General features: G+C 39.4%; 106 protein-coding genes, 1 other RNA gene and 1 riboswitch (2 of these 108 running past the window's edge). Of the genes, 46 read left to right on the forward strand and 61 right to left on the reverse strand.

Annotated elements, in window-relative coordinates; all coding sequences use genetic code 11:
* Nucleotides 1-268 carry the 5' portion of a hypothetical protein gene (locus RYH73_RS22060; protein ID WP_335315655.1) on the reverse strand. 239 nt of this gene lie to the left of the window's left edge, so 268 of the gene's 507 nt are visible here — the first part of the coding sequence; its start codon is at nucleotides 266-268; its stop codon lies off the left edge, out of view.
* A gap of 133 nt (nucleotides 269-401) precedes the next feature.
* Between RYH73_RS22060 and RYH73_RS22065 the strand changes: the two genes are divergently transcribed.
* The gene (locus tag RYH73_RS22065) at nucleotides 402-1,265 is read left to right on the forward strand and encodes an alpha/beta hydrolase (protein ID WP_335315656.1); all 864 of its coding nucleotides are present in this window, start codon (nucleotides 402-404) and stop codon (nucleotides 1,263-1,265) included.
* On the opposite strand, the gene RYH73_RS22070 is transcribed toward RYH73_RS22065, so the two are convergent.
* Nucleotides 1,260-2,747, reverse strand: coding sequence for an aminotransferase-like domain-containing protein (locus RYH73_RS22070; RefSeq protein WP_335315657.1), 1,488 nt, complete (start codon nucleotides 2,745-2,747; stop codon nucleotides 1,260-1,262). The genes RYH73_RS22065 and RYH73_RS22070 overlap by 6 nt on opposite strands.
* A 123-nt stretch (nucleotides 2,748-2,870) precedes the next feature.
* Here RYH73_RS22070 and bioB point away from each other — a divergent pair, with 123 nt between their 5' ends.
* Nucleotides 2,871-3,848: a biotin synthase BioB gene (gene bioB, locus RYH73_RS22075; protein WP_335315658.1), complete on the forward strand. Its 978-nt coding sequence runs from the start codon at nucleotides 2,871-2,873 to the stop codon at nucleotides 3,846-3,848.
* Between the two features lie 187 nt (nucleotides 3,849-4,035).
* Nucleotides 4,036-4,599: a helix-turn-helix domain-containing protein gene (locus RYH73_RS22080; protein ID WP_335315659.1), complete on the forward strand. Its 564-nt coding sequence runs from the start codon at nucleotides 4,036-4,038 to the stop codon at nucleotides 4,597-4,599.
* Between the two features lie 125 nt (nucleotides 4,600-4,724).
* Here the strand turns inward: RYH73_RS22080 and RYH73_RS22085 are convergent, their stop codons facing one another.
* Nucleotides 4,725-4,988 carry a hypothetical protein gene (locus tag RYH73_RS22085; RefSeq protein WP_335315660.1) on the reverse strand — a complete coding sequence of 88 codons (264 nt, stop codon included), beginning with the start codon at nucleotides 4,986-4,988 and terminating at the stop codon, nucleotides 4,725-4,727.
* 136 nt (nucleotides 4,989-5,124) lie between these two features.
* On the opposite strand from RYH73_RS22085, the gene RYH73_RS22090 reads away from it, so the two are divergent.
* Entirely contained in the window at nucleotides 5,125-5,880 is a 756-nt protein-coding gene (locus RYH73_RS22090; RefSeq protein ID WP_335315661.1) for an EcsC family protein, read from the forward strand.
* Between the two features lie 259 nt (nucleotides 5,881-6,139).
* On the opposite strand, the gene surE is transcribed toward RYH73_RS22090, so the two are convergent.
* The gene (gene surE, locus RYH73_RS22095; protein WP_335315662.1) at nucleotides 6,140-6,892 is read right to left on the reverse strand and encodes a 5'/3'-nucleotidase SurE; all 753 of its coding nucleotides are present in this window, start codon (nucleotides 6,890-6,892) and stop codon (nucleotides 6,140-6,142) included.
* 81 nt (nucleotides 6,893-6,973) lie between these two features.
* Between surE and RYH73_RS22100 the strand changes: the two genes are divergently transcribed.
* Nucleotides 6,974-7,870, forward strand: coding sequence for a diacylglycerol/lipid kinase family protein (locus RYH73_RS22100; protein ID WP_335315663.1), 897 nt, complete (start codon nucleotides 6,974-6,976; stop codon nucleotides 7,868-7,870).
* 6 nt (nucleotides 7,871-7,876) lie between these two features.
* Here the strand turns inward: RYH73_RS22100 and RYH73_RS22105 are convergent, their stop codons facing one another.
* Nucleotides 7,877-8,155: a hypothetical protein gene (locus tag RYH73_RS22105; RefSeq protein ID WP_335315664.1), complete on the reverse strand. Its 279-nt coding sequence runs from the start codon at nucleotides 8,153-8,155 to the stop codon at nucleotides 7,877-7,879.
* Nucleotides 8,156-8,471: 316 nt separating this feature from the next.
* Between RYH73_RS22105 and RYH73_RS22110 the strand changes: the two genes are divergently transcribed.
* On the forward strand, nucleotides 8,472-9,386 hold the full coding sequence (locus tag RYH73_RS22110) for a helix-turn-helix transcriptional regulator (RefSeq protein ID WP_335315665.1): 915 nt from the start codon (nucleotides 8,472-8,474) through the stop codon (nucleotides 9,384-9,386).
* An 8-nt stretch (nucleotides 9,387-9,394) separates the two neighbouring features.
* On the opposite strand, the gene RYH73_RS22115 is transcribed toward RYH73_RS22110, so the two are convergent.
* From RYH73_RS22115 to RYH73_RS22130, 4 genes are all read right to left on the reverse strand, one after another.
* Nucleotides 9,395-10,522 (reverse strand): lipid II:glycine glycyltransferase FemX, encoded by a 1,128-nt coding sequence (locus RYH73_RS22115; protein ID WP_335315666.1) that lies wholly within the window; start codon nucleotides 10,520-10,522, stop codon nucleotides 9,395-9,397.
* Nucleotides 10,522-11,361, reverse strand: a complete 840-nt coding sequence (locus RYH73_RS22120; RefSeq protein ID WP_335315667.1) for a CvfB family protein — start codon at nucleotides 11,359-11,361, stop codon at nucleotides 10,522-10,524. Before RYH73_RS22120 ends, RYH73_RS22115 begins: the two co-directional genes overlap by 1 nt.
* Nucleotides 11,362-11,493: 132 nt before the next feature.
* A complete protein-coding gene (locus RYH73_RS22125) occupies nucleotides 11,494-12,321 on the reverse strand; it encodes an SMP-30/gluconolactonase/LRE family protein (RefSeq protein ID WP_335315668.1) in 828 nt (275 codons plus the stop codon).
* A 62-nt stretch (nucleotides 12,322-12,383) separates the two neighbouring features.
* A complete protein-coding gene (locus RYH73_RS22130; protein ID WP_335315669.1) occupies nucleotides 12,384-12,659 on the reverse strand; it encodes a SelT/SelW/SelH family protein in 276 nt (91 codons plus the stop codon).
* Between the two features lie 350 nt (nucleotides 12,660-13,009).
* Between RYH73_RS22130 and RYH73_RS22135 the strand changes: the two genes are divergently transcribed.
* Genes RYH73_RS22135 through RYH73_RS22145 form a run of 3 tightly spaced genes read left to right on the forward strand, consistent with a single transcriptional unit; the run spans nucleotide 13,010 to nucleotide 16,644 of the window.
* Nucleotides 13,010-13,501: a glucosaminidase domain-containing protein gene (locus tag RYH73_RS22135; protein WP_335315670.1), complete on the forward strand. Its 492-nt coding sequence runs from the start codon at nucleotides 13,010-13,012 to the stop codon at nucleotides 13,499-13,501.
* Between the two features lie 16 nt (nucleotides 13,502-13,517).
* Nucleotides 13,518-14,984, forward strand: coding sequence for a hypothetical protein (locus RYH73_RS22140; protein WP_335315671.1), 1,467 nt, complete (start codon nucleotides 13,518-13,520; stop codon nucleotides 14,982-14,984).
* Nucleotides 14,971-16,644, forward strand: coding sequence for an MBOAT family O-acyltransferase (locus tag RYH73_RS22145; protein ID WP_335315672.1), 1,674 nt, complete (start codon nucleotides 14,971-14,973; stop codon nucleotides 16,642-16,644). The genes RYH73_RS22140 and RYH73_RS22145 overlap by 14 nt, the downstream gene beginning before the upstream one ends.
* Here RYH73_RS22145 and RYH73_RS22150 read toward each other — a convergent pair.
* Nucleotides 16,625-17,938 carry a GDSL-type esterase/lipase family protein gene (locus RYH73_RS22150; protein WP_335315673.1) on the reverse strand — a complete coding sequence of 438 codons (1,314 nt, stop codon included), beginning with the start codon at nucleotides 17,936-17,938 and terminating at the stop codon, nucleotides 16,625-16,627. The two genes, RYH73_RS22145 and RYH73_RS22150, sit on opposite strands and share 20 nt — an antisense overlap.
* Before the next feature lie 244 nt (nucleotides 17,939-18,182).
* Here RYH73_RS22150 and RYH73_RS22155 point away from each other — a divergent pair, with 244 nt between their 5' ends.
* Both RYH73_RS22155 and RYH73_RS22160 read left to right on the forward strand, forming a co-directional pair.
* Nucleotides 18,183-19,010 (forward strand): energy transducer TonB, encoded by an 828-nt coding sequence (locus RYH73_RS22155; protein ID WP_335315674.1) that lies wholly within the window; start codon nucleotides 18,183-18,185, stop codon nucleotides 19,008-19,010.
* Nucleotides 19,011-19,185: 175 nt separating this feature from the next.
* On the forward strand, nucleotides 19,186-19,815 hold the full coding sequence (locus RYH73_RS22160) for a DUF1684 domain-containing protein (RefSeq protein WP_335315675.1): 630 nt from the start codon (nucleotides 19,186-19,188) through the stop codon (nucleotides 19,813-19,815).
* 20 nt (nucleotides 19,816-19,835) lie between these two features.
* On the opposite strand, the gene RYH73_RS22165 is transcribed toward RYH73_RS22160, so the two are convergent.
* From RYH73_RS22165 to pdxH, 7 genes are all read right to left on the reverse strand, one after another.
* Nucleotides 19,836-20,456, reverse strand: coding sequence for an L-threonylcarbamoyladenylate synthase (locus tag RYH73_RS22165; RefSeq protein WP_335315676.1), 621 nt, complete (start codon nucleotides 20,454-20,456; stop codon nucleotides 19,836-19,838).
* A 140-nt stretch (nucleotides 20,457-20,596) separates the two neighbouring features.
* Complete coding sequence (gene asnS, locus RYH73_RS22170) at nucleotides 20,597-22,042, reverse strand: asparagine--tRNA ligase (protein ID WP_335315677.1); 1,446 nt, start codon at nucleotides 22,040-22,042, stop codon at nucleotides 20,597-20,599.
* 103 nt (nucleotides 22,043-22,145) lie between these two features.
* On the reverse strand, nucleotides 22,146-23,336 hold the full coding sequence (gene sucC, locus RYH73_RS22175; RefSeq protein ID WP_335315678.1) for an ADP-forming succinate--CoA ligase subunit beta: 1,191 nt from the start codon (nucleotides 23,334-23,336) through the stop codon (nucleotides 22,146-22,148).
* 237 nt (nucleotides 23,337-23,573) lie between these two features.
* Nucleotides 23,574-24,464, reverse strand: coding sequence for an HD domain-containing protein (locus RYH73_RS22180; protein WP_335315679.1), 891 nt, complete (start codon nucleotides 24,462-24,464; stop codon nucleotides 23,574-23,576).
* Nucleotides 24,465-24,573: 109 nt separating this feature from the next.
* The gene (locus RYH73_RS22185; protein ID WP_335315680.1) at nucleotides 24,574-25,722 is read right to left on the reverse strand and encodes an NADH-quinone oxidoreductase subunit D; all 1,149 of its coding nucleotides are present in this window, start codon (nucleotides 25,720-25,722) and stop codon (nucleotides 24,574-24,576) included.
* 85 nt (nucleotides 25,723-25,807) lie between these two features.
* On the reverse strand, nucleotides 25,808-26,302 hold the full coding sequence (locus tag RYH73_RS22190; protein ID WP_335315681.1) for an NADH-quinone oxidoreductase subunit C: 495 nt from the start codon (nucleotides 26,300-26,302) through the stop codon (nucleotides 25,808-25,810).
* Between the two features lie 6 nt (nucleotides 26,303-26,308).
* Complete coding sequence (pdxH, locus tag RYH73_RS22195; RefSeq protein ID WP_335315682.1) at nucleotides 26,309-26,962, reverse strand: pyridoxamine 5'-phosphate oxidase; 654 nt, start codon at nucleotides 26,960-26,962, stop codon at nucleotides 26,309-26,311.
* A 243-nt stretch (nucleotides 26,963-27,205) separates the two neighbouring features.
* On the opposite strand from pdxH, the gene RYH73_RS22200 reads away from it, so the two are divergent.
* Nucleotides 27,206-27,772 (forward strand): YqgE/AlgH family protein, encoded by a 567-nt coding sequence (locus tag RYH73_RS22200; protein ID WP_335315683.1) that lies wholly within the window; start codon nucleotides 27,206-27,208, stop codon nucleotides 27,770-27,772.
* Nucleotides 27,773-27,834: 62 nt separating this feature from the next.
* On the opposite strand, the gene RYH73_RS22205 is transcribed toward RYH73_RS22200, so the two are convergent.
* The 7 genes from RYH73_RS22205 to RYH73_RS22235 form a co-directional block, all read right to left on the reverse strand.
* Nucleotides 27,835-29,271, reverse strand: coding sequence for a sigma-54-dependent transcriptional regulator (locus RYH73_RS22205; protein WP_335315684.1), 1,437 nt, complete (start codon nucleotides 29,269-29,271; stop codon nucleotides 27,835-27,837).
* A 47-nt stretch (nucleotides 29,272-29,318) separates the two neighbouring features.
* Nucleotides 29,319-29,697: RNase P RNA component class A (gene rnpB, locus RYH73_RS22210), an RNA gene on the reverse strand.
* Nucleotides 29,698-29,809: 112 nt separating this feature from the next.
* Nucleotides 29,810-30,244: a c-type cytochrome gene (locus RYH73_RS22215; RefSeq protein WP_335315685.1), complete on the reverse strand. Its 435-nt coding sequence runs from the start codon at nucleotides 30,242-30,244 to the stop codon at nucleotides 29,810-29,812.
* A complete protein-coding gene (locus RYH73_RS22220) occupies nucleotides 30,234-30,878 on the reverse strand; it encodes an SCO family protein (protein WP_335315686.1) in 645 nt (214 codons plus the stop codon). Before RYH73_RS22220 ends, RYH73_RS22215 begins: the two co-directional genes overlap by 11 nt.
* Nucleotides 30,879-30,897: 19 nt before the next feature.
* Nucleotides 30,898-31,335 carry a hypothetical protein gene (locus tag RYH73_RS22225; RefSeq protein WP_335315687.1) on the reverse strand — a complete coding sequence of 146 codons (438 nt, stop codon included), beginning with the start codon at nucleotides 31,333-31,335 and terminating at the stop codon, nucleotides 30,898-30,900.
* 94 nt (nucleotides 31,336-31,429) lie between these two features.
* Nucleotides 31,430-32,059 (reverse strand): AlbA family DNA-binding domain-containing protein, encoded by a 630-nt coding sequence (locus tag RYH73_RS22230; protein WP_335315688.1) that lies wholly within the window; start codon nucleotides 32,057-32,059, stop codon nucleotides 31,430-31,432.
* 87 nt (nucleotides 32,060-32,146) lie between these two features.
* A complete protein-coding gene (locus RYH73_RS22235) occupies nucleotides 32,147-32,635 on the reverse strand; it encodes a DUF4442 domain-containing protein (protein WP_335315689.1) in 489 nt (162 codons plus the stop codon).
* A gap of 298 nt (nucleotides 32,636-32,933) precedes the next feature.
* Here RYH73_RS22235 and RYH73_RS22240 point away from each other — a divergent pair, with 298 nt between their 5' ends.
* Nucleotides 32,934-34,166, forward strand: a complete 1,233-nt coding sequence (locus RYH73_RS22240; RefSeq protein WP_335315690.1) for an MFS transporter — start codon at nucleotides 32,934-32,936, stop codon at nucleotides 34,164-34,166.
* 134 nt (nucleotides 34,167-34,300) lie between these two features.
* Here RYH73_RS22240 and RYH73_RS22245 read toward each other — a convergent pair whose 3' ends face one another.
* From RYH73_RS22245 to RYH73_RS22270, 6 genes are all read right to left on the reverse strand, one after another.
* Nucleotides 34,301-37,459 carry an efflux RND transporter permease subunit gene (locus RYH73_RS22245; protein WP_335315691.1) on the reverse strand — a complete coding sequence of 1,053 codons (3,159 nt, stop codon included), beginning with the start codon at nucleotides 37,457-37,459 and terminating at the stop codon, nucleotides 34,301-34,303.
* Nucleotides 37,460-37,546: 87 nt separating this feature from the next.
* A complete protein-coding gene (locus tag RYH73_RS22250) occupies nucleotides 37,547-37,852 on the reverse strand; it encodes a DUF190 domain-containing protein (protein ID WP_335315692.1) in 306 nt (101 codons plus the stop codon).
* A 53-nt stretch (nucleotides 37,853-37,905) separates the two neighbouring features.
* Nucleotides 37,906-38,913, reverse strand: a complete 1,008-nt coding sequence (locus tag RYH73_RS22255) for an efflux RND transporter periplasmic adaptor subunit (protein WP_335315693.1) — start codon at nucleotides 38,911-38,913, stop codon at nucleotides 37,906-37,908.
* 57 nt (nucleotides 38,914-38,970) lie between these two features.
* Nucleotides 38,971-40,221, reverse strand: a complete 1,251-nt coding sequence (locus RYH73_RS22260; protein ID WP_335315694.1) for a TolC family protein — start codon at nucleotides 40,219-40,221, stop codon at nucleotides 38,971-38,973.
* Nucleotides 40,222-40,508: 287 nt separating this feature from the next.
* Nucleotides 40,509-41,876 (reverse strand): HAMP domain-containing sensor histidine kinase, encoded by a 1,368-nt coding sequence (locus RYH73_RS22265; RefSeq protein ID WP_335315695.1) that lies wholly within the window; start codon nucleotides 41,874-41,876, stop codon nucleotides 40,509-40,511.
* An 8-nt stretch (nucleotides 41,877-41,884) separates the two neighbouring features.
* Nucleotides 41,885-42,568 (reverse strand): response regulator transcription factor, encoded by a 684-nt coding sequence (locus RYH73_RS22270; protein WP_335315696.1) that lies wholly within the window; start codon nucleotides 42,566-42,568, stop codon nucleotides 41,885-41,887.
* Nucleotides 42,569-43,162: 594 nt separating this feature from the next.
* Here RYH73_RS22270 and RYH73_RS22275 point away from each other — a divergent pair.
* The 5 genes from RYH73_RS22275 (at nucleotide 43,163) to RYH73_RS22295 (ending at nucleotide 49,976) form a co-directional block, all read left to right on the forward strand.
* On the forward strand, nucleotides 43,163-43,804 hold the full coding sequence (locus RYH73_RS22275; RefSeq protein WP_335315697.1) for a DUF6266 family protein: 642 nt from the start codon (nucleotides 43,163-43,165) through the stop codon (nucleotides 43,802-43,804).
* A 17-nt stretch (nucleotides 43,805-43,821) separates the two neighbouring features.
* On the forward strand, nucleotides 43,822-44,730 hold the full coding sequence (gene hemF, locus RYH73_RS22280; RefSeq protein ID WP_335315698.1) for an oxygen-dependent coproporphyrinogen oxidase: 909 nt from the start codon (nucleotides 43,822-43,824) through the stop codon (nucleotides 44,728-44,730).
* A 140-nt stretch (nucleotides 44,731-44,870) separates the two neighbouring features.
* Nucleotides 44,871-47,459, forward strand: coding sequence for a DNA gyrase subunit A (gene gyrA, locus RYH73_RS22285; protein WP_335315699.1), 2,589 nt, complete (start codon nucleotides 44,871-44,873; stop codon nucleotides 47,457-47,459).
* A gap of 109 nt (nucleotides 47,460-47,568) precedes the next feature.
* Entirely contained in the window at nucleotides 47,569-48,690 is a 1,122-nt protein-coding gene (locus RYH73_RS22290; protein ID WP_335315700.1) for a tetratricopeptide repeat protein, read from the forward strand.
* 98 nt (nucleotides 48,691-48,788) lie between these two features.
* Nucleotides 48,789-49,976, forward strand: a complete 1,188-nt coding sequence (locus tag RYH73_RS22295) for a tetratricopeptide repeat protein (protein ID WP_335315701.1) — start codon at nucleotides 48,789-48,791, stop codon at nucleotides 49,974-49,976.
* 84 nt (nucleotides 49,977-50,060) lie between these two features.
* Here RYH73_RS22295 and RYH73_RS22300 read toward each other — a convergent pair whose 3' ends face one another.
* Nucleotides 50,061-51,026 carry a KpsF/GutQ family sugar-phosphate isomerase gene (locus tag RYH73_RS22300; protein WP_335315702.1) on the reverse strand — a complete coding sequence of 322 codons (966 nt, stop codon included), beginning with the start codon at nucleotides 51,024-51,026 and terminating at the stop codon, nucleotides 50,061-50,063.
* A 96-nt stretch (nucleotides 51,027-51,122) separates the two neighbouring features.
* On the opposite strand from RYH73_RS22300, the gene recQ reads away from it, so the two are divergent.
* Together recQ and kdsA are read left to right on the forward strand one after the other, a co-directional pair.
* A complete protein-coding gene (recQ, locus tag RYH73_RS22305; protein WP_335315703.1) occupies nucleotides 51,123-53,312 on the forward strand; it encodes a DNA helicase RecQ in 2,190 nt (729 codons plus the stop codon).
* 78 nt (nucleotides 53,313-53,390) lie between these two features.
* Nucleotides 53,391-54,206 (forward strand): 3-deoxy-8-phosphooctulonate synthase, encoded by an 816-nt coding sequence (gene kdsA, locus RYH73_RS22310; protein WP_335315704.1) that lies wholly within the window; start codon nucleotides 53,391-53,393, stop codon nucleotides 54,204-54,206.
* Here kdsA and RYH73_RS22315 read toward each other — a convergent pair whose 3' ends face one another.
* The 3 genes from RYH73_RS22315 to RYH73_RS22325 are packed head-to-tail and all read right to left on the reverse strand — an operon-like array spanning nucleotide 54,207 to nucleotide 57,567.
* Nucleotides 54,207-55,154 (reverse strand): transglutaminase family protein, encoded by a 948-nt coding sequence (locus tag RYH73_RS22315; RefSeq protein WP_335315705.1) that lies wholly within the window; start codon nucleotides 55,152-55,154, stop codon nucleotides 54,207-54,209. It lies immediately after the preceding gene.
* Between the two features lie 11 nt (nucleotides 55,155-55,165).
* On the reverse strand, nucleotides 55,166-56,101 hold the full coding sequence (locus RYH73_RS22320) for an alpha-E domain-containing protein (RefSeq protein ID WP_335315706.1): 936 nt from the start codon (nucleotides 56,099-56,101) through the stop codon (nucleotides 55,166-55,168).
* Between the two features lie 20 nt (nucleotides 56,102-56,121).
* Nucleotides 56,122-57,567 carry a circularly permuted type 2 ATP-grasp protein gene (locus tag RYH73_RS22325; protein ID WP_335315707.1) on the reverse strand — a complete coding sequence of 482 codons (1,446 nt, stop codon included), beginning with the start codon at nucleotides 57,565-57,567 and terminating at the stop codon, nucleotides 56,122-56,124.
* A gap of 471 nt (nucleotides 57,568-58,038) precedes the next feature.
* On the opposite strand from RYH73_RS22325, the gene RYH73_RS22330 reads away from it, so the two are divergent.
* On the forward strand, nucleotides 58,039-58,287 hold the full coding sequence (locus RYH73_RS22330) for a hypothetical protein (RefSeq protein WP_335315708.1): 249 nt from the start codon (nucleotides 58,039-58,041) through the stop codon (nucleotides 58,285-58,287).
* Between the two features lie 342 nt (nucleotides 58,288-58,629).
* Here RYH73_RS22330 and RYH73_RS22335 read toward each other — a convergent pair whose 3' ends face one another.
* The 4 genes from RYH73_RS22335 to RYH73_RS22350 all read right to left on the reverse strand — a co-directional run bounded on the left by RYH73_RS22335 (nucleotide 58,630) and on the right by RYH73_RS22350 (nucleotide 63,315).
* Nucleotides 58,630-59,319 carry an SIR2 family NAD-dependent protein deacylase gene (locus RYH73_RS22335; protein ID WP_335315709.1) on the reverse strand — a complete coding sequence of 230 codons (690 nt, stop codon included), beginning with the start codon at nucleotides 59,317-59,319 and terminating at the stop codon, nucleotides 58,630-58,632.
* A gap of 12 nt (nucleotides 59,320-59,331) precedes the next feature.
* On the reverse strand, nucleotides 59,332-59,937 hold the full coding sequence (locus RYH73_RS22340) for a DUF6580 family putative transport protein (RefSeq protein WP_335315710.1): 606 nt from the start codon (nucleotides 59,935-59,937) through the stop codon (nucleotides 59,332-59,334).
* A gap of 86 nt (nucleotides 59,938-60,023) precedes the next feature.
* The gene (locus RYH73_RS22345; RefSeq protein WP_335315711.1) at nucleotides 60,024-61,472 is read right to left on the reverse strand and encodes an alpha-L-fucosidase; all 1,449 of its coding nucleotides are present in this window, start codon (nucleotides 61,470-61,472) and stop codon (nucleotides 60,024-60,026) included.
* 10 nt (nucleotides 61,473-61,482) lie between these two features.
* Nucleotides 61,483-63,315: an alpha-L-fucosidase gene (locus RYH73_RS22350; RefSeq protein WP_335315712.1), complete on the reverse strand. Its 1,833-nt coding sequence runs from the start codon at nucleotides 63,313-63,315 to the stop codon at nucleotides 61,483-61,485.
* Nucleotides 63,316-63,438: 123 nt separating this feature from the next.
* On the opposite strand from RYH73_RS22350, the gene RYH73_RS22355 reads away from it, so the two are divergent.
* Nucleotides 63,439-64,557: an AI-2E family transporter gene (locus RYH73_RS22355; RefSeq protein ID WP_335315713.1), complete on the forward strand. Its 1,119-nt coding sequence runs from the start codon at nucleotides 63,439-63,441 to the stop codon at nucleotides 64,555-64,557.
* A 99-nt stretch (nucleotides 64,558-64,656) separates the two neighbouring features.
* A complete protein-coding gene (locus tag RYH73_RS22360) occupies nucleotides 64,657-65,610 on the forward strand; it encodes an aldo/keto reductase (protein ID WP_335315714.1) in 954 nt (317 codons plus the stop codon).
* 93 nt (nucleotides 65,611-65,703) lie between these two features.
* Here the strand turns inward: RYH73_RS22360 and RYH73_RS22365 are convergent, their stop codons facing one another.
* The 3 genes from RYH73_RS22365 to mqnE all read right to left on the reverse strand — a co-directional run bounded on the left by RYH73_RS22365 (nucleotide 65,704) and on the right by mqnE (nucleotide 68,369).
* Complete coding sequence (locus tag RYH73_RS22365) at nucleotides 65,704-66,423, reverse strand: menaquinone biosynthetic enzyme MqnA/MqnD family protein (protein WP_335315715.1); 720 nt, start codon at nucleotides 66,421-66,423, stop codon at nucleotides 65,704-65,706.
* Nucleotides 66,424-66,441: 18 nt separating this feature from the next.
* Nucleotides 66,442-67,071 carry a histidine phosphatase family protein gene (locus RYH73_RS22370; RefSeq protein ID WP_335315716.1) on the reverse strand — a complete coding sequence of 210 codons (630 nt, stop codon included), beginning with the start codon at nucleotides 67,069-67,071 and terminating at the stop codon, nucleotides 66,442-66,444.
* A 101-nt stretch (nucleotides 67,072-67,172) separates the two neighbouring features.
* A complete protein-coding gene (gene mqnE / locus RYH73_RS22375) occupies nucleotides 67,173-68,369 on the reverse strand; it encodes an aminofutalosine synthase MqnE (RefSeq protein WP_335315717.1) in 1,197 nt (398 codons plus the stop codon).
* A 247-nt stretch (nucleotides 68,370-68,616) separates the two neighbouring features.
* Between mqnE and RYH73_RS22380 the strand changes: the two genes are divergently transcribed.
* From RYH73_RS22380 to RYH73_RS22395, 4 genes are all read left to right on the forward strand, one after another.
* Complete coding sequence (locus RYH73_RS22380) at nucleotides 68,617-69,159, forward strand: GNAT family N-acetyltransferase (RefSeq protein ID WP_335315718.1); 543 nt, start codon at nucleotides 68,617-68,619, stop codon at nucleotides 69,157-69,159.
* A gap of 167 nt (nucleotides 69,160-69,326) precedes the next feature.
* Nucleotides 69,327-69,435: riboswitch (SAM riboswitch) on the forward strand.
* 262 nt (nucleotides 69,436-69,697) lie between these two features.
* Entirely contained in the window at nucleotides 69,698-71,002 is a 1,305-nt protein-coding gene (locus RYH73_RS22385; protein WP_335315719.1) for an O-acetylhomoserine aminocarboxypropyltransferase/cysteine synthase family protein, read from the forward strand.
* 30 nt (nucleotides 71,003-71,032) lie between these two features.
* Nucleotides 71,033-72,091, forward strand: a complete 1,059-nt coding sequence (locus RYH73_RS22390) for a homoserine O-acetyltransferase family protein (RefSeq protein WP_335315720.1) — start codon at nucleotides 71,033-71,035, stop codon at nucleotides 72,089-72,091.
* A 27-nt stretch (nucleotides 72,092-72,118) separates the two neighbouring features.
* On the forward strand, nucleotides 72,119-73,300 hold the full coding sequence (locus tag RYH73_RS22395; protein WP_335315721.1) for a homoserine dehydrogenase: 1,182 nt from the start codon (nucleotides 72,119-72,121) through the stop codon (nucleotides 73,298-73,300).
* A gap of 91 nt (nucleotides 73,301-73,391) precedes the next feature.
* Here RYH73_RS22395 and RYH73_RS22400 read toward each other — a convergent pair whose 3' ends face one another.
* The 3 genes from RYH73_RS22400 to RYH73_RS22410 all read right to left on the reverse strand — a co-directional run bounded on the left by RYH73_RS22400 (nucleotide 73,392) and on the right by RYH73_RS22410 (nucleotide 76,762).
* A complete protein-coding gene (locus tag RYH73_RS22400; RefSeq protein ID WP_335315722.1) occupies nucleotides 73,392-74,588 on the reverse strand; it encodes an NAD(P)/FAD-dependent oxidoreductase in 1,197 nt (398 codons plus the stop codon).
* Nucleotides 74,585-75,640, reverse strand: coding sequence for an oxidoreductase (locus RYH73_RS22405; protein ID WP_335315723.1), 1,056 nt, complete (start codon nucleotides 75,638-75,640; stop codon nucleotides 74,585-74,587). The genes RYH73_RS22400 and RYH73_RS22405 overlap by 4 nt, the downstream gene beginning before the upstream one ends.
* Nucleotides 75,641-75,712: 72 nt before the next feature.
* Entirely contained in the window at nucleotides 75,713-76,762 is a 1,050-nt protein-coding gene (locus tag RYH73_RS22410) for a YncE family protein (RefSeq protein WP_335315724.1), read from the reverse strand.
* 249 nt (nucleotides 76,763-77,011) lie between these two features.
* Between RYH73_RS22410 and RYH73_RS22415 the strand changes: the two genes are divergently transcribed.
* Entirely contained in the window at nucleotides 77,012-78,268 is a 1,257-nt protein-coding gene (locus RYH73_RS22415; protein WP_335315725.1) for a serine hydrolase, read from the forward strand.
* A 178-nt stretch (nucleotides 78,269-78,446) separates the two neighbouring features.
* On the opposite strand, the gene RYH73_RS22420 is transcribed toward RYH73_RS22415, so the two are convergent.
* A complete protein-coding gene (locus tag RYH73_RS22420) occupies nucleotides 78,447-79,235 on the reverse strand; it encodes a glycoside hydrolase family 25 protein (RefSeq protein ID WP_335315726.1) in 789 nt (262 codons plus the stop codon).
* Entirely contained in the window at nucleotides 79,236-80,099 is an 864-nt protein-coding gene (prmC, locus tag RYH73_RS22425; RefSeq protein ID WP_335315727.1) for a peptide chain release factor N(5)-glutamine methyltransferase, read from the reverse strand. It abuts the gene before it with no gap.
* Nucleotides 80,100-80,264: 165 nt separating this feature from the next.
* Here prmC and ribD point away from each other — a divergent pair, with 165 nt between their 5' ends.
* The 5 genes from ribD to RYH73_RS22450 all read left to right on the forward strand — a co-directional run bounded on the left by ribD (nucleotide 80,265) and on the right by RYH73_RS22450 (nucleotide 84,220).
* Nucleotides 80,265-81,311 carry a bifunctional diaminohydroxyphosphoribosylaminopyrimidine deaminase/5-amino-6-(5-phosphoribosylamino)uracil reductase RibD gene (gene ribD / locus RYH73_RS22430; RefSeq protein ID WP_335315728.1) on the forward strand — a complete coding sequence of 349 codons (1,047 nt, stop codon included), beginning with the start codon at nucleotides 80,265-80,267 and terminating at the stop codon, nucleotides 81,309-81,311.
* Nucleotides 81,312-81,313: 2 nt separating this feature from the next.
* A complete protein-coding gene (locus RYH73_RS22435) occupies nucleotides 81,314-82,177 on the forward strand; it encodes a DMT family transporter (RefSeq protein WP_335315729.1) in 864 nt (287 codons plus the stop codon).
* 21 nt (nucleotides 82,178-82,198) lie between these two features.
* On the forward strand, nucleotides 82,199-82,816 hold the full coding sequence (locus RYH73_RS22440) for an IMPACT family protein (RefSeq protein ID WP_335315730.1): 618 nt from the start codon (nucleotides 82,199-82,201) through the stop codon (nucleotides 82,814-82,816).
* A gap of 29 nt (nucleotides 82,817-82,845) precedes the next feature.
* Nucleotides 82,846-83,715 (forward strand): nucleoside phosphorylase, encoded by an 870-nt coding sequence (locus tag RYH73_RS22445; protein WP_335315731.1) that lies wholly within the window; start codon nucleotides 82,846-82,848, stop codon nucleotides 83,713-83,715.
* A gap of 67 nt (nucleotides 83,716-83,782) precedes the next feature.
* Nucleotides 83,783-84,220 carry a GNAT family N-acetyltransferase gene (locus RYH73_RS22450; protein ID WP_335315732.1) on the forward strand — a complete coding sequence of 146 codons (438 nt, stop codon included), beginning with the start codon at nucleotides 83,783-83,785 and terminating at the stop codon, nucleotides 84,218-84,220.
* 366 nt (nucleotides 84,221-84,586) lie between these two features.
* Here the strand turns inward: RYH73_RS22450 and RYH73_RS22455 are convergent, their stop codons facing one another.
* Complete coding sequence (locus RYH73_RS22455; RefSeq protein WP_335315733.1) at nucleotides 84,587-85,114, reverse strand: YceI family protein; 528 nt, start codon at nucleotides 85,112-85,114, stop codon at nucleotides 84,587-84,589.
* A gap of 377 nt (nucleotides 85,115-85,491) precedes the next feature.
* Between RYH73_RS22455 and RYH73_RS22460 the strand changes: the two genes are divergently transcribed.
* Nucleotides 85,492-87,918 carry a TonB-dependent receptor gene (locus RYH73_RS22460; RefSeq protein ID WP_335315734.1) on the forward strand — a complete coding sequence of 809 codons (2,427 nt, stop codon included), beginning with the start codon at nucleotides 85,492-85,494 and terminating at the stop codon, nucleotides 87,916-87,918.
* 10 nt (nucleotides 87,919-87,928) lie between these two features.
* On the forward strand, nucleotides 87,929-89,155 hold the full coding sequence (locus RYH73_RS22465; protein ID WP_335315735.1) for a PepSY-associated TM helix domain-containing protein: 1,227 nt from the start codon (nucleotides 87,929-87,931) through the stop codon (nucleotides 89,153-89,155).
* On the opposite strand, the gene RYH73_RS22470 is transcribed toward RYH73_RS22465, so the two are convergent.
* The 5 genes from RYH73_RS22470 to RYH73_RS22490 form a co-directional block, all read right to left on the reverse strand.
* Nucleotides 89,127-90,224, reverse strand: coding sequence for a hypothetical protein (locus RYH73_RS22470; protein WP_335315736.1), 1,098 nt, complete (start codon nucleotides 90,222-90,224; stop codon nucleotides 89,127-89,129). The genes RYH73_RS22465 and RYH73_RS22470 overlap by 29 nt on opposite strands.
* 82 nt (nucleotides 90,225-90,306) lie before the next feature.
* Nucleotides 90,307-91,917, reverse strand: a complete 1,611-nt coding sequence (locus RYH73_RS22475) for a carboxypeptidase-like regulatory domain-containing protein (RefSeq protein WP_335315737.1) — start codon at nucleotides 91,915-91,917, stop codon at nucleotides 90,307-90,309.
* Nucleotides 91,918-91,976: 59 nt separating this feature from the next.
* Entirely contained in the window at nucleotides 91,977-92,990 is a 1,014-nt protein-coding gene (locus RYH73_RS22480) for a FecR family protein (RefSeq protein WP_335315738.1), read from the reverse strand.
* Nucleotides 92,987-93,586, reverse strand: a complete 600-nt coding sequence (locus RYH73_RS22485; RefSeq protein WP_335315739.1) for an RNA polymerase sigma-70 factor — start codon at nucleotides 93,584-93,586, stop codon at nucleotides 92,987-92,989. Before RYH73_RS22485 ends, RYH73_RS22480 begins: the two co-directional genes overlap by 4 nt.
* A 376-nt stretch (nucleotides 93,587-93,962) precedes the next feature.
* Nucleotides 93,963-94,796 carry a universal stress protein gene (locus RYH73_RS22490; protein ID WP_335315740.1) on the reverse strand — a complete coding sequence of 278 codons (834 nt, stop codon included), beginning with the start codon at nucleotides 94,794-94,796 and terminating at the stop codon, nucleotides 93,963-93,965.
* A 161-nt stretch (nucleotides 94,797-94,957) separates the two neighbouring features.
* Between RYH73_RS22490 and RYH73_RS22495 the strand changes: the two genes are divergently transcribed.
* The 5 genes from RYH73_RS22495 to RYH73_RS22515 all read left to right on the forward strand — a co-directional run bounded on the left by RYH73_RS22495 (nucleotide 94,958) and on the right by RYH73_RS22515 (nucleotide 100,494).
* Nucleotides 94,958-95,866, forward strand: coding sequence for a UbiA family prenyltransferase (locus RYH73_RS22495; RefSeq protein ID WP_335315741.1), 909 nt, complete (start codon nucleotides 94,958-94,960; stop codon nucleotides 95,864-95,866).
* A 10-nt stretch (nucleotides 95,867-95,876) separates the two neighbouring features.
* Complete coding sequence (locus RYH73_RS22500; RefSeq protein ID WP_335315742.1) at nucleotides 95,877-96,506, forward strand: class I SAM-dependent methyltransferase; 630 nt, start codon at nucleotides 95,877-95,879, stop codon at nucleotides 96,504-96,506.
* A gap of 124 nt (nucleotides 96,507-96,630) precedes the next feature.
* Nucleotides 96,631-98,628 (forward strand): BamA/TamA family outer membrane protein, encoded by a 1,998-nt coding sequence (locus tag RYH73_RS22505; protein ID WP_335315743.1) that lies wholly within the window; start codon nucleotides 96,631-96,633, stop codon nucleotides 98,626-98,628.
* Nucleotides 98,629-98,651: 23 nt separating this feature from the next.
* A complete protein-coding gene (locus RYH73_RS22510) occupies nucleotides 98,652-99,734 on the forward strand; it encodes a sensor histidine kinase (protein ID WP_335315744.1) in 1,083 nt (360 codons plus the stop codon).
* Between the two features lie 31 nt (nucleotides 99,735-99,765).
* Nucleotides 99,766-100,494 carry a LytR/AlgR family response regulator transcription factor gene (locus RYH73_RS22515; protein ID WP_335315745.1) on the forward strand — a complete coding sequence of 243 codons (729 nt, stop codon included), beginning with the start codon at nucleotides 99,766-99,768 and terminating at the stop codon, nucleotides 100,492-100,494.
* Here the strand turns inward: RYH73_RS22515 and RYH73_RS22520 are convergent.
* Nucleotides 100,491-101,027, reverse strand: coding sequence for a 5' nucleotidase, NT5C type (locus RYH73_RS22520; protein WP_335315746.1), 537 nt, complete (start codon nucleotides 101,025-101,027; stop codon nucleotides 100,491-100,493). The genes RYH73_RS22515 and RYH73_RS22520 overlap by 4 nt on opposite strands.
* Nucleotides 101,028-101,114: 87 nt before the next feature.
* On the opposite strand from RYH73_RS22520, the gene RYH73_RS22525 reads away from it, so the two are divergent.
* Both RYH73_RS22525 and RYH73_RS22530 read left to right on the forward strand, forming a co-directional pair.
* Nucleotides 101,115-101,864, forward strand: a complete 750-nt coding sequence (locus RYH73_RS22525; protein WP_335315747.1) for a DeoR/GlpR family DNA-binding transcription regulator — start codon at nucleotides 101,115-101,117, stop codon at nucleotides 101,862-101,864.
* A 258-nt stretch (nucleotides 101,865-102,122) separates the two neighbouring features.
* Nucleotides 102,123-102,302, forward strand: a complete 180-nt coding sequence (locus RYH73_RS22530; RefSeq protein ID WP_335315748.1) for a histone H1 — start codon at nucleotides 102,123-102,125, stop codon at nucleotides 102,300-102,302.
* Between the two features lie 93 nt (nucleotides 102,303-102,395).
* Here RYH73_RS22530 and RYH73_RS22535 read toward each other — a convergent pair whose 3' ends face one another.
* From RYH73_RS22535 to RYH73_RS22550, 4 genes are read right to left on the reverse strand one after another with little or no spacing between them, the layout of a single operon-like run.
* A complete protein-coding gene (locus tag RYH73_RS22535) occupies nucleotides 102,396-103,622 on the reverse strand; it encodes an ABC transporter permease (RefSeq protein WP_335315749.1) in 1,227 nt (408 codons plus the stop codon).
* Between the two features lie 23 nt (nucleotides 103,623-103,645).
* Nucleotides 103,646-104,392, reverse strand: coding sequence for an ABC transporter ATP-binding protein (locus RYH73_RS22540; RefSeq protein ID WP_335315750.1), 747 nt, complete (start codon nucleotides 104,390-104,392; stop codon nucleotides 103,646-103,648).
* Complete coding sequence (locus RYH73_RS22545) at nucleotides 104,392-105,564, reverse strand: efflux RND transporter periplasmic adaptor subunit (protein WP_335315751.1); 1,173 nt, start codon at nucleotides 105,562-105,564, stop codon at nucleotides 104,392-104,394. The genes RYH73_RS22540 and RYH73_RS22545 overlap by 1 nt, the downstream gene beginning before the upstream one ends.
* Nucleotides 105,565-105,587: 23 nt before the next feature.
* Nucleotides 105,588-106,922 (reverse strand): TolC family protein, encoded by a 1,335-nt coding sequence (locus tag RYH73_RS22550; RefSeq protein WP_335315752.1) that lies wholly within the window; start codon nucleotides 106,920-106,922, stop codon nucleotides 105,588-105,590.
* 249 nt (nucleotides 106,923-107,171) lie between these two features.
* Here RYH73_RS22550 and RYH73_RS22555 point away from each other — a divergent pair, with 249 nt between their 5' ends.
* Nucleotides 107,172-108,224 (forward strand): sensor histidine kinase, encoded by a 1,053-nt coding sequence (locus tag RYH73_RS22555; protein ID WP_335315753.1) that lies wholly within the window; start codon nucleotides 107,172-107,174, stop codon nucleotides 108,222-108,224.
* On the forward strand, nucleotides 108,221-108,949 hold the full coding sequence (locus RYH73_RS22560; RefSeq protein WP_335315754.1) for a LytR/AlgR family response regulator transcription factor: 729 nt from the start codon (nucleotides 108,221-108,223) through the stop codon (nucleotides 108,947-108,949). Before RYH73_RS22555 ends, RYH73_RS22560 begins: the two co-directional genes overlap by 4 nt.
* A gap of 9 nt (nucleotides 108,950-108,958) precedes the next feature.
* Here the strand turns inward: RYH73_RS22560 and RYH73_RS22565 are convergent, their stop codons facing one another.
* Nucleotides 108,959-109,633, reverse strand: coding sequence for a response regulator transcription factor (locus RYH73_RS22565; protein ID WP_335315755.1), 675 nt, complete (start codon nucleotides 109,631-109,633; stop codon nucleotides 108,959-108,961).
* Nucleotides 109,630-111,177 (reverse strand): sensor histidine kinase, encoded by a 1,548-nt coding sequence (locus RYH73_RS22570; protein WP_335315756.1) that lies wholly within the window; start codon nucleotides 111,175-111,177, stop codon nucleotides 109,630-109,632. Before RYH73_RS22570 ends, RYH73_RS22565 begins: the two co-directional genes overlap by 4 nt.
* Nucleotides 111,178-111,360: 183 nt before the next feature.
* On the opposite strand from RYH73_RS22570, the gene RYH73_RS22575 reads away from it, so the two are divergent.
* Both RYH73_RS22575 and RYH73_RS22580 read left to right on the forward strand, forming a co-directional pair.
* The gene (locus tag RYH73_RS22575) at nucleotides 111,361-112,773 is read left to right on the forward strand and encodes a DUF4270 family protein (protein WP_335315757.1); all 1,413 of its coding nucleotides are present in this window, start codon (nucleotides 111,361-111,363) and stop codon (nucleotides 112,771-112,773) included.
* A 5-nt stretch (nucleotides 112,774-112,778) separates the two neighbouring features.
* A complete protein-coding gene (locus RYH73_RS22580) occupies nucleotides 112,779-113,777 on the forward strand; it encodes a Kelch repeat-containing protein (protein WP_335315758.1) in 999 nt (332 codons plus the stop codon).
* A 96-nt stretch (nucleotides 113,778-113,873) separates the two neighbouring features.
* Here the strand turns inward: RYH73_RS22580 and mgrA are convergent, their stop codons facing one another.
* On the reverse strand, nucleotides 113,874-114,905 hold the full coding sequence (gene mgrA / locus RYH73_RS22585) for an L-glyceraldehyde 3-phosphate reductase (RefSeq protein ID WP_335315759.1): 1,032 nt from the start codon (nucleotides 114,903-114,905) through the stop codon (nucleotides 113,874-113,876).
* Nucleotides 114,906-115,022: 117 nt separating this feature from the next.
* Nucleotides 115,023-115,343: the final stretch of a L,D-transpeptidase gene (locus RYH73_RS22590; RefSeq protein WP_335315760.1), read on the reverse strand. Its footprint extends 585 nt past the window's final position; only the last 321 of its 906 coding nucleotides appear in the window; its start codon lies off the right edge, out of view — the gene reads right to left on this strand; its stop codon occupies nucleotides 115,023-115,025.

A 115,343-nucleotide genomic window follows, 5' to 3' on the forward strand; every position in this document is an offset into this window, starting at 1 on the left:
CAAAGGGTATCCAACTATATTTCCCGGTCACTTTGTTATCTAAAATAGATAAACTAATAAAAGTCGAGTCTTTAGACGACACGTCTGCTAATCCTAAGAAGCAGCCTTCGGTAGTAACATGCGTAGTATCTACACCCGTTGTATCGCTACGAAAACTACTGTCAGCCCAATTGGCGTGCTTTTTACTCTCAGTTGTTTGGTTACATGCCGAAAAAAAGAAACTGATGGAAATAAGGCTTAAAGAAAGTTTGGTAATAAATGTCTTCATAAATCTATATTGAAATTTCTAAATAAAGATAAAAAATGCCTTTGATATGTTAATACGATAATTGTCTTTTGTTTGACCTTCAGATTACAGGTACTAATCGGTAAAGCGTATCTTTGTTATTAATAAGTAGACTATGAGGAAAGTTAAACAAATGGCCTCAGACATACAAGACTTGGTGAAAAAACAAGCATTTGATGAAGTTCGTCAGTATCTGTTTGATTATTTATTTTACTCACCAAAATTTCCTACACGCACAACGCAAGGGGATTTATTGGCAAGTGCCAGGCAGATTGAACTTTCCGTTTTTGATTTATATTTCGATCATAAAGAGCTCTTGTTCAATGTGTTTTCTTGGGGGTATGGTGAAGAAATAATCTTGCTTACGCATGGTTGGGCTTCTAAAGCTGCTGATTTTTATTATTTAATTGAGCGCCTTTTATCGAATCCACGTTATACGGTGATAGCTTTTGACGCTCCAGGTAATGGTTCTTCAGCCGGTAGATTGACCAATCTCTTATTATATGTTGAAAGTATACACCAAATAGTTGTACATTTTGGAACTCCAAGGATTTTAATTGGTCACTCATTGGGTGCCATGGCTAATATTGTCGCTTATGAGGGGCTGGTTCTGAAACCGACTATGCTGATTAGTTTGGCTCCGCTGATTGATCTTGAAAATTATTTTATGGCGCAAATGGAGATGGTACATGTGCCAATTGATGTGCAGGCCGAATTTTTTAGCGATTTCAAGAAGGCATTTAATATTGAAGTAAATTATTTCAACTTAAATAAGCTTTATGATTATGTCTGTGAAAACCATTGGCTTTTTTACGATCGGCATGATGAGATTTCACCGTTTGATTTAATGCGAGACTTTTTGCACAAACATAGCGATATTAAAGCTAAAGCTTATGATGGGATAGGTCATCACCAGGTGATTAGAAGTGAGCGTTCGGTGGACGATGTATTGGCGCTCATAAATAAAGGGGCACTATAAGGATTCCTCCACCGATTGTTTGAGAATGTGGATCGCTTCCGTTAGTTCCACGGTGGTGAGATCTCCAAAGCCCAATCGCATGGCCGTTGTTAGTTCATTCTGATAAAGTAGGGTTTGTGGCAAATGGAGACCATATTTCGCACAATTTCTACTAATTCGCATTAAATTCAACTCCTTATTCCATAGGGACCATAATGCGAGGCCTCCTGGTGGAGCCTTGAAGGAGGCATACTCGCTTAAGTTGTCTTTTAATAAAATAGAAAAATGGGTAGCACGTTGCTCATAAACTTTAATTGCTTTTTTTAAATGTCTGTGAATTTCTCCCTCTGTTAGTAACTCACCTAAAGCTTGTTCCATTAACATATCACTTTGCCGATCAACAATTCGTCTAAAACGTCCGATTTCTTCAATTAAATTTTGAGGTGCAATGATGTAACCGGTCCTCAAACCAGGGGCTAGTGTTTTGCAGAAAGAACCTACGTACACAACCATACCATGACCGTCGGCGCTGGCGAGGGGTAATACCGGACTACCTGTATAATGAAAATCGTAATCATAATCATCTTCCAGAATGATAAATCCGTATTTACTGGCTAAATTGAGTAGCTCAATTCGTCGCTCAGCACTTAAAGTAACCGTAGTTGGGTAATGATGGTGCGGTGTAATGTAAACCATTCGTATCTTTCTCTTTTCGCAAAGTTCACGGATCGCGGTTACCGATATACCCTGATAGTCCACAGGGACGGCCTCTAGTTTAGCGCCCGCCTGTTGAAAGATCATATTAGCAATGTAATAACTTAGGTTTCCCACAACTACGCAGTCACCAGCGCTAATAAGCACACTGGAGGTTAAATATATCCCCATATGTATGCCCCGCGTGGTTAAGATGTTTTCTTTTTTAATGGGAAGTCCGCGTGAATTGTTGAGGTAAAAAGACAAACTATCACGATAATATTCATTGCCTTCTAAATGAGAATATCGTAAATGCCTTACACTTGTCTTTCTTCTTAAGACGCCCCCGTAAATTTTAGCCAAACGGTCCAAAGGTGCTATCCGCGTGTCCGGTAAACCGTCACTAAAGGCTAAATGACAATTCGGGTTTGAGCTGGGTCGATCCAGCAAGATATGTTGTTTAAATAGAAAGCCGGTCTTTTTTGGATAACTGGCTAAATAATCATGATCATACTTTATAGGATCAGGGAGGTCGCTGTTAAGGCGGTTCCGAATAAAAGTGCCTTTATTCGGAACAACATGTGTCCAACCTTGGGTATATAGTTCGTCGTAAGCCGAGATAATGGTCTTTCTATGTACACCTAGTTCTTCACTTAGAGAACGACTTCCAGGTAATTGCGTATCAGTTATTAAAACACCACGTTGAATGGCATTGATAAGTTGTCGTGCAATTTGCAGGTACACAGGTGTACTCCCTTGCTTGTTCAGTATGATGAGACTTTTGAATGGAATTTTAACCGGACTACTCATGAAGTTAAAACTGGACTATATATGTCATCCGGCAAGATACTACTTTTGACGAAAATTCATTCAGTCGCGGAGACTCTATGGGAAAAAATATCCTAACACTAGTTAATAAATGAGTAAGATAAGATGAGTAAACAAAATAAAATTCGCAATGACTGGTCATTTGAGGAAGTCAGCAACATTTATAATATGGACATATTAAGCTTAACCTACGAAGCAGCACATATTCATCGCAAGTGGCATAATCCTGCTGCCGTTCAGGTTTGTACCTTATTGTCAATAAAAACCGGTGGTTGTCCGGAAGACTGCGCATATTGTGGACAAGCCGCCAGATATCATACAGACATCAAGGTTAAACCACTTATGGATATAGATGAGGTAATAGCTTGTGCAAAAAGAGCGAAAGAGGCTGGTTCCACTCGTTTTTGTATGGCGGCAGCATGGCGGGAAGTACGCGATAACCGTGATTTTGATCGCGTATTGAAGATGGTTAAAGAAGTTAACGCCTTGGGCTTGGAAGTTTGTTGTACGCTGGGTATGTTGACGTCCGATCAAGCAAAGCGTTTACAGGAAGCCGGTTTGTTTGCCTATAATCACAATCTTGACTCTTCTTCGGATTATTATCAGGAAATTATCAGTACCCGTGATTTTGATGATCGACTGGATACACTTGAATGTGTTCGGCGAGCAGGTATATCCATTTGCTGTGGAGGGATTATCGGTTTAGGAGAATCAGATGAGGACAGAATAGCCATGCTTCACCAATTGGCTACTATGCCCAATCATCCGGAATCGGTGCCAATTAATGCCTTGGCTCGTGTGAAAGGAACGCCACTGGCTAATTTACCAAAAGTGCATGTATGGGAAATGATACGGATGATTGCAACGGCTCGTATCCTAATGCCAAAAGCAATGGTACGACTTAGTGCAGGGCGATCAGAAATGTCTACTATAGAGCAAGCATGGTGCTTTTTAATCGGCGCTAATTCTATTTTTACAAGCGAAAGTGAAGAATTATTGGTAACACCAAACCCAAAATTGGCGGAAGATAACGCGATGTTTAAGTTACTGGGACTTCATGCACTTCCATTAAAGGACAATTAAAGGTTTCGGGAGATAAATTTATGAACGAGCTTTCTTAAACCATTATTTGCGTTATTAACATAGACATGATTAGTAGAAGGCTTGAGCCGATATAAAAGATTTAAAAAATTATATGAGATCTTCTTCATTTCTTTACCGAACTTTGGTAGTCATTGAAATTGCCCAAAAAAGATAAGAATTGTTGAATATGAAATTATTCGTGAAAAACATGGTGTGTAATCGATGTGTGATCGTAGTAAAGCAAATTTTCGAAAATATGAACCTTTGTGTGTCATCCGTGAGTTTAGGCGAGGTTGAATTAGAAAAGCAATTGTCCAAAGAACAGTTTCAAATTTTGGAGGATAGGCTGACAGCGGTGGGATTTGAGTTGTTGGATAATAAGCGACATAAATTAATTGAAAAGGTTAAAACCGTATTAATTGAACGAATTCATAATGTGAATGAGATTAATATGAAAGTGAATTTTTCATCTTTTCTCCAAGAACAATTGGCGATCGATTATAATTACCTCAGTACCTTGTTTTCACAGACCGAGGGCCTTACAATTGAACAATTTATTATTTTACAACGCATTGAACGGGCGAAGGAATTATTGGTGTACAATGAACTTACATTGAGTGAGATTGCCTATAAGTTAGGTTACAGCAGCGTACAACATCTTTCTACGCAATTCAAAAAGACTACCGGGCTAACACCATCTCATTTTAAACAAATTAAGGAGCAACGAAGAAAACCCCTCGATAAGCTGTAAGTATTAAGAATGTAAAGTAAGACAATTGGAAAGTTGATCTACAGCTAAATAAATTTTACGCGCAACCGCACTAGCGGATACCCAACAGGGTCCTCACAGATTATATAAGCGCTCGAACGGTTCGGTTATAAGGCCGAAGATAAGTCTTCATCGGGCAATATGACGATTCCTTCAAGGCTTAACTCATCTTCGTGTAATAGCAAATCTTCTATTGCTAATACATTATCTTCATGCATAGGAGCTTCCTGTGCATTGCCTTTTAACTCTTCAACAGGGTAATTTGAAATAGCAAAAACCTGGGTGTTATTCCTCTTAGCTTTTGGTATCAATGCGGTATACCCATTGAGTTTCAGTCTTCTAAGTAAGTCTACGCTAAGTAACTGTTCCATAATCGGTTTTTTTTAAAAATCTCCATATTCACCAGCTATCAACAGCCTTCATCCTTTTTTACAATATGAAATTCATGAAGGTTTTTGTTATATTAACCTCTGAAAAGATAAAAAGTTTGATCAAATACGTGAAACGATGTTGAATACTTACGAAGAGAAAGTTTATGGAGAGATGGAGGGGTGGAAACGTCGCATGTTAAAAGATCCATCGGTAAGCAATTTATTTGCAAAGAGAATCCAGACTAAGATGAATGCGCTTATCCCCGAAAAGATTCATTACCTGATAACGCTGACTATTGAGAAAATGGTGAAGGCCGTGCTGTTCGGTTCAAAATACACGAGTCTTGCTGTAAAGCGGGAGCGTTCATTACAGTTACGAGAAGCTTATGTGAGAAGAATAGGTAGGCATTATAAAAATGCAGCGACAATTGAAGGGGCGGTAACGGGAGCGGGAGGTATTTTAATGGGGCTTGCCGATTTCCCTGCTTTTCTGACAATTAAAATTAAGTTATTGTTTGAGATCGCCACTCTCTATGGTTTCGACGTAAAGGATTATAAAGAAAGATTATTTATTTTGTACATATTCAAAATCGCTTTCTGTAGCCAACAAAAGCGAAAAGAAGTTTTAATCAGCATGGAAAACTGGTCTGCATTCGTGCAAAGACTTCCGTCAGATGTCGATCACTTTGATTGGCGGGATTTTCAGCAGGAATACAGAGACTATATTGATTTGGCAAAAATGGCACAATTGATTCCTGTGATAGGGGCTGTTGTGGGAGCAGTTGCTAACAACAAACTAACAGAACAACTAACAATAGCAGCCATGAACAGTTATCGAATGCGCTATTTTGAGCAATTGAAGCGATTAGAGCAGGGGGGATCTGACAATTAAGCTTTGCTGCGCATTAAGTAAGCAACAAGGCCAACTACAACAACACCTAAAGCAGACTCCGTTGAATGGAAGAACATAAGGTATAGCAGCAGCGTCACTCCTAACAGAAAACAAATGAACAACATGCCTCGCTTTACTCCCATACTTATTGCCACTATGAGTGCTAATAAATAGATGGGAGCTGCAATCCAAAAAATAACCATAAACCAAAACTAAACGATTGAGGTAAATTTATTGTTAATGCTGGATTAATAAATATTTAGGAAGACGCTAACACTTCCCAGGGATAGGTCTTCTCTAATTCCTGCAGTTTAACTTCATCTGTCAAATCAAGTCTTAATGGAGTAACAGATATATAGCTGTTTTCAACAGCCCAACGATCTGTACCCTTTTCTGCCGGTTCTAAAGGAGTGACGGTAAACCAATAATGCTTTCTACCTAATGGATCCGTCCCAGGAATAATCGTGCCATCGTAAAGCCGTACCGACTGTTTTGTCCAGGCGATTCCTTTGGGGTGATTCGGAAAATTAACATTGTAGAGACTTGGACCTGTTCGTTTTAATAATTGCGCAAGCACCTGCTGTACATAGGGAGCCAATAAATCAAAATCAGGCTCTGATTTACCTACCGGTGTACTTAAAGCAATGCCTTTAATCCCCAGTAAAACAGCTTGTTTTGCTGCTGCCAAAGTGCCGGAATGCCACATTGAATTCCCTAAATTGGTTCCCATATTAATTCCGGATAATACTACATCAATATGGTGATATAAATGCGTTCCAAGCGCCACACAATCGGCCGGCGTTCCATTAACTCGATAGGCATTAATCCCCGGAAATTCTATGGGAGATTTTTTATAAGAAAGTGGTCTTGAATGTGTTACGGCGTGCCCCATAGAGGATTGCTCCACATCAGGCGCTACTACCGTTACTTCTCCAAAATTGCTTGCGATTTTAGCCAGGGCTGCAATGCCTGGACTATATATTCCATCATCGTTCGTTACTAATATCCTCATAATTACTCCTCTTATCCTAATTAGCAAACATCTGCGATCCTTTTATGTTTTTAAAACGTGCTATTGATGCATCCATACTGTATGAAAGAAACCATATTAATCTTGCATAATCCAAAGGCTGGAGACAAAGATCACCAAAAAAATGAATTGGTTCATACGATAAGAGAGGCAGGATACAACTGCATCTATAACTCGATTCGTCAAAAAAAATGGCAACAAATTGATGGGTCTGTTGATATCATTCTAATTGTTGGCGGAGATGGAACTGTTCGTAAAGTGGCGGGTATTTTACTGAAAAGAACGTTATTGGAAAAAAGACTATTATTGAGCCTTTTGCCAATGGGGACAGCTAACAACGTAGCGTTAACATTGAAAAGTCCGGACAATTTAAGAACTTTGTTAAGGCACTGGAAAAAAAGAAACACAAAAAAAGTAGATGTAGGATTCATTGATCTTCATGGTGAGGAAAATTTTTTCCTAGAAAGTTTTGGTATTGGTTTATTCCCAAAATTAATGCGTGAGATGGAAAAAATTAAAACAAATAACCTGGAAAACAAGGAAGACGAAATTAGCTTAGCTTTACATACACTTTTGGCGATTAATTTAACTTACGACGCAAAAGAGGCCACTATTTCTGTTGATGGAGAAAAAATAAACGATAAATTTTTGTTGATCGAAGTTCTTAATATTTGTTCGATAGGGCCTAATTTAAGGCTAGCTCCCAAAGCAAACTTAAAAGACGGCTTATTCGAAGTAGCTTTATTAAAAGAAAATCAACGGGAGGCCTTTGGCGAATACATAAAGGGCCTAGCGCTTGGAAGAACAACCAGGAGCCCATGGACTATCGTTAAGGGCAAGGATATTCAAATACAATCTGAGGAGCGATGGATTCATATTGACGATGAAAATATTCAATTAAAGCATAGTGCAAAGCTCTCGATCGATGTTCGCCGGCAAGTATTGGACTTTCTGGTATAGTTCACATTAAATAAGTGTTTCGCAGGTAAATCGTTTGATTTTGAACATTTTTAAAACATCCCCGATAATGTCTCGCGTGTATTCAATTCTGAATACCTTATCGGTGTCGTCAAGATCAAAATGAAAGTTCCCTTCAGGGAATTGTTTTTTTAGAAGTTTGATCAAATGTTCTGCATCCTTTTTGTTGGACACGTCGGTTTTAAATACGGAAATTAAATGGTGAGGCTTGGTCGCTGAAGGAAGATTGATAACGGGTTTAAATTTTCCTAGAGTCAATGCTTTCATTATAAAATATTGTTAAATGGAATGCCCTTCACTTTTTAGTCAGAACCGAAATAAGATATGAAAAACAGCATTTCGGTCTATTTTACTTTACTTTTTCAAAAGTGCGCGAAATAACTTTGGAGAACCCTTCTTAAATGGATTTTTATCCCTCCGAAACGGATTTATTATTTGAATTTGAAGATGAAAATGATTTCCATTTAGCAATTGTAGTTTCTCCTTATCCCAATGTATTGGATTTCAAATTAAATTTTTTTAAGTTTGAGTGTATCTTCAGGTAATCGGTTCTCCCTTTACAGGTCCCTTGAGATACTTTTTTATGAAAGACACAGCAATACAGTCTCCTTTATCGCTAAAAGATAGTTATTTGGATGCCGAAGAGTTTGCGGAAAATATGCTATTTACAGAAGACGGGATCGATATTTTTTCTATCAAGGGCTTAAAAAGCATGGAACTTACATTTCGAGATTGCCATGAGGACCCTAGTCTCAATATGTATTTTTCGCTTCAAGGGATCTCCTCGGCTAAACCGCTTTCTTCGGGACAGGAATATTACGTGGAAACGAATCAGCATATTTTGGGTTATATGCCCAATTTTGAGGGAGATTACTCGTTACGCGGAAATCGAGTGGAAACCTTTGGGATCTGTATGCAAGAATCATATTTCCAACGATTAGTCGCGACTGATTTACCTTGTTTGGAACGTTTTTGGAACGAGGTGCATGCGGGAAGGGAAGCCGACATATCCCGTGTTCCCATGCCTATAACCAGACAACAGCGTGCGGTAATTAGTGAAGTTTTAGACTGTCCATATTCAGGTCAAATGCGAAAACTTTATTTAGAGTCGAAGGTAACTGAATTGTTTTTTTTACAGGCACAGCAGGCGGAATCAATGCCAGAGGATCGTTACCTGTCGATTAAACCAGCTGACATAGAACGTTTGCATGCAGTAAAACTGTTTGTTCAGAAACATTTGTTTGAGCCCTTGACTTTAAAGCAGATATCTCGTGAAATTGGATTGAATGACTTTAAGCTAAAAAAGGGATTCAAACAACTCTTTGGGTGTACCGTCTTTGAGTATTTGACTCAATGCAGAATGGAATATGCAAGACAGATATTAATGGATACGCGTAGCACGATTACCGAAGTTGCCTACACTTTGGGGTATACTGATCCCTATAACTTCAGTAAAGCGTTTAGACGATATTTTGGTTATCTCCCGAGCCAGCTATAAAACATTGGTTAAAGATGGTATCCCTGGCTGTTCATTTCTGCGATTCTAAATAGCGTATATCTTTCTTGTTTCAAAGGATAATCCCAGCAACCCATCCGATGGTGTAGGTTGCCGCCGAAACCTGATTTGAATTTGAACAAACCATACATAGGATGGGAGGGGTCCGGACGGGGTGAAACACCAAAGAAATCATATTCTTCGCAACCTTTATTTCGCGCAATTTGCATTGCTTTCCACTGCAAGGCATAGGTGGCCATGTAATTACGTTTGATAGATGAGGATGCACCGTATAAATAAGTCCCCCGTTTATTGCTAATCACTAAAAACATGGCAGCTAAAGGCGTATCATCTACTTCTGCAATTAATAATTGAACTTCAGCAGGGGAGTTCGTATGTGCTGCTCTCGCGCGTAAAACCGAGCGAAAATATTCTATACTATTAAGATGAATGTTGTTTCTGAATGCAGTTTCTCGATATAAGGCATACCATAGGTCAAGTTTATCTAAACCCACTTCGCGAATATGTACACCTTTTCGTATCGACAAATTAATATTGTAGCGGGTCTTTGGCTTCATGGATGACAATAAAGTTGTTGGCTCTTTTTTGAGATCCAAAAAGATGGTATTGGATGGTAAGATGTCAGAATTCGACTTTTTTAGATTCCAATGTTGGGTACTGATGTTTAGCCTAAATTCCTGATATTTTTTTTCCGGGGGGCCGTTCCAGTTACCCTGATTGTCAAAATGTTCCGGGTCCGTCGCCCAGGGCGAATGCCAAGCAAGATCATAACGGATTGTAATACAGTTCTTGGGAAGATAGGGGCGTAATGATTCCGAAAACTCTTCCAAAAACCTTCCTTGATTTTCTTCATGAGGCTCTATTTCCGGTCCGTACGGAATATAAGCAATTGTATATTCATTGTCGACAGGTTGGAGTAAAATAAGCACATCCGTTTCAATATAATTTGATTTTTCGTTCGATGAATTGTTGAAAATGGAAGGTTTACTCACCTTGAAGTTGATGGCCAGACTTTTTATTCCCTGTTGTTGTTTAACTTCTGACCAAAATGCTGTTTGTTGAATGATTGAGGTTTTAAAAACGTGTTTTATTTCTTTTTTTTCCAGTCCAGATATCATTATTGTTTAATTTCTCGTATTTCCTCATCGTCGATTTCAATGAGCCGCTCTTTGTAAAGAGCACCAATTGCTTTTTTAAAGGTTTTTTTACTGATTTTAAGTATTTTATAAATTTCTTCGGGTGTGCTTTTATCGCCTAAAGGGATGCGACCACTTCGCTTTTTTAGCAACTCAACAATCATCTCACGACTATTAAGGACATGTTTATAACCTAAAGGTTGTAAAGACAAATCTATTTTACCGTCAGGATATATCTTTTTAATCCATCCTTTTCGTTTGTTTCCGATGCGAAGATTCTCGAATACTTCATTTGCATACAGTAAGCCTATATTTCGGTCGTTTATAATGGCATTATATCCTAAGTCAGTTTCTTCCGCGATAATCAGCTCTACTTCATCTCCAACTTCTACATTTATGTTATCTCTATCAATATACTTATTCAGTTTTGAAGAACCGACCATATGTTGGTTCAAGGGATCCAAATAGATATGAACAAGATAACTTTTGCCCTTGATCATGGGCCATCTTTGCTCTTTTTTTGGAACGAAGAGATCTTTCTCAATACCCAGATCCATAAAAACACCATTAGTAGCTTCGGCTACCGTCTTTAATAAAGCATAATCACCCACTTCTGCATAAGGTTTCCTGGTTGTTGAGGTTAATGACCCTTGCTTACTGGTGTATACAAATACACTGATCTCTTCTGCGTCCTTGGGAATTGGAGACGAAACGTTTGTATGGGGTAAAATTACCCTATTCGATTCGTCGTCTGAAAGCGTATATTGTGCATTGTCGGAGTATACAATTTTAAGGGTATTTAGTTTTCCAACCTTGATCATGTTCCAATTCTTTAGCGATTAAATCGCAAAGGTACTAATTTTAGATTAAGGCTGCGAGCTTATATGTTTAGTTAAGCAGCAGTGTCAGCACTGCTGCTAAAAACGGTTAATTTATCTTTTACCTTATTCGGTTTATTGTACCTGATAAGCAATTACTTGATTCTTAAAAAAAGTAGGAAGATATAATAATCGCGATTCAGGGTCAAAACTGAAGTCCGCTGTATTCATCTTTTCGGCCCTGCTGTCTAGAAGTGTCGTTACCTTTCCATCTTTATTAATGTAATAGAGGACACCAATCCAAGCACTCACCAAGAAATTATCGCCATCTTTTTGCAAACCATCAGTGGATTTCTCCATACCGGTTGCAATTTTAGTGGCTATTTTGTTTTTGTCCAAATAGAACAGCGAGCCGCTGTCTAAAAAATACAACCCATTACCTACCGCCAAGAGACCGTTAGGATTAACCAAATTCGGCAGAAAAACCTCAACTTTACCCTGTTTGTAGCGATAGATTTTTCCGCCCTTTGAGTCGGATATAAGTACATCTCCTGCTGGGTCTACTGTAACATCGTTTAGCATACCCACCTCTGGTACCGTTATTTTCTCTATTATTTTTTTATTTGGTATATCGATAATCACCAATTCTTTTAAATCAGCAACATAAAGTTTGTCCTCATATTCCCCTAAACCTTTGGGCGCGTTGAGCCCGGTGATCCAATCTTTGTTTATAATCTTTCCCTGCCGGTCTATTTGTGCTATGGCACCATTTCCATCGGCGATGGTGTGATCGCCGGGACCTATTAAGCTTACATAAAGCGTACGCTGATCCTGTCCAATTAAAACAGATTCGGGAACATCTAGGTGATCCGTTTGCCACAGCTTCTTTAGCGTAGGCTGAGCTAACAAATAAGAACTGCTTAGTAAAAAAAGACAGGTAAGGCTATACAAAGTTTTTATCATCACAATTTTGTTATTGGTAATCACTCAACAAACTTAAAGAAATTTAGCAAGAACTTCACGAATCAACGATCCGAATGCCCTAAGTTTTTGCTTGGATTTACAGTATCTCTAATAATTTGTTTGAGAGACTTTACTTCAGGGAAGCCACCAGCTCGCTTACGATCGAAAATCTGCTGCTCATCAATGTATATTGTATACCTTCCATTAACGTCGCTAGGCTTGAGAAGTACACCCTCCAAATCTTCGGTGAACGTAGCAAGAATTTCTTGTGCCATATAAGCTGCTCGTAGAAGCCATCCACATTTTGGGCAATATTCGATGATTATCCTTGGTTTCATATCTTTTTTTCTTCACTGAATCGTTTGTCGATCTAAAATGAATATATTTCAAACTAGGTTTCCGTGTTCTTTAGGAGATTTTTTCGAACGAATATAATAAAATCTTAAAAACGGAGTTAATGATATGATTAGTGTTTAACAGGTAATTTTTTGTTTATTTTTTATGTAGCTTATAATCAGCCTGTTACCTTATTTGTGTTTCAAAAGAAAAATTAAACACTTATTTTCGCACAATCTCTGAGAAAGGTAACTGAATTGGAGTGGAATGTTCTTACTAGCGGGGGGTAATGCAAGACTATATAGTCGCATTGTAAATGTAAAGAACGATTGTGTATTCTTAAAATAGAAATATGATAGGAAAAAACATTCGAACAATACGTTCAGTCGGATCTAGAGTTTTATTTCTGGCACTTTTTTACTTGGGTTGTGTAAATATAAGTTTTGCGCAAACAAAATATATAAACAATCATAAAACGATAGCAGATTCGCTGTCAAAAGCCTATGGAATACCTTCTTCAGTAATTTTAGGTATAGCTATCCTTGAATCCGGAAACGGGCAGAGTAGAAATTCTAAATTATTGCATAATCATTTTGGTATTGTTGGTTCCAATAAATTAAAGGAAACCCACGGTATCAAAAGTAGATATAAGCAATATACCTCAACAATGGGATCTTTTATACACTTTTGTAAGTTGATCTCGGGCAAGTATTTCTACAATCGCCTAAAAGGTACGGACGATGCCACGAAGTGGGTCGATGCTATAAGTAAAGCGGGATATTCCACCCATCCACAAACATGGAAAGCGCGAATTCTAAAGACCATCTCAAGATATAACTTATGATATATTAGATATCTTTATGAATGCTAATAAACGTGTCTTTCTGTTTATTTCCTTTAGCCTACTTCTATATCTAGCATTTTCATATATCAATATTGCCTATCGGAAGAAATGGGAACCTTTTGACCGTATCAATTTAATTTCCGATGTGGTTGTAAGATTGCAGGAAAAAAAAGCATTAGGAGAAGACACTTACCTCGCTGAAAATCCCACTAAGAAACAAAATAACGGTCAAGAGAAGATCGATTCGCTTACTGTCCGTTCAACGAATACAACCGATACTGCACCTCTTCCTACAATCGACAGCACGAAGGCAAAAACAACAACGTTTTCAGAAGCACTTCCACTCAGTCTCAATCAATCAACTATTCTCTCCTTTAATACCGATTCACAAGATGTTGTTTTAGCGAGATTTATAAAAAAACTCATTGCGCTAAAAAACGGCAAGAAGACAAAGGTGAGAATTGCCTACTTGGGTGATAGTATGATCGAAGGCGATCTATTATCTCAAACATTGAGAACTTTGTTACAACAGTTTTACGGTGGAAATGGTGTTGGATTTGTTCCAATAGCATCTCAAGTTGCTCAATTTAGACGTACGGCCATAGTATCCTCGTCCGCTAACTGGAAAGACCTTAACTTTAAAAATACCAATAAACAAGATTTGTTTATTTCAGGTCATGTATTTTTTTCATCGGGCAATGATTGGGTTAAGGTCAGAGATAACACCAGTAAGGATACGACTACCGTGTTGGGTAAATACCTCTTATATGGGGCTCCAACAGATAGCTCATCAGTGACTGTTAATAAAAAGGAGCTGATGTTGGAAGAGAAATTACTTTTTAATCGTACACTCATCTCCCATAATAAGGATAAGTCCATTACCGTTTTTTCAGCCGATAAGGGCCTTCCTTTGTTTGGTTTGAGCTTTGAGTCAGACCACGGTGTGATTGTAGACAATTTTTCATTTAGAGGGATTTCAGGTCTGGAGTTAGGAAAGATCAATTCAAACTTGCTAAAGGAAATTAACGAGCAAAACCCGTATGACCTGATCATTTTTCAATACGGTGTAAATGTTTTATATAAGCCGAATGACACGAATTTCAGCTGGTATAAGCGCGCGGCAATTCCAGTTGTTAATAAGTTAAAATCATGTTTTTCAAAGGCTGATGTCCTTATCGTTGGGACCGGTGATCGTGCTTTCAGATACCCTGAAGGTTATCAGTCTGCAATTGGTATTGAGTCGCTTATCAAGGAACAAGCGCAGCTTGCTAAGCAGACAGATTGCGCTTTCTTTAGTTTGTATGCAGCTATGGGAGGCAAGAATTCCATGGTGAGCTGGGCTACGCAAAATCCTAGCCTTGCAAATAAAGACTATGTGCATCCCAATGCTTTGGGGTCAAGGTTATTAGCAAAGCATCTATTTGAAGCCATTAATAAGCAAGTAAAGAAATCTGAAAAAACGAGCTTTCATGAAACTGAGTAGTATGGATTGGAAATTAGCGCCCATTGAAATTGATTTTTCGGCATTGGCAAAATTACTTCTTTATGATCCAAAGAATCCCTTGCTTTTTAATAATGGATTTTTCGTTTTTTTCTTTGCACTATTTATTATACTCTATTATATATTTAGAAACCACTTTGCTATTCGTCGTTATATTTTTTGTAGTTTTTCCCTCTATTTTTTTTACAAAGCAAGTGGTTATTTTGTCAGTTTAGTCATCATATCAGCTATCGTCAATTACTGGCTTTCGCATGCGATATACAAGCGCCGAAGTCGCCAATATCGTCTTTCCTTACTAATTGGTTGCGTTTTTTTCAATTTAGGTCTACTCTTTTATTTTAAGTATACCAACTTTTTTTTATCCATTAGCAATCAATTCTTTCATACGGGTTTTAGTACATTGAATATCCTGTTACCTATTGGGATCTCGTTCTATACATTTGAAAATCTTAGCTATAATATTGATGTTTATCGGAGAGATTTTAAACCGGCAAAGAAATTTAGCGAATATCTGTTGTTTTTATCTTTCTTCCCAAAATTGATGATGGGACCTATAGTACGAGCGCATGATTTTGTGCCTCAAATTAATAAGCCCTATTTCTTACGTGATGAAGATTTTGCTAAAGGTTTCTATCTGATCATTTCAGGTTTAATAAAAAAATTGATTATTTCGGACTATATCACACTGAATTTTGTCGATTACGTTTTTGACGACCCTTCACGATACACCGGACTGGAAAATCTCTTTGCAGTTTATGGATATGCGATCGTTATCTATTGCGATTTTAGTGGCTATAGTGACATTGCTATTGGAATAGCCAAGTGGCTTGGCTTTCGTATTCCGCCTAATTTTTTATCGCCTTATCAAAGTAAAGATATAACGGAGTTTTGGAGAAGGTGGCATATCTCACTCTCATCTTGGCTGCGCGACTATTTATACATTCCTTTAGGTGGCAATAGAAGGAGCTCGTTGAGCTCATGCTTATTCTGTCTATTATTCTTTATTGCCATATTTTTTGGCAGTAAACACCTCTTAGATTTCAATAACCAATACGCTGGTATCTTATGTATTGGTATTTTCATTGTACTGCTGATCCCGGGTTTAATAAAACGGAAAATGTCTGGTGTAGCGGCTAATATGAACCTGTTGACCACCATGTTGTTGGGTGGCTTTTGGCATGGAGCCAGCTTTAACTTTTTGATTTGGGGCGCTTTACATGGTTTGGCATTAGCTTTACATAAAATTTGGATGCTAATTACAGGGAAATGGATGGACGGTTTAAAGAATACGTGGTTTTACCAAACGTTAACGGTATTACTTACCTTTCACTTCGTATGCTTTTGTTGGATATTCTTTAAAGCTCCTGATTATAATACGTCAATAGTCATGATTTCAAAGATTGCCAATGAACTTAGCTTAGATGTTTGGCAAGGCTTCTATGCCAATTATAAAACTGTTTTGGCGATGATGTTGCTGGCCTTAAGTATCCATTTCATCCCTGATTATTTTGCTGATGAGGTGGTAGAAAGTTTTGGCCCCATATCGCTGATAACCTATATTGTGGTTTTCTTCTGCTTTTTAATACTGTACGGAATCTTCAAATCAGCAGAACCGGTAATGCCTATCTATTTGCAGTTTTAGTGGCTAATTCGGGTAAGGGAATTCCTGTTGGGTTCGAAAGAAATTCATTGTAACCTTTGGCCAAAGCGTCAAATAGTAAGGCACCTTGCATACTATAGGCTTTTTGCTGATAGTGAATTTTATCGGCTTGCAATAGCTTGTTTTTCAGCCATGCCAGTGCTGAACCTGAACCTCCTGTAATGTCAAATAAATCCCAGATTGGAATACCCATTTTATTACAATAAAATTTTAAAGACAGATTCAGTCTTTCGATCATCGGATTGCTGCGGCCATTTTTAAATGACTCTGCTGTAGTTGTGATCAGAATGGATGCTTTTGGGTCAATAGTTTGTATCTTAGCAACCATTTCCGCTACTTGGTTAATGTATATTTCTTCCGTCATTCCATTATAAAAGGCTTCATTGGTTCCCATCGATAGGATATACAAATCAGCATTCAATGCAGGAAGCTGCTTCCAGAATAAGGGTTCCTTATTGTATTGCTCGTAACGTGCACCATTTACGCCAATGGTATGAAATAATACACCTGGATTGTTCCGTTTCTCTAATGAAGCTCCAAAAAAACTGGGAGCTGAGGCTAAGGGACTTATATTGAACCCGGTAGCGAAATCTTTCAATGAAATTTCCTTCGTTTCGACCCCATCAGAAGTAGATTGATTCACGGTATAAGTATTCACGTCATTGCCTATGGCACGAACATTCCATGATCCTTGGCCAACGAATAATTTAATGTAATCGAAAGATTGTTGCCGTGCCTGTAAATCGGGTTTTAGCGATAATTTAATCAAGCCCTGGCCATGTACTTTTCTTAAACCGAAGCCCGATATACCACTCACAGATGGCGCACGTTGATAGCTTATTTTACTGGGTAACCACCGAGTAGAAGTTGAACTACTAATGTCTAAAGGACCATTGGTACGAGCAACTTGGTACGGAAATACTAAACCTCTTCCGGCATCCCCAAAAAAATCCTGAAGCCCCGCTCGCACCTCTCGCGAAATGATGTCAGGTTGAATATGTGAATCGCCAATCTGCACTACATTGACACGATGCCTTTGACCAGCTCTCAACGCTACCAATTTTTGATAAAATGAAGATAAACCTTCAACATTCGCAATGGTATCCTTTGCCTGATTGATAAAGTTAAAGGATTCATTGTATCGTTGGGAAGCTAATCTTTCTGAAACTAAACGGTGAATTGAGGGGGTTGATATCTTATCCGCTTTTGGCTGGTTTATTGTTTCGATTGCTCCTGCCGAAATCGATAAAAGATATAAAAGTAATATATAGTTCATTGATGCTGCTTCTTGTCTTTTCTTTTCACTATACCTTAAACGTCATCATTCGTTCTTTTGGTATGCGCCCCAAACAAATGCAAAAAGAGTTTTTATTAAAATTTCGACAAAGGTAAAAAAAATAATAAATATAACCTATTGATATTCAGTCATGAATGTTTTTGTGCGATAAAATAGTATGGAAAATAGGCCTGATGCTAATCTTATGGATAAATACAAGTTGTTGAATTTAATTTCTCAAGCTATGTTAAATCCTAAATTAAGTATTCTGACGAGCGCCTGGTTGGATCTTGTCTTTGAGGGTAGAAATAAGTTATATGGTGCTTATGTAATTCGTAAAAATGCACCACGAGATTTATCAAAAGCTCTTTTCCTTGGTGTTTCATTTTTTTTAATAGTAATTGGCTTTATTATAGGTATCGCTCACCTTCGAAAAGAAACTGCTAATGAATTGATTTCGGGCGATAATGACCTGATTTTACAGGAAGTGCCTATTGAAAAGAAGGAAGAGCCGGTACCTGTGTTGCCAAGAGAAACGCAGCAACGTTCACATACCGACCAGGTAAAAATGCCGGCACCTAAAGTCGTTCCATATACTGAAGTTGTAGACGAGCCTCCCACCTTAGAGCTGTTAAAAAAGGCTAATCCCGGACCTTCCACGATTGCTGGAGACCCAACGGCTCCAATTGCCATTGAAACAAAAGTAGGCGTGATCGACGAAATGACTACGGTGACGGAAGGAGGTAAAACGCAAGATATTTTTGTCAACGTAGAGGTAAACCCGACATTTCCCGGTGGATTGAAAGCATTTATGGAGTACATCGCAAAAAACTATAAATTTCCGGAAGAAGCAAAAATACAGGGTATAAACGGAAAATTATTTTTGAGCTTCATTGTGGAAAAAGATGGTTCACTTACCGCTATTGAGATTATAAAAGATTTAGGATTTGGTACTGGGCAAGAGGCTATTAGGCTGTTGCAACAAGCTCCAAAGTGGAAACCGGGAATTCAAAATGGAAGACCTGTGCGTGTTCGATATCAACTACCAATCGCCTTACAGGTACGGGAGTAGTCGAATCGTTGGGTAGTGGAGTGGTTGAGACGTTGAGTAGGGAATTAGTTAATTAGCCAATTGGTGAATGTGGTGATGGGGTATAGCTTAAGGTCTATAATGGCATAAAGCTACATACAAGATAATCACTGTTTAATAAAAAAATTGGCTAGGTTTGTGATATATAAGTTAAAAAATGAGTAAAGGTTTTGCTATCTTTTTTTTTACAGTCGTTTTATTTCTCTTTGTGACGAATGCTTCAGCGCAGAACTACATTGAACAAACATTAGCGCAAAGAGAAATTTATAAACAAGCTTTTCTGACAGATGAACATGCTCCGTTGAGGGAGGAGGACTTGAAAGACCTCCGTTTTTTTGAGCCGGATAGTTTATACAGAGTAATCGCAGAACTTACTTTTATCCACGATGAACAACCTTTTATTATTCCTACTTATAGTGGAAAAGAGAAGAAGTACTTACGATTTGCCGAAGCCAATTTCGAAATCAAAGGAGAGCCTGTAAAACTCACTTTATTTAAAAGTGTAGCTTTGATAAATAACCCGCAGTATGATGATTATCTCTTTCTTCCATTTACGGATCCTACGAATGATAAAGATACTTACGGTGGGGGAAGATATTTGGATTTAAAACGAAGTGCTATTAAAGGGAACCAGCTAATCATTGATTTTAACTTAGCATATAATCCTTATTGTGCTTATAGTGAGGGGTATAACTGTCCTATTCCACCATTGGAGAATGCACTTGAAATTCCGATTGAGGTAGGGGAAAAAAAATTTACCGGATTGCAAAAGGACAGACGTCACTAACTAGTCGGTTTTGTAATGGGCTATAAATAAAGACTTAGGTCACCCTTTCCTTGTCTGATTACCTCAAATTCGCCGGAGGTGCAATCGACCACAGTTGATGCTTCATTGTCACCATAACCGCCATCGATAACTAGGTCTACTAAATTTTCGAATTTTTCATGGATAAGCTCAGGATCAGTTGAATATTCTAAAATTTCATCTTCATCATGTATGGAGGCAGAAACAATAGGATTTCCAAGCTGCTTCACAATTTCCCGGGCAATATTATTGTCCGGTACCCGTATACCGACGGTCTTCTTGTTTGAGCTCATCAACTTAGGTACCTGATTACTTGCATTGAAGATGTAGGTGAACGGACCTGGCAGCGACTTTTTAAGTAATCTGAAGGTTGCCGTATCAATAGGCTTCGTGTATTGTGCGATATCTGTTAAATCATAGCAGATAAAAGAGAGATTCGCTTTTTCCGGTCTTATTCCTCTAATACGGCATAGCGTTTCAATCGCTTTTTGGTTTGTTATATCACATCCAATACCATATACAGTGTCCGTTGGATAGATGATGATACCGCCCTTTTTCAATAGGGCAACAACCTGCTCTATCGCACGTTCGTTAGGGTTTTCAGGATATATTTTTATGAGCATAATGGAAAATGTTACAATATAAGTATGTGTCAGTAAATATAACCGAAGGTTAATGGAAAAAGTTTTAATCAAGGAATTGAATATGTTCTAAAGTTGCACGTTGCCACGTGCAACTTTAAATCCCGGGAGATACAAAAAAATTAGAATTCAGCGTTTTTTGGCGTTCTAGGAAAAGGAATTACGTCCCGTATATTTGTCATACCTGTTACAAAAAGCACTAACCTTTCAAAGCCTAAGCCAAAACCGGAGTGAGGTACAGATCCAAATCTACGAGTATCTAAAAACCAATTCATCTCTTCTGTTGGGATATGCATTTCTTCCATTCTATTTACCAGCAAATCGTATCTTTCTTCCCGTTGTGATCCACCGACAATTTCTCCAATCCCGGGAAATAAAATATCCATCGCTCTTACCGTTTTTCTTCCTTGCTCATCCGGTTCATTCATACGCATATAAAAAGCTTTGATTGCTGCGGGATAATCCGTGAGAATGACCGGTTTTTTGAAATGTTTCTCTACAAGATACCTTTCATGTTCAGATTGGAGGTCAGCACCCCATTCTTCGATCAAATACTTGAACTGCTTTTTCTGGTTGGGTTTAGAGCGTTTCAAAATATCGATAGCCTGTGTATAGCTAAGTCGCTCAAATTCATTGTCGAGACAAAAATTCAATTTGGCTAGCAAATCAAGATCCGAACGTTCGGCCTGAGGTTTCGATTTTTCTTCTTCTAACAGGCGATTTTTTAAGAATTCAAGCTCTTCGCTGCAGGTGTCGAGTGCGTAGCGTATTACATATTTTAGTAATTCTTCGGCTAAATCCATATTATCCTGTAGCTCGTAGAAAGCCATTTCGGGTTCAATCATCCAAAATTCAGCGAGATGCCTCGTCGTATTCGAGTTTTCTGCCCGGAAAGTAGGGCCAAAAGTATATATGTTTCCAAAGGCCAAAGCAGCTAGTTCTCCCTCCAATTGACCTGAGACGGTGAGATTTGTTGATTTTCCAAAGAAATCCTCTTTGAAGTTAATAGAGCCATCGTCATTGCGCGGCGGATTATCAAGATCAAGGGTAGTGACTTTGAACATTTCTCCCGCTCCCTCAGCATCTGAACCTGTTATAATAGGGGTGTGAATGTATACAAACCCCCTTTCATTAAAAAAGCGATGCACAGCGAATGATAAAGCATTTCGCACCTTAAAAACTGCATTGAAAGTATTTGTTCTAAAGCGGAGATGCGCTATTTCTCGGAGAAATTCCAAACTGTGTTTTTTTGGTTGTAGGGGAAATTTTTCAGCGTCGCTATCGCCCAAGATCTTTATATGGCTTGCTTTGACTTCTACGCGCTGCCCCTTTCCCAGGGATTCCACTAAAACACCTTCAATTGATACGGCGGCGCCCGTTGTCAACCGTTTGAGTGTATGTTCATCTGTATGTTCATAGTCTACGACAACCTGTATATTCCCCAAACAAGAACCATCGTTAATAGCCAAAAACTGATTATTTCTAAAGGTCTTGATCCATCCTTTTACAATAACTGTTTTTCCAAAATCTGTGCTGTTTAAAAGTTCTTTTATCCGCGTGTGTGTCATGTCTTTATTTCAAAATATTATATACTTCAACCTACTTTAACAATAAACCTCCGAAATCGCTTCCGGAGGTTTATTATATGAAATACGTTGTTAGCAAAAAGTACTAAGATAGTACTTTAGTTACTAAATCAGCTGCTTCCTTCAGTTGGATAGCCGAGAATACCTCAAGTCCTGATTCGTCAATAAGTTTTTTAGCCTCTTCCGCATTGGTGCCTTGTAAGCGAACAATAATTGGTACAGGAATGTTTCCAATTTCTTGGTACGCATCAATCACACCTTGAGCGACGCGATCGCAACGAACAATACCACCAAAAATATTAATCAAAATAGCTTTAACGTTCGGATCTTTTAAAATAATATTGAATCCGGCTTTAACTGTCTCTGCATTGGCTGTGCCCCCTACATCTAAGAAGTTTGCAGGTTCCCCACCGGCAATTTTAATAATATCCATGGTAGCCATTGCCAAACCGGCACCATTTACCATACAACCCACATTACCATCTAATTTCACATAATTCAAATTGGAACGTCCTGCTTCAACTTCAGTAGGATCTTCTTCCGATAAGTCGCGCAATTCAGCATAATCGGGGTGACGGTACAAAGCATTTTCATCCAAATTGACTTTAGCATCAACCGCTAATATTTTGTCATCTGAAGTTTTTAAAACCGGATTGATTTCGAATTGGGAGGAATCAGTTGCTTCGTAAGCTTTATAAAGAGCTGCTACAAATTTAGTCATATCTTTAAAAGCAGCCCCATTTAATCCCAAGTTAAAAGCAATTTTTCTTGCTTGAAATCCTTGAAGTCCAATGGAGGGATCTATCTCTTCTTTTTGGATTAGATGGGGTGTTTTTTCAGCAACTTCTTCTATATCCATACCTCCTTCGGTAGAATACATGATGATGTTACGCCCACGCGACCTATCCAATAAAACACTCATGTAGAATTCTTTGGTTTCGCCAGGTCCCGGATAGTAAACATCTTGGGCAATAAGTACTTTATTTACTTGTTTTCCAGCGGGACCGGTTTGAGGAGTTACAAGTTGCATACCAATGATTTCCTTAGCTCTTTCTCTGACTTCATCAATATTCTTTGCAAGTTTAACACCACCGCCCTTTCCACGGCCTCCTGCATGGATTTGTGCTTTTACCACCACCCAATCGGAGTTGTAATCTTGTTTTAATTTTTTCGCAGCTTCTACCGCTTGTTCAGGGTTGTCGGCAACGATGCCCTCCTGAATGCGAACTCCGAAACTCTTCAGTATAGCTTTACCTTGATATTCGTGAATGTTCATTGATTTAAAGAATTTTGCCGTAAAAATAGCATTTTATATTGTATATAACAATGGAAGAATGGGCTAAAATTGAAGTTTTAAATGTGATTGGCAATAGTTGACTTGTTGAATAGTTGAGTGGTGGAGTAGGGGATATTTTAAATTAGCCAATGTGGCAATGTGATGATTAGCCGACGAGCTACCTTTTGAAGCATCAATGAGTCCTTCGGGGTTTTTAATTTTGACTTTTTACTTTTCTTACTTAACCAAAAAAGCATCTATATAGCGTTTCTTGATTTTGAATGCTTCAGGCTGTTTTAAGAAACTTTTATATCCTGACAACATTTTTATGGCTTTAATGGCTTCTAAACCACCATAAGAGCTTCTGATTTTATTTAATAAAAAGGTGTCATTTTGATGTAAATCACGTTGGACCAAATAACCGTCACTTAAATACTTTTTTATGATGTTGGCTACTTGTTGATTGGCATATACATAGAGGGGATAATTGTAAATTTCTTCGTTTACCTGTTTAGACAAATTATTAATCCATAATGCTTGCTCATTATTTGTAACAACGATTTTATTGTTTTCCGCCACCGCTAAATGCTTAACGAAGCGCATTGCCTCCTGCCTCTTAATAAAACCATATTGGAGCGCATCTCTTAAGGTGTAATCGATGCGATCAGCACATAGATACGGCAATGGTTGTTCTAATATATCAAATTGCCCATTAAAAAGGTCCTGTATCGTATACCCGTACTTTCGCAGAATTTGAGGAATATCTGATCGTGTCAAAGTCTCTTCGAATATACGTTCATGATAGCTTTCCGTCGTATCTTCCATAACATAATCGCCCACATGGGAAAAAGCAGTATGGGATATGTCGTGTAATAGACCGGCAATTTGCTCCAATTCCGATCCTCCCAGTAGCTGAACCAAATGCATAACACCAATGGAATGCGCTAAGCGTTTATGAGATGCAGCAGGATTTACGAGGAAAACTGCGCCGCTTTGATGAACAAAGTTCAATCGTTGCAACACCGCTGTATTCAATAATTCCTTTACAAGAGTCGATACTTTAATATTCCCATATAATTTATCACTTATTTCCATTTGCTCGATTTGCGTAAAAATATTTGCAATCACAAATATACTAATTTTTTTAGTAAAAACAAGCGGTTAAATTGTTGAATAGTTAAGTGGCTGAGTAGTTGTGTCGTTAAGTAAAAGGGGAGTGGGAACATTCTACCACAAGCTATCGATCAACTTCCCCCAAAACGATATCAATAGACCCTAATATAGCAATAAGGTCGGCAATGAGAATGTTTTTTGATAGTTCGGGTAGAACTGATAGATTATTAAAACTGGGACCTCTGGCTTTTACACGTTTAGGAATGTCTAATTTTCCATCAGTGATAAAATAAAAGCCAAGCTCTCCTTTGGGGTTTTCTGCTCTTACATAATAATCCTGCGCTTTTGGCGATACTTTTTTAGGAACTATACCACGTGGATCGAAGTCGGGTGTTCGTTTTAATTCTTTTTGCAATCTTTCTAGGCACTGTTCAATAATCTTAATGGATTCGACGACTTCGTCGACTCTCACTTTATATCGATCCCAGCAATCACCTTTTTTTCCCATTTCACCTTTACCTATCGGAATTTCAAAATCAATTTCAGGATACACCGAATATTCGTCTACCCGCCTTAAGTCCCATTTTAGGCCGGAAGCACGCAACATAGGGCCTGAACAGCCATAATTAATAGCTACTTCTAAGGGTAAGGCGCCAATATTGGCCGTACGGGAAATGAAGATCTGATTGTTGGTTAAAAGTTCGTTTAATTCAACCAATTTTGGTTTGAAGTAATCAACAAATTCTTTGCATCTTTCTTCGAAGCCAACAGGTAGGTCGTAAAACAAACCGCCAACCCATATGTAATTGTAGAGCATTCTCGACCCAGAAGCCCATTCCAGCATATTCATAATATGCTCACGATCCCTAAAGCACCACATGAAAGGTGTAAATGCCCCTATATCAATACCGTAGGTTCCAATTGCTATCAAATGAGATGCAATCCTGTTTAACTCACAAACTAAAACACGGATATATTCAATTCGTTTAGGAATTTCTTTATCTAGGCCCAGCATCCTTTCCACTCCCATTACAAACGCATGGCTATTATTCATGGAAGCGAGGTAGTCCATACGGTCCGTAAAAGGAATGGTTTTTCCGTAATTCATTGACTCTGCATGTTTTTCGAAGCAGCGATGCAGGTAACCCATATGAGGGATAACCTCCTTCACAATTTCACCATCAGAAATAACCTCTAAACGTAGAACACCATGTGTTGATGGGTGTTGAGGACCGATATTGATAATCATTTCTTCCGGCCCTAATGCAGACATTCTTTTTTCGTAAGCTTTTAAAGCCGCTTGTGTATCCGTAATATTCACCAGTTTATTGTTTCAACAGGAGTGCTAAATTATTGTTTCAGTTGATCGAAATGCCGTGATAACTTTCTGCATCTTGATAGTCCTTCCGTAAAGGATATCCGGCCCAGTCATCAGGTAAAAGAATTCGTCTTAAATCTGGATGGCCATTGAAGAAAATACCTAATAGATCATAAGCTTCCCTTTCGTGCCAATCTGCCGTACGCCACACCGTACTTACACTATCAACGGAAGGGAGTACCGATCCATCTCGAAGATTCTCCAATTTTACCTTTAAGGTTAATTGTGTTTTATAAGGGATAGATGAAAGATGATATACTACGCCGAAACCTTCGTTAACACCATAGTCGATTCCGGATAGACAGGATAAGAAGTCGAACCAAGTTTCCCGATTTTCTTTTAATTCTTTGCACACAGCCAAAAGGAAATCAGGATGAATGATCAAAGCTGGCTGAAGCGCATTTAGTTCTTCATCTACTATACATTCGCTACCGATGCGAGATGTTAATATGTTTTTTATCTTTATGAAATCCATTATTCATTAAGGGGCTAAGCGACTGGTGATCCAGTTTCCACTAATTACATCTTTGCTATATAATATCCGATCGTGTAAGCGGTTCGTTCTACCTTGCCAAAATTCCATCGTGAAAGGAATAACTTTATACCCACCCCAGTGTGGAGGTTTCGGCACAATTTGGTCTTTATATTTTTCAGAAACCTCTTTAAGATTTTGCTCTAAAAAATCTCTATTTGGAATCACATCGCTTTGTGGAGAAGCCCACGCCCCAAGTTGACTACCGGCAGGGCGGCTATGGAAATAGGTCTCTGAATTTGTACTTGCCACTTTTTCAATCGTACCTTTAATGCGTACTTGCCTTTGCAAATCAGGCCAAAAAAATACTAGAGAAACTTTTGGATTAGCAGCTATTTCCTTAGCTTTCTGACTGTTATAGTTAGTGTAAAAAACGAAAGCATCATTTTCAATATCTTTAAGTAATACGATGCGGGCACTTGGAGAACCATCTGCATCTACCGTCGCCAGGGTCATAGCATTGACCTCAATGACTTTCGAATGAAGGGCCTGCTCAAACCATTGCTCAAATTGACGAATAGGGTCTTTATCAATTTGATCTTCGCTCAAGGCTGCCAACCTGTAATCCGTTCGGATATCTTCAATATGTAGTTCTTTATCCATAGCTTGCTGTTCTTCTACAAACTTAAAAAAAATAGTTGAGTGGTCACAATTGGCGAATACGATAATTGGCCACGGGGAGGTAAAATGCGATGATTTACATAAGCAAAGATTGCTTGAATGACCCTATGTAATAATAAGGTGCGCAACAAAAGAGAAAGGCTTGTGCAGTTGGCAACCGATTGATTTTTCGGCCCTATATTTGATAGAACTATCGTGTGGTTTTACGAATAGAAATTTATTCTCATGCTTAGCAACTTCAACCCGCAACAAGGTAGTTTATTACTTTCAGAACCTTTCATGCTTGATCCAAATTTTCAGCGTTCCGTTGTACTGTTGTGCGAACACAGTGAAGAGGACGGGTCTGTGGGGTTGGTATTGAATCAACCCAGTTCGCTCTTATTGAAAGATGTCATGTCTGACATGCCAAATGCCGAATATCAGTTGTTTGTAGGCGGACCTGTAGGACAAGATAGTATACAGTTTATTCACAAATGTTACGACCGTTTAAATAGTGGCATTGAAATAAGGGAGAACCTATTTTGGGGCGGAAACTTTGAAGCCTTGAAACTATTGATAAATGATCGCGCCATTGGTTTGGACGAGATAAAATTTTTTATAGGTTATTCTGGTTGGTCGCCGGGCCAATTAGCTAAAGAGTTGAAGGAAAATACCTGGATGATAGGTAACAGCTTTGACCCGGATATCGTATTTGTAAACGATGAAGAAAATTTGTGGAAAGAAGCGGTCATCAGCTTGGGTCCAAGGTATGCACACGTTGCGGGATTTCCACAAAACCCGATGTGGAATTAACGGGTTTTCAGTTGTGAGTTGAAGTGCTACTCATAGCTTACAACTCACAACCCATAACTTAATCAATTCTCCCGCTTCAAACCGTATTTTTCGATTTTACTATAAAGATGGCTCCGTTGAATTTCAATATCGTCGGCTGTTTTTGATACATTCCAAGCGTTATTTTCGAGCTTGTATTTAATATATTCTCTTTCAGCATAATCTTTATATTCTTGAAAAGAAGAGAATTGATCGAAATGATTTAATCCGTTGATGCTCCCCTGAAGATTCGATTCTGTAGATGAGACAGTGCTTCCATTGCTTAGGCTTGTTATTGCTTCCGGTGCCTCCATTGATGGACCACCTGGATTGGCGTAGGCATAGACATCTTTATCGGTAATTGACTTATCGCTTAAAATAATAAGGCGTTCCACCATATTTCTTAACTCACGAATGTTTCCGGTCCATGGGAGGGACTTTAACGCTTCAATAGCACTACCGGTTATTCTTTTGATTGGCATGCCATAATCTGTACAGATTTCATCGCAAAATTGCTCCGCTATGATTGGAATATCTGATCTCCTTTCTGATAGTGGTGGAACGTGTATCAAAATAACGCTTAAACGGTGATAAAGGTCCATGCGGAAATTACCTAATTCAATCTCCTTTAATAAATCCTTATTTGTGGCCGCTATGACACGAACATTTACTTCAATTTCTTTATCGCCACCTACCCGTGTTATTTTATTTTCTTGCAGTGCTCTTAGCACTTTTGCTTGAGCAGATAAGCTCATGTCTCCAATTTCATCCAGAAACAGCGTGCCACGATCAGCTTGCTCAAATTTACCAATACGTTGTTTTACAGCCGATGTAAACGACCCTTTTTCATGTCCGAATAATTCACTCTCAATCAATTCGGAAGGGATTGCTGCACAATTTACTTCAATCAAAGGTGAATTTGCTCGGTTTGATTTTTCATGAAGCCATCTAGCAACTAGTTCTTTACCACTTCCGTTGGCACCGGTTATTAAAACACGGGCATCTGTCGGGGCAACACGATCAATTGTTTCTTTAATTTTTGTAATTGCCTCCGATTCACCCAAAATCTCCCTCGTTTTACTTACCCTACGTTTTAATACTTTTGTTTCGGTGACCAATGTCCCTCGTTCCAGTGCATTCCTTACCGTAATAAGCAACCTGTTTAAATCGGGTGGTTTCGATATAAAATCGTATGCTCCCTTTTTACTTGCTTCCACGGCCGTTTCAACCGTACCATGCCCGGATATCATAATAAATGGAAGATCCGGTTTAATGGTTTGTGCTTCCGTAAGCACTTCCATTCCATCCATTCTTCCCATTTTGATATCGCACAACACAAGGTTTACGTTGTCTCTTTTGATGATTTCGAGACCATCAAGTCCATTGTCGACATCCGTGACCTGATAATCCTCGTATTCTAAAATCTCCCGCAACGTGCTCCTGATGGCCCGTTCATCATCAATAATTAATATTTTAGCCATAAGTATCTATTGCGTCAAAATCGCAATTTTATGCTGTTTAAGTTCTAAAAAAAAGCAAGCCTATAAGCCGGGTTCTGTGCTCACTTGAAAGTGAGCTTCTATCATTTATCTAGCCTTACAATTGCTTGTAAGATCTAACGACCTACCCATTCTGAATTCACCTTCAGGCGAAGAGAGCGAGCAACTCTACGTTCAGAACCTATTTGGTCTTTCAATTCCCGGGGTTTACCGCAATGTATGTCGCCATACAAGGCCGTGAGCTCTTACCTCACGTTTTCACCCTTATCCCAAAGTTATTGAGACGGTTTGTTTTCTGTGGCACTTTCCGTTCTCGGGTTCACCGAGACCTTCCCGTTAGGAAGCGAGATGCTCTATATTGCCCGGACTTTCCTCCTCACAAAGTGCGGCGATAGAACGGCTTGCATCCTGCAAACCTACTATAAAATTCTTAAAATAGGAAATGGATTGACCAGTATTTAGTACAAATTATATTGTCTTTCATTACCGGGCAAGGCCCGACTGATCTTGCCGGCTAAATTTATTGGTTGATCGTGCAATTTTTCAAATTAACGGTGACCTCTTCTGTACTGACAAGCCCGAGGTTATTTCCAAAAGAATTGCCAATATAGGTCAATATATAGGCGATTTCCTGATCTGTCAAGGTTGGGTTTGCTGGCATCTCTGTGTCAAATTGATGATTTCCTACCGTCAGCTCTTTATGCAAACCATACTTCACAATACAGGGTAATTCCTTTCGTTCGGTGCGTATAAATGCAGTATCGGTTAAGGGTGGGTATAAATTTCCCAATCCCTCTCCGTTTGAACCGTGGCAATTTTCGCATTTCGCGGTAAATAAAGATTTTCCATTGGTGAAAAATTGCGCCCGCTTTATCTCTTGTTCCCCTTGGCAAGCATTAAGAGTGGAGGCTATGATGGTCAAGAGAAAAAAAAAATATAAAATGCTACTTCTCATGATTGTTATATTCACTGAGCAATATATCCATATCTTGCATTAATTGAGCCACTTGATTATCATCTGTTCCATCGTAAGCCCCCCGGATCCGCTTTTCTTTGTCGACCAAGATAAGCCAACCTTGATGCTCGAAGCCGCCGGGTGCCTGGGCGTCTTCCTTGGCATAAACCATATATTTATCGGCCATGGTATAAATGTCGTGTTGCGAGCCATGCACAAATTGCCACTGCTCTCCTTTGACACCCAATTTATCGGCATATCTTTTTAAAACCCAAGGGGTATCGTATTTCGTGTCGATGCTGTGCGACAGAATTTTCACCGCATCATTTCCTTGGTATTTATTCAATACTTTTAAAAGATTTTTACTCATAACAGGGCAAATACTCGGGCAGGATGTAAAAAAGAAATCGGCAACGTATATGCTGTTATTAAAATCTTTGTCTGTCACCACCGAACTGTCTTGATTTATAAAAGAAAAGGTTGGAATGGTTTGATATAACGTGTCTGTTACGGTTTCTCCGTTTACTTCCTTTGTAACAGGTTCCCGCTCACCAAGAATAGGTAATTTCTGTTGCTCTTTTTGACCGCAAGCCATTACCATTAAACTTAGGACAAAAATAAAATATTTGTACATATTGATAAGATTGTTTTAACTATTTGTATTTGGAGAGAAGCGCATGACTCTCACTTTCTGCTATTGCAAATTTATCTTTGAGAGCCCTGATTTTCGCCAATTCACCTTTTAAATAGGACGCTACTTCTTCGGATTTTTTATCCGCTTGCGTAGGTTCAAAATCATGCATCCAATCGGTCATCTCCTCATTCGCTTGCGTTAATTGCGATTGTAATTTAAGTAGCTTATTTTTCTCTTGTGCCGTGTCGAGTGTTGGATTAGCTTGTTTTAAACTGTCCATCTTTGTCAGTAAAAGACCTACTTTTAGGTTATCACGCACAAGTGCACCCATTTTCGGCATAATCGAATCATGAACAGCGATAACTTCTTCCTGTAGCTGTAAATTTTTGTTGGCGGCGTTATTGCAAGAAGACATCATCATGCCGGAAATTAACGATAAGAATAGATATGATCTCATTTGTATTATGTTGTTTAGTTTTGACACATTATAAAATAACACGCAAAATCAACGAGATGACACGATCTGAAGGTACAAATCCTTCAAGTTTCCTTCAGATAGCCGCGGGCATATATAGCTCAGCCTCTTTTGTTGTGTCAACTTTGACGATTCCGGCGAGTATCATATTAACCAATAGTCGTTGCGTTTTTCTTCGTGACAGTTTTAGATGTTTGCAAATGTCTATCAATAAGACCTTCTGATTTTCATTCAGAAAGGTAAGTAACTCTTTTTCCTTGTCAGTATAGGTAATAAATACACCCTCTGATTCAGTATGCCTTTTAAGTACATCGACCACGACTTTGCCAGCTAAAATACTTTTATCTTTTACACGTATATAAACCCACCATTTGCCATCATCTCCCAATGCATAATGCGGCTTTAGGTCGCTTTCCGGTATTTCGGCAATTAAGACTAGTTTGTCATCAACAAATGTTTCATCAAATTTAATTTCGATTGCCGGTTTACAGTACCGATAGGCGGCACGTTCTAAAATAAATCGCTCTTCATCTTCATTCTTTACACCGATTATGTGACCATCGTCAGCTACACCAATAAGCAATTTCCCACCTTTATTGTTGGCAAAGGCTACCAATGTTTTTGCAATTTTGTTTTCATTGCTGATCTTGTTCTTAAAATCAAGTTGTTCGCCTTCACCTTGTAGTATCGTTGCTTTTAGCCTCATTTTTTTGTGTAAATTGATTTAAAAAACAGCATTCCAATGCTTATTACAGGATGTTTAAAGTCGAGTGCATAAGGTTTCACTTCCTTATCAGTATGCAACGGTCGCTTGTTCTTTATTGTATTTTAGATTTCTCACATAAACCTCATTTATAACCTTTGCACAAAGATCCCCATTTTTATCGATGACATCCAACGTGAATTTTCGCACAAATTTACCGGTTGTATCCAATAAATATTGGGCCTCTTCGATTGCTTCATCGTTTAGCCGTATTTGAAAATAAAGCGCTCCCCGACCAGGTTTTATGAAGTCAATAGCAGCACTTTTTAACCATACGCGCGTTTTATACCCTCTTCGTCGAAAGATTTGATCGAACAATAGCGCAAAAAACGGATCAGCCGCCGCATAAATAGTTCCCCCAAATATAGAAGAATTATAATTTTTGTTCAGAATGCTATATAGAATCTTTACATCAACACCTTTGAAATCCTTGTGAAATCGCTGAACCCAAATTCGCTGAAAGAAGAGGGGGGGATATAAACGCATTACCCATTTTAATGTACGCTCTGAGACCTTCATGTATTCACTAAATGCGTGTTTGATGTTGCTAGCGCAGCTTGTAGGCTAAGATAGAAAGAATTTTGCATTAACCCTAATTTTAAATAAACTATCTAGGAGATTTGCTGATCACTAGTCCTCGGTGATCTACACGGGAGCTGGGCAGCGATGTATTGATTCACCACGCATTTATTTCAGGTGTCTCCCCGAAAAAAAAATTGAAGTAGACATAAGATTTCAAGGGTCAAATAAAGTTTGAACAGATTTTTAATTCAATAAAATTTATATTTTTAACCCATAATTTCAATAAACCATCTCGATGACAGAAGAGCACGATAAACAACGGACGGCTAAAGTCTGGTTGTTGGTTTTGGTAGCCTCACTAGGTTATTTTGTAGACATCTACGATTTAGTTATTTTTTCAATTGTCCGTGTACAGAGTTTTAAGGATATTGGTGTGCCATTGGAAAATATGCGTACCGATGGCGAGTATGTTCTTAACATGCAAATGATCGGCTTACTGCTTGGCGGTTTATTGTGGGGTATTATTGGCGATAAGTTTGGTCGGGTAAGAGTACTGTTTGGTTCGATTTTACTTTATTCATTGGCCAATATGGCGAATAGTTTTATAAACGATGTGCACAGTTACGCCTGGATTCGTTTTGTCGCGGGTATCGGTTTAGCAGGCGAGTTGGGAGCCGGAGTTACTTTGGTGAGTGAAAGCATGCCACGGAACAAAAGGGGATATGGCACGATGCTGATAGCTGGTATAGGCGTGTTGGGTGCCATTGCCGCTTTTTATGTGGCTGAGCATTTTAATTGGAGGAATGCTTATTTAGTTGGTGGTGGTATGGGCTTGTTATTATTGTTGATGCGCGTTGGGACCTTTGAATCCGGTTTGTTTACCGATACGGTCCAAAAAAATGTAATAAAGGGAAAGTTTTTTATGCTCTTCCAAAATAAAGAGCGTTTTTTAAGGTATCTGTATTGTATGCTTATCGGCTTACCTATCTGGTTTGTGGTTGGTATACTGATTACGCAAGCACCCGAATTCGGTGCGGCGTTGGGTGCTAGCGAAACACTTAGTGCAGGAAAAGGAATTATGTACGCCTATATTGGTATTTCACTAGGCGACATTTTTGCAGGTCTGTACGCCCAGATAACGAAGTCGAGAAAGAAGGCTGTGTTTTTCTTCCAATTGTTGATTATGATCAGTTCGCTATGGTATCTAATGAGTAATGGCATTACCCCACAGAAATTTGTTTGGTTAGCTTTTTTTATGGGGTTTTCTGTTGGATATTGGGCCACTTTTGTTACGATTGCATCCGAGCAATTTGGCACCAATTTGAGAGCAACGGTTGCGACAACGGCTCCTAATTTTGTACGAGGTGCACTTGTTCCGAGCACCTTTTTATTTGAATGGCTTGTTCACCGGTTTGATGTGATTATAGCGGCAACTATAATGGTTATTTTATTGAGTGCGATCGCCATATTTGCGTTAAGCCAATTAAAGGAGAGTTTCGACAAAGACCTGAATTATTTGGAAGAATAGCTTATAGTCGATAGGCTGTCGCTATCAGCCTATCGACAGGTTTTAAGCGGTAAGATTTAGGGTGTGTTAGACTTAAGCCAGTGTCCACGCTCACTGCAACTGCTACTATTCTACAACTGCTACTATTCTACAACTCAACTATTTTCCAATTTCTGCTTTGAACCAAACTTTCTACGGCTTGTCCACCAAAACAAGGGAGGAATCAATAATGGCGCAAAAAGTAAAGTGCTGGTTAGTCCACCAATAATAACCGTCGCCAACGGACGCTGTACGTCAGATCCAATTCCACTAGAGGTTGCTGCAGGAAATAAACCGATAATCGCCACGACAAGAATCGTCAATACCGCACGCAGCTGACCTTTTGAAGTGGCCAATATGACTGCTTTTTGCTCTTCAACGGGCAAAGCATAAGTAGAAAGATTACTGAAATTTCTATTAAGTGCCGACACAATTAACACGCCGGCCATCACCGAAATTCCAAAGATACTGACAAAGCCAACACCTGCCGAAACATTAAAGTAATAACCTCTTAATAAGAGTGCCACGATGCCACCTCCCAAGGCAAATAGAATACAGCTCATCGTCAGTAGCGTATCTTTAAAATTTCTATAGAGTAGGTATAGGAAAGCGAATACGAGACCAATGGTCAGGGGAATGGTAAATAATAATTGCTTACCGGCCCTTTCCAAATTCTCATACTGCCCTCCATAAATAAGATCATATCCCTTTGGAATATGTACCTGTCTACTTATTTTTCTTTGTAGTTCTTTTACAAAACTTACCTGATCTCGTCCTTCAATGTTCGTTCTAACGGTAATCATACGCTTACTTCCATAATGGTAGATATTCGTTTGACCTTCAATAAAACCAATTTCGGCAAGTTGATTCATTGGAATGAGACTACCAGTTGCTGATGTAACCAATAGGCTTTTTAAGGCGTCGATATTATCCCTAAATTCAGGTAAATAACGGACAACAATATCATAACGTTTCGTACCATCGTATATTTCGGAGATAGTTTTTCCGCCAATGGCCGCCTCAATCATGTTTTGAATATCGGAAATATTAATACCAAATCTTGCTGCGTTCTCACGATTTATATTGACGGCAATCTGTTCTTGAGGACCTTCCTGTTCGATATTAACTGATTCGCTGCCTTGCATATTTCTAGCAATATCCGCTATGCTATCTGCTTTCTGACGCATGAGGTGCAAGTCGTTCCCAACAATAGATACGGCCAAATCTGCAGCAGAACCTGTTACAATTTCCATGACTTGGTCAATAATAGGTTGACCACTGGAAAAACTAACACTGGGTAATTCCCTGGATAGATCAGCTTTAATATTGTTGACCAAGGTTGATTTTGCGATGGTGTCACTCCATAGTTTATAATCTTTAAGACCGACGAGAATTTCATTCCTATTCGCTGGAAATGGGTCTGTTCCATCGTCATTGCGTCCAGTTTGGGTGATGACAAAGGCGACTTGTGGATACTTGGATATCACTTTTCTAATTTGTGGAGCATATTTAGCATTCTCCTGAATATTGATGCCGGCTGGAAAATTACCCCTTAAGAAGATGGAACCCTCATCTAATGAGGGTAAAAATTCTGAACCCAGTTTAGCGCCGGCGAGTATGCAGAGAGCCACTAAAATGAAGCCCACAATCACGGTACGCTTATATTGAGAAATGAATCTTTGCAACGTTTTGCCATATAGATTTTCCAGAAAGTCCAATATTTTGTTACGATGTTCTTTTAACGGTTTTTCTTGATTGTTGAGTGCGTTATGATAAACAAAAGAGATTAAAACAGGAATAATTGTTAATGCTGCTAACATAGAACCAATAACAGCAAATGCCAACGTTAAAGCCATAGGTGAGAATAGTTTTCCTTCAACTCTGGTCATTAACAGGATTGGCATATAGGCTAAAATAATAATGGTAACAGAAAAGAAAATTTCCCTGCCCACTTCTTGTGCAGATAAAAGCGTAATTTTAATAATGCCTTCTTTCTTTTCATCCATTGTGGCGGTTCGATACTTTCTAATGAGGTGTTCGACCATGACGCACGCACCATCCACAATAATACCAAAATCAATTGCGCCCAGAGAGAGTAAGTTGGCGGGAATACCGGTTAGGCGCATAAGAATGAAAGCGAATAAAAGAGAGAAAGGAATCGTTAAGGCTACTACCAACGCGCTACGCACACTCCCAAGAAAAAAGATGAGGAGAATAATTACAATGCTTATTCCTTCAAAAAGAGTATGTGCAACCGTTTCCAGCGAGTGATTTATTAAGAAACTCCGATCATAGAGCGGTCTAATGCGCACACCCTCTGGTAAGTCATGGGTTTGCACATCCGCTATTTTTTGCTTCAAAAGAGCCAAAGCGTCACTTGGATTTTCGTAACGACGTAGGAGTACAACCCCTTCTACACCATTACTTACATCCAGACTATCCGCTGTAACCGTATAGCCAAGAACCCCGTTAGGTGGGGGCGGTCCAACCTCGACGTTCGCAACATCCCGTACAAAAATCGGCATGCCGTTGACGGACTTCAACACAATGTTCAAGATGTCATTTTCTGATTTAATTGCCCCTAAACCCCGCACGGCAAAACCTTGACCTCCTCGATTTATGATGTTTCCACCGGTATTCTGATTATTATTGTCTACGGCTGTTTCGATATCTGCAATACTTAAATCGTATTTACGCAGTTTTTCGGGGGATGCAAAGATATGAAACTGTTTCATCGGGCCGCCAAAAGTGGTTACATCAGCAATACCAGGTGTCTGTAGCAGAGCGGGTTTGATAACCCAATCCTGTAAATCACGCAGTTGTGTCGGTGTAAAGGTGGGTGGTGCTTCTACTATATAACGCATGATTTCGCCAACGGCAGTCGATAGGGGGGCTAGTTCAGGTGTGACACCCTCTGGTAATTCAATGGAACCTAAACGTTCCATGACCTGTTGACGGGCGAAGTAATCGTCCGTTCCATCTTTGAAGGTAAGTTGTACAACACTCAGTCCGAATATAGTGCGACTTCTACGGTCTAATACGTTGGGGGTATTCTGCAAAGCGCGTTCGATCGGTACAGTAACCTGTTGTTCTACTTCTTCTGCCGCTCTTCCAGGAAAGGGCGCAACAACAATCACGTTGGTGTCAGCAATATCGGGGTAGGCCTCTATTTTTAGCTGTGTAAAGCAGTAATATCCTACCGCCATAAGTACAATACCAATCGCGACTACCGTCCAACGATTTTTTAATGAAAATATTAATAAATTCCTAATCATTTCTTTGTCCTTTATCTTTGTTCATCGTTGCTTGTTACCTATTGGTTAGTTCGGGTCAGAAGCTATTGATAGCAAGACAGCGGGTGATTATTCTGTCCACTCGTCCACTTGGTGGACGATCACGTAGCCTGACTTTGTAACGGTCCGTAACGATTTAAGTAGCTCTTTGACCTTGGCATCTTCATCCATGAGGATGATGAGCAAAGGAACCTCATCGAAGCTAAAAAGATCATTAGGTCTACTTAAATGACTGCCACGCAAATAGCCTAAGCTTCCGTTAAATGCTGTCGCACTTTTTACCTGATGCTTGATCAGAAATTGCATAATGAATTCATAAAGGGGTTGACTACCTAAGAATTCGTTTTTATTAATAAAAATCTGTGCCTGTAACATGGTTATTAGCTGTTAGTTATTTGTTATAGAGTCGTTGATTCACAATTCTAATATTAGTATCCAAACGAAAGTCCTTTAAGTTGGATCGTTCCTTTCATGACCACTTGATCATTTTTTTCCAAACCCTGCAATACGACAAGGCGTTCACCTATCTGTTGTCCTGTTTTTATCGCTTTTCTTTCATAGAAACCGTCTCCCTTATCGATGAAGACATAATCTTTGCCATCAACTGTTACTAAGGACTCTTTGCTGATCGTAATATTATTGCCTACATTCTTCAGATCAAACAATACCTGTGCGAACATTCCGGCTTTTAATGAACTGCTATTGTCGAGTAAGCTTATACGTAGCTTTACCATACGTGTTACGTTATCCACGACATCTGCAATGTCTTCCACCTGTCCTTGGAAAGCTTTATCTGGATAGGCAGAAAACATTACCTTACAAGCGGCTCCTTCATGAATATTGTTGATTTGGTTCTCAGGAATATCGCATATTACGTAAGCCTTTCCTGCTGGTGCTTTTCGAAGGGCTGTTGGATCAAAACCTCCTTGTTTTAAGTTGGCTTCGTACTGAATAAGTGATGCCTTCTCGTTCGCTAAATTGCTTTTTTCAAGGGAAAGTGCTGTTTGTGCTTCCAATACATCACGTCCAGTCGCTGCCCCATGATTCAATAAATCGGAAGCACGATCCAATTCAATTTCTTTCTGTTTAATGTTAATCTGTTGAATTTGATGGATATTTGTTTGGTGCTGCGCCAAAGCAGTATAACTGCTGGCTAAATCGGGATTATCAAAAAGTACTACATTTTGGGATGCGCCTGCAATCGAAGCCACCACGGTAGCGGCAATTTTTCCGGGAGCGGTGTAAGCAGCAGTAACGGAACCATCGTAAACAGGTTCGGTTCGGAAGAAGCTTTTCATTGTACTGTCTTTAAAGCTGATCGTCTGCCCGTTATTAGTGACGACAGGAGCTTCAATACGTTCCAGCTTATTATCTTCATGCGAGGAGCATGCTGTCCAAAAGAAAGCGGATGCTAATAAATATAAGATCGGTTTCATCTGTAAAGAATTCGTTTGTGTTATATATTTAGATTGTCTTTATCGCTGACGCTATGCTTATCCGGCCAATTGATTTATCAAGCCGCTTGTATATAGCAATTGAATATAACTTTGTCTATAGAGTTGTAGCGCATCGTAATATTGCTGTTGTGTTTCGAGCCAACTGCGTTGTGCCTCTAGAAAGTCTATAAGCGTAGTGCCACCGCGGAGATATGCATATTTCACGTTAGCTAAAATGTGTTCAGATTGCTTGAGGAGCCCATCTGTAAATTTATGCGTATTCTGCTTTTGGGTTTGATAGCTGGCATAGGCCGTCATCAGTTCCGTTTGGGCCCTGCCTTTTATGGCCATATATTGTTGCTCCGATTGATCTTTTAAAAGATATGCTTTCTTGATCTCCCCCTGATTTCGAGAAAAAAAAGGAAGGTCAAAAGTTACGGTAAAACCAGCATAATTAATGGTGTTCTGTGGATTCCACATGATGCCGAATTCGGGAATGGGTACAGCAAGACTTCTTTGTAGCGAAATGTTCTTGTTTGATACATTAATCAATGATTGCGCAGCTTTTATATCAGCTCGACCGACAAGTGCTACTTTCAACAATGAATCCAATCCCATCGTTCCTGTTAATGCGAATTGATCTGAAACATCAATATCGTTAACTTGTGAACCTACTAAATAGCTGAGTTCCATTAGCCGATTGCTTAAATCCTGCTCGGCACTTTTAACCTTGAGTTCGTACTCTTTCGCAAGTAATTGAGTACGCATAAAGTCAGTTTGGGTTATCACCTGGTTTTTAAGACGTACCTTGTTGATATCACTGAGCGAATCGATATTACTTTTAGCTATTTTCAGGATATCCAATTGCTTATGGGCGGTATAAACATCCATCCATTTGAAGGCAACTTCTGCAAATACACCTCGCTCCACTTCCTGATAATTTTTATTCGATAGATCAATCTGATCGTTCGCTAAAGCTATTTTTTTCTGACGTTGACCCGCTAATTGAAAGGGCTTTGTAAGCGTGAAGAGTGACTGTCGATTCACTGGATCGGACCAAGAAGTGTGGGGTGCAAAATTCTTACTTTGGGTAAGTTGGATGGTCTCATTATGAAATGAGGGATTAGGGCGTAATGCCGCCGTTGTACTGTCAGCTTGTGCAGCCTTCATTTGATAAGCCTCGGTTTTTAAATTTGGATTTTGTGTTTTCGCGACACGAAGTGCTTCTTTTAAACTAAGGTTTTGTGCGTTTGCTGCACCTAGATTATAAAAGCACAAAATTCCGATCATCCAAAATAATCTTTGCATAATAATGATATTATTCCTATGCAAAATTGAAAAATGTGTTACTGAAGAGCCGTTAGAAAGGATTTATATTTTTATTAGAAAGCTATTAGAAGAGTTAAGGGAAAATTAGTCATTAGCCAATGTGATGATTAGTTAATGTCGTGATGGGGCTATACGAGCTTAAAGCATACTACGTATAGCTTAAGGCTTTACTATAAAACCGAAAGCTGATTGCTGATTTCCGATTGCCTAAAAGTTGCAGCGGCAATGGCACAGACTCATGCCTCAAGCATGCCGCTTAAAGCCTATTAAACATGCGGTAACCTTACCTCGAACTTAGTGCCGCGACCTAATATAGAAGATACGCTAATTTCTCCGTGATGAAGATTAATAATTCGCTGCGAGAGTGCCATGCCAATACCGTGGCCACTGGAGCGACTTCTATTTTGCCCCCGAAAAAAGGGGATGAAAATTTTGTTCAAATCTTCGTTGGAAATTCCAATACCGTGATCAATAAAGTCAATAATTGCCCGATTGTTCTGATGAGATATTTTTACTTCACAGCTCTGATCTTCAGAGAATTTACACGCATTTTCCATAATATTCGTAAAAGCAACCTGTAAAAGATAACTGTTACCGCTTATGGTGATTTCATCTTCACCATCAGGGATTTCCGTAAAATCGATCGCAATATGATAGGAGGGTGTTTGTTTTTCAAGTTGATGTTTTGCATCTAATAGAACTTCATCAATTCTGATGGTTTTGAACGATATTTGGGTGGGATCGTAGCTTGCCTTAGCAAGATCTAACAGACTTGTTGTTAGTTTAGCGAGAGTCTGTGCATCTTTTAGCGTTAGCTGAACGGTTTGCTTATACTGCTCTACCGTTCGTTGTTTATTAGAAGAAAGCTCCAATTCAGCAATAATGGTGGATAAGGGGGTCCGTACTTCGTGTGCAATATTGGATATAAATTCTTTCTGCGCGTTAAAAGATTTCTCAAGACGGTTGAGCATTTCGTTGAAGGTAATGGCTAATTCTGCTAATTCATCTTTACCGTTACCCACGCTAATTCTGGCGTCTAGATTGTTTGCTGTAATTTCTTCAACATTATCTATCATGTTTGAAACTGGCTTTAAAGCTTGTTCTGCTGAAAAACGACCAGCGACCACAATCAGCAAAAGAGATAAGCTGAAAGCAATCGCTAAATATTCCAATATTGTATGCAGCTTTTCTTGGCTATAACGATCGATGGCTGCGGCTGTGATAATATAGGTCTCATTGTCATGCTTAAGCGTAAAGGCTGTAACGTTGTAATCGTTGTATTTATACCTGATTTCGTTGTTTCTAACAATAGAATCCAAAAGCTTAGGTGTTTCCTTTACAATATCTTTGTTTTCCGCATCATGGTAGATAAGTCTATATGATTTGTCATAAATGGCAACTTCCTCGTTAATCACTCGACGCGTATTATTTGCGTAAATTGTTTGAAGTACTTCGGGTTTGATGTTCAAATCAAATAGAAAATATACTTTCGTAATGGCATGTTGCTTAATCTGGTTGTAAAATTCGTCTTTTTGATCATTTGCGAAAGAAAGATAAAAAAATAACGCAAAGACCAAAAGTACACCGGCAGACAAAAGTGAATATAAGAGCGTTAATTTATTTCTGATCTTCATGCCAACGTTTATTCAGTCTTGAAAATGAAACCCATCCCTGGTTTGGTATGTATATATTTTTCGTCGTAAGCTTTATCGATTTTATTGCGTAAATAGTTAATGTAAACGTCAATAAAATTGGTACCGGTATCAAAGGTGGTGTCCCATACTTTTTCCGCTATTTCGACGCGTGGAAGGACTCTTCCTTTGTTGCGAATCATATACTCCAATAATTTAAATTCTTTCGGTGTCAGATTAATCTCATCGTTGCCTCGTTTTACGACACGTGTATGTAAATTCATCTCTAATTCGCCTGCCTTTAATAGCGCCGTGCCAGCTCCCGAACTATTACCGAATCCACGTTTAAGGAGCACACGTATCCTTGCTTCCAGCTCCCTGAAATCAAATGGTTTAACGAGGTAATCGTCGGCTCCTGCATCGAAGCCTTCTAATTTATCATCTGTTGTTCCCAAAGCCGTTAGCATAATAATCGGTAAATCGGGATAACTTTCTTTAATCTCACGACATAGATCGATCCCGTTGATCTTTGGAAGTATAATATCCATAATAATCAAATCATAGTGATGTTGCCACACTAGCTTTTTACCTAATATACCATCGTAGGCTACGGTCGTCTTGTATCCTAATTCTTCCAAGCCACGTTGCAATAACTGGGCAATGCGCGATTCATCTTCGATAATAAGTATATTCATTAATTCGAACTTAACAGATACAAACTTAGATAAAATTTGGATTTGTGAATAATTGAGTTAAGGTTGGTTAGCCAATGTGATAACCGAACAAAATGAATTCATGAACACCTTCGAAATGAATCGTGAGATGTCGTGCGAGCTTAGGGTCTATAGCCTAGAACAAAAAAGCCCTCAATCGGGGAGATTGAGGGACTTTTACTAACCAATTATAAACCTAAATTATGATAGTACAAAGGTAAGCTGATTTAAATGCATTTACAAGCCGTGCCGATGGATCTATGTTCGTTGTAGATTATTATGTATTTATTGTCAGGTACTTAGTTTATGTTTTTGATAAAATTTGACTGAAAATGATAAGTGCTAAATGTCGGCATTTGAGAGCGTTGTCATTTAATAGCCTTGCAGGGCTTATTAAGAGGAGAAACTGTAAACCATATTAATTGTAATATAATAGGTAAATAAATAGGATATAATAGGGGGTTAATAAGGGTATTTCCGTATTATATATTGATAAAGTAATAACTATTTATTTTTTCATATAAAAAACATGCAGAAATAAGTATATTCGTTGGAACAATTATAAATTGAATGATTATGGCTATTATAAAAAATGGCATAAACGGGTCTTTTTTCGGTAAAGTCGGTAGTGTTATTGGCTACGAATGGAGAGGAATCCCCGTAATGCGCGGTTTGCCGAAAAAACGTACGTCACCACCGTCTGAGAAAGAGTTAGCCAATCGTGGACGTATGCGTATCATGCAAAAATTCCTTCAAGATAGCAAGAACTTTATTAACCTTGGCTTTCAGCTCGAAGCGAAATTGAGGAATATGTCTGCCTTTAATGCTGCGATGAGTTATAATAAAAGACATGCGATAACAGGAGACTACCCTGATCTCAAGATTGATTACGAGAAACTTCTCGTTTCAAAAGGCATATTAACTCCCCCTGCTGATCCATCTGTTATATATTCGGAAAATAAGCTTCACTTCAAGTGGAATGCGGCATTGGCACCCTTTAGCGTACGTGTACTTTTATTTGCGTTCACGGAAGATAGGTCGTATATCAACGCTAGTTATGGACTGGTTTATGGCGATTCGGGTGAAGATTTGTTGGAGTTCGAGTTAGCGGAGTCCGATTATCCGAGCGGCATAAGAATTCATTCATACATTACATTTATAAATCTGATGCACGATGCCATATCCAATAGCGTTTATTGTGGCGTAATAGAAACCTAAATCCTTATCTTTGCCACATGTTTACTAAAGAAGAAATTGCCGCTTCTTACCGAGAAATTCAAGATACGATCTGTAAAGGCCTAGAAGAAGCAGATGGAAGTGCTGTTTTTGAAGAAGAACTTTGGACTCGTGAGGGTGGTGGAGGTGGAAGAACGCGTATTATACAAGATGGGCAGGTCATTGAGCGGGGAGGAGTTAATTTTTCCGCTGTACACGGCAAATTGCCTGAGAAAATAAAGACTGCCTTTGGTGTACAAGAAGAGGATTTCTTTGCCACAGGCGTATCAATTGTGATTCATCCTAAAAACCCCTGGGTTCCTATTATACACATGAACATTCGTTACTTCGAATTGAATAAACAAACAAGATGGTTTGGCGGAGGAATAGATTTGACACCTCACTATATTATTCCGGCTGACGCTACTTTTTTTCATAAGCAGTTAAAAGAAATTTGTAATCAATTCCAAATGAATTTTTATGAGAGGTTCAAAAAATGGGCGGATGACTATTTTTTTATAAAACACCGCCAAGAAACACGGGGTATCGGTGGCATTTTTTTCGATAGGCTACAGCCCGATAACAGCATGTTGAGCTATGATCAATTGTTTGATTTTTCCAAAGCGCTTGGCAAAAACTTTGTACCCATTTATGCAGAACTGATTAAACGAAACCAGAAAAAAAGTTACACTCTTGATCAGAAGGATTGGCAATTCATCCGACGAAGCCGATATGTTGAGTTTAACTTAGTTTATGATTCTGGTACTAAATTTGGTTTAGAGACCAATGGACGGATTGAATCTATTCTTATGAGTTTACCCCCGCAGGCGAACTGGGTTTATAATCACCAACCGATAGCAGGTTCCGAGGAGGAAAAAACACAGCAGTTATTGAAAAAAGGAATTGACTGGGTAAAAGATCTCGGGTGAAAAATGATCGGAGATCAATAAACAGAGAGGGCATTATACCTACCGATGGAGACACGGTCCTTCAATGGTCAATTCTCAAAGATTTTTATTATTTTCGCATGCACTAAAGCGAAATAGTTTTTTTAACGGACTAAACAAGTATGGCTGACGAAACAGAAAATGACGATAATTTGGTGCCGGCTAATGACCGGATCATACCTATTAGTATAGAAGAGGAAATGAAATCTGCCTACATCGATTATTCGATGTCGGTGATTGTTTCAAGAGCGTTACCAGATGTTCGGGACGGCTTAAAACCCGTTCATAGACGGGTTTTATATGGAATGTTGGACTTAGGCGTTACCAGTGGAAAACCTTATAAAAAATCAGCTCGTATCGTAGGTGATGTTTTAGGTAAGTATCACCCACATGGTGATTCGTCTGTTTATGATACGATGGTACGTATGGCTCAAGAATGGAGTCTGCGCTATCCCTTGGTAGATGGTCAGGGAAACTTTGGCTCTATTGATGGTGATAGCCCTGCGGCGATGCGTTATACGGAGGCAAGGTTGAAGCGAATTGCCGAAGAGATGTTGGCCGATATAAATAAGGATACGATTGACTATCAATTAAACTTTGACGATTCGCTCCAAGAGCCAACGGTTCTACCCACGAAGATTCCGAATCTATTGGTTAATGGCGCATCGGGTATTGCTGTAGGGATGGCAACAAATATGGCACCGCACAATTTGAGTGAGGTAATAGAGGGTACGGTTGCCTATATTGATAATCGGGACGTTACAGTTGCTGACTTGATGCAATACATCAAAGCGCCGGATTTCCCTACTGGCGGCGTTATATACGGCTATGCGGGTGTTCAGGATGCTTTTGAAACAGGAAGAGGCCGTGTTGTGATGCGTGCAAAAGCGGAGATAGAGGTTTCGAAGAACGACAAAGAAACAATTGTTGTTACCGAAATTCCCTATCAGGTTAATAAAGCGGAAATGATCAAACGTACCGCAGATTTGGTGAATGAAAAGAAAATAGAAGGAATATCTGCTATACGAGATGAGTCGGATCGGGAAGGCCTTCGAATTGTCTACGACATTAAACGAGACGCGAATGCATCGATCGTGTTGAACAATCTTTTTAAATACACATCTCTTCAAACTTCCTTTAGTGTCAATAATATCGCGTTGGTGCACGGACGTCCTATGTTATTGAATCTGAAAGATATGATTCATCATTTTGTGGAACATCGTCACGAAGTGATTATACGTCGTACCAAATTTGAGCTTGCGGAAGCTGAAAAGCGAGCGCATATTTTGGAAGGCTTGTTAATTGCACTTGATCATTTGGATGAAGTCATCCAATTAATCCGTTCGTCCGAAACTCCGGAAGATGCAAGGATTGGCTTAATGGAAAAGTTTGGTCTATCCGATATCCAAGCGAGAGCGATTCTTGATATGACGCTTAGAAGATTGACGGGACTGGAACGTGATAAGATCAAAGAGGAATATGCGGAACTCATGAAAACCATCGAGTACTTGAAATCAGTGTTGGCTGACGAAGGACTCCGGATGAAGATTATTAAGGACGAATTACTGGAGATCAAGGAAAAGTATGGAGATGAACGTCGTTCTCAGATTGTGCACTCAGCAGAAGATATGCGAATGGAAGATTTTATCGATGATGAAGAAATCGTAATTACCATCTCGCATGAAGGTTATGTAAAACGTACACCGTTGACCGAGTATCGTCTGCAAGCGAGGGGCGGAAAGGGCTCTTTGGGATCTACAACGAAAGAAGAAGATTTTACCGAGCATATTATCACCGCCTCTGCACATAATTATATGCTGTTTTTTACGGAGGCAGGACGTTGTTTCTGGCTACGGGCGTTTGAAATTCCGGAGGGAACGCGTACTTCTAGGGGAAGGGCGATTCAGAATATCATCAATATCCCGAAAGAAGAAAAAATCAAAGCCTACATAAAAGTGAAAAATTTGAAGGATCAGGAATATCTGGAGAATAATTTCATCATTATGTGTACAAAAGGCGGCACTATTAAGAAGACTTCATTGGAAGCTTACTCACGTCCGAGAGCAAATGGTATTAATGCCATTAATATCAACGAAGGTGATCAGCTCTTGGAGGCATGTCTGACAGACGGCAATAGTGAAATCTTAATGGCGTTAAAATCGGGGCGTGCTATCCGTTTTAACGAATCAACTGTACGTCCAATGGGAAGAACGGCCACGGGAGTTCGTGGGGTAACTTTAGCTGGGCCGGAGGATGAAGTTGTTGGCATGATTAGTGTTAATAAAAAAGATGCGACAGTATTGGTTGTTTCTGAAAAAGGGTATGGAAAAAGAACCGATATTGACGACTATCGTGTGACCAACAGAGGCGGTAAGGGCGTTAAAACGTTAAATGTAACGGATAAGACAGGATTGTTGGTCGCGATTAAGGACGTCACCGACAATGATGACTTGATGATTATTAATCGTTCAGGGATCGTTATCCGTATAGCTGTTAGTCAACTTCGGGTGATGGGACGGGCCACACAGGGTGTTCGTTTAATTAACTTGAAAGAGAATGATCAGATCGCTTCAATCACCAAAGTGGATCATGACGAGGAAGAAAGTGTTGATGCGGCAGAAAATGTTGTAGTAGCAGCAGGTATTCCAGCGGAAAGTGAAAACGAAGTGAATCACTCGAATGATGAAGATGAAGACGAAAGAGAGGAATAAGGCACGGTCTGTTTTTAGGAACGGACTAACAGCTACGTATAATAAACTTTAAATTTGAGTCACGGCAAACACCGGAATATAGGATGTTAGGCTTTAAAAGAACATATTAATGAAAAGTGATCTATACAGACATGTCATCACCAGTACGGTTCTGTTTATCTTTTTCTGTACACAGCTGAGTTGGGCACAGTCGAATCTTAAAGAAGGAAATAACAATTTTGCGCGTTACACCAAATCCGGAGATATGAAAGATTTGTTGGAAGCGCGGAAATTTGCCGATCTTGGCTATAAGGAACGCAGAGACTCAGCTGCTTATAACAACACCTTGTTGAGAGGGCTTGTTTATGGTAGCTTGGCAGTGGCTGACTCAAATCGGACACAAAAGTATGATAAGGATCCGATCGACGAAGCAGAATTTATGTTAAGTAGGCTAAATGATGAACAGCTCAACTATGAAAATGAAGCACAAATCAATTATTTGAAAAAACGTCTAGCGGAAGCCTATTTAATACGAGCTAATCGTGCCCTTACGAATAACAACTATGAGGAAGCGTATAATCTGTTTGGGAAAGTTAATGAATACAATAGTACGCCGAATACCCGACATAATTTAGCTTTGCTAAGTGAACGTCTGGACAGACCGGATGATGCCATTAAATTATACAATGATTTTATTCAGAACAAGTCGTCTGCAAAGCCGAGTTACATTCTAACACTGGCTAAAATACATTTAAATAAGGGCGATAATAATGCAGCACAGAATGTATTGCTTAAAGGAAGGGAATATTTCCCGACGAATAAGGATATTCTCTTTGCGTTATTGAACCTGTATGCCGGTAACGGAGCGTATGATGCGGTTGTTGCTTTAGCTGACGAGGCGATTGCAATGGAACCTGAGAGCGTTAATTTGAACTACCTGATTGGTTATGCTTATGAAGTTACCGGCGATCGTGAAAAGGCAGAAAGTTATTATAAGCGCACGTTGGAGCTTGACCCTGACGATTATAATAGCAATTATGAGCTAGGACTACTTTATTTAAGAGATTTTGTAAAGGACGCATCCAATTTGGAAAAACAATATGAGGCGCAACAATATTTACTAAAAGCAAACGAAATAGACCCTAATGCTGTTAATGCATTAAAGTCTTTGGCCGTACTATTTGATAAATCGGGAAATGGCGTTCAGCTTGAGCGAGTGAACAGTCAGTTGAATCAGATAGATATGAATTAGAGAAGATGATGCAAAGTGAAGCATCGTACGAAGTTGGATCAAGACAGTTTACTATAGCTAACAATTAACAAATCACTAAGCATACAAATTATAGAAAAATGAAAATCAGATCAATTTTATTAGCTACACTTTTATTGGGCTCGACGGTTGCATTTGCACAGAAGGGAGAGCTTAATAAAGCAAAAAGTAAATACAGTTCATTTGCTACCCTTACAGGAGGTGCGGTAGAAAACGTACCTGAACTGGCACTGAAGGAACTGGGTGAAGCTAAGGAAGCTATTGATAAAGCCGCTGCGCACGAAAAAACCAAGGATTTGCCTGAAACATGGACTTACTTAACTTTGATTAACGCTGAGTTTGCAATGATCAATCAAAAGTCAGGAAAAGCAGCAGAAGGAGATGCTTCTTATAAAGCGGCAGGTGATGCTTTCGAAAAAGCAAAGGGTTTAAATGAAGGAGGTGAAGATAAGGAGTTGAAAGGAAATATGGAAAGAGCTGGAAGTTTATTGGCAAATTATGAAATTGGCAATGGTGTAAAAGCATTTGAAACAAACGATTTTGCTTCTGCTTATACTGCTTTCAACAACGGCTTAAAATATATGCCAGGCGATTCGATTTTGACCTTATATGCCGGTATTGCTGCCCAAAATAACCAACAGTATGATGATGCAATCAGTAGGTTTAAAGAGTTGATTCCAAAAAGTTCCGATGCGTACCTCAACTTATCTGATGCTTATTTAAAGAAAGGGGATACGGCATCAGCAGTTAAATATATTGATGAGGCTGCCACTAAGTTTCCTGATAGTGCAAAGATTATTAACCAAAAGATCGTGTTAAACATTACGACGGGTAATAGTGAGAAAGTGATTAGTGATATCGAGGCCCAAATGGCTGCAGATCCTTCCAATGGTGAGCTTCCTTTCTTCTTGGGCTATGCATATGAATCTACAAAACAACCGGATAAGGCGCTAGAGGCTTATAAAAAAGGTATTGCAGCGAAACCGGATGATGCACGTAATTACGGCGCAGCCGCAGCGATTATTTTAAATCAAGCACGTGATATCTACAACCAGGCCAGCAGCATTCCGACAAATAAAGAAGCAGAGTACAAAGCCAAATTGCAAGAAGCTTATACCTTAGCGGATACTGCAGTGCCTTATTTGGAGAAAGCGACTACCCTTGATCCTAAAACTAAAGGGTATTGGGAGAATATGCGTTTTTATTATCAGTTGAAAGGCGATGAAGCCAAAACGAAAGAAATTACTGATAAATTGAATGCACTTTAACGAAGTCTGCATTAACATAAAAAGCTGTTCCGTTAACGGAACAGCTTTTTTTATATAACAGCTCGGCATGATCGTCGCCCCGAACTAAATAATCCCTTCGTTTAATAAGTCATGTAAATGGATAATTCCATCATATTGGTCATTGCGAACAACTAATAGTTGCGTAATATGATTGCTTCGCATCATATTAAGCGCATGAACCGCTAATTCGTTATATTGAATAGTTTTTGGATCTTTTCCCATGATATCTTCGGCCTTTAATTCTCCGATATCTTGATTTGATTCGAGCATTCTTCGGATATCACCATCCGTAATAATACCTCCTATTTTTTTATCATTCACAACAGCCACAGCACCCAGACGATTTTTGGTTATTTCTACCAATACCGCTTTAATAGGGGTGTTTCTCTTTACTTCCGGTTTAGCATTTTGTCGTGCTAAGTCCGTTACTTTCAGGTATAAACGTTTGCCCAAAGCACCACCGGGATGATATTTAGCAAAGTCATCGTTCGTAAACGATCGGCATTCCAGAAGGCAAATAGCAAGCGCATCACCCATGGCAAGTTGGGCAGTTGTACTCGTGGTGGGAGCCAAATTCAAAGGACAAGCCTCTCTGGAAACCGTGGTGTCCAATATAAAATCCGCGTGTTCAGCCAAATATGATTTTGTATTTCCAACCATTGCGATTATCTTTGCGTTGGAATTTTTAAGCAGTGGTACAAGCACCTTAATTTCCGGAGTATTTCCGCTCTTAGAGATGGCTATTACAATGTCTTCTTGCTGTAGCATCCCTAAATCTCCGTGAATAGCATCCGCCGCATGCATAAAAATTGCCGGTGTTCCTGTAGAGTTCATGGTGGCAACAACTTTCTGTGCAATGATAGCACTTTTACCTATTCCTGTAATAATTACGCGGCCCTTTATACCAAGTATGGCATGTACGGTGTTGATAAAATCGTCGTTGATATTTTTTGTCAGTTTACTGATCGCTTCAGCTTCTAATGTAAGTGCGGTAACGGCAATATTTTCAATGTCGGATTTGGTTTTCACGGATATTTTTTATTAATTTTAGTAAGAATTAAGGCAAATTTATGTTATTTTAAGCATTAATAGACATAAGCCTTTCTTTAATTTTTCGGAAGGACAATGGAGATAGAAAAAACATTATTTGACAATTTGCAGAATTTTTTTGGTTTTGATACTTTCAAGGGAGATCAAGAAGCGATAATAACCAATATTCTGCAAAAAAAAGACACGTTTGTAATAATGCCGACCGGTGGCGGAAAATCAATATGTTATCAGCTACCGGCATTAATGAGTGAGGGAACCGCAGTTGTTATATCGCCCTTGATTGCACTGATGAAGAATCAGGTAGATCAATTAAGAGCATTCGGTGGTACAGATAGCATTGCTCATTTTCTAAATTCATCACTTAACAAAAGTGAAATTACAAGGGTGAAACAAGATGTACTTGACGGAAAAACAAAACTTCTTTATGTTGCACCTGAGTCTCTTGCAAAAACAGATAATATCGAGTTTCTGAAACTGATTACCGTTTCGTTTGTAGCGGTAGATGAGGCCCATTGTATTTCTGAATGGGGGCATGATTTTAGACCGGAGTACCGTAAAATAAGACAGGTTATCAACGGGATAGGAGAGGACATCCCTATCATTGCCCTGACGGCCACTGCTACGCCAAAGGTACAGTCCGACATACGGAAAAATCTACAAATGAATGATGCTACGTTGTTTAAGTCTTCATTCAATCGCCCCAATTTATATTATGAAGTACGCCCCAAAAGGAATGTGGTGAAGGAGATTGTAAAATTTATTAAAAATAATCCTGCTAAATCCGGTATCATCTATTGTTTGAGTCGTAAAAAAGTGGAAGAGATCGCTGAAGTATTGAATATTAACGGTATTTCTGCGCTTCCTTATCATGCCGGCCTGGATGCAAAGACACGAGCTGAAACCCAGGATAAATTTTTGATGGAAGATGTCGAAGTCATTGTAGCGACTATTGCTTTCGGTATGGGGATTGATAAGCCGGATGTGCGTTATGTTATCCATCATGATATTCCAAAAAGCATGGAGGGCTACTACCAGGAAACAGGACGAGCAGGACGTGACGGGGGAGAGGGTGTTTGTATTGCTTTTTATTCTGAAAAGGATATTGAAAAATTAACTAAATTCATGAAAGACAAACCGGTTTCAGAACGGGAAATCGGTACGCAAATATTGAAGGAAGTAATCGATTATTCCGAATCTTCGGTGTGTAGAAGAAAACAAATATTGCATTACTTTGGAGAAAACTTTAACGATGCAGGTTGTAATAATATGTGTGATAATTGCAATAGCCATCGTGCACTGTTTGATGCTGAAGAGTCTTTACATAAGGTTCTGTCCTTTATTAAGGAGCAGGGTGAAAAATTTGACGATTTTCATATCATTAACGTAATGATCGGTCAAAACAATCAACCGATTTCTTCTTATAAACATGATATACATCCTTTTTTTGGCTCCGGAAAGGAAGAAGGTGTGGTATATTGGAAATCTTTGTTGCGACAATCCGTATTGAATAATTATCTATATAAAGATATAGACAACTATGGATTGTTAAAGTTGACCAAAACCGGGCTTGACTTTATTGAAAATCCGTACGGTGTCAAGTTTTATTTGAATAATCCGATGGAAAAGGGCGATGATGACGGTGACGAAACACCGAATCAGGGCACAGGTGCACTGGATACGCAACTTCTACAGATGCTGAAAGACTTAAGGAAGAAGATCGCAAAAAGTAAAGGACTTCCCCCTTTTGTTATTTTTCAAGATCCATCGCTAGAAGAGATGTGTACGCATTATCCGATAACTATAGATGAGTTAAAACAGATTCATGGAGTAGGGGGGGGAAAGGCCATTAAATTTGGAAGCCAGTTTGTTTCGCTGATCAAAAATTATGTCGAGGAGAATGATATTGACCGTCCGGTAGATCTGGTTATTAAGGGAACGGCTAATAAATCAGCGTTGAAGGTTTCCATAATCCAGAATATTGACAGAAAGATCGGTTTGGATGATATTGCTTCCGCGAAAGGGCTGTCTTATGAAGATGTACTAAAGGAAGTGGAATCGATTGTCAATTCCGGCACAAAATTGAATTTAAACTATTTTATTGATGAAATGATTGATGGAGATCGCCAAGATGAGGTTTTCGATTACTTTCGCTCAGCTGAAGTGGATTCCATTGATATAGCGCTCAAGGATTTGGGGACCGAGGATTATACTTTTGAGGAAATTCAGTTAATGCGGATTAAATTTATGTCCGAATTGGGGAATTAGGCGATAGTTAAAAGTCGAGTGGTTGAATAGTTAAGTAGGTTGGTGTAAGTAGAACTTAAAAAACGTAGAACAAAAGAAATGACAATAAACACAATAGCTGGAATCAAGCATGCTGATTCCGGCAATTTTTTTCTAATGGCTGGTCCATGTGCCATCGAAGGGGAGGATATTGCTTTATCAATCGCTGAGAAAATTGTATCTATTACCGATAAATTAAAGATTCCCTATATTTTCAAAGGCTCTTATCGAAAGGCAAATCGTTCTCGATCTGATTCCTTCACAGGAATAGGCGATGAAAAAGCATTGAAAATCTTAAAAAAAGTACGAGATACTTTTGGCGTTCCGGTTGTTACGGACATTCATGAAACACATGAAGCTGCGCTGGCTGCGGAGTATGTAGATGTATTGCAAATTCCTGCATTTCTATGCAGACAAACAGAACTGCTAGTTGCTGCAGGAAAGACCGATAGAGTTGTTAATATTAAAAAAGGACAGTTCTTATCGGCCGATTCAATGCGTTTTGCTGTAGAAAAGGTTTTGGAGACGGGTAATAAACAAGTGATATTAACCGATAGAGGGAATACATTCGGCTATCAAGATCTGATTGTAGATTTCAGGGGAATTCCTACCATGCGCTCCTTTGACGTTCCCGTAGTCATGGATTGTACGCATTCATTGCAGCAGCCGAACCAAGTATCCGGCGTAACGGGAGGAAAACCCGCGTTAATTGCGACTATAGCGAAAGCAGCAATAGCGGTAGGCGCCGACGGTTTATTTATTGAAACTCATCCAGATCCAGCTAATGCCAAATCAGATGGTGCTAATATGCTGCATCTCGATTATCTGGAAGATTTATTGATAAAACTTACCCGAATCAGAGAGGCTATTCGATAGTTATTGTTGTTGCTGTTGATTTCCCATTAATGTGTTATCTATATAATCAGCCATAAATAAAGGATCACGCCTTTTTACTGCATTCGTTTGCTCGAATAGCTTTCCGTCCTCGTAGTGGATAGAAACGTGGACCGAAAGCGATTGATGGCAATTGCCACGGAAAGTACCTTTAACCGGTGAGCAATCCTTAAAATTTCTTCCAATTGCTAATTTAACATGATAGTTAGTTACCCATATATTATTGGTTGGGTCGATCCCCGCCCATCCAAATTGCGGTATATAAGCTTCAACCCAAGCATGCGTTGCACCTTCACCGCGAATCCCCGTTTTATTCGGACAGATATAACCGCTCACGTAACGTGATGGAATTTTTAAGGTTCTTAAGATCTGTAACATTACATGGGCAAAATCTTGACAAACCCCTGCCTTATGTTGTAATATCTCATCGACGGTTGTCTCTATGTCAGTAATACCTTGAACGTACTTGAAATGTTTAAAAATGTAACTGCTGCATCGCTCTATCGTTTCTGCTACACTTAAATCTTCTTCCTTTAACTTGCCGACTATTTCATCGATAAGTTGCTGATTTCGTATTTTTTCAGGCTTCATCAATTCGATAAGACTCAATTGATTGCCCGTTTCCTGATCAAGTTGGTGGAAATCGCTGTGAAAGTTTACCTGGATCAAATTTGAAGAAGTTGTGCGCACTGTTAATTGATTTTCAATAATAAGTTCCCGATGGGGATGTAAGATTGAAAAAGTAGCCACTTTATTTTTCCAGTAATCAGTGTAAATATGGAGGATCGGTGAGAAACTGATGTTGAGTTCCTGATTCAATAGTTCTTGTTCCTTACAAATAAATGGGAAGATCCGTATCTCGTTAATACTCTCAATAACAGGTTTCTCGTAAGTATATCTGGTGATATGGGAAATAGTGTAGATGGCCATGATACAAATAGTTAATAGGAGAAAAATAACAATTTGAGTTTGATATTGAAATCTTGAAGGTTTCGTCTAAGTGTTAGAAAAAAGGATTGAATATCCATCGATACGAGCGATGTCGGATCCAAAAAACGTATGTGACTGTGAATTCGCCCAAAGCTCCGCATAAGTTCGGGCACTTCAGGATTACTATTTTCCTTGATAAGTACGGTCAGCGATCGTTCGATTTGGTTTAAGCAATATAATACGGAGTGCGGAAAATCTGTATTAAAAAGAACCTGTTGAAGAATTTGCTGATTGTGTTTGGTACTCCGATAAGTCTTCAAGTATGCCTCATAGCCGGTAAGAGCTAATAAAAGGAAGCGCCAACTGGTAATATCGCGTTCTTTACAAAAATCGTAACCGTGAAGCTCACATTGTTTGTCGGTCAATATGATGGCTTCAATTCCTCGCTCAACAAACTTTCCAAGTTTCATTACATTCCAGCCAATTCCTCTTTGCATTGTTACGTCTGCGACACCGGCATACATCATGCTATGTTTTAAAAATAGATCGATAATTTCCAATGCGTCAGCACTCGCAAGTTTTAGCTTTACAAAAGGTCTATTGATTAGGTGATAAATTGAGTTCACTTCCTCCCAAACCTCTCTGGTAATATGATCTTGCACGCCACGAGCATTTTCGCGAGCTTTTTGGATGATGTTTTTTGCAGAGTTTTCATTGTTAGTATCTAATAACAAGTAATGAAGCGCTGCATAGGTATCATTTTCAAATAGCTGGGTTTTATCATCAGATAAATCGGTATACACCTGTAAAATAGGTTTCCAAGTACCACTGTTGACATTTTTGTCCAAAGAATAGATATAATGGGTTCTCGCTACACGGAGCATCTCTTCAACACGCTCCATATATCTACTTAACCAAAATAATGAATCTGCAATACGACTTAACATACGAGTTGTTTTATAGCTGATTAATCAATAATCCAAGTGTCTTTGCTGCCTCCGCCCTGCGATGAATTTACAACAAGTGACCCTTCTGTTAAGGCGACGCGCGTTAAGCCCCCGGGTACCAGTTTAATTCCTTGCGGCCCATACAGTGCATAAGGTCGGAGATCAACATGGCGGGGTTGAATCTTGCCGTTAATAAAACAGGGAACTGTACTTAGCTGGATTATCGGTTGCGCTACGTAGTTACGTGGATTTCGTTCGATTTCGTTTTTTGCCTTTAACCATTCCCGTTCGCTAATAGCGTTTCCCATGATCATGCCGTAACCACCGGATTGATTGGTGTTTTTTATGACAAGGTTGTCTATATTGGAAATGGCATATTTAAGTGCTTCCGGATCACTCAGCTGGTAAGTAGGGATGTTGTTTAATATGGGTTCCTCATTCAAGTAGTACTTAATCATTTCAGGAACATAAGCATATACTGCTTTGTCGTCTGCAACACCGTTTCCTACTGCATTGACAATAGCCACATTCCCCTTCCGGTAAGTGCTCAATAAGCCTGGAACCCCCAATAGACTATCTTGTTTAAACACCAGTGGGTCTAAAAACTCATCGTCTACTCGTCTATAAATCACATTTACTTGCTTAAGGCCTTTAGTTGTTTTTGTATATACTTTATGATTGTCAACCACCAGATCTCTTCCCTCCACTAGATCAACTCCCATTTGTTTGGCTAAAAAAGTGTGCTCATAATAGGCCGAATTGAATATTCCAGGGGTTAATATAACAATATAAGGATCAGATACCTGAGAAGATACTAAATCTAGTAAAACTTCATGTAAAAGTGTAGGGTAGTGGGTTACGCTCCGGACATTGGAAGTGGATAGTATATCGGGGAAAATTCGTTTGGTAACTTCACGGTTTTCCAGCATATAGCTCACGCCGGAGGGTGTTCGGAGATTGTCTTCCAAGACATAAAATTTGCCGTCGCTTCCTCTTATTAAATCGATCCCTGAAATGTGAACATAAATATCATAGGGAACTGAAATGCCATAAGCTTCTCGCGTATAATGGGGGCAACTGGCAATCAATTCCTGAGGGACAATACCATCATCTAATATCTGTTGCTCATGATAGATATCCTTTAAAAATAGATTTAGCGCTTTTAAACGCTGCACAATTCCTTTCTCTATTTCGTCCCATTCATTACCGGTAATAATTCTGGGGATGATATCGAAAGGAAAGATACGCTCAATTCCTTCATTATTATTGTAAACAGTAAAGGTTATTCCTTGGTTTAAAAATAATTCGCCAGCTAGTCGATGCCGACTACTCATACTATCTACATCTAGATTTTTAAGCATGGAGAAGACATGACTATATTGATGTCTGATTTTTTTCGAGTCATACATCTCATCCCATGTATTTTCATGATGTATATAGTCATTCAGAAAGTGATCGCTGGCCATTTTGTTTATTTTTCGATAATTTTAATAAAAAAATATCATTTTTGCAACAAAAAATATATAATGTTATGATTATTATTCATTATTAGTTACATTTTTATTGTATACATATTATATTTGTTGATTTTTTTCAATATATTTTATAGAATATCTTGTTTTTTTTCTTTATATACTTTTTTTTACTTCTTATATAGCTAATTTTTGTAATAAATTTTATTTTATATAAATTTTGGTGATATTTTTTTTGTTATCTCTTTATTTTTTTTGATTTCTATATTTAGAGTAAACAAATTGATTGCTTTGTTACGAAGATTGTATGATTCTTGAATGAAGAATACGTTCGCTCATAACAATCTATATTGCTTATAATTTATATTATGTTAAATAGAATTTTCTGTTCCCTATTACATACTGATAATGTAGGCGGTATTTTGTAGTTTTGTAAGTCTTTTAACTAAACTTATATGGATTCTTATGAGAGCCCTTGCAGAACTTCCACACAAAGAATGTAAAATCAGTATTTTCTCAATGAACCAAAAGTTCATTATCAAATTTGAACAAGGATCTTTGGAACAGAGTTACAAGATCGCTGAGCTTGATATTACCGATGGTATCAATGGTGTTTTTCAGCTATTGGATGAAGAATTCATACAAGCTATTGTTGCCCGATTTGCAACCATGCGTGCTGATTTTAAAAAGGCCTATGAGCGCCATGAATACTAAGTTGTAAGCACGCGGTGCTTCATGATTTATACCCAGTACTCCGGTGCTGGTTGATGCCTCGCAACTTTGTTGTGCACTCCTATCCTTCTTAATTTTTTATTCCTATACCCTTATTTAATAGGTTTATTTATAGATACTTATGGCATAAAAATCGTTGAGACAGAATTTTATTTGGCTCTAACGGTTGGTTTTTTAAAATTTTCAACCCAGATAAAACCCAATAGTTTATATAATAAATAATAAATAGTTTATTTATAGCTAGTTATGGTTTAAAACAAAATAATATTTTGAATGCTTTAAGGCCAAATAGTTGAGAAATATCATTGCTGATACCGTATTAAACTACTTAACCTTTAGTAGTTGATCTACAACTTTGGGAACGCCTGTACTGGCTCTTTCGGCAAGATTTTGAATACCGGAACCTTTCTGGCTTAGCTCGTCTGCAGCGGGGTCAATCAGAATCTTTTGGGCGTGATAAGGAGCGAAATTTACTAAACCGGCTGCAGGATATACTTGAAGTGAAGTTCCTATAATCAGTAGGATATCCGCTTTCCGGCATTCATCAATTGCTTTTTGCATTAATGGGACGGGTTCTCCAAACCACACAACGTGTGGACGAAGTTGCGAATTCTTTGCGCAGACTGCGCCCATTTTTATTTCTGCCCCTTCGATATCGTATATTAAAGATGGGTCGAGTGAAGATTGTGCTTTTGTGATCAGTCCATGAAGATGGATAACCTTTGTTGATCCCGCTCGTTCGTGTAGGTCATCAATGTTCTGTGTTACAATGGTGACTTGAAATTTATTTTCTAATTTAACAAGCGCTTTATGAGCCGCATTTGGTTGTGCCTCCAATACGGCTTTTCTTCTGATATTATAAAAATGCTGTACTAATTCAGGATTTTTTTGCCACCCCTCCGGGGTAGCTACATCTTCCACGTTATATCCCTCCCATAAACCGTCGTCACCACGAAAGGTTTTTAATCCACTTTCTGCCGAGATGCCTGCTCCTGTGAATACGACAGCTTTCATACACGGATGTACTTACTGGTAGTTTTGATTGCTAACCTGCCATTCACTTGGTGTCGCAAGAAAAGGAAAATACTTCTTTGCCCATTCAAATCCACCATAAAGAATGAAACCATAAGCTAGATTTCCCAACAATAGATTTTTCTCGAATGGAATAGCCATCAGATAGCATTCGATAAAACCCTGCGCATCCATGGGATAAAGTTGGCCACTTATCCAAACACCGAAATTAGTAATGGTCCAATGAATCAATACCGAAACGATAGCAGCTATAAAAACGTTTAATATAGTTACTTTTTTGATCAGACTTCCAGCGAGCACCATGAGCGCGAAAGCAATATAAACATAAACGATCCCTTCATAAAATAAGGTAATCTTACCATAGTAACCATAATTTACAATGATGTCAGAGACAAAAAGTGTTAACAAAGGTGTAAAATAGGCTGTCCATCGGTTGAGGAAATAAGTTCCGGCAAAAAGTGCAATAGCTCCAACCGGAGTGAAATTAGCCCAGTCGCCAAATTTACCTACGTTAAGGACCCGTAAAAGCGCGACACTAACAATTATTAAAATGAGAATGATGTTACGTGTATCAACCCTGCCTGTTTCGCTTTTGTTCATATTGAAGTGCTTTGATCTACAAACTTAACTAAAATGCTCTTTATTTACGAATTTACTTATACGTTGTCCGTTTGCGATGCGCTTCTTTACAAATAAACATATTCTATTTTAATCATGCTTGCATAGTTGTCGGGTGACAGGTCTCGTCCTTTTTCGGGGATTTCAATGTGAATGTTTTTGTCAATGGTTTTCCAGCGAAGCTTTAAGCTGGAACCTACCAAACTGACATTTTGTAATTTCGCCCCTTCCTTTAGCGGTAATTCCAAAGAGGATGGCAGTCTTTTTTTGCCGTCTTCGTGCAGTATAAAAGCATACACCGTATTTTCTTCCTTATTTTGCGTAAAAAAAACGTCACCTATCGAGTAAGGTGCGATACGATGAGAAGCATAAATACCTTCGCCATTTTTATCTATCCATTTTCCGATTTCCTTTAAACGCTGGTAAGCTATCGGATCCCAATCCCCCCTCGGTCCGGGAGCAATGTTAAGAAGGTAGTTTCCTCCCCTTGATACAATTTTTATGAGGTTATGTACGATTGCTCTCGCAGGTTTATACCGGTCGTTCGGAACATAGCTGAATGAATTTCCCATCGTCATGCAGGACTCCCAGGGAATATCCAGTGGTTTGTCGGGAATGGATTGCTCGGGGGTAACATAATTTTCATATTCTCCCGGAACCGTTCTGTCCACAATGATAATACCCGGTTGTTTTTTACGTGCCATATTCGCTATTTTGGGCATATCTATATCCTGTTCAGTTTTAATACCCCTTTGCCATTCGACAGTGGTATCTACGGTGGCCAATGGTCGTACCCACCCCCCGTCCAGCCATAAGATATCGATTTTACCATAATCGGTCATTAATTCGCTGATCTGATTATAGGTAAAATCCTTAAATTGTTGCCAGCGCTCGGGATATTTTTTTGGGTCATAGTTAACATTCCGATCCTTTGGCGGAAAATAAGGCCACCAGTAATAAGGTGTATGCCAATCAGGTTTGGAGAAATAGGCTCCTATTTTAAACTGATCCTGACGGAAAGCATTAAAAATCTCTTTGGCAACATTGGCTCGCGGATTGCGGGAAAAAGGTGATTTGGTGTCCGTAATCTTGTAGTCGCTTTGTTTTGTGTCGAACATTGCAAAACCATCGTGATGCTTCGTCGTGAATACAACGTATTTCATCCCGGCCGCTTTCGCAGCTTGTGACCATTTTTCAGGGTTGAAATCCACTGGATTAAATTGCTTTTGTAGATCTTCGTAGGCTTTTACATATTCATAGTATTTATTGGCATATGGACCACGACGTTGTGTCCAGCCTTCGTCTTCCGGGCAAAGGCTCCAACTTTCTACAATTCCCCATTGACTATAAGTGCCCCAATGCATAAATAGACCAAATTTGAGGTCCTCCCATTCGGCTAGATTTTTTATCACCAATGGATCTGTCGGTTTCACATAATTGGCCGATGTGTTATGTTCCTGAGCAATGGCCTGTACTCCGAGGCATAATCCCAGTAGGGCTGCTAAAAAATTCTTCATTTTTATGATGTTATAAATTACTTTCAATAGCTCCGACATTTTCTCTGTAAAGATCCAATGGTCCATCCAACAATAAGGCTATAACCGTCATTTGTGTATCCAAGCGATCCTCCGGTACAGGAATATAAGTTATCCCCGGTATTTTGCTCCAATACAACTTGTTATAAATCTGCGGTGTTAGTAAAGTTCCTTCACCGACAATCCGCGCGCGTTGTATTGTGTTTTTAAGCCCTTTAATAGCGATAGGGCCTGTCGGTTTACCTTCGATAAACAAAAACAAAGTTTGTTTATCTTCAGATAAGGTACTGAGCCCGGTGTAATGACCATCAGGCAGTCCGGTTTTGCTATGATATAAAGCCTCGGCATGCTTTTTTATCCATTTCTGCAGAGAAGGATTTTTATCTAAACTATAACTGTATTTGTCTATTGATAAATTGCTATTATCTAACAAATTATTTCCTTTATTAATATTCTTTATAATAGATTGGATTTGTTGGTTTAAATCCACTGAAATATGCTGTAAGTCTTTAGGAATCATTTGATCGAAGTGGAGGGGATTTAGCGCCAATGCTTCTGCTAGTTGGACAGCAACAACGGTAGCGTCTTTGTCTTCTGCTGCTCCAAGGATATCGATCGCTACTTGTTGATCAGATTGCTTAAACGGGATATTTCCTTGATAGCCCAAGATTCGTATCTGTTTTATTTTCGACTTTAAGTAATTTATATATATAGTTTTATTGTCTTTTTTGTCAAGAAATAAGTAAATAGTTTTGTTGTCTTTTGATAAGGCAGACTTTCCACTAAAATAGCCATCGGGTAAGCCAGCTCGAGTTCCATAAATGGCTTCCTGATTTTTCTGTGTCCATCGTCCAAGATCTTTCAGAATCGCTATCTGTTCCGCCGGAATACTACCATCTGCTCTCGGACCAATATCTAGCAACAGATTTCCACCCATACTAATGCAATCAATCAAGGTCCTGATAATCATATTTGACGACTTGTAATGTCTGTCATAGGGTTGATAACCCCAAGAATCATTCATGGTATAGCATAATTCCCAGTAAGGATTGGATGGTTTGAGGACGGGTACGCCTTGCTCCGGGGTATCATAATCCCCATGGCCGGTGAGTCGCGCATTTACGATAATATTTGGATTGTACTTTCGCAGACCCGCCAATATCTTATCGGCTTGCCACTCACCCGCATTATGCTCCCAATCTCCATCAAACCAAAGAAGATCTGGATGAAAGTGATCGGAAAGTTCATTCAGCTGGCCCATCATGTAATTTTGGTATTGTTGCCATCGTTTGGGATCTTCTTTTAGATTATACCGTTTTCTGACTCGTGTGAATACATCGTAATCCTCATTACTCCAGTCGGGCAAGGAAAAATAGATGCCGGTTTTGATTCCCCTACTCTTCAACGCGCTGACAAGAGGACTGAGTACGTCGCGCTGAGCGGCACTATGTTTTTTGATCGTGATTGCCTTTTCCATACGGCTATCCCATAAAGCAACGCCGTCATGATGTTTGGAAGTGATTACAGCATATTTAGCTCCGCTTTCCGAGATGAGATCAACCCATTCCTCCGGGTGATATGCTGACGCGGTAAAACCTGCCAATTGCTTCATATATGCGTCATGATTTAGATAATTATTAAAAAAGGACCACGATTCAGAAATACCATTTACCGAATAAATTCCCCAGTGTATGAATATACCCAATTTGGCGTCCTGAAACCACTCCAGTTTTTTTCGATTATCTATTTGCGGATCTACCTGCGCATAGGTAGAAAGGAAAATAAAACTAGCTAAAAGGTTGCTGACTATATGTTTTATTGGCATAAGTTATGGTTAGATTTTAATTTTTTTGATAAAGATAATCTATTTATCATTTTAGGCAAAGAAATTGCATAGCAGATTTAAAAATACATTAACTTTATTTTTATTTACCCTAATGTGTACTTTATGAAAACAGTTATACTCCCTTTTTATGTTAAGCTTGCTTGTGTCTTATTAAGTATTCTACTATTGGGTTATCTGGCAATTTTGGGGCATACCATTTTGGCGCCCCTAATTTTTGGTTTTTTATGCTCGGTATTACTGTTGCCCTTAGCGAATTTTCTTGAACGTAGATTAAAAATGCCGCGATCTGTGTCCTCCTTATTGTCGTCAATTGCCTTAGTAATACTCATAGGAGCTGTTTTCACCCTACTGGGAACCCAACTTTCTTCTTTAGCAAGCGATTGGCCCGCCTTTAAACAACAGTTATTGAAATCAGCGGCTGATCTACAGTTATGGGTTTCCGATACGTTCCATGTGAACAATAAGGCGCAGATTGACTATATCAATGAAGCGGCCTCCAAGTCTCTAAGTACGGGGACAACCTTATTGAGCAAAACGTTAATGTCCTTATCCTCTCTTTTTCTGCTTCTTCTATTTTCTTTTCTTTATACTTTTTTTATTCTCTTTCATAGGAGGTTGATTCTTCGGTTTTTAGTTACCTCATTTAAAGAAAAACATAGTAGTGTTGTCTATGAAATTGTTTACCAGATTCAGTATATTATAAAACGTTATGTGGTGGGACTTTTCTTGCAAATGTTGATCGTAACGATTATGGCTTGTCTGGCATTCTACTTTATAGGTGTAAAATACAGCTTCTTGCTCGGATTGATCACCGGTATTTTCAATATTATTCCTTATATCGGGATTTTTACCGCGCTGCTCATTACAGTTCTAATCACCTTCGCCACATCGACGGCAACCAATGTTCTGTTTGTTGTGGTCGCCTTAGTGATTATCCATGCGATAGATGGAAATTACATAATGCCAAAAATTGTTGGTTCGAAAGTTCAGATAAACACATTGATTGCCCTTATCGGATTGGTTCTCGGTGAGATGCTGTGGGGGATTACCGGAATGTTTTTATCGATTCCTATTATTGCCATTATGAAGGTTGTTTTCGATCGAATACCAGAGCTTAAACCTTGGGGTATGCTGTTGGGAGACGAAAGCAGTGAAGAAGGAAGTTATATGAAAATTCCGAAACGGACACGAAGAAAAAAAACAGATGAGTTGCTGAATTGAGTAAATGCGATGTCATATTCTGTATAGTACGAACTTACGCTAAAACTTTATTTAATTACTTACCGTTTATACTTTTGATAACAAATTAAAGGTACGTAAATGGCACATAAAAGAAAATTAGGTTTAACAACATTAATGGTTTCACCCATTGCCTTTGGAGGTAACGTTTTTGGATGGACACTGGATGAAGTTGCTTCTTTCCAATTATTGGATGCATTAGTTGATGGCAGTTACAATTTTATTGATACGGCCGATGTCTATTCCAAATGGGCTCCGGGAAATAAGGGAGGTGAATCAGAGACCATTATCGGTAATTGGTTGTCAAAACGGGGAAAACGAGACGACGTAGTTATTGCAACAAAATTAGGAGCTGAGATGAGCCCGGAAAAAAAAGGACTAAAAGCTGCCTATATAAAAAACGCAGTCGAAGCTTCTCTGCAAAGACTAAAAACTGATTACATTGATCTTTACCAGACCCATTATGACGACGAGTCGACCCCCATTGAAGAGACGATGCTTGCATTAAATAACCTCATCAAAGAGGGAAAGGTGCGTTATATCGGTGCTTCTAATTTTAAGACTGAACGGATTGCGGCATCGAACGAATTTGCTAGAAAAAACAATCTGCAACCTTACGTTAGTATTCAGCCACTTTATAACTTATATGATCGACAAAAATTTGAAACGGAATACCTTCCTTTAGTACAAGATGAAAATTTGGCCGTGCTGAATTATTATGCTTTAGCCAGTGGTTTTCTTACCGGTAAATATAAAACGGAAGCGGATCTTAAGAAAAGCCCACGGGGTGAAACGGTAAAACAATACTTAAACGAACGGGGTGAACGAATCTTAGTAGCGCTCGAAGAGATTGCGGCCAACAAAGGGGCCACTAAAGCACAAATAGCCATTGCCTGGTTGCTTCACAAACCTTTTATTACAGCACCGATTGCCAGTGCGACCAATGAAAAACAGCTACGTGATTTAATAACATCAGCAGAAATAACACTGAGTTCAGAGGAAATAAAAATTCTGGATAACGCGAGTAGCTATTAGGGAGTAGTTAGTAGGGAAATCGTTGAGTGGGTAAGTAGTTTTCTTCCTGCTCCTCATTCTCGCTTTCCCTACTAACTGGTTTCTTGTTCCCTTTTAAAGTACTTGAATATACTGATGAAACAATCGAATGGCCTCTCTTTTTTTATCGGTCAGTGAAAAATCGATCGAATGATTGAGGTAATGTGCAATATCGAAATCGTCCCTCTTAGGTAAATTTTCGATAACCTCGTTCCGGTTATCCAATCCGAATTTCATGGAGCTGTTAAATAATTCGATAAAAGTTTTAGGTAAGGACTTATTGGCAGCCCATACTGCGAAAGCAAAAGGTAAACCCGTAAAGTTCATCCATTCTGCCCCCATATCATAAACAAAAGGAAAGCTTTCCTTTTTTCCAAAAGTCCGATCACCTATTTCCACAAAAGCATCGGCATCTTGTTCTTCGGTGAGTTCAACCGATTGCTTCCAATAATTTTTGAGCAATACGCGCGCGAGATTATTAGAAGTGCGTGATTGTTTGTCGAGTCGGAGCGTTTTTATTTCGTGAACCGGTTTATTGCTAAAAATAAACACCGAATTCACTGCTCCGGTAGCGCCTATGCAATAGTCGGATATGATATCATATCCCGGTATTTGTAATAACGCGGCTACGGGTACTAAACCAAGGTCGACATGGTTATCAATTAATTTCTGTGCGCATGTACTCGGTATATCTAAGCTTAATTCAATTTCATTAATCAGTGACGTGTTTTTTATACCATAGATAAAAGGGGTCGTATTCGTATAAGATACGGCTGATACTTTAATTTTATTCATGTGTGTGTTCAATAAATATTATTCGGCGTCTTGAAGTTGGGCTAAGTGATTGATGTTGTAATGGTCTTCAATAGTAAATATTTCATTGTCATAGGAAACTAAATACAACGCCGTGTTCATATGGGGAAAGTCGTCCATTTGAGATAAAGGCTTATTGATCAGCAAGCAAAGTAGAATACGCATTGCCCGGCCATGCATACAGATGAGAACTTTTTGTTCATTTACTTGCGAGATTATATGATCCATCGCCTGTTTCTGTCTTGCCTGTACTTGATTAGGGCTTTCACCGCCTTCTACACTAACATCGAGTTTACCCTCGCTCCACTGTTGTGTAATGGAATTGAAGCCGGTGATGATATTAGTTGATTGTTCCTTACCTTCATAAATTCCCCAGCTTATTTCATCTAAACCTTCGAGTTGTTCCCAAGAGATACCTTCTTCGATAAAGGGAGCAACAGTTTGGTGCGTTCTGATAAGACTTGAAGTATAGATTTTGTCAAAATCTACACCTTTGTAAGCTTCATAAAAAGCTTGTGCCTGTTGATTCCCCAAGTCATTTAGAGGCGTATTAACACCCCTACCTTGTACTATTCCTTGTTTGTTTAAGTCGGTTTCTCCGTGTCTAATAATGTAGAATAATTTTTTCATTCAAATGATTTGTTCTTTATCGGTAATGAAGCTTGCATAAATTATTCATTTCCTTCTGTATTTGGCAATTTATGCAGGTTTCATTCTTGCTTATAGCAACACTAATTTAATACCGGTAAACTGTAATAGCTCTTTTTGGGATTGCTTTCGTCGAACTTGTAATCCTGGTAATCGGTGACTATATTGTATAATGTATCCCGCTCAATAGGATGCCTTCCCACCTGTTTAATGAGTTCCACGAGTTGCTGTGTACTCATTGCCGGATTTTTTTCTTCAGCTCCAGCCATGGAATAGATTTTAGTGGTGTCATCTAATGTGCCATCTATATCATCCACGCCAAAGCTCAATGACAATTGCGCTGTATCCCTACTGATCATGGCCCAATAGGCTTTTATATGTTGAAAATTATCGAGGTAGATGCGTGCTATTGCGTAGTTTCTCAGATCTTCAATAACTGACGATTCGGGAATGTGGGACATTTGATTGTCTTTATTTCTAAATTTGAGCGGAATGAAGGTTTGAAACCCTCCGGTTTTATCCTGTAATTGACGTAAACGCTCCATGTGATCAACCCGATGGTGGAAAGCTTCAATATGACCGTAAAGCATGGTAGCATTCGAATGCATTCCCAATTTATGCCATTCCTCGTGAATAGCTAACCACTGCTCCGCATTGCATTTATCTTTGGCGATCTGATCACGTATTTCAGGATGAAAAATTTCAGCCCCCCCTCCCGGCATGGATTCCAGTCCAGCTTCCTTCATCATGCGCATACCGGTCGCATAATCCACCTTTGCCTTCTTAAAAATATAATGATATTCAACAGGCGTTAAAGCCTTCACATGAAGTTGCGGACGGTGTTTTTTGATGGCTGAAAATAAATCCATATAGAACTGCATATTATATTGCGGAAGTACTCCGCCTACAATATGTACTTCTGTTATGGGTTCGCCGTCGTATTTTTTGATCGTAGCCAGCATGTCTTCCATGCTTGCTTCCCATCCTTCCGAACGTTCTTTGATTAGTCTTGAATAGGAACAAAATTTACAGTCATATACGCAAAGATTGGTGGGTTCTATGTGGAAATTCCGATTAAAATAGGTGTAATTGCCATTCTTTTTTTCTCGGATGTAATTGGCCAATACGCCGAGGAATCCTAAATCGCCTTTCTCATAAAGGCTGACACCTTCTTCGAAGCTTATACGTTTATTGTCAAGAACCTTTAATGCTATTTCTCTTAATTCTACATCCAAATGGGGGTCATCGATGACTAGCTGTAACCTGTTATCTGCTTCCATACACGAATATCTTATCGACAAACTTAGATAAAGTTGCTTGGATATGCAAGCATGTAACCGTCTCGTTAACGTAAGATTTTAAGGGTATAGGGTAATAAGGTTTGTGTGTCAGCTACAGGCGCATCTTAAGATTTAAGACTTACTCCAAACAATTTTAGAACATACTTGTTTGTTTTATTGGAAAGATTGAGGTACATTTAAATCAACAAATAACAATCTCCGTTTTTTTGTTTTAATTTCTTAAGTTATGGATACACTAAAGGTAGAGCCTATTGTTTTGCGTAAATTGACAATAGAAGACGCGGAAATTTTCGACAATATCTATACCAGACCCGATCTGTTTTGGAAAATCAATATCAATGACGAAATTGGTAATGAAACAGCTGAAGAATTCACGAAAAGGATGCTTTGGCTGTGTAAGTACATTTACACGATCCGATTGAGAAATGAACCGGAGAAAGTGATTGGCTGCTGTGTTCTGTATAACTGGAACAAGAAGAAAAAAGATATCTTTTTCGGCGGGTCGTTATTACCGGAGTACTGGGGGAAAGGAATTATGCCAACCGCTTTCAACCAAATGGTTGAAATGGCTAAATATTGTTTAGGCGCTTCTTTTATAAAGATATGTATCAATGAAGATAATCAACCAGCCACTCGAATGGTAGAGAAATTAGGTTTCTTCAATGCCTTAAAGGAGGCAGATTTCGTGACTTATACCCGCCCGATTGATATACCCGCCTCCACGGCTAAATTGATACATAAAGATAAGGGATTCCAACAGGCTATTTAACCTGAGCTATGGGTGTGTAGCGGCAGCGAGCTGAAAGAGTGGCGGTAGCACCTATCGGCAAGCAGGCTTTTGAATTTTTACTTTTTACTTTTGAATTTTAAAATAAAACGTATATTTGCGCCATACATTAATAATGTATTGATCAATTCCTCTTTAAAAAGAGTCTTGATTTATAAAGAAGTGGCGAGAGACCGGCTCTAAGACCCACTGGCAACCATCCGAAACGTTCGGAAAAGGTGCCAAATCCTGTCCCAGATAAATGGGAGCATATAAATGAATAAGACATGAAATCACATTCAACAAACAGCAAATTTAAGTCCGGCGGTGTATTTTACCGACAATTATTCAATCAATCCCTTACAGGCAATAAGCAATCGTTTTCCTATATGAATTGCGCTTGCATGTGTATGTGCTGTTGTTAAAAGAAAACTCTTTTTTGTCCCGATGCGAAGCATACGTCGTTTTGAGATGTATTGTATTTGCATACGTCTACGCTAACAAACAATGGTTAATACATTTTAATTAAGAAAAAAATCCAATGTCAACAACGAATCTAAAATTTGATACTTTACAAGTCCATGCGGGACAGGAAGTTGATCCTGCTACGAATGCACGGGCGGTACCTATTTATCAGACAACTTCCTACGTTTTCAATAACTCCGAACATGGAGCCAATCTATTTGCTTTAAAAGAATTTGGTAACATCTATACGCGTATCATGAACCCGACAACGGACGTTTTTGAAAAGCGTATTGCCGCACTTGAAGGAGGTGTGGCAGCTCTCGCTGTGGCGTCAGGCCAAGCAGCACAGTTTTTGGCGCTAAGCAATATTTTGGAAAGTGGAGAAAACTTTGTTACCGGTTCCAATTTATATGGAGGTACTTATAATCAGTTCAAAGTCTCTTTCAAACGGTTGGGGATTGAAGCTCGCTTTGCAAATAATGACGAGGCTGCTCATATTGAGGCCCTCATTGATGATAAAACAAAAGCTATTTATATTGAAACAATTGGTAATCCGAGTTTTAATGTTCCCGATTTTGAAGCCATTGCGGCTGTTGCAAAAAAATACGATCTTCCACTGATTGTTGATAATACCTTTGGTGCCGGAGGCTATCTATTCAAACCGTTAGCGCATGGGGCACATGTGGTTGTAGAATCAGCAACAAAATGGATCGGTGGGCATGGGACAAGCATCGGTGGTGTAATTGTTGACGGTGGCAACTACGATTGGGGCAATGGTAAATTTAAACAGTTCAGTGAACCTTCCGAAGGATACCACGGTCTTGTTTTTAAGGATGTATTTGGTGTCGGTGGACCCTTCGGCAATATTCAGTTTGCTATTCGTGCTCGTGTAGAAGGGTTGCGGGATTTTGGTCCGGCTCTCTCCCCTTTTAATTCATTTTTGCTGCTTCAAGGATTAGAAACGCTCTCTTTACGTGTACAACGTCACGTTGATAATGCATTGAGCATTGCCTTGTGGTTGGAGAAGCATCCATTGGTCAAATCCGTCAACTATCCGGGCTTGGAATCGCATCCTGCTCACTTACGTGCTAAGAAATACTTGCAACACGGTTTTGGAGCGGTATTATCCTTTGAATTGAAAGGAGAAAAAGAACATGCAACCGCTTTTGTAGACAATCTCGAACTTATCAGTCATTTGGCTAATGTAGGCGATACAAAGACCCTGATTATTCAACCTTCCGCTACAACGCACCAACAACTTTCGGACGAAGAACAGGTTGCTGCCGGTGTGAGGCCGACCGCCTTGCGATTAGCTGTGGGTATCGAACATGTCGATGATATCATTGCCGATTTACAGCAGGCTTTTGACAAGATCAAATAGAAATTTAACAGCGTAGCTGCGCTTATATATATGAGTATCTATAAATTCAATTATAATAAAACCTTCCGGTTTGAGAATGGAAAGCGATTGAAAGGTTTACAGATAACCTATCATACTTATGGCCGGTTAAACACACGTAAGGATAATGTGGTATGGGTATGCCATGCGCTAACGGCTAATTCGGATGTATTCGATTGGTGGCCTGGTTTGTTCGGAGAAAGAGATCTGTTCAATCCACAGGAGCATTTTATTATTTGTGCTAATATTATCGGATCTCATTATGGCACTACCAATCCATTAAGTACGAATCCAAGCACAGAGCAACCCTATTACCTTTCTTTTCCGCAGTTCTCGATTCGGGACCTTATTGCGGCTCATGAACTTTTGGCCCAACATTTAGGTATCGATAAGATTAAGGTATTGATTGGCGGTTCGTTGGGAGGACAGCAAGCGATGGAATGGGCTATTCTTCATCCTGATCGGATTGAGAATCTTATTTTATTGGCAACAAATGCCCAGCATTCACCTTGGGGCATCGCCTTCAATGAAAGTCAGCGATTGGCCATCAGTGCGGATCGGACTTTTTATGCTAATAAACCCAACGGTGGAGCAAAAGGTTTGAAAGTGGCCAGGAGTATTGCCTTACTTTCTTACCGCACGTATGAAACTTATGGTGCCACCCAGCTGGAAAGCTCTGATGATAAAATAGATGATTACCGGGCATCATCTTACCAAAATTATCAGGGCGAGAAATTGGTGAAACGTTTCAATGCCTATAGTTATTGGTTTCTCAGTAAAGCAATGGATGCCCACCATGTCGGAAGAGGACGAAACGGCGCGGAGGAGGCTTTGCAACAAATACGTGCAAAAACCTTGGTGATTGGTATTACCAGCGATGTACTGTTTCCTTTGGATGAGCAAAAGTATTTAGCCAAGCATATTAGAAATGCCAAATTCGCAGCCATCAGTTCCTTTTACGGACACGACGGTTTTCTAATTGAAACGAAACAAATCAGTAAGGAAATCGCTGCTTTTTTAAAACATAACTATCCAAATCGCTTGGATAGAGCTTTGCAACCCCTGATTTAATATATAGAGAGAAGATCTAACAGAACAATGAGTAAAAAACTTACACTAGGATTGTTTGGCTTTGGCGTAGTAGGCCAAGGCTTATACGATATCATTAAAACTAAGAAGCTAAACCTGGAAATCAAACGTTTCGCTATTAAAAATCCAAACAAAAAAAGAACACTTCCTTTGGAGTTGTTTACCACTGAAGCCGATGAATTATTGGATGACGCAGAAATCAATACCATTGTGGAGCTAATTGACGATGCCGAGGCTGCTTTTCATATTGTGTCGAAAGCATTGAAGACGGGTAAGCATGTCGTTTCGGCCAATAAAAAAATGATTGCTACGCATTTGGAAGAGCTTGTTGACATTCAACAGGAATATGGAACAAGTTTATTATATGAAGGCGCAGTATGTGGAAGTATTCCTATTATCCGTAATTTGGAGGAGTACTACGATAATGAATTGCTCCATTCTGTATCGGGTATTTTTAATGGATCTTCCAATTACATTTTGTCCAAAATCTTTAATGAGCATATGGATTATGATACTGCTTTAAAACAAGCCCAGCATTTAGGATTTGCGGAAACGGATCCTACACTGGATGTAGGTGGCTTTGACGCGAAATTTAAGCTTGCCATCGTTGCTTCGCATGCCTATGGTTTGTACGTAAAGCCTGAGGATATCCTGAATATTGGTATTGATCAATTGTCCGACTATGATATTCGCTTTGCTCGGGAAAAGAATTATAAGATTAAGCTGGTACCCACTGCTAAAGAAATAGGAAATGAAAAAGTGATCCTTTATGTAATTCCGAAGTTTGTGAATGATAAAAGCATTCTTTATGCTGTTGAAAACGAATATAATGGCGTGGTCGTACAGGCGGCGTTTGCTGATCAGCAGTTTTTCTATGGAAAAGGTGCTGGTGGGCATCCTACCGGCTCAGCTGTCTTATCAGATATTGCGGCGTTGCGATATGATTATCGTTACGAATATAAAAAGCACTTAGAAGCAACCCAATTAAGCCATAGCAACGATCATAAGATTACAATATACCTACGCTATAATGACGAATCTATTCTGGATAAACTGAACTTCTTAAAGGTATCAGAAAGGCATTACGCGCGCGAATTTAAATACATTATAGGTGACATCAATCTGGAGTCTTTGATTACGAATAAAGATTTATTGGCAGCAGATAATAGTTTTGTGGTAGAAGTGTCTTAGATTGGTTATTGGTTGCCGGTCAATTGTTGGTTATTGGTTATTAGTTGTTATTACTAATAACTAATAACTAATAACGAGCAACGAATAACGACTACAAATGTTGCGCAATTACATAGCCACTTGCCCAGGCCCACTGAAAATTATAACCTCCCAGCCAACCGGTTACATCAACACATTCGCCGCCGAAAAAGAGTCCTGTACATTTTTTAGCCTCCAGTTTTTTTGAAGATAGTTCGTCGGTGCTAACACCGCCCCGCATTACTTCGGCTTTATCGTACCCTTTACTACCTGCTGGTTTTACTTCAAAACGGTGAATTACCTGTTCCATCAGTTTTACCTCCTGTTTACCGATCGAAGCGATTTTCTTGTCGATAGACAAGAATTTGCCTAATGCGTCTGTAAACTTCTTGGTAAAATGATCCTGTAAAAGTTGTGAAAGCAAGCGCTTTCCTCCCCTATCTCTTTCTTGCTGAACCAGCTGAGCAATACGCTGTTTGGGAAGGAGATCAATCCAGATCACTTCACCTGGTTTCCAATAAGAAGAAATCTGCAAGATAGCGGGCCCACTAAGACCCCAATGCGTAAATAAAATGTTTTCCTCAAAACTGATCTGTTTGTTCCAAACCCTACTGAAAACCGCATTACCTGCTAAGGCTGCAAACCATTCCGCATCTTTCCCTGTGATGGTCAGTGGTACCAAAGCTGGTGCGGTATCGGTTACCTGTAGACCAAAGCGTTTCGCTACCCTTAAAGAAAAGTCGCTGGCACCTAATTTAGCAATGGGTAATCCACCGCTCGCCATCACTACTTTAGCGGTGTCGAAGGTCTCTAACTGCCCTTGATGATCAAATACAACTTGAAAGGTGTTGGTAACAGGATTCTTTTCAACCGACTTAACTTCCGCCTGTAAAAACACCTCTTGCCCTAATGTCTTAAGTAGTCGTTCAAATACGGCCACAACATCCTTTGCTTTGTTGGAAGTAGGAAATAGCTGACCCAGCGTCTTCTCCTGCCCTACAATACCTTCATCTTCAAAAAAGCGGATAGTATCGCCTACGGTCCATTGATTGAGCGCGGCAACGCAAAAATATTCGTTCTCCGAGATGAAATTCGCGGGAGTGGCGTATAGATTTGTATAATTGCAACGCCCGCCTCCGGAAATTAATATTTTAGCGCCTAGCTTGTCATTTCGCTCCAAGACCGCTACCCTTTTTCCTAAGTAGCCTGCCTGCACTGCACACATGAGGCCACAGGCACCTCCCCCAATGACGATCGCATCATAGCTCATTCGACAGGCATTACACGTTTTTCTTCCCAGCTTTTTTCAGCCAATTGCAATAGGCCAATCACATCTCTTGCTTGATCGGCAGTAACCGCCAGCTCGGTTTTGCCGAGAATGGCATCGCGTACATTTTCATAATAACCCGGGTAATTTCCCTTTTGACTAGGAATAGCTCTTCGACTGTCCGGCCCCTCGGTTGTTGTATTTAAAATACCCCAAATCTCTTGCGGTTCTTCTCCCCAATTTGCCGAATCCGTCGGTGTTTTTCCCTCCCTCAATGCCGCCTCCTGCGGATCGACACCCGGTTTTACAAAGGCACCTTCCGTGCCATATAAAGCAAAACGTGGTGTCGGTTCTTTCACCAGCATACTTCCTTTGAGAGAAACTTTTAGTTGTGGATAGTATAATAAAACTTCGAAATCGTCAACGGCCCCTACCCCTTCCCTCATTTTACGTAACGAGGCAAAGAGCGCTTGTGGTTTGCCGAATAATTGTAAAGTTTGATCAATGAGATGCGCACCGAGGTCAAACCAAATCCCGGAACCGGGTAGATTGTCCTCCCGCCAAGCATTCGGTCGTAAATAATTACGGAAGCGATCGTAACGGATTTCCATCGTTACCAGTCGCCCGAGCTCACCGCCGGCAATTACGTCCTTTACGGTAAGGTAATCGCTATGCCAACGGGCACTGTGGAATACCGATAGCAATTTACCTTGGCTCTTTGCTACATCAATCAGTTCGTTCGCTTCTTCCAGGGTATTGGTAAAAGGTTTTTCTATCACCACATGTTTGCCGGCCAACAAGGCAGCTTTGCTTAAGCTAAAATGTACATCGTTGGATGTCGCGATGACAACGAAGTCAATTTTCTTATCATTAAAGATATCCTCTACATCGGCCACGATGCTTACTGCAGGATATTTAGTCCGTAATATATGTTGCTGTTCTTCCCGACGGGCATAGACTTTTGTTAATCTTAAACCTGTTACCGAGCTTATAAGAGGGGCATGAAGCACTTGTCCTGCCATGCCGAAACCGATCAGTCCTACGTTGAGTTGCATGGGAGACGAAGATAGGGAATTGAGTGGAAATAAGAAAGGAATACAAATTGTATCCCTTCATATAACTACTTTTTATTGATATTTAAATATAAACTTTTTGGGAACATAGTTTACATTTATAACAGGGCCCGGGGAACCAGTATTATAATAAACATATGCTTTGCCTTTACCATTATAGCCATTTGCATCAGCAATCCAAATCTGCCCCGAATTAATGTCAAAGCCAAGGCCATAGGGGTCTTTAATGTCGTTATTCTCAATAAACTTAGTCGTATTACGATTTGCCAAATCCATTAATAACACTTGCTTTTTATTAGTTTCAAAATTGTCGCTTATGAGAAGAGCTTGATTACCCACAACCAACATTCTACTCGCTCCAAAAGTAAGCTTTACTGGTGCTTCATTCTCACTTTGTGTATTAATGACATAAAGTCTAGAAGGTCTACTGGAATCGATAGCAGCTGTATTAGCGTACAGTCTGTTTCGTGCAGAGTCAGCAGTTAAACCGGTCACATTTTCAGCTACCTCAATTGTTCTATCAACTGATAATGGTGACGGGTTTAGAATGGATACAGTTTTATCGAAATTCCCATTAGACCAACCATCTTTTGAACCTGAATTCGCAACATAAAGTTTATTGTTCATGCGCACAATTTCTTCAGGGGTCCGTCCGACTTCAACAGAATCCACAGCAGTTAAAGAAGTTGTATCAATCGCAACTACTCTATTATTGTAATTTGTGACAAAGACCTTTTTATCCAAATACGTTAAATTGCGAGGCTGTTTCATTGGGATGGTCTTTACTATCTTTTTACTATAGTAATTGACTACTACTATTTTATTCGATTCGGTGACAGTAATGTATAAATTTCCTCCAAAGCGAATAACGTCATTTGCATTGTTGCCTAAATTTGTGCTATCAGAATAGCTTGCATCGTTAAACTTGATAAAACCGAGTGATGCATTTTGTTGTCCAAATTGCCCTTCGTTAAGAACAAATACACCGAGGTTATCTGGTATCGGTGGCAATGGTTCTGGATCATCATTTTTACTACACGCTCCCAGTGTAAGTAAGGTTCCAGCCAATAAGCTTAGGTAAAGAGAGTTGATTTTTGTTTTCATTTGTTGTTTATAAGGTGAAAATTTTCGATTTGTATGCTTTTTATAACGGTTTAACCCTAATGATTGCTACTTGCTATCCTAAATTTAATTGCTTTGCGTTTAAGAAGCATGATAAATTAAGTCCATTTGATCTATTCCGCAAAAATAGCCATTCAAGCTAACTATACCAAGCTAAAAAGCGGACACTGAATTTTTGGCATGCAAGTTTATGAGGTTTTCACTATCTTAGCAGCACAAACCTGAACGGCGATGAAAACATTATTCTCTTTTTGTCTGTTGCTGATTTCCTATAAAAGCTATGCACAATCAATGGATACCCTATTTTTAAAGAATTTAATTGAAATCCACCCCGAACTTTTTAAAGCTATTCTCGATGATCCGCAACGAAAGCAGGTGCAAATTCTCTATACACAAATAGATCGTGATAAGCATAATAAACCACATTTTACTTCTTTTAGCTATCAACTGAACCCAAACTGGTACTTTTACCCCGCCAGTACGGTGAAATTACCGGCATCTGTTTTTGCACTGGAAAAAATCAATGAGCTTAAAATCAATGGTTTGGATAAAAACACACCGCTGAGAATCGATAGCGCTTGGGGAAAACAAACCAAAGTTGACGTTGATTCTTCAGCGGAAAACAGACTCCCGAGTATTGGACATTATATCAAGAAAATTTTGCTGACCAGTGATAATGATGCTTTCAATCGCCTCTATGAATTCTTGGGAAGAGCGGATATCAACCGCCGCTTGAAGAAACATGGGGCCAATCATAGTCGCATTATCAACCGTCTAGCGATTGGCGATAAGGGTGAATGGGCCAAACACACCAATCCGATTACCTTTTATAAAGATAATCAGCTTATCTATCAACAAGCGGCTCAATACGATCCGCAAGATTATCCGTTGAAACTAAATAATTTAATTCGTGGTAAAGCATATATCGATGCTAAAGATAGCTTGATTCATAAACCCTATAGCTTCGAAGGACTTAATGTATATGCCTTAGCCGACCAGCAATTGATCATGAAAAAATTGCTTTTTCCGGAAGCTTTCCCAAAGAAAGAACAGTTTCATCTTAACGATGATGACTATCGCTTCATCTACTACTATATGTCGCGTTTTCCACAAGAATCCGATTTCCCCAAATATGATAGCACTGAATTCTGGCCTACCTACAGTAAGTTGTTGTTTTTCGGTCGTGAAAAAGGTGTCCATCCTGATGGTAGTATCCGTAGTTTCAATAAGTACGGTGATTCCTACGGCTACAATATCGACAATGCCTATATCGTTGATTTTCAAAACGGTGTTGAATTTCTCCTAGCCGTTGTAGTTCAATCGAATAATAATGAAATTTATAATGACGGAATTTATGAGTATGAAGAGGTCACCTATCCTTTTCTGAAAAATCTTGGAAAATTGATTTATGAGCATGAGCTAAAACGGGAAAAGAAAGTGAAACCGGACTTGGGAAAGTTTATTTTTGGTGAATCGTTGAGTCGTTGAGTTAGAAATTAGCCGATTAGCCAATGTGATAATGTCGGCTTAACTATCGCGATAGGTAGTTTCGCGTTTTAAGCGTACTTACCATGATTTATACCTTGTAAATCGTCAACTAGTCGAGTAGTTTTTGTACGGCTAATGATGGTTCAGTAATAGTGATAAAGCACAAACCAACGAATCACTAATAACCGCAAACTTCACAGGGCATAATGCGATTCTTACAGTTTAGGACATTAAAATCAACGAATTCAGATATACCGGCTATGCTCCCCCGTTCACTGTGTTGCCAAATGTCCCATGGACGATTGATGTAGTCGGGTTTATCTTCTCGTTCGTAATGGGCGATCCATAAGGGATATTGATCGAATTTTTCACCTAAGTAATCACGGTAGAAGGTTGTATAAGTGTAGATAACAGGATCGATGTCATAATAGCTTTTCAGGGTGTTTAAGCAATCTTGTAAACGTTTCTTTAAAAGCTTTTTATCAGTTCGATAGGTCTTTTCAATATCGATTACTGGAGGCAGACAACCATCCAAATCACCTACACGTTCGATAAACAGCTCCGCTTGTCGCACACCGTCCTTATTTGGATGGAAAAAGAGATAAGCCCCCCTTTTTAAACCATATTTCCTTGCTGCTTGCCAATTGAATTTAAATTTTTTATCGCTTCGCATCCCCATGGTGGCACGCATGTAAACGAAAGAAATGTGTACATCACTATCTTGGGGAGTGCATAAAGCTTCCCAATCGATCTTCCCTTGATATTGGGAAATATCAATTCCATGGGTGTGGTATCCCCTAGGAATTTTGATGCCGTAGTGGACACGTTTATAAAATAGAAAATGATTGATAACCGCCATGGAGATCAATGCCAATATACAGCACAATACGCATACCCATTTCCAAGAAATGGAACCGTTGTTATGCTGTTTTTTGCTTCTCCTTCCCTTCCTTTTCACCGTGCCCATCTACACACTCGCTCTTACCATTCGATCTGCTCCATGTATATCCTGTTTAAGCAGGACATCTTTAAAACCTTTTTTTACAAGTAAATTTTTTACCTCTTTTCCGAAATTTCGGTTGATCTCAAAATAGAGCTTTCCTCCTTTTTCCAGATGCGCTAAGGCGAAAGAGGCAATCGTTTCATAAAAGAGCAACGGGGCCCGGTCTTCTACAAAAAGCGCCAAATGGGGTTCAAATTGTAATACATTCGGATGCATGAATTGTTGCTCGCTGTTTGTTATATAAGGGGGATTACTAACCACAAGGTCAAACTTAAGCTCTTCGGCAAAGATGATATCCCATTCAAGGATATCGGCCAGCATAAAGTGAACAGGGCATTGGTTCTCCACGGCATTCTGCTTTGCTACAGCCAACGCTTCACCTGATACATCGATTGCGGAAACCTGCGCTTGATTAACATACTTTTTGATAGCAATGGGGATACAACCGGAACCTGTCCCGACGTCGATGATTTTGGGCGCAGGCCTATCCCCTTGTTTCAAGTCTTGAATAATGAGATCAACAAGTTCCTCTGTTTCGGGACGTGGAATCAATACATGTTGATTCACATGGAGTGATAATCCCATAAAAGGTGTGTGTCCGATGATATATTGAACCGGTTCACCGGTACTTATGCGACTGGCGGCCTCTTCCAGCCGGTCCAGTTGCTCGTCGTTCAAGTTCATGGATTTGTGAAGGAGTAAGTCTCTTCTGCTATATCCAAATAGATCTTCCAACACAATCAGAAAGATGCTCTCCGCTTCGTTAGCTTCATATAAAACAGCTATTTTTTCTATGAATTGTTTTTTGACGGCTTCGAGTTGTTGCATGGTATTTACATGGGCAAACCTACTAATTCAAAAGTAAAAATTCAAAAGTAAAAAATGGGTGCCAGCTTATCGGCTATTTGGCTAATCCCAACTCAACATAACATAAAACTGTAAAAAAAAATATACGTATTAAGCGACAGCTATTAAAATTCCTTAGGTTTGTATATGCCTAATCACGAAATCTATATGCGGCGCTGCCTGGAGTTAGCGGAACTAGGTCATGGCACCGTCAGTCCGAATCCAATGGTTGGTGCTTTGATCGTACATAAAGATACCATTATTGGGGAGGGCTGGCATCGAAAATATGGCGAAGCCCACGCGGAACCCAATGCAATTGCCGATGTTTTCAATCACTATCCAGATGCCGCCGACTTACTGAAAGAATCGACGGTTTATGTTACCCTGGAACCCTGTTCTCATCAGGGGAAGACACCTCCTTGTGCCGATCTGCTCATCAAGCATCAAGTAAAACAAGTGATTGTGGCTTGCAGAGATCCCTATGAGCAAGTAAACGGTCGTGGTATCGCTAAATTGCGCGCTGCGGGTATCGAAGTGATTGAAGGTGTATTAGAAGAAGAAGCAAAATTTATAAATCGACGTTTTTTTACGCGTGTGCAAAAACAGAGACCATACGTTATCCTAAAGTGGGCGGAAACAGCGAATGGTTATTTTGCACCCAAGGACCCTGGCCGACAATGGATTACAGGAACGAGTACCCAAGTGGTCAATCATCGATGGCGCAGCCAAGAAGACGCTATTTTAGTAGGGGCGAATACGGCTATAATTGATAATCCGCAACTGAACGTTCGGGCATGGTTCGGTAAAAACCCGAAACGCATTGTTATAGATAAGGAACTTTCACTCCCTTCCCATCTTCATTTGTTCGATCAACAAACAGAAACAATTGTATTTAACGCAATAAAGACCGATTGGCAAGATCATCTTAAATTGATTGCTTTAGAGAATTTCGATTGGTATTTGCCGCAAAATATTCTATACCAGCTTCATTTGATGGATATCCAGTCGGTCGTCATCGAAGGGGGAATCAAAACACTTAAACTTTTTATAGAAGCAGGTTTGTGGGACGAAGCGCGCGTGTTTAGTGGATCGGTTTATTGGAAAGACGGATGGGAAGCCCCGCGCTTACAGACGATTCCTCAGCTAAAGGAAAGCATAGGAAATGATTTACTGACTGTTTACTTTAACAACTAACGATGCTCTTTGTTCTTTTAAGTGTTTTATGCAGTGTCACCGTATCGGTGATAATCAAATTGGCCCGACGTTATTCGGTCAACATCCTGCAAATGATCGCATGGAACTACCCTGTTGCCGTGTTGTTAAGTTTCCATTACCTGGAACCGGATCTGCGTAATTTCTCTTTTACCGAAGCGCCGTTAACGATCTATTTGATCTTAGGATTGCTCATGCCTTCACTCTTTATCATTATCGCCGGGTCTATCCGTTATTCAGGTATTGTGCGTACAGAAATCGCCCAGCGTCTATCCCTTTTTATTCCGCTCTTAGCAGCATTTTTTATCTTTAAGGAACATCCAAGCGCTATTAAACTTATTGGCTTGGTGGTAGGACTAGCAGCAATTATCTGCTCGATTAAATGGCAACGCCGTAATCAGCATACCCTGGCCAGCAAAAACGCTTGGCGGTACCCTTTGTTGGTGTTTTTCGGTATGGGACTTATTGATATTCTATTTAAGTATATCGCCCAATACCAAGCAATTTCATACAAGACATCAATCTTTTTGGTTTTTATACTCTGCACCTTGGTTTCATTTTTATACATTGGCTTTTTAGCAGTTACCAAAAAGGAAAAGTTTTCCCTTTCGGGAACATTGTGGGGTTTGGCATTGGGACTTTTTAACTTTGGAAATATTCTTCTTTATATGAAAGCGCATCAAGCCTTACCGAACAATCCATCTATCGTGTTTTCCGGAATGAATATCGGTGTCATTGTAGTGGGCGCTATTGTTGGTATGTTTTTGTTTAAGGAAAAATTGAGCACATTAAATAAAGTCGGACTTCTACTGGCTGTGATTTCGGTCATCATCATTGGCCTGTTGTAAAACTGTAAGCGATCATTGTTAATGAATTTATTTGAAGATACTTATAAAACAATTGAAAAACCTGTTGAAGGTCTATTTAAAGATAAAGGAAGCAAATTTATTGCCTATGCTTATCCGTTTAGCGATCCGGAAGAACTGAAAAATATCATTGCAGAACTTAAAAGCCTTCATCCAAAGGCAAGGCATCATTGCTGGGCCTATCGTTTAACAACGGATCGTTCGATATTTCGCGTAAATGACGATGGCGAGCCTTCTGGTACGGCAGGTCGTCCTATATTAAATGTACTTTTGTCGCATGATTTAACGAACATTATTCTTGTAGTGGTACGTTATTTTGGTGGTACACTATTAGGTGTCCCCGGGTTAATTAATGCATATAAAAGCGCTGCACAGGATGCCCTTGGTCAGGCTCAGATTATTCAAAAGACAGTGAACGATGTGTATGAGGTAAACTTCAATTACCTGCAAATGAATGAGGTAATGCGAATTGTCAAAGAAGACGATCTGGTGGTGTTGAAGCAGGTTTTCGACAACGATTGCTCGCTGACTTTTGAGATCAGACAAAAGCAAGTGAATCAAACATTAGGTCGATTGCAAGGATTAACAGATGTAAAAATAAAATTTCTGCGTACAAGTTAAAAAGAATTGATTAGACAATTTAAGTCACGATGAAGATTACCGATACAGACCTTATACTTAATTCAGATGGTAGCGTTTACCATCTGAATTTGCTGCCTGTAGATATAGCCGATACGGTGATTACGGTTGGTGATCCCGATCGTGTGGGGCAAGTGAGTAAATATTTTGATCGGATAGAACTAAAAAAGGGAAAACGAGAGTTTATAACCCACACGGGCTACATTGGAAAAAAAAGATTAAGCGTTGTCTCTACCGGTATTGGTACAGACAATATTGATGTTGTCTTAACGGAACTGGATGCGTTGCTAAATATAGATTTACCCAGCCGGACTGTCAAGCCCCAATTACGAGCGCTTGATATTATAAGGATTGGTACTTCCGGCACCTTGCAACGCGATATTCCCTTAGATTCTATTTTGGTTTCTACTTTTGCCATCGGACTGGACTCGCTCCTGCAATACTATAAAAAAACAGAAGAGGTTTCTGAACTGGAACTGCGGGAGGCTTTCCAGAGGCATCTTGCACTTGAGCCTATCCAGGCATATGTGGCTGCCTGTTCCCAAAATCTTCTTCGTCAGTTCGCACCTGCTATTTCCACTGGGATTACCCTTACAGCTCCAGGTTTCTACGCCCCGCAAGGTCGTCATACGCGCGCTACACCATCTTATGTAGATTTATTAGCTAAATTTTGTTCGTTCCGCCATCAGGGAAAGGCCATTACGAACTTAGAAATGGAGACAGCAGGTATTTATGGTTTAGCAAAATCACTGGGACACCGGGCAATTTCCGTGAATGCCATATTGGCCAGCCGCCTTCAGGCGGTTTTTAGTAAGGAAGCACAAAGGACCATCGATCGAGCTATACGAATGGTGCTTGAGAGACTGACGGCGGACATATAAAAAAGGCTTATACCGACTATTAGATTCCCTTTAAGGGATTAACATCTTTGTCACCCTGTTACAAGCGATGATTAGAAGTTTAGGAAAATACGATTACGGACGAATTATGGAAATTTGGGAAAGCGCAGTACGAGCTACCCACCATTTTCTTAATGAAGAAGATATTCTGCATTATAAAGAACTCATTTATAATAAATACCTCGATTTAGTGGATTTATATGGGTATGCAAATCAAAAAGGCGAGCTTGTCGGTTTTATTGGTATTTCGGGACAGGCCATCCAGATGTTATTTGTAGATGCAGCCATGCGTGGTATAGGAACAGGTAAAAAAATGGTGCAATATGCTTTAAATGAAAAACACGTAAGGACGGTGGATGTTAACGAGCAAAATGTACAAGCACTTGGCTTCTATAAACATATGGGCTTTGTAGTCGTTAATCGTAGTGAATTAGATGACGCTGGAAAACCCTATCCCATCTTAAGTATGGAATGGGGAAATATTTAATATAAAAAGAAGTGTCTAAAAAGTCCATCACCATCGTTCCTTGCAATGAGGTGTTACTTTTTCCGCAAAAGTAACCAAAAACTCCTGACTGCAAATCTTCTTTCAAAGTTAGTGCCATTACTTAGCTAGTACTATCCGAAGATTTGGAGGCCAGTTTTTAGCTGACGGACAGTTGTTCCTTCGAGTCTTGCAGAGCGAGGATATAACTAGATCGTCATTTGGACTCCTTTGTTTTTGTTAAAAAACCGATCTCTTGCAATGAGGTGTTACTTTTTCCGCAAAAGTAACCGCGAACTCCCGGCGATGCATTTTTTTAAGTGTTCACCACCTTTTAGACACCTTCTTACATTATTTTACCGTCAACAATTATGCTTGTTTTGCAAGCTGTATATTGCTCACTAGTTTGATGTCTTCACCAAGAGCTAGGCCACCGGTTTCCGTTACAGCATTATAAGTAAGACCGAATTCCTTGCGATTAATTTTTCCGGTAACTTCAAAACCTGCTTTGGTATTGCCATAAGCATCTTTTTCAATTCCACCAAACTCCGCTTTGAAAGTAACGGGTTTTGTTATACCCTTCATGGTCAAATCACCGGTTACTTCAAATTCGTCATCCCCTACTTTTTTCCAGGACGTCGAACGGAATGAGATCTCAGGATGACTATCAGCATCAAAGAAATCACCTGTTCTTAAATGATTGTCGCGATCAGCGTTTTTAGTATCAATGCTTTTTACATCTATTTTAAAGTCTGCCGTAACATCTTCGAAACCATCAGTTGCGGTTGCTTGACCTTCAAACTGATTAAAAGCACCGGTAACGGTGGAAATTACTAAATGTTTAATTTTGAACTGCACATCCGAATGTACAGGATCTACTACCCATGTTGTTGCCATAATTCAATTTTTAATACGTTTCTCTTTTTGATAGACCAAAAGTAAATACTTTTATATTAAATAAATGTTTAAACATTTATTATGAAATTGTTATGACTTTTTAGTTGTTGGTGATTCGTATTAGTTGTGAGCAGAAACGCTCATGGACAATCACTATACGCAATTATCCAACCACTTAACTATTTTCAGGCATTATGCTATAATCACACAGGCCGCACCATTATCACATTGGCTCATTATCACATCGGCTAATCCCCTATTCTCCTGCCAAGTATTCAACCTCCCCCTCCTCTTCTTTAGAATAATTTTTAATAAGAATTGCATTTTAAGGTTTTAGTTCTTTTATTTGCAGAAATTTAGACAAAGTCCAAATAAGAATGAGATCTCGATCCTACCTAACTTTTTTATTCGTAAATATTCAATTTTTATTCCTGCCCTTCCTTTCCCAAGCGCAACAAAAGGCTGATCTAAAGGGTACGGTGTTGACAGCCGATGGTAAAGGCGCCGAAGGCGTTTCGGTTACCTTAAAAGGCATCAGTCGTGGCACCTCAACCGACCATGAAGGACAATATGAAATAAAGCAGGTGCCCTTTGGTTCCTATATACTTCGCGTAACGGCCCTCGGATTGAGTGCGCAAGAGCTTCAAATTGAGGTAAGCAGTGCGAAGATGGAGGTACCGGTCGTTACGTTGACTGAAAATGCGGCAGCACTTAATGAAGTGGTGGTTAATGGTGTAGGGGCTAATCCTTATACCAGGAGAAAGAGCAATTTTGTTTCCAAATTGCCGCTAAGCAATCTTGAAAATCCACAAGTCTACACGACGATTACAAAGGAGGTACTAAAAGATCAAATAGCAACGAACTTTAATGATGCACTAAAGAACAGTTCGGGATTAGATAAACTATGGAGCTCAACCGGAAGAGGTGGTGATGGTGCTGCCTATTTTACCTTAAGAGGCTTTGCTACGCAACCATCGCTAATCAACGGTATTGCTGCCGTGACTAATGGAGATTTAGATCCCGCCAATATTGAACAAATTGAGGTTGTTAAAGGACCTTCTGGAACTCTTTACGGAGGTGCATTGGTAAATTTCGGAGGCTTAATCAATGTGGTTACTAAACACCCTTTAGACTCGGTAGGTGGTGAAGTAAGCTATACAGTCGGGAGTTTTGCGCAGCATCGTGTTACGGCTGATGTTTATAGCCCGTTGAATACTAAAAGAAACTTATTGGGTAGATTGAATGCAGCGTACCATACGCAGAATAGCTTTCAAGATGTTGGTTTCCGAAAATCTTTTTTTGTTGCTCCATCGTTTGAGTTTAGGCCCAACAGTCGTTTGACAATCAACGCAGATGCTGAATTATATTATTATAAAGGAACAAATCCTCTGATGGTTTTCTTAAACCGTTCTAGACAACTTGTCGCTAGAACTCCCGATGAATTGCAATTCGACTTCGACAAATCATATACGAGCGAGGATATCACAGTTAAGACTCCCACTATGAACCTTCGTGGTCAAATCCAATATAAACTCTCAAATCAATGGACTTCAAGAACTACTATTAATTATAATCGAAGAAAATCAGACGGATATTACCAGTATGTAATGTATCTAGAGGCAGATAACGATACACTCTTAAGTAGATACGTCGCAAATGTAGATGCGGTAAGTAAAATCTTGAATGTCCAACAAAACTTTACGGGTGATTTCCGGATTGGTGGTTTACGAAATCGTTTGGTAGCAGGTTTAGATTTCCTCCGACAGGTCAATGAAAACAATAACTCGCCCTATATTTTGTTTGATAGAGTTAATTCCAGCTACAATGATCCTAATTACGCCAATTATAATAGACAATTAGTTGACGAACGGCTTGCTGAAGCAACCCAACCTGGTACTTATACAAAAGCTGCTACTAATGTTTACGGAGCCTACTTCTCTAATATATTAAACGTAAGTGATCAATTATTGGTAATGGCAAGCTTACGTGTAGATCATTTTCAAGGTCAGGGAACGACTAATTTAAGTACAGGGGTTACAAGCGGAGATTATAATCAAACGGCACTATCTCCCAAATTTGGTGTGGTTTATCAGCTGATCCCCAACCGAATTTCCATTTTTGCCAATTATATGAATGGTTTTAGAAACGTAGCTCCCGCCGATCAGCCGTTGGCGGATTATCCAAGCACCTTCAAACCTCAACAAGCCAATCAATGGGAAGGTGGTGTAAAACTGGACATATTGGATAATAGATTGAGTTTTACAGCAAGCTACTATGATATCTTGGTTAAGAATGTAACCCGGTCAATTGCTGTTATACGCGATTCTATTTCTTATAATGTTACCGTCCAGGATGGATCTCAACTATCCCGTGGCTTTGAATTGGATTTAAATGCACGCCCGATAGAAGGTTTAAACGTCATCTTTGGCTACAGTAATAACTTCAGTAAGCTTACTAAGGCCGACGAAAGTGTTAACAATCGTCGGCCGGTTTCTGCGGGACCTAAGCACCTGCTCAATTATTGGATTAGTTATCGCTTTCATCAAGGGCTAATCAATGGATTTGGTTTAGGCTTTGGTGGCAACTCTGCCAGTGAGAATATCATTACCAATGACCTTCGGACAGGCAATTTCACATTACCTGCTTACACGGTGCTGAATGCTTCCATCTTTTATGATCATCGTAAATTTAGGATCGGTTTAAAGATGGATAATTTAAGTGATAAAGAATATTTCAAAGGGTGGACAACCGTAGAACCTCAGATGCCGAGAAGCTTTTTGGCTAATTTAACTTACAAATTTTAAAGATAGTTCAATGAAGCAAGCCAAAACAAAAGTGAAGAAAAAAGGGACGGTAAAAAAAATCGTTGCCTTTTTACACTTATGGTTGGGTTTGCTATCAGGAATAATCGTATTTATTGTTGCCATTACAGGCTGTCTTTTTGTCTTTCAACAGGAAATCAGCAATTTGGTTCATCGGGATAAGTTTTATGTTGAAGTACCAAAAAATGCGATCGTGCAGCCCTTTAGTAAGCTCAAAGAGACAGCAGATAAAGCTCTGGGTAAATCGGCAACTTTCATTACAACTTATAGGGCACCGGATAAAGCATGGGAGTTTATGTGTTACGAAGCGGGGGATCAAAACGCACTCACTTTTTTTGGTTCCATCAATCGTTATGAGTCTGTATTTGTGGACCCCTACACGGCTAAGGTAACGGGATATATCGATTATACGAAAGACTTTTTTGTAATCGTAAAATACATACATTGGAGTTTGCTGTTGAATACGCCTTATGGGCAACCGATTGTTGGGTATGCGACCTTGCTATTTGTTATTCTCCTATTAACAGGTCTTGTACTTTGGTGGCCCAAAAATTTAAAAAAATCAAATTTTAATAAGAGCTTTAAAGTTAAATGGAAGGCGGGATTTAAACGTTTGAATTACGATTTACATAATGTGCCAGGGTTTTATGCGCTGTTTATCACCTTGATATTAGCATTAACTGGTATGGTTTGGGCTATGAAATGGTTTGAAACGGCTGTTTATGTAGCGGCCTCACAATCGACAACTCCACCATCTTTTGTTACGAAACAATCAGATACCACGGCTGTAGCAGCATCCTCTCCCTTGGATATCGCCTTCCTAACTGCAAGCAAAGAATTTTCCAGTGGCTACGATCGAATCGGTTTATCCCCTGCCTTTGGCAAAGAAGGTGTTATTTACGCGATTGGCTATCGAGGTAAAGAAGTCTATTATAATACAGATGAAATACAATTGGATCAGTATACCGGTAAGAAACTTTATCGTCGAAATTATAATGATAAAAATAATGGAGAGAAGCTTATTGGGATGAATTACGATATTCATGTGGGCGCTATTTTAGGTTTGCCCGGAAAAATTCTCGCTTTCCTGGCGAGTCTTATTGCCTCGTCTTTGCCGATAACAGGTTTTATTATTTGGTATGGCCGAAAGAAAAAAAGCACTGCCGGCCATACCAAGGAGAAAAGACCATTTAAAGTACCAGTTGTAGACCTCCGGTAAAGCCTACGTTAAAAGCCTGATAATCCTTGCTGTTTTGTTTATCCCAGATTTTCATTTTAATCATTTTTTTGCCCTCTTCATTATCGGTATTGACATAATTGATGGATGGTCCTCCGTATAGATAAATTTTACGTGCGATTTTGATAGACGGCAGAATACGCAAACCGTTTTTATTAAAATAATTGCCATCAAAATCGGTTAATGTAATGGAAGAGATTTCAGCCGCTAGCCTGAACTTATCTTTATTTAATAAATTCACACCAATTCCTCCTTCAGCTCCATAACGGACCATTTCATATTGCGGGTTAAAACCAATTCCTAAAATACCATATAAAACACGTCCTCCTGAACGAAAGCTAACAAAAGTTGATAGGTCTTCATCGGTTCCCACACGGATACTCTTTTCTCCATTTTTGACAATATTGATCAAACCAATGGTATAGTCGCTACTATCCGCGATATTGATTAAACCGAATTGTGCTCCTTTGACATTTTTTGCTTTGTTCATTATCCCACCTATTTGGGCTCCTTTTACCTCGTCAGCCTGATTATAGAGTCCTGCCATTTGGACACCGGCCAGCTGCTTACTGATATTGCTTAAACCACCGACCTGTAAACCGTTGGTCGTTTCGGCTTTATTAAGTAAGCCTCCTAATTGAGTATGCACATTTCCTTTACTCTGGTTATAGAGACCGGCAAATTGGTAACCCTCAGAAGCATCGCCTGCTAAGTTGATTGCACCTGCTAACTGGACACCGCGAAGGGTACCCGTGGCTTTGTTGAACACACCAGATGCTTGCAGTCCGGTTACATTACCCTTCACAATTCCAGCCACGCCATATAGGGCAAAAGCCTTTTCGCCACCAGATAAACCCGCAATCGCGTGTAGGCTAATCGTATTGCTATAATCAGCCGCTTTTCCTCCGTGTGTACTTAATGGATATAAGATACCTACGTGAGCAGGACTGTCTTCTTGAGCAAAGAGGTTAAAAGAGCTTGCCAGCAACAAAGTTATTGCCAGCATTGTTTTTTTGTAATTAAATACGTTTCGTTCCATAAATCTTGTCATTATCATCGTTTAAATAATGACAAGCTACTTGGACTTCCCCCCTATTTTAACCTGAGACCGAATATTATTTTCCGCTTAGATGTTAGAAAAAAGAAACCCCCAATTCAATGCCTAACCATAATTTTGAGCGCTCTTTGTCGATAAAATAGGGATATCCTGCAGAAGGAATGTCTCTTGCGTTTTCAATGATCTGTCTATTCTTCGTAAGAAAATTAAGACTTGGTGCAATGAATAATTTCGTTTTTTGTCCTAAGGAGTAATTGTAAAGGATATTGAGCTTCTGCCAATTGCTTACATTTTCATAAGCAGCGCCATGTATTTGCTGACTTACCAGCTCAAATGCAAAGTAATTAGCTTGGTTCTTTCTTCTAAATTCATGCCCAAGCCCGAAGCCTGTGGTGAAAATCTGTGAGCCTTTCCAATTGCCATAGCCGGTAGAAAGAATGCTGTATAGGTTTGCATTTCCACTTTTAAAAGCTGCGTTGACATATAAGACCTCGTTACTTGATATGCTTAATCTTTTAATACCGTTTTTCGAAATGTTTACTACACCAATGCTAACGCCGGAAGAGGTGTCTGCGATATTAATAAAGCCAAATTGCAAGCCACGATTCGTTCTTGTTTTGTTGATTACGCCGGCTATTTGCACACCCTTTAATTCTTCGGTGTAATTGGCTATGCCTGCTAATTGGACACCGTTTGTGCTATTTTTTACAAAATTAAAAATACCTGCTGCTTGAAAGCCTTTCAGACTGTCAATTACGGTATTGTAAATTCCCGAAAGTTGAACACCGGACATATTCCCCCCTACCATATTAATAGCACCTGCGGCTTGCAAATAGCGAACGTGATATCGGTCTATATTAAATATACCTGCCAGTTCCACCCCGTTTACGCCAGCCGTATAACCCCCGATCAGGTTTGCAGAAAATTTGTTAACAACCTGCCCGCTCATCATGCCATGTGAGCTTAATCCCGGTGTTAATGAAACCTGTACCGGTGTATAGGCAAAAAAGTTTCCTAAATTGAGTGCATTTAGTTTTTGTTTCGAGCTCAAAAATAGACGAGCCAATGCGGTATTGGAAACCTCTTCTTCGCCATCTCCGATATAACCGTAATGTCCTTTCTTGTTAGCATCCTTGCCCAGCTCAACAGTTGGTAAAAATACCGTAGTCGTGTCTTTATAAAGTTCTTTACTAACAGTTAATACCATCGGACCTGCACTTTTCGTTTTGAGCTTAAGCTTAAAATGCCCTTTTTTATCTGTTAAGGTACCTACAAGTAGTCGTTTTTCGTAAACGCTGGCATTATGGATACCCACTCCTGTTTTTTCATCGACAACATAACCTTTAATGGTGTAAACTCTCTTTCCCTCGCCCAGTTCTTCGGGCATAAGTGTTAAACGAAACGGGGCAGGACGGATAATGAGGTGATTCGGGCTTTGCTGATATTCGTAACCATTACCCAGCAGGGTGACCAGCGCTGTTTTCACATCTCCGTCAAAATTTCGGATCGTTACTAAACTGTCGGAGCGAATAATGCCGCTGCTGTAGGAAAAATGAAAACCTGCTTGCCGACCGATATCTTCCAGTACGTTTCCCAGTTTTTTTTGGTTCACATGAAGTTTAACCGGCTTATAAAGATAGTTTTGACTAAAAGCGGCGAAACCTGCTATTGACAATACAAATGTCAATAGCAGGTTTTTACACGAATGCAATAATTGGTTCTCCAAGGGATAATGATTATGTTATATTACGATGTCTTCCTTTTTAATAGAATTGTTTTGCCCGTTCTTTCCATGTCTAATTGTAAAGTTTTGCATAAGGTATTTAAAATACCGGATAAAGAATCATTATCAAAGGTAGTAGTTATCGGCAAACCTGCAATGGCTGTATTCTCAATTACGATATGTGCTTGATACACTTCATTCAATACCTCTACAAATCTCCACAAAGGGGTTCCATCTAATTTAAACATTTTGCTTCTATAGTAATCATAGAGTTTATCATGTTGTTTCTCCTGTTTGAGACCCTTTTGTTCGGCCACTGCTATTGCTTTTTCATCGGGACTCAATTTAATGACAACATCTTCCCTATTTACTTGAACAGCGCCCGTTTCGACAATTACCTCGGTTAATTTTCGATTGCTTTTTACGTTAAATGACGTTCCAAGCACCCGGATGCTTAAGTCTTTTACTGTTACACTGAAGGGTCTTTTCTTATCGCTAATCACATCGAAGAACACTTCACCTGACATATTTACCTGACGCTGGCCACTGAAAAAGTTTTCGGTATAAGCGAGTTTTGCATGACGGTTAAGTGTTACGGTTGTCCCGTCCGGTAATGTTTTTGTTAACGGTTGTTCCTTCGCTGTCATTTTAATGCTATGTAGATAAGGATGTTTCGGTGCAATAACATAAAGGTAAATGCCCGTCATTAGCCCCATAAACATTAAAATACCTGCTGCCACGTTTAACCACCCCGTAGGTCTTCTAGTTTTATATTCCTGAAGATTTGGTATGGGATGAATTGCGTCTTCCGGTTTCTTCTCGGAACGCTGATCCCGTAATAACTGAAAGCGTTTCCAGGCCAAATTTTCATCGATCGGGTGTTGAATCGCCAGCTGTTCACTGCTATCCCAAATCAATTTGAACTGTTCAAATTTCTTCCGGTTGGCTTGGTCTTCAGCTAACCAGGCCTGTACGTATTGATCTTCTTCTGAAGATGCTTCCTTAAGAAGGAATTTTACAAGTAGTTCATCTTTCATTGCCCGAGAAATAAGCTTAGTAAACAATAAACCATAAGCGGCAAGTAATCAGCCAATGCTGTTCTCATTATTTTAAGTGCCTTTCCCATTTGATTCTCCACGGTCTTAATTGATATTTCCAATCTGTCTGCTATTTCCTGATACTTCAGCTCTTCAAAGCGACTCATCTGAAAGATCGTTCGACACTTTTCCGGCAGTAAATTCATTGCTTTTTGCAGTTCTTTTTTTAGTTCGTTTTCCTGTAACTGATTGGCCGTATGTTCATACGCAAAATCATTTACATAGGTGATATGATCTTGATGCCGTTGTTTCACCTGCCAATGCTTAATTGTATTCATACAGTCATTATAAGTGGCTCTGTACAAGTACGATTTTAGTGACGTGTGTATGTCTAAATTCTCTTTTTTTTCCCAAAGCTTTAAGAAAAGAGACTGTACAACCTCCTCTGCCGCGACAGCATCTTTTAAGATGGTAAAAGCGTAAGCATGTAGACTGTTGAAATGTTGTTTGAAAACATTTTCGAAGGTTTCTTCATTGCCTTGTTGCAACAAGTTAAGCGTGACGTTATCGCTCTGCATATTTAATTGTGTTAGCATATAAGCCGGATCAAGTCAAACTTAGATAAACTTGCTGTGATATACAATCTTTAGCCTGAATACAGTGCACCTTTACCATATTTCTTTCATTTATTTTTAAATAATACTTGATGTGGATCAATAACCTTCATCATTTTAATTCCTTTCTTTGTTACTATGACAACGATTGCTTAACCCACCCCTATGCCGTTGTTATTTTTTGTAGCGGTTGAATACGTTAAGTAGTTGAGTCGTTGAGTAGGAAAGTAGTTTATTAGCCAATGGGATGATTATTCATTCGTGTTCACTTTAAAGGCATTCATGAGCTCCCTACGGTCGGTTAGCTGATGTGATGATGGGTTTGTACGAGCTTACTGCTTATGACCTAAGGCCTAATTCACGCCTGCTTTGCTAAAAGTAATGGTATATGGGTTACATAAGCCATCCGCTCGGTAATGTCTGTTAAGAAGAGGCTTTCAAAAAAGTTTCTTTTCTTCTCAATATGGACGATTAACGAGATGTTATGCGACTTGGAGAACTCCAATATTTCTCTTACAATATCAATTTCGCTGATGGCATAGTACTTGGGATTGTATCGACTAATTTTCTCCTTTACAGCGGTAAAATTATGATTGTGTAGGGTTTGTAGCGGTATGCCTTCGCTTTCATGACTGAGTACATAAAGTTCCAGGTGATTATGCAAATACAGTGGATTTAACAAATTTGTAATTGTCTGCGCTTGTTTGGTATCTAATAGATCCATGACGGAGGCTACCTTGGTAATCGGCGTGAGTTTCGCAGACTCAGGGACTATTAATAATGGTCTATTGACCGTTTTTGCAATTTGTATGGTATTGCTTCCGATTAAGGTTTGCTCAAGTTTGCTTTTTCCCGTTAGGCCCATAACGACATAATCGACTTGATACTTATTAATTAAATCGTTTGTTAGTTCATCCAGATCGCCTTCTTTGGCAAGATAGGTTAGTTCTGTATCGGTATGCTTTAAGAATTTTAATTCATTGGCTAATCGCTTTAAGTGCGTCATTGACTCCTCTTTCGACTCGTGCGATTTTGTTATTACCAAAGGACTACTTGGAATTGATGTGATGCTTTGTAACTTATTGAATAATAGTATACGTGCATCTTTCAATTGTTTGGCGACAATGGCAGCATATTTCGCAGCATGTGTCGCTGCGTCAGAAAAATCCGTTAGTACTAAAAGCGTCTTCATAAATTTAATTTTAAAGCCAAGCCCTAACACGACAAGCAATACTAGAATAAATTAAGACAACAGATAAGCGGCCCTGCCAATTGGTTGGAAAAAGTAAGGAAAAAAAACTCCGGTCAATCAGGTGCAAAAACTGTATTTTAGCTTCCATATCCATTGAGGGCATGATAGATCGCTTTATTAAATTTGTATTTTTTGGAAACATTTTTGTTGGCATTCTAGCGATAGCCTTGTCGCTGGAAACCGCTGTTCAACTTGCTATTCCTTTTAATAATACAGCTTATTACCTGCTTTTGTTTTTTGCAACGATGGCTTACTATACCTATGCATACATTAATGTAACAGTAAGCAGGAGGCATAATAATCCGCGAACACAATGGTACCAGCAAAATATTCGATTTGCAAAAGGAAACTTAGGGCTGTCCACCCTGATAGGTATGCTGCTTGCATTTGGGTTGGTTTGGCAAAATAGGCAATCGCTAAACACCTTGCATTGGACTTATTGGTTGATCATGGCTGTTGTAACCCTCGCAATTATTCTATATTATGGGCTTTTACCACGATCATTTATATCGTTGAATATCCGGAATTCAGGTTTATTAAAAGCTTTTATCATCGGGTTTGTTTGGGCTTGTTGTGTTAACCTGTTTCCTATTATTATGCTGAAGATACAGCATCCTGCCAGTTTGATCGACCCCTTTCTCGTCATGTGGCTTTTTGTCAAAACTTTCATGTTTTGCACGGTAAATGCAATTATGTTTGATATTAAAGATTATGCGGAAGATGCTAATAAGCAATTAAAAACATTTGTTGTACGGTTCGGTCTTCGAAATACTATTTTTCAGTTATTAATTCCATTACTTTTAATAGGTGTTCTGTCGATGATAATCTTTGCCTATTATAGACATTTTAGCTTCCTTCCCTTATTGATTAATATTTTACCTTTTGCACTTTCGCTGTTGGTGGCTTACTCAATGCATAAAAGACATCGAATACTTTATTATCTAATTGTTATTGACGGTTTACTGTTGATAAAAGCGATTTGTGGTATGTTTGCGATGCAATTTGTTTAATGACAAGGGGATGCGGAATAATTACGATAATATTGCGTCTTTATATGACAGGCTGAGTCGATTGGTATTTGGCCGTGCACAAGTTAATGTTCAATTGGATTTGATCCATACTATTGCTTCGAACAGTCGCATTTTAATTGTCGGAGGTGGGTCGGGATGGATATTGGAGGCATTGGCCAAGTTGTATCCGCAAGGTTTAATGATAACCTATGTGGAAATTTCAGCGAATATGTTACGAATTGCGCGAAATCGGTATTACGGAAATAACAAGGTCGTATTTGTTGAGCAAGCGATTGAAGATTATGTGGCTGCCCCAAATTCCTATGATGTTATCATCACCTCCTTCTTGTTCGATAATTTTTTGCGGTCGAAAGCTGAAAAAGTGTTCCGTCATTTAACGGCCTTACTGGTTAATGAAGGACGCTGGTTATATGCCGATTTCTATCTAGAACCCCAAAAAAAGAATCGATGGAAAAAGGGCATGCTTCACCTCATGTATAAATTCTTCGGTTATGTTTGTCGTGTTGAAGCTAAAAAATTAATCGATATGGAGCCCTATTTTCAAGAAAATGGATACCGAGTGCTTTTTTGCTCACTTCGCTATTTTGGTTTTGTAAAAGGAATTGTTTATCAGAAGTGACGTTTGGTAGCCGATGGGGCCACTTTGGTAGAATGATTGCCTGAGTTGGTGTATTCAATTTCGCAATCCGGTAAATCTCTTTTATTTTAGTTGCGTTTCTATACTACGCATTAACATTGTCTACATGGTCTTTTTAAGATTAGGAAAAACACATATTATCTGTATCTATTGCTTCTTGCTTGTTTCGGCTGGTATTTTTCGCGTCCATGCACAACAAGCTATTACCTTACAAGAGCGTATTAATCCTGTGCTACCCCTGTCGGTAAATGAGCTTCCGGATCGTATTTTATTTCAGCAAACGAATAATCAATATGTTGTACATGAATTTGCCTTGCCTGGGCGAGGTGTTGGTGGTTTGATGACTTTTTCACCTGATGGGCAGTTTTTTGTGGTGTCAGGAGATGACCGGCTGACGACTGTTTACGCATTGAATAGCGATACGATACGTCAGCTTACGCAGCTTCCTTTTAAAACGAAGTTAGCCGCATTCAATAGCGCAAAAGAAGAATGGATTTTTGTTCATTCAGTGAAAGCCTTTAATGCGAAAATAAGCAAGTATCGTGCAAGTACTTGGGAAGCAATTGCTACTAGAAATATTGCATCGGACATCAACGCTCTCAGTATCAGTAATGACGGCAAATTAATCGGATTTACAAATAGCCGACTTATTCAGTTCTTGGACTACGAATCTTTCGCTAAAATCCAGGTTAATTGGCAAAAAGAAAAACAAAGGCTACTAACTTTTAATCCACAGAAACAAGAATTAGCAAGTGTAACCGATAGAAACAGTATACAGATACGTGACTTTTCAGACAACTTAATTCAGGAAATAAAAACGGATCAATCCAAGATCGCCTGGATAACGTATGATCCTACCGGCAATTATTTAGTAAGTACGGATGAAGAAGGTCGATTGTCTGTTTGGAATCTTACAAAAAAAGAGCGAATAAAAGAATTATCGTCTGTTTTTATTCCCCCGACCTTTACCGAAAACAATGAGCTGCTAATTAAAAATAATCGTAATTGGACGAAAATTAAGTTGACAGCTCCGGTCGACGCAAGTGATGGAGCTCCTTATCTCGCAAAACAAGATGAGCACCGATTGAAGCTTTTGCCGCAACCTATCATCGGATTTACACGAGAAACGGGTTTGTCACTAGGAGCCGGCGTGACGATGATCTGGTATCCAAAGGCAGATAATCAGACAAAGTTTTCTCAACCCACCGTTTTCGTACCCACGGTTTCCTACGGTTTTAATGGGAAGCAATTAGCTGTAGGGGCCTATATGGAAGCGTACTACAAGAATAAGTGGCACTTTATCAATAATTTTTTGTTTACCAATAATAGCAAAAACTATTTTTTTGGGGTCGGTAAAGAGAGCGATGATCGGAATAAAACAACCTATGTTTCCGATAATTTTATCCTCGATGGATCAATTAGTAGAATTTTAGCCGATCGATTTTTCATTGGCCTTAATTACAGATTGAGAAAAGACAGTGAATTGAATTTTGAAAAAGAACCATTTCCGGATTTTTATGGGCGAAACGGTGGGTGGCTTTTCGGCATTGGTCCTACCCTGCGTATGGATAAACGGAATGACATTCTGTTTCCTACAAAAGGAAGTTTTTTGGAAATCAATTATTATTGGTTCAATAAGGATGTTATCAGCGACTACCATTATCACGAGTTGAAATTTGATTACAGGAAATTTATGCCGGTAAATTGGCTCGTGCAAGGCGATGCTTTAGCTGTTCAAGCAATGTTTAATGGTACATGGGGAGGGGAAGTTCCTTTCTATCAACTGCCTTATATGACAGCGGATAGAGCTTTTAGGGGCGTTTGGCGCCATCTTTATATTGCAGAACAAGTGTTTGCTGTTCAAGCTGAATATCGATCCTATTTTTCCAGTGTCGATCACCGGTTTGGCTATGCAATCTTTGCTGGCTTAGGTGACGGTGCAAAAAATTTCTTTAAAGATTATCAGTCCTCAATAAAGGCATTTTATGGTGTAGGTTTCAGGCAACAACTCATTCCCAAATACCGATTGGATACGCGTATGGACTTTGGTTTAACAAGCAAGGGTGATTTCGGCTTTTTTGTTGGTACTGGTGTTGCTTTCTAACACGAACAGAAAACATGATACAGGTGATAAGCATATTTATACATAAACAATGGCGACGCTTCACCATTCTTTTGTTGCTTGCCATCTTTTTATATTGTTTTATATTCTTTATCAGCTATGTTTCCAATCCGCAAGAAACGCTATTGTCTTTTAGTAGGCGTTATGGTATTTTGTTGAATGCTGCCATTTTCCTTGCAGAAAATGTGTTGACTAATTTTTTCTTAATTTTTTATATTATTCTTCCTCTTATTCGTACAGGAAAATGGAGGAAGCCGATACTTTTTTTTACGATTCTCTACTTTGTTAAATTCATATATGGCTATTTCGATTTTGAAATAACTAAAACGATGCATTCTGTCAGCCATATGCGCAACTCGAAAACACTTATTCCCGAAGACAGCTTCGGTTGGTTCGTATTATGGTTTATTGTGTTCTCCATGTTCGACATCGTAATATGCATTGGAGCCTCCTTGACGATTGAATGGTGGCGTAGAACCAGACAGCAGATCCTGTTGGAAAAACAAAAAGCACAAGCCGAGCTGACCGCGCTTAAGCATCAAATTAATCCTCATTTTTTATTTAATTCCTTGAGTTTTATTTATTCAAAGAGCATTCGGCAAGATGAAGACCTGGCGAAAGCTGTATTGCTTTTGTCAGACATCATGCGTTATGCCTTAACAGTAGAAGAAGACAAAGGCGGAAAAGTGATCCTAGAGAAAGAAATTACGCATTTGAAGAATGTAATTGAAATAAACCAAAGACGCCTTAATAATCGTTTACATATTATTTACGAAGAAAAGGTCGACAATCTGCAAATCAAAATCATTCCACTGGTGCTAATCACGTTGGTAGAAAACGCATTTAAGCACGGTGATTTGTTAGATGCCCATTACCCTTTAGAAATTATACTCGGCAATCAACAGGGATATTTATCCTTTTTTATAAAAAACAAAAAAAGTGCGGGGACAAAAGAGCTTTCAAATGGCATCGGTTTGACAAATATCAAACACCGCCTGCGTTTGATTTATGGTGAAACACATCAATTTATTGTGCATGAGGATACAGAGATGTTTTCTGTATCATTACAAATACCGATCGAGGCATGACAGGTTACATAAGAACGGAAAAAACAGATAGATGAAGATACATTGTTTTATAATTGATGATGAAGAGCACGCAATTGATTTATTAAAACATCATATTGAAAAAGTGCCCTTTCTGGAACTTGTAGGAACTTCTACCGATCCAGTGAACGCCCTGTCTATTATCCACTCCAAATCGATCGATCTACTTTTTTTAGATGTACAGATGCCCTATCTTACAGGTATTGAATTTCTAAAGGTGTTGAATAGGAACATTCGTGTTATTCTGACAACGGCCTATACAGAATATGCCATTGCGGGCTATGAATTTGCTGTTGTTGACTACTTACTAAAGCCCATTTCCTTTGATCGCTTCCTGCAAGCGGTTAATAAGATACAAAATGATAGAGAAGCCCACGAGGATGTTGCTGAACTACTGAATAATCCCTATATGTTCATCAAAACAGATCGAAAGGGAAAACTAATGAAGGTAGATGTAAATAAAATTGTTTTTGTTGAAGGACTTAAGAATTACGTTTCAATTTATATAGATGGAGGTGAACGGATTATCGCTTTTGTAACCATGAAAGAAATGGAAAATCAATTAAGTCAACACGCCTTTATGAGGATTCATAAATCGTATATTATTGCATTGAACTATGTTCACTCCATTGAAGGAAATCAGGTTCGGTTGGTATCTTATCCTCAAAGAAGTATCCCTATCGGGAACATCTTTAAGGATGCTTTTTCGGCTTGGTTAGATAAAAAAACACTTTCCCGTTAAATAGTTGGGACATTGTCCAGGACATCGAGAACCTCTTGCCAATTATTAACACGAACATGATGATCAATATTTGCATTATGGCCCGCACTAAATAAAATAGGTTTTCCTTTACAGAAATCAAGATTTTTGCAATAATCATCAATCATAAAATCGGTATCAATAACACTTTTGTCTCCACAGAAGATAATATGATGCCAATGAATAAATGGAAAATGTTCCGCAAGCCATTCCTTTTTTTCAAATAAAGAAAGTGGAAACTCCATCGCTGCTGAAACAATGTAAATTTCATATTTTTCCTGAAGTCGCTTTACCACTTCTACCGCCCCCTCCATCACCGGTATTGTTCTAAAAAAACCAGGTGTATAAAGGTATTTAAAAATGGATCCATTTGGCAGGGCCTCCCCTTCTGGAACATTATGAAAGATGTCCTTCGTCAAACGCTCTCCAAATTCCTGTTCGTAGTAATGTAAATATTGGCTTTCTGTGTCTGCCAATACGCCATCCATGTCGATGGCAATTGATTGTTTTTTCATATATTGCTATTTAATGCAACAAAAATACATAATAATTGCAATATTTTGCAATTTATTTTTATTAATTTTGCATTAAATTGCAAGACTATGATCAAAGCAGAAAGACAACAACGATTGACAGAACACATAAAAAACAAACAATCAGCTCAACTAAAGGAGTTAAGTGAGTTGTTGAATGTTTCAGAAGATACGGTACGAAGGGATATCAAGGAATTAGCTGATTTGGGAATTGTGAAAGCAGTTCGAGGAGGTGCTATTGCGCATTCGCCTGTTCCCCATCACTATCGAGACCGTGAACATTTACAACTAGAACAAAAGCAATTAATTGCAAAAAAGGCTTTGGATTTTATTGAGGATGGACAAGTTGTGTTTTTCGATGGTGGAACCTCTAGTTTAGCAGTCGCCGCCGCTTTACCCAGAGAACGGAGTATTGTTGTTGTTACGAATAGCTTCCCGATTGTCAATGCATTAGAAGATCATCCTTTAGCGGAACTTATATTTTTAGGAGGACGCTTAAACAAGGACGCTTTTACCACCGTAGGTGTTGATACAGTGGATGCGATTCGTACGATTAAATCAGACCTTGCTTTCTTGGGAATTTGCAGTATAGACTTGACTGCCGGTATTACGACCCGTGATTATGACGATTGTATTATCAAGCGAAATATTGTAGCAAACGCTAAATTTGTGATAGCACTATCTACAACCAATAAAATCGGAACAGCAGAGCCTTTTTATGTTGGTCCCGTCCACGCAATTGATGTAGTTTTGACGGACACAGAAGTCGAACTTAGCCTTCGAACCGCATTTAAAGATGAGGGCGTTTCTATACAATAAAGTTAGAAGCGTATGTAAAATGCTACAATAAATGTATTTGAGACCTTTTTAAAACAGTTATGGTGAAATTGAATTGATTCTTTTTTTTGGCTTATTTTAGATAAAAGCAGGTGATTTTATTGTTTTTTACCATTTTTTTTAAAAAAAACATGGTTTTTGGCTTATTTAAAGCGGTTTGGTACGAAAAATGCGGATTAAAGCGATTAGGGGCAAGATCATCTTGTCGTCAAATTATCACTTAAATAAAAATTTACTACAATGGACAAATTTGGAAAGTTAAAAGAGCTTATTAGCTCAGTTGAAGCTGACGCCGACAAATTCTACAACAAGGGAAATGCTGCTGCCGGTACACGTGTACGTAAAGCGATGCAAGATTTAAAGAACCTTGCCCAAGAGATTCGTAATGATGTTACCTCAATCAAGAATTCCGGTAAATAATCATTAAAGAATGATACCTATGAAATACAAAAAGCCCGATTTTTCGGGCTTTTTCCGTTATTCGTTGATCAATTAACAAATTAGCTGGTTTTACTATTCATACCTCAAAGCTTCTATAGGATCCAATGCAGCAGCTTTTACTGCGGGATAATAACCGAAAAAAACACCCGTGATCACGCAGACGAAAAAAGAAATGACAATCGATGATTCAGAAATCAAGATCGGCCAATGAACCAGACTGGATATCGTGAAGGAGGCGATGATTCCGAGCATCGCTCCCATCACACCGCCTGTCATGCTGATAACAACGGCTTCCGTTAAAAATTGCCATAAAATATCCCGGCCACGAGCCCCTATTGACAGTCGTAATCCAATTTCGCGTGTACGCTCGGTAACCGATACATACATGATGTTCATAATACCAATTCCACCGATAAGAAGTGAAATACCGGCTACCGCGGTCAATAAGGAGGTCATCATGCCACTTGTTGAGCTTAGCATTTGTATAAGTTCGGCCATGGTACGTACCTCAAAATCGTTTTCAGTACCTTCTCGAATACGGTGATTTTCTTTTAAAACTGTTGTAATATGCTCCATTGCTTGATTTGACAATGCTTCGTTCGGTGTTGCTGCATAAATATTTTGAAGATAGGTTGTAGCCAAGATACGTTTCATGACGGTTGTATAAGGAGCAATGATAATATCATCCTGATCCTGTCCGAAAGTGTTTTGTCCCTTTGCATTAAGTACACCAATAATCTGAAAAGGAATTTTTCCAAAACGGATAATCTGGCCAACAGGATTCTCATTTTCTTTGAACAAATTGTCAACAACCGTTTGTCCTATTAAACAGACCTTGGCAGAAGCCTTCACTTGTTCCTCTGTAAAATTTGACCCATCCTTTATACTCAACTGGCGTATCTGTAGGTAATCGCTGGAAACCCCTTGTAGCGAAGTTGGCCAGTTACTGGCGCCCCGAATAGCTTGGCCGCTACTGGAAACACCAGGTGAAAGGGCATTAATTTCATGTACCTCCTGCTTGATTTTGTTGACATCGCTAAGGGTAAGCGATTGTACACTAGCTGCACCTAAACGAACACCTCCAGGCATAGGATTGTTGTTGTAAGGCATTACGGTAATCATATTAGAACCCATGCTGGAGAACGTATTTTGTATACTTTGTTTGGATCCTTCGCCAATGGACATCATGGTAATCACAGCCGCGACACCAATGATAATGCCTAACATGGTAAGAAAGGCTCTCAGTTTATTCCTTTGAATCGCTCGGAGCGCTATGCGTAATAAATTGACGTAATTCATAAATCGAATTTTCTGCAAATGCGTTAATAATCATCATTTGTCGGTAAGGCAGCCAAGGCCTCCTTAGCGGAACGAATCGCCGTATTTGGTGTATCGCGTTGAATCTTTCCATCCCGCAATAAAATGGTTCGGCTGCTGAAAGACGCGATATCAGGTTCATGCGTGACGAATACAATGGTCTTTTGCTGCTCTTGATTCAGCTCTTGCATCAAGGTCATAATTTCGTATGAGGTCCTCGTATCTAGGTTTCCCGTTGCCTCATCTGCCAAGATCATCACAGGCTCATTTACTAAAGCTCTGGCAATAGCCACACGTTGTTGCTGCCCACCTGAAAGTTGGCTCGGTGTATGGTCATAGCGATCTTGCAGTTTTACCATTTCCAGTGCATGCATCGCTTTTTCCTGTCGCTGTTTGTGCGAAATGCCAGACTGGTACAATAAGGGCAGTTCCACATTTTCCAATGCCGAAGTTCTGGGTAATAGATTGTAGGCCTGAAAAACGAAACCAATTTTATTGTTTCTCAATTTGGCTAATTCATCCCGATTTAAACTTTTAACATTGATTCCATCCAAAAGATACTCACCCGAGCTCGCTTTGTCCAGGCAGCCCAAGATATTAAGCATGGTGGATTTACCCGAACCGCTGCTGCCCATGATCGTAACAAATTCACCCGTATTTACATCGAAGTTTACCCCTTTCAAGGCACGTACCACCTGCGATCCGACGAGAAACTCCCTTTTTAGATCCTTAATATTTAATATCGCTGCCATTATCGTCTTCTCCTTGGTGTTGGTAAGAAAGGATTTGACCCCATATTCTCCGGTATACTTTGTCCAGTACTCACAATAGCCGTTATAATACTATCTTTGGCTCCTATCCCCCCTTCTACCTGAACCTTTGTATTATCATTAATGCCTACTTTGATGGCCTGCCTAACCACTTGATTTCCTTTTAATACCCATACGGCATTCTGGGCCGTATCGGCGGCTCGATTTTCGGTGAGTCGATACGGCGGTGTAATTTGCCCTGGTTCGATGGTGAGTTTCAGAGCACTAACAGGAACTGTAAGTACATTGCTAGCCTCTTTTGTGTAGATGGTTACGGTAGCGGTCATACCTGGCTTTAACTTCATATCAGCATTACTGGTTTCAATAATCGTCGTATAGGTGACAACATTATTGGAGGTACTGGGTTGCAAACGTATTTCAGAAACTTTGCCTTCAAAAGTTTGGTCGATATAGGCATCCACCGTAAATGTTACACGATCACCCATTTGGACATCACCAATATCCGCTTCGTCTACTTTGGCCTGTACCTGCATTTTGGTGATATCTTTCGCTAAACTGAATAACGTAGGCGTATTAAAGCTGGCAGCCACCGTTTGTCCAACACTGACACTTCGATTAAGCACAACCCCGTCAATTGGTGAATAGATTTTAGTAAAGGATAAGTTCTGCTGCGCCGATCGCAACTGTGCCTTAATGCTGTTGACACTTGCCTGGGCCGTTTCATATGAATTAGTTGCCAGATCATAAGTAGCTTTGCTGATCGCTCCTACTTGAAAAAGCTCCCGTTGGCGATTGAAATTGATTTGCTGATAATTTAAATTACTTTGCGCCTGCGCCAGTTGCCCCTTAATTTGATCAACTGTTGCCTGCATTAAGGTCGGATCTAGCTCCGCCAATAGTTGACCTTTTTTTACCTGCGCATTATAGTCGGTATATATGCTGGCTATGATACCGGAAACCTGCGTTCCCACGGCTACCGTGTCAACTGGTTGAATTGTACCCGTTGAGGTAATGATGGATGCGATGGGGCCTTTTTCAGGCACTGTTGTTTCAAAAGCGATCCCATTTTCCTTTTTCCTACCGAAAAAGAAATAAAGTAAAACAGCGAGCATCAAAATCAGGATACTAATAATGATTATTTTTTTACGATTCATATATATAATTCAAGAGTTTGCACTTATTGTTGATTTTCCAAAAAATCGCCTTTGTAGAAATTGAATACATTGAGCGAAAGCATGGCACTATATTTAGCTTGCGTATACGCTTGTAATGCTTGTATGTATAGATTTTTTTGCTGTATATATTCTACAGTATTAGCTGATCCTACACGTAATTCTTCACCTGCTATCCGATATGCTTCCTTATTATAATTCAGTTGTTCGGCGGAGGCATCGTATTGACTATAAGCATTCTGTGTGTTGATGTAAGCTTTTTCCACTGTTTGTGAAAGAATGGTTTTTGTATTCAACAGATCTAGCTCTGCTTGTTTAATGGCAATATTGGACTTTGCTATATTGGTTTGATTAACCTTTCTGCTGAACAAGGGGATGGTCGCAGTAATGCCTATTTGTTGATAGAAGTTATTATCAAATTGCCTAAAGGTACCTATACTGGTGCCGTTGTTGTAATTGGTACCTATCCCACCATTCAAGGATATAACCGGTAAATAACCCGCTTTTGCCTTTTTGAGATCGAGTTTTGAATTTTCAATATTAAGTAGGCTGTTTTTTATCTCGGGCCGCTTGCTTATTGCATCCTGGATCACTTCATGTAACGAAGGAATGGCTGCAAGTGCAAAAGTAGTATCGGCTTTTACAATATCGAAAGTACTGTCCACGGGAAGCTGAAGCAACTGTTTCAGGGTAATTTTATCTTGCCTTTCCGCATTCTTAGCACTGGTTAAAGTATACTGATCAGAAGCCAATTGCGCTTGCAATTGAATTAAATCTTTTTTCGCTACTGCACCAGCCTTATACTGTTGATCCATTTGTTCAGTTTGTGCTTGGGACGTTTGCACGAGATCCTGTGCATAAACAATGGTTTCTTTGTCGAGCATAATATTGGTATAAGCCTGAATAATCTGTAAGTATAAGTCGTTTCTTGCCTCAGAAACGTCCAAGTCGGCCATTTCTGTACCCAACTGTGATTGGCGGATATTGGCTCTTAGGGTTCCCCCATTAAAAAGCGTTACGGAAGAATTTAAGCCAACGCTTCCATTTAAGTTGATCGATTTGCCGGCATCTCCTTGTGTCGTCCCGTAGTGAGTCGCATTCTGTGAAACAGCGGCATTTAAGTCCGGTAATACAGAAGCTCTGGCACTGATGACGTTTTGATCCGCGCTTTGTTTGGCCAAACGCAAATTATTGAGTGTTATATTATGTTGTTGGGCATAAGCTAAGCATTCTTTTAAGGACCACAATTCAATTTTCGCTGGTTCCTGTTGTGCATTCGCTGATAAGGTGCACAACAACAGTGCGAAGAACCCTCTATATTTTAACCATCTAATAGCCATATTTCATGTTTTGGAATGGCACAAAAAGACGAGCTTTGGGAGATATAAAAAAGCTTCCTAGATTGAAAGGACAGTATGCTCGACAGAAAGTGTTATTTTGCAGACAAAACCTGCATTGGTAAATTGTGTTATCAAAAAGAGCGTTCAAAGATGATTCTATCGGTTTGGACGAGAAAATCTGACTCTCTGTCGGTTAATCTTTACAGAGTTTGGGATATCGCTTAACATTGTAAAGTCAAATGCGAAATAATGGAGAAAGCAAATAGAAGAACACTTGGTATTATTTTTACGCATATTTTGTTGTGGGTGCTATTGGGATTTACCCTCCTCGTTTATCCTCCACTTAGCTGGGGAATTAAATTACCTGCCGCTTTTTGGATAAAGCATGCCAGCATTATCATTTTTTTTGTTGTTATCTTTTACAGTAATTACCTACTATTTACCCCTAAACTCCTTTTTAGGAATAAGCGATTGCTTTTTATCGTATGGTTGCTGATTGCACTTTTCTTTGGACAAGGCCTTGCCTTTTTGCTCGAAAGATGGCTGGATTTTCAAGTAGTGATGGCAAATGCAAGACAACGGCCACCGAAACATGAAGAGCTTGTCGATGGCTTCACGTTGATGTTCAGTCTACTCGTACTGGGAATAAGTACAACGGTGGCGGCCGTGCGACAATGGCAGCAAGAGGCTCGTTTAAAAGACGAGTTGCAGAAACAGCAAATAGCGTCCGAACTTTCTTTTCTCAAAGCACAGATTAATCCACATTTTTTCTTCAATACGCTTAACAATATTTATGCATTATCGTTTTCCGATGTGGAACTCTCCCGAGAGGCGCTGCATAAATTATCGCGTATGATGCGTTATTTGCTATACGAAACAGCACAGAACGAAACGAGTTTATTAGAGGAGTTAAAATTTTTGAAAGATCACATTGAGTTGATGGAATTGCGGTTGCATGCCAACAATCAAGTAATCTATACGGAACCTGTTTTATCTCATGATTACAAGATAGCACCAATGTTACTCCTACCCTTTGTTGAAAACGCTTTCAAACACGGTATTAGCGCAACGAAGGCAAGCGAAATACGCATTGAGGTGTCGGTAAAAGACCAAACCTTGCACTTAAAGGTGAGCAATACCTTACAGGAGAAAATAAGCAGTTCTTTAGAAGGAAGCGGTATCGGCTTACAGAACACAAAAAGACGCCTTAATTTGTTATATCCGGACAGGCATCTCTTAACAATTAACAAAATGGCCAACGACACCATTTATCAAGTCGATTTAACGCTTATATTATCATGAACTTGAATTGCATTGCAATCGATGATGAGCCGCTAGCCTTGGGCTTAATTAGCAACTTTATTGAGAAAACACCTTTTTTAAAGCTCATAGGCTCCTATGGTAGTGCAGTAGAGGCTTTGGATGCATTGGATAAACTTTCCGTCCAACTGATCTTCTTAGATATTTATATGCCTGAACTAACTGGAATGGAGTTCTCCAAGTTACTGGCACAATCAAATCAAAAAAGTACCTGCCGAATTGTTTTTACAACAGCTTTCAATCAATTTGCCATCGAGGGCTATCAAGTTGATGCACTTTATTATCTATTAAAACCATTCAATTATAACGAATTCCTACAGGCGGCCAACAAAGCGAAAAGCTACTTTGAATCAATCGAAACGTTACCTGTTGAGCAAGATAAAAAAGAACGTTATCTATTCGTTAAGTCGGATTACAAAGTGATTCGGATTGATTTGAATGATATCACATATATCGAATCCATCAAAGATTATGTAAAGATTCACCTTTTAAACAAAGAGCAAGCGATCAGCTCGTTAACGACTTTAAAGCGTATTGAAGAACGGCTTCCTGAAGCAGATTTTCTTCGCATACATCGATCCTTTATTATTGCCATTAACAAAATAGATGCCTTGGGAAGAAATAGCGTACATGTTGGTTCGGCGGAAATACCTGTTGGCGATCTATACAGAGAATCGTTTAAAAAATTATTGGACCAATGGGCCTAGCAGGTTTACTTATATGATCATTTTATAGCCCACAGCCCGAATATTTACGATCGAGATACGATCATCGGCTTGTAGATAGGTCCGAATGCGACTGATAAATACATCTAGACTTCTTCCGGTGAAGAAACGATCATGCGGCCATACCGAACGAATGATATCTTGGCGGTGGATGACTTTATTTTTGTTTTCATAGAGTATTTTGATCAACTCGCACTCCCGAAAAGACAAATTAATTTCCGCGCCTTCCCGGTGTTTTAGTGTTTGTCGCATACTATCCATCACATAATTACCAATATGCAAGAAGCGTTTTTGATTTTGCCATTGATTACGTTGCACCAAGGCATTAATACGAACTTTCAGCTCTTCCAGACTAAAAGGTTTACGTAGGTAGTCATTTGCACCCAGCTCAAAAGCTTGAACAACATCTGCTGTTTGTGTGCGTGCTGTTAGAAATAAAATAGGGGTTTCCGTATCAATTTCACGTATTTTTTGAGCGATGGCAAAGCCATCCAGACCTGGGAGCATGATATCTAGAATAATAACCTCCGGTTTCAGCTGATGGAACAACAAAAGACCTTGTTCACCATCTGCACAATGATTTACATCAAATTCAGCGGATCGCAAATTATCGGCAATGATAAGTCCTAAATCTGTTTCATCTTCAATTAATAACAGTGATATCATACGCTTAAGGGTAAATAAATAGTAAAAGTGGTGCCTTTGCCGAGCATGCTGTTGACTTCGATTTGTCCTTTGTGCTGGGCAATGACCTGCTTTACATAATGTAGACCCAAACCAAAGCCCTTCACACGGTGAATATTACCCGTCGGCACACGATAGAAAGGCTGAAAAATATGTTTAATATCGGCGGAAGCGATGCCTATACCATTATCGGCAATGCTCAGTACCCATTGCTTATTCATCATTTTACTGAGTACGCGGATATTGATTGGTTCAATGGTATACTTAATGGCGTTATCAAGCAAGTTGTTAACGGCATTGACAATATGCATCTTGTCGACCTTTATTAAAGGTACCTCCTCTTCTATTGACAAGGTAATTCGATGTTGGTAGATAAGTTGGTGTGTCTCCACCAGTTGTTCTAGCAGTTTACTCGTATCCACAAGTTCCGGTTGTAAATGCATTCCTTTCTTTTCTCCTACCGCTAAATGTAAAATTTGATCGATGAGATTCGTAAGGTGCGTTGCCGATCGATGTGTCATTTGAAGATACAATTCGGCCCTTTGCTGATTATTTTTCAATTGAAGTTGTTGCAAGGTCTCTGTTGCTGCTAGAACCGTTGCCAGCGGTGTCTTTAGTTCATGCGTCATGTTGTTCACAAAGTCGTTTTTTATGTCCGCCAACTTCTTTTGCTTAAAAATCGTATACAACAAGTAAACTAAACAACCGATTGTAAGGCCGGTGAGTAAGAATGAGGAAAGAAATGCCCAGGCAAGATGTTTGAAAATCCACCAGGTCGGTGTTTTTAAGTATAAAGATAGAAAAAGATCCTTAGCAGGGTCGAGCATCATCGTAGTTGCTTGTAGTGGGAATTCCGCAACTATCTTTGGATTCGGTTTTCCGAATGGCATCGAGAAATGACGCTCATCCAAAGAACCACTTTTGCCGCGTTCAGAACGTAAAGCCATACCAAAAATAGACCTTGGCTTAGTCTTTAGCAAGGGTTCAGCAGGCATCATCGACCGTGATCTCATACCGCGAGGAGCAGTAGTCTTGGAAAACTCCATTCGCTTTACATGCAAGGTGTCAAGGAAAAACACATTTTGCAAGTCAGGACCTAGTTTTTCACGATATCTTTTCTGTAACGCATGATAATCCATATGTAGTAAAGCTGTCGCCCCAAATACCGGTTGCATGGGGATTGAATCCGTAGGTATTGACTCATTTATACTTAGAGAAATCGCTGGTGTTCCTCTTACAGCTAGTGCGGAAATACGACGATTTTTGTCATCCCGGTGTTGATGGAACAACTGTCTGATGGCAGGGAAACCGCCCTGCTTCAACGAAGTGTAAGCTTCGGGATACACCGCCCTAAACTGTAGCTCGCGTTCTTCCTGCATGCTTTCGAAGAGCAATCGCTCTGCATAAGCAATGAAATTGTCCTTTTCATGATGATAATTTCCGATAAGCCAAAAGCACTGAAATACAATAGTTACTATACTCGCCAAAGTGATCAAGCCCAACAGATAACGATGTTGTTTAGACATGTGTTTTAAGTTATGATTGAGGCAAAATTAAGAGGAACGCTGCTTCAATCGGTTATGCTTAACTATTTTTAACAATATGTAACAGTATTTAACACTATTCCTGCACACCTTTGCCTCAGTTAAGTAAGCGTACGTAGCGTTTCCTTCTCGTTTAGCTTTTTTGATTTGATAATCAGTCGATTTATGATACGAACAATACCCAAACCCAAAAAAAGTAAACGCCATTTTCTTTGGCTTTTAGGGATGAAGCTTATGATTTCTTCTTTACTGATCTTCTTTTTTATGAGTTCCTGTACGAAAGAAGGTACTATTAGCTTAAATAATACCAATGATAACATAGGTGCTGAGATTGCTGACAGCATTACCGTTCGCACAGCCACCTACCAGCTAGATCCGTTACCAGCTAATGGTAAGGGAATCATGCTTGTCGGCGAAATGACGGACGAGGCAACCGGCAACTTAAAAGCTTCGAGTTATTTTCGGATCGGAAATTCGGCTATTAGTAGTGTAACATTACCCGATGACGCTGTTTTCGATTCCATATCGCTCGCTTTACCTTATCAAGGTTATTATTATGGTGATACAAGTTTGACGCAATCTTTTACCCTTCATCAAGTAACAGAGGAAATCAAACTAATTGATGAATCCAATGCATGGGAGGAGGATGAAAAACCGGTGTTTGGTAGCGGTTCTACTTTATTTACAAACAACACCTTCCGTTATGATACGAATCCATTAGGCGCAATTAGTTTTAAACCTAAGCCTACGAGTAAAACAGATACAGTATTCGTTAAGCTGAATCAGATGTTTGGTGAAGACTTATGGACAAAAGTGAAAAGTGGGAGTAATCAGGTGACCAACTCCGAAGAGTTTTTGGAATACATAAAGGGTTTTGTTTTGATTCCAAGCGGAAAAACACCTGCCCTAACGGCCTTTCCGACCGATTCTATTTTAATGAATATCTATTATTCCTATACGCGAACTGCAGATGGTAAAAAGGTACAGGAAAACTTGCAAATGAAGGTTGATGATACGACCCATCAGTTCAACAGCCTTCAAATTGATCGCAGCCAAAGCCTTTTAAGTGCACTAAAGCCTGATGCAGAAGGTGAATTATCGAGTGATCAAACAAAGCAACAAGTTATGCTGCAGGGACTGAGCGGTCTGGTTACCAAAATTCAGTTTCCTTACCTCCATGAATTTGTTAACCGAAACGATGTCATTATTAACAAAGCCGAGCTCACGATCGAAACTCCGCCAAGTTCACATACGCCCTATACAGCGCCATCAACACTTAATATAATGCTGGCTGATGAACATGGTGTACCCAAATCTCTGCTAACAGCGAGCTATGAAACGACAACGCAAGCGGCTTATTTAGTGAACGATTTAAGTGGTGGTACGCGCAATTCTACCTACACTTTTAACCTCACCGAATATGTGAGTAACTACCGAGGAGCAATGGAGGATACGAAAAGCTCCTTGTATCTGACGATACCGGTGAGTGATTTACTGACGAAAGCTGATCGCTTGCTGATAGCGAAAAGTGATGATAGCTTGCCGATTAAACTTCGCATCTTATATACTAAATACTAATAAAAATGAAGACTAGATTTATTAAATTGACCCTAATGTTCCTTGTATTGATTACAGCGGCTGCATGTAGTAAAGATCAGGAAGATGACGATGATGAAGAATGGGCACGCGGTGTTGATTTTGACGGACTCCCCCGGAGCGGTGCAGCCAGTTTTATCATCAATGAGGATGTTTATATTACAACGGGTTATGGAACCAGCAGCACTCGATTTAATGATACATGGGTTTATAATGTAGGAACGGCGACGTGGACAGATAAAGCCAATTTTCCCGGAGAGGCTCGTAACAATGCGGTAGCCTTTGCCATGAACGGGAAGGGTTATGTAGGTTTGGGTACAAACGGAACGAAAATGTTTAACGACTTCTACGAGTATGATCCGCAGCAGGACAGTTGGACAGCGATCGCACCTTTTCCAGGCATAGCCCGTTATGGTGCGGTGAGTTTCGTGATCAATAATACACCATATGTTGGCTGCGGGCAAGATGTTGATGCACAAGATTACAATGACTTTTATACCTATTCGCCCAGTAGTAACAGTTGGACAAAAGTGAGCAGTGCACCTGAAAAAAGGAGCTTTTCTTTTAGTTTTGTAATAAACAATGTTGCCTATTTAGGTGGTGGAACCAATAATAAAGCTTATGTTTCTAGCTTTTATGCTTTCGATGGGCAGACTTGGACTACCAAACAACCACTTAGTGGTAGGACGGACGATTATACGTATGATTTGCGTCGGAATTTTCCAGCGGTTTTCGTCATTGGAAGTTACGGTTTTATCACTGGTGGAACAAATAGTTCCATTCTGAGTTCCACTTGGCGATACGATCCTTCGGTTGATTATTGGATTGAACACGATGATTTTACAATTGATGGTGCCTCTTCGAGGCAACAAGCTGTCGGATTTTCTTCAGGAGGTGTAGGCTATGTTGCCGGTGGGAGAAGTGGTAGTACACCTTTTGACGATATATGGAAATTTACTCCCGATTTAGGGAAACATCCGAATTAGTTGGGAGTCGAGTGGTTGAGTAGTTAAATAGTCGGGTAGTTCAATGGTTGATTACCATTATGACTACTTAACTATTATAACCACTCAACCAATAGCTTACTCCAATTCTGCGGATTTAGCCCAAATGTTAATTGAGCCATCTTGAGCATAGCGATCAATTGCTGTCAGCTCATCTTCCGTAAAATGAAGGTTTTCAATGGCACCCGCACAATCAATCACTTGTTCTGGTTTACTGGCGCCGATTAAGGCAGACGTGACTTCACTTTTTCTTAATACCCAGGCGATTGCCATTTGAGCCAGTGTTTGTCCACGAGCAGCGGCAATGTCATTCAGCGACCGTATATTGGCCAGATTACGTTCACTTAGGAAGTCGGGATTGAGCGACTTATGTTGAGTTGCCCGGCTATCTTTCGGAATATCCTTTAAGTATTTTGTTGTGAGCATGCCTTGTGCCAAAGGCGAAAATACGATGGAACCCATTCCGGTATCTTCTAAGGCTTCCAGTAAGCCATCCTCTTCGATCCAGCGATTTAACAAAGAATAACTTGGTTGGTGGATTAGACAAGGTGTTCCCAGTTCACGCAAGATAGCCGCCGCTTCGCGTGTCCTTTGGGCGTTATAAGAGGAAATACCGACATAAAGTGCCCTTCCTGAACGCACAATATGATCAAGCGCCATCATGGTTTCCTCTAACGGTGTATTCGGATCAAAACGATGCGAATAGAAGATATCGACATAATCCAAACCCATACGTTTCAAGCTCTGATCACAGCTCGCAATGAGGTATTTCCGGCTACCCCATTCTCCATAAGGGCCCGGCCACATATCATAGCCAGCTTTAGATGATATAATCAGCTCATCGCGAAGACCATTAAAATCTTCTTTAAGAATCCGTCCAAAAGCAAGTTCTGCACTTCCTGCAGGCGGTCCGTAATTATTTGCTAGGTCAAAATGGGTAATGCCGAGATCAAAAGCGGTTTGGCAAATGACCCTTTTAGTTTGATGGGGTGTGTCATCGCCGAAATTATGCCAAAGACCTAAAGAGATGGCAGGTAATTTCAAACCACTGCGTCCACAACTATTGTACACCATGTGTTTGTATCGATCGGGATTAGGAATCCAATTCATGTTATTATATGCTATGTTCGTTATAGGAGGCTAAATATATCATTTGTTTTATAGAAAATGATCAAGAGAAATGCTCATAATAAAATTAGCATAAAATATACAATGAAGAAGCACCGTTTAAATAGAATCTCGTTGAGAGGCCACTACTTGCTTCCTATTTTCCTGCTCGTCGAGGATCTTTTTCAATTGCGGTTTAAACTCTTTTGTGAGCTGATCCTCTCCTATATTATTCGCTTTCGGATCTTTCAATAATTTAAACCAAGGTTTTTCCCCTTCATAATTGTATGTACCAAAAACGATAACCGGTGTTCCTTCCGCCAATACATGCATGTCTTTCTCCACTATCCATTGTTCAGCCCAATCATAAAGCCATTTCGCATCATTTTCCAATAAGCGTAAACAAGAATGTGAGGCCGGATATCCGGGCATGGTATATTG

The sequence above is a fragment of the Olivibacter sp. CPCC 100613 genome (assembly GCF_036959255.1).
Classification (GTDB): Bacteria; Bacteroidota; Bacteroidia; order Sphingobacteriales; family Sphingobacteriaceae; genus Olivibacter.

Bases quoted from the DNA above. Each gene is read 5' to 3' on its own strand.
- RYH73_RS22390 (WP_335315720.1), top strand. From the start codon at position 71,033: ATGAGTATCTATAAATTCAATTATAATAAAACCTTCCGGTTTGAGAAT.
- RYH73_RS22405 (WP_335315723.1), bottom strand. From the start codon at position 75,640: ATGCAACTCAACGTAGGACTGATCGGTTTCGGCATGGCAGGACAAGTG.
- RYH73_RS22535 (WP_335315749.1), bottom strand. From the start codon at position 103,622: ATGAATTACGTCAATTTATTACGCATAGCGCTCCGAGCGATTCAAAGG.
- RYH73_RS22570 (WP_335315756.1), bottom strand. From the start codon at position 111,177: ATGTCTAAACAACATCGTTATCTGTTGGGCTTGATCACTTTGGCGAGT.
- RYH73_RS22220 (WP_335315686.1), bottom strand. From the start codon at position 30,878: ATGTACAAATATTTTATTTTTGTCCTAAGTTTAATGGTAATGGCTTGC.
- RYH73_RS22575 (WP_335315757.1), top strand. From the start codon at position 111,361: ATGATACGAACAATACCCAAACCCAAAAAAAGTAAACGCCATTTTCTT.
- RYH73_RS22315 (WP_335315705.1), bottom strand. From the start codon at position 55,154: ATGGCCATCTACACTATTTCCCATATCACCAGATATACTTACGAGAAA.
- RYH73_RS22090 (WP_335315661.1), top strand. From the start codon at position 5,125: ATGTTGAATACTTACGAAGAGAAAGTTTATGGAGAGATGGAGGGGTGG.
- RYH73_RS22355 (WP_335315713.1), top strand. From the start codon at position 63,439: ATGAAAACAGTTATACTCCCTTTTTATGTTAAGCTTGCTTGTGTCTTA.
- RYH73_RS22515 (WP_335315745.1), top strand. From the start codon at position 99,766: ATGAAGATACATTGTTTTATAATTGATGATGAAGAGCACGCAATTGAT.
- RYH73_RS22525 (WP_335315747.1), top strand. From the start codon at position 101,115: ATGATCAAAGCAGAAAGACAACAACGATTGACAGAACACATAAAAAAC.
- recQ (WP_335315703.1), top strand. From the start codon at position 51,123: ATGGAGATAGAAAAAACATTATTTGACAATTTGCAGAATTTTTTTGGT.
- RYH73_RS22225 (WP_335315687.1), bottom strand. From the start codon at position 31,335: ATGAGATCATATCTATTCTTATCGTTAATTTCCGGCATGATGATGTCT.
- RYH73_RS22520 (WP_335315746.1), bottom strand. From the start codon at position 101,027: ATGAAAAAACAATCAATTGCCATCGACATGGATGGCGTATTGGCAGAC.
- prmC (WP_335315727.1), bottom strand. From the start codon at position 80,099: ATGCAACAACTCGAAGCCGTCAAAAAACAATTCATAGAAAAAATAGCT.
- RYH73_RS22480 (WP_335315738.1), bottom strand. From the start codon at position 92,990: ATGAAAGATGAACTACTTGTAAAATTCCTTCTTAAGGAAGCATCTTCA.
- RYH73_RS22160 (WP_335315675.1), top strand. From the start codon at position 19,186: ATGAGTAAAGGTTTTGCTATCTTTTTTTTTACAGTCGTTTTATTTCTC.
- RYH73_RS22580 (WP_335315758.1), top strand. From the start codon at position 112,779: ATGAAGACTAGATTTATTAAATTGACCCTAATGTTCCTTGTATTGATT.
- RYH73_RS22550 (WP_335315752.1), bottom strand. From the start codon at position 106,922: ATGGCTATTAGATGGTTAAAATATAGAGGGTTCTTCGCACTGTTGTTG.
- RYH73_RS22145 (WP_335315672.1), top strand. From the start codon at position 14,971: ATGAAACTGAGTAGTATGGATTGGAAATTAGCGCCCATTGAAATTGAT.
- RYH73_RS22370 (WP_335315716.1), bottom strand. From the start codon at position 67,071: ATGAAAAAATTATTCTACATTATTAGACACGGAGAAACCGACTTAAAC.
- RYH73_RS22495 (WP_335315741.1), top strand. From the start codon at position 94,958: ATGATAGATCGCTTTATTAAATTTGTATTTTTTGGAAACATTTTTGTT.
- RYH73_RS22165 (WP_335315676.1), bottom strand. From the start codon at position 20,456: ATGCTCATAAAAATATATCCTGAAAACCCTAACGAACGTGCGATAGAG.
- RYH73_RS22555 (WP_335315753.1), top strand. From the start codon at position 107,172: ATGGAGAAAGCAAATAGAAGAACACTTGGTATTATTTTTACGCATATT.
- RYH73_RS22250 (WP_335315692.1), bottom strand. From the start codon at position 37,852: ATGTTACAGGCACAGATTTTTATTAATAAAAACGAATTCTTAGGTAGT.
- ribD (WP_335315728.1), top strand. From the start codon at position 80,265: ATGCCTAATCACGAAATCTATATGCGGCGCTGCCTGGAGTTAGCGGAA.
- RYH73_RS22115 (WP_335315666.1), bottom strand. From the start codon at position 10,522: ATGATATCTGGACTGGAAAAAAAAGAAATAAAACACGTTTTTAAAACC.
- RYH73_RS22190 (WP_335315681.1), bottom strand. From the start codon at position 26,302: ATGGATTTCATAAAGATAAAAAACATATTAACATCTCGCATCGGTAGC.
- RYH73_RS22470 (WP_335315736.1), bottom strand. From the start codon at position 90,224: ATGACAAGATTTATGGAACGAAACGTATTTAATTACAAAAAAACAATG.
- RYH73_RS22265 (WP_335315695.1), bottom strand. From the start codon at position 41,876: ATGAAGATCAGAAATAAATTAACGCTCTTATATTCACTTTTGTCTGCC.
- RYH73_RS22345 (WP_335315711.1), bottom strand. From the start codon at position 61,472: ATGAAGAATTTTTTAGCAGCCCTACTGGGATTATGCCTCGGAGTACAG.
- RYH73_RS22100 (WP_335315663.1), top strand. From the start codon at position 6,974: ATGAAAGAAACCATATTAATCTTGCATAATCCAAAGGCTGGAGACAAA.
- RYH73_RS22290 (WP_335315700.1), top strand. From the start codon at position 47,569: ATGAAAAGTGATCTATACAGACATGTCATCACCAGTACGGTTCTGTTT.
- RYH73_RS22240 (WP_335315690.1), top strand. From the start codon at position 32,934: ATGACAGAAGAGCACGATAAACAACGGACGGCTAAAGTCTGGTTGTTG.
- RYH73_RS22080 (WP_335315659.1), top strand. From the start codon at position 4,036: ATGAAATTATTCGTGAAAAACATGGTGTGTAATCGATGTGTGATCGTA.
- mgrA (WP_335315759.1), bottom strand. From the start codon at position 114,905: ATGAATTGGATTCCTAATCCCGATCGATACAAACACATGGTGTACAAT.
- RYH73_RS22200 (WP_335315683.1), top strand. From the start codon at position 27,206: ATGCTTAGCAACTTCAACCCGCAACAAGGTAGTTTATTACTTTCAGAA.
- RYH73_RS22400 (WP_335315722.1), bottom strand. From the start codon at position 74,588: ATGAGCTATGATGCGATCGTCATTGGGGGAGGTGCCTGTGGCCTCATG.
- RYH73_RS22490 (WP_335315740.1), bottom strand. From the start codon at position 94,796: ATGAAGACGCTTTTAGTACTAACGGATTTTTCTGACGCAGCGACACAT.
- asnS (WP_335315677.1), bottom strand. From the start codon at position 22,042: ATGACACACACGCGGATAAAAGAACTTTTAAACAGCACAGATTTTGGA.
- RYH73_RS22410 (WP_335315724.1), bottom strand. From the start codon at position 76,762: ATGAAAACAAAAATCAACTCTCTTTACCTAAGCTTATTGGCTGGAACC.
- RYH73_RS22120 (WP_335315667.1), bottom strand. From the start codon at position 11,361: ATGATCAAGGTTGGAAAACTAAATACCCTTAAAATTGTATACTCCGAC.
- RYH73_RS22230 (WP_335315688.1), bottom strand. From the start codon at position 32,059: ATGAGGCTAAAAGCAACGATACTACAAGGTGAAGGCGAACAACTTGAT.
- RYH73_RS22440 (WP_335315730.1), top strand. From the start codon at position 82,199: ATGAATTTATTTGAAGATACTTATAAAACAATTGAAAAACCTGTTGAA.
- RYH73_RS22560 (WP_335315754.1), top strand. From the start codon at position 108,221: ATGAACTTGAATTGCATTGCAATCGATGATGAGCCGCTAGCCTTGGGC.
- RYH73_RS22070 (WP_335315657.1), bottom strand. From the start codon at position 2,747: ATGAGTAGTCCGGTTAAAATTCCATTCAAAAGTCTCATCATACTGAAC.
- RYH73_RS22085 (WP_335315660.1), bottom strand. From the start codon at position 4,988: ATGGAACAGTTACTTAGCGTAGACTTACTTAGAAGACTGAAACTCAAT.
- RYH73_RS22445 (WP_335315731.1), top strand. From the start codon at position 82,846: ATGAAGATTACCGATACAGACCTTATACTTAATTCAGATGGTAGCGTT.
- RYH73_RS22130 (WP_335315669.1), bottom strand. From the start codon at position 12,659: ATGAAACCAAGGATAATCATCGAATATTGCCCAAAATGTGGATGGCTT.
- RYH73_RS22385 (WP_335315719.1), top strand. From the start codon at position 69,698: ATGTCAACAACGAATCTAAAATTTGATACTTTACAAGTCCATGCGGGA.
- RYH73_RS22150 (WP_335315673.1), bottom strand. From the start codon at position 17,938: ATGAACTATATATTACTTTTATATCTTTTATCGATTTCGGCAGGAGCA.
- gyrA (WP_335315699.1), top strand. From the start codon at position 44,871: ATGGCTGACGAAACAGAAAATGACGATAATTTGGTGCCGGCTAATGAC.
- RYH73_RS22460 (WP_335315734.1), top strand. From the start codon at position 85,492: ATGAGATCTCGATCCTACCTAACTTTTTTATTCGTAAATATTCAATTT.
- RYH73_RS22295 (WP_335315701.1), top strand. From the start codon at position 48,789: ATGAAAATCAGATCAATTTTATTAGCTACACTTTTATTGGGCTCGACG.
- RYH73_RS22270 (WP_335315696.1), bottom strand. From the start codon at position 42,568: ATGAATATACTTATTATCGAAGATGAATCGCGCATTGCCCAGTTATTG.
- RYH73_RS22135 (WP_335315670.1), top strand. From the start codon at position 13,010: ATGATAGGAAAAAACATTCGAACAATACGTTCAGTCGGATCTAGAGTT.
- RYH73_RS22395 (WP_335315721.1), top strand. From the start codon at position 72,119: ATGAGTAAAAAACTTACACTAGGATTGTTTGGCTTTGGCGTAGTAGGC.
- RYH73_RS22325 (WP_335315707.1), bottom strand. From the start codon at position 57,567: ATGGCCAGCGATCACTTTCTGAATGACTATATACATCATGAAAATACA.
- RYH73_RS22185 (WP_335315680.1), bottom strand. From the start codon at position 25,722: ATGTCTGCATTAGGGCCGGAAGAAATGATTATCAATATCGGTCCTCAA.
- mqnE (WP_335315717.1), bottom strand. From the start codon at position 68,369: ATGGAAGCAGATAACAGGTTACAGCTAGTCATCGATGACCCCCATTTG.
- RYH73_RS22275 (WP_335315697.1), top strand. From the start codon at position 43,163: ATGGCTATTATAAAAAATGGCATAAACGGGTCTTTTTTCGGTAAAGTC.
- RYH73_RS22450 (WP_335315732.1), top strand. From the start codon at position 83,783: ATGATTAGAAGTTTAGGAAAATACGATTACGGACGAATTATGGAAATT.
- RYH73_RS22215 (WP_335315685.1), bottom strand. From the start codon at position 30,244: ATGAGAAGTAGCATTTTATATTTTTTTTTTCTCTTGACCATCATAGCC.
- RYH73_RS22340 (WP_335315710.1), bottom strand. From the start codon at position 59,937: ATGAACAAAAGCGAAACAGGCAGGGTTGATACACGTAACATCATTCTC.
- RYH73_RS22500 (WP_335315742.1), top strand. From the start codon at position 95,877: ATGCGGAATAATTACGATAATATTGCGTCTTTATATGACAGGCTGAGT.
- kdsA (WP_335315704.1), top strand. From the start codon at position 53,391: ATGACAATAAACACAATAGCTGGAATCAAGCATGCTGATTCCGGCAAT.
- pdxH (WP_335315682.1), bottom strand. From the start codon at position 26,962: ATGGATAAAGAACTACATATTGAAGATATCCGAACGGATTACAGGTTG.
- surE (WP_335315662.1), bottom strand. From the start codon at position 6,892: ATGAGGATATTAGTAACGAACGATGATGGAATATATAGTCCAGGCATT.
- RYH73_RS22565 (WP_335315755.1), bottom strand. From the start codon at position 109,633: ATGATATCACTGTTATTAATTGAAGATGAAACAGATTTAGGACTTATC.
- hemF (WP_335315698.1), top strand. From the start codon at position 43,822: ATGTTTACTAAAGAAGAAATTGCCGCTTCTTACCGAGAAATTCAAGAT.
- RYH73_RS22255 (WP_335315693.1), bottom strand. From the start codon at position 38,913: ATGAAACCGATCTTATATTTATTAGCATCCGCTTTCTTTTGGACAGCA.
- RYH73_RS22505 (WP_335315743.1), top strand. From the start codon at position 96,631: ATGGTCTTTTTAAGATTAGGAAAAACACATATTATCTGTATCTATTGC.
- RYH73_RS22455 (WP_335315733.1), bottom strand. From the start codon at position 85,114: ATGGCAACAACATGGGTAGTAGATCCTGTACATTCGGATGTGCAGTTC.
- RYH73_RS22530 (WP_335315748.1), top strand. From the start codon at position 102,123: ATGGACAAATTTGGAAAGTTAAAAGAGCTTATTAGCTCAGTTGAAGCT.
- RYH73_RS22330 (WP_335315708.1), top strand. From the start codon at position 58,039: ATGAGAGCCCTTGCAGAACTTCCACACAAAGAATGTAAAATCAGTATT.
- RYH73_RS22545 (WP_335315751.1), bottom strand. From the start codon at position 105,564: ATGAATCGTAAAAAAATAATCATTATTAGTATCCTGATTTTGATGCTC.
- RYH73_RS22260 (WP_335315694.1), bottom strand. From the start codon at position 40,221: ATGCAAAGATTATTTTGGATGATCGGAATTTTGTGCTTTTATAATCTA.
- RYH73_RS22205 (WP_335315684.1), bottom strand. From the start codon at position 29,271: ATGGCTAAAATATTAATTATTGATGATGAACGGGCCATCAGGAGCACG.
- RYH73_RS22320 (WP_335315706.1), bottom strand. From the start codon at position 56,101: ATGTTAAGTCGTATTGCAGATTCATTATTTTGGTTAAGTAGATATATG.
- RYH73_RS22365 (WP_335315715.1), bottom strand. From the start codon at position 66,423: ATGAATAAAATTAAAGTATCAGCCGTATCTTATACGAATACGACCCCT.
- RYH73_RS22105 (WP_335315664.1), bottom strand. From the start codon at position 8,155: ATGAAAGCATTGACTCTAGGAAAATTTAAACCCGTTATCAATCTTCCT.
- RYH73_RS22415 (WP_335315725.1), top strand. From the start codon at position 77,012: ATGAAAACATTATTCTCTTTTTGTCTGTTGCTGATTTCCTATAAAAGC.
- RYH73_RS22065 (WP_335315656.1), top strand. From the start codon at position 402: ATGAGGAAAGTTAAACAAATGGCCTCAGACATACAAGACTTGGTGAAA.
- RYH73_RS22140 (WP_335315671.1), top strand. From the start codon at position 13,518: ATGAATGCTAATAAACGTGTCTTTCTGTTTATTTCCTTTAGCCTACTT.
- RYH73_RS22155 (WP_335315674.1), top strand. From the start codon at position 18,183: ATGTTAAATCCTAAATTAAGTATTCTGACGAGCGCCTGGTTGGATCTT.
- RYH73_RS22110 (WP_335315665.1), top strand. From the start codon at position 8,472: ATGAAAGACACAGCAATACAGTCTCCTTTATCGCTAAAAGATAGTTAT.
- RYH73_RS22360 (WP_335315714.1), top strand. From the start codon at position 64,657: ATGGCACATAAAAGAAAATTAGGTTTAACAACATTAATGGTTTCACCC.
- RYH73_RS22435 (WP_335315729.1), top strand. From the start codon at position 81,314: ATGCTCTTTGTTCTTTTAAGTGTTTTATGCAGTGTCACCGTATCGGTG.
- RYH73_RS22380 (WP_335315718.1), top strand. From the start codon at position 68,617: ATGGATACACTAAAGGTAGAGCCTATTGTTTTGCGTAAATTGACAATA.
- RYH73_RS22420 (WP_335315726.1), bottom strand. From the start codon at position 79,235: ATGGGCACGGTGAAAAGGAAGGGAAGGAGAAGCAAAAAACAGCATAAC.
- RYH73_RS22125 (WP_335315668.1), bottom strand. From the start codon at position 12,321: ATGATAAAAACTTTGTATAGCCTTACCTGTCTTTTTTTACTAAGCAGT.
- RYH73_RS22465 (WP_335315735.1), top strand. From the start codon at position 87,929: ATGAAGCAAGCCAAAACAAAAGTGAAGAAAAAAGGGACGGTAAAAAAA.
- sucC (WP_335315678.1), bottom strand. From the start codon at position 23,336: ATGAACATTCACGAATATCAAGGTAAAGCTATACTGAAGAGTTTCGGA.
- RYH73_RS22245 (WP_335315691.1), bottom strand. From the start codon at position 37,459: ATGATTAGGAATTTATTAATATTTTCATTAAAAAATCGTTGGACGGTA.
- RYH73_RS22540 (WP_335315750.1), bottom strand. From the start codon at position 104,392: ATGGCAGCGATATTAAATATTAAGGATCTAAAAAGGGAGTTTCTCGTC.
- RYH73_RS22335 (WP_335315709.1), bottom strand. From the start codon at position 59,319: ATGAAAGCTGTCGTATTCACAGGAGCAGGCATCTCGGCAGAAAGTGGA.
- bioB (WP_335315658.1), top strand. From the start codon at position 2,871: ATGAGTAAACAAAATAAAATTCGCAATGACTGGTCATTTGAGGAAGTC.
- RYH73_RS22350 (WP_335315712.1), bottom strand. From the start codon at position 63,315: ATGCCAATAAAACATATAGTCAGCAACCTTTTAGCTAGTTTTATTTTC.
- RYH73_RS22485 (WP_335315739.1), bottom strand. From the start codon at position 93,586: ATGCTAACACAATTAAATATGCAGAGCGATAACGTCACGCTTAACTTG.
- RYH73_RS22235 (WP_335315689.1), bottom strand. From the start codon at position 32,635: ATGAAGGTCTCAGAGCGTACATTAAAATGGGTAATGCGTTTATATCCC.